This window comes from Peribacillus sp. NPDC097675 (genome assembly GCF_050277655.1).
In the GTDB taxonomy this organism is placed as follows: Bacteria; Bacillota; Bacilli; order Bacillales; family DSM-1321; genus Peribacillus.
In genome coordinates, this window is record NZ_JBNNSK010000006.1 from 57,672 (window position 1) to 173,014 (window position 115,343).

Sequence of the window (115,343 nt, forward strand, 5' to 3'; positions counted from 1 at the left end):
TGTCAGGATCAATAACGGTTACGATAGCTGTATCCGTGAAACCACCTTCGACAGTTGAAACAGTGATCGTGGCTTGACCTACGCCGACAGCATGAACCATACCATTATTCACTGTCGCAACACTCGGATCGGAGGTAGACCAGCTAACATTTTGATTAGTGGCATTGGACGGATTCATCGTTGCCGTTAAGGTTTGGTCCGCATCTCCAAGATTAAAATTCAGTGTTTTAGGGTCAAGTGTTACGCTTAACACCGGCGCTGTTACAGTAACTGTTGTTTCATCTTTGAATCCGCCATCTTCCGTCGTAACAGTTATGATAGCTTTACCAGGTCCAACAGGATGGACAACACCATTTTCTACAGTGGCTATACTTGAATCAGAAGTTGACCAAGTAACATTCTTGTTAGTAGCATTGGATGGAGCAACCGAAGCAGTCAATGTTGCATCTTTTCCACCAACAATTAGGTCAAGTGTGTCTGGATCGAGTGATATCCCAGTAACTGGAACATCAACAGTGATGGCTGCTGTATCGGTGAAGCCACCGTCTTCAGTCGTAACGGTAATTGTAGCCTTACCAGGACCAACAGGGTGCACGATTCCATTATTGACAGTTGCGACACTTGGTTCGGAGGTAGACCAAGTAACATTTTTATTTGACGCGTTGGATGGAGCAATAGTAGGTGCCAGCGTTGCATCTTTTCCACCAACAGTTAGATCTAGAGATTTAGGGTCAAGTGATACGCCGGATACAGGAACCATGACAACAACAGTTGCTGTATCGGTAAACCCGCCATCTTCAGTCGTAACGGTAATCGTTGCCTTACCTGGTCCAACAGGATGAACGATACCATTTTCTACAGTGGCTACACTTGGATCGGAAGTAGTCCAAGTAAAATTTTGATTAGAAGCGTTGGATGGAGCAATCGTAGCAGTCAACGTTGCGTCTTTTCCACCAACAGTAAGATTGAGAGAATTAGGATCAACAGTTACTCCTGTTACAGGGACTGTAACATTGACTTTGGCCGTATCTTGAAGTTTGCCATCTTCAGTTGAAACAGTAATCATAGCTGTGCCAGATCCGATAGCTTGGACGATACCATTTTTCACAGTGGCAATACTCGGGTCAGAAGTAGACCAGACAACGTTTTTGTTAGTAGCGTTAATTGGTGTAATTGTGGCTGTTAATGTTGCATCTTTTCCACCGAGAGTCATGTCTACATTTTTCGGATTAAGCGATAAACTTTTAACAGGTACTAGTTTACTAGCACAAACGGTTATCAAGGACCAATCGTAATGTCCATTTTTGGTAAATACTTTTACTATGGCGACTCCAGGACTTACAGCGTGCACCACACCATCAGATATGGTTGCCACTTTCGGATTAAAAGATAACCAAGTAAGTTCCTGATTTGTCGCATTCTCTGGTTTAATTGTTGCTTTTAATCTAGCATCTTCATCATCAACAGTAAGAGTTACTAACTTTGGATTTAAATAGACAGCTGAAACCGCGATATTCGGATCACAAACCGTCACAGTGGCTTTGTCTTTATAATTCCCATCCTGAGTTGAAACAGTAATAGTAGCCGTACCCGGTTTGACAGGATGCACAAGCCCGCTACTTGAAACTGTAGCTACACTCGGATTAGATGATGTCCAAGTGACATTTTTGTTAGTGGCGTTCGATGGTGTAATTGTGGCATTGAGTGGAGTATCTTTATCATTGATGTTTAGCTTTAATGAATTTGTATTCAGATAAATACCTTTAACTTCAATATTTGGATTACTTACTATTACTTTAGATCTAGCTTTAAAGTTCCCATCTTTAGTTGTGACTGTAATCGTAGTGGACCCCACGCTTACAGAATGGACAACACCGCTTCCAGATACCGTGGCTACCTTAGTATTCGAGGAAGACCAGGTCACCTGTTTATTTGTGGCATTAGAAGGTTTAATCGTTTCCATAAGTTCGACATCTTTATCATTAACATTCATTTTTAAAGTATCCGGGTGTAGGGAAACACCCGCTACGGGTACAGATTTATTGCCCTTTCCACCTCCATTAGTCGCAGATGCCTGCGAGTTACCGTTTAGATAAATAAAGAAAATTGTGAATATTAAAATCGTGGTCGTTTTAAAAATCCTTGTAAACAACATAGCATATCCCCCAATAAAGAATGTTTTATAAATAAATCGACTCCCTTTTGTCTCCTCCTATCAAAATATCTATATTTATAAAGAATAAGTGAGGGCAGGATGAAAGTAATGGTATGTAATCCTCGCTCATTCGTTATATCTAATGGAACATAGAACTAAATACCTCTTTTTTTAGAATACCATCGTTCTTGATAAAGAACAATATGGATTAAAAAATAATTAAATTACTACTATTCCCTTGAATTAATGAGGACATTATTTAATTAAAGAACGTTATATTATGATGCATGTTTGGAAATTTGTTCTTTAAAAAGAATAACTAATCAATTATAATTATCAGAATAGGATTATATAACTATTAATCAGAAGAAAGGAACTAGATATGAAAATAATCCAAACTAAAATAGGGGACCACTTAATTCAGATAGAGAATGCTCCTGATTTTATTGACGAAATGTTTCGTGATTTAGGAATTTCAAATGAAAATCCTGATCTTACCATAACCGTCCAGATGGAACTTGGAGAACCTTTTGTGAATTACGAAGTGAATGTTACCAAAACGGCTGATAGAATTTATTTTCGAAGGTCGGATTACCTAGTTGAAGTAGATGCAGAATACCAATTTGCTGAGATCTCGGCCTATAATGAGTTGGCTTTAAAGCATGCGTTAATAAATTTATATAGTTCATTCATTGTCTATCATGAATGGGGGCTATTACTTCACTCCTCTTGTGTAATTGATAATGGACAAGCTCATATTTTTGCAGGACATTCGGGTGCTGGAAAATCCACGGTTGCTAAACTATCGTACCCCAGGAATCTTCTGTCAGATGAAGCGACCATTTTAAAAATTTCCTCTAATAAAGTAGAAGCTTTTAATTCTCCTTTTCGAAGTGAACTACGATCAGACGGTGAAGAGAGGTATTTACCCTTAGGGAGTATACAGGTTTTACATCAGTCTCTTGATAATCGAAGAAGTAAATTATCGAAGTCGGACACTCTTTTAACTTTAATTGATAAAGTATTTTATTGGTCTGATGAACCAGAGAATACTAAAGTGATTCTTGGCATGCTAACTAAAGTTGCAAACCATGTTCCGGCATATAATCTCTTTTTTCAAAAGGATAATACATTTTGGGAGTTGATTTCTTAATGGTTCAATATATACAAAGTAATCATGTTGAAGTTACAAAGCTTGATGAGGAGTGGGTTATTTTACATACGGACTCATTCACTGTTACAAAATTAAACGGAATCGGAGGATATTGCTGGGATCTTCTAAGCCGAGCTCACACATTAGATTCCTTACTAGAGAAAATTACGGATCAATATGACACGACAAAAGCTGAATCTAAAAAGGACTTAGAAAATTACTTAACTGACTTATTACATTTTGGTTTAATTCAGCATGTTGTTTGATAGTGAGACAGTAGACTTATTTAAAACTTTTCTGAAAAAAGGAGAGTCATTTCATCTACCAGCTCAAGGTAGCAGTATGTATCCCTTAATTAAAAGCGGTGATATCTGCCATTTTAATGAATGTAAGTTATCTCAATTAAAAAAGGGCGATATTGTTTTGTTTTATAGTGCAACAAAGCGATTGATTGCTCACCGCTATTATAAGGAAATTCAGAGTAACCCACAGCGGCAATTCCTTTTTAAAGGAGACACCAACTTGGGCTTCGATCAGCCAGTGCTGGGGGATCAAATTGTCGGTAAACTTCTTTATGTCCAAAAAAGGAATACAAAAATTTATGTTTCTAGTTTTCTAGCTAAAGCGTGGGGGAAACTCATTATGTCTATCCCGATCTTAACGATTGTTTTACGGAAATACTTGGATTTTCAACAAAGAAAAAAGGAGGAAAGTGATTAATGAATCCTTCATTGCTGCAAGTCTTATATGATTCGCAAATAGAACTACCCATTGATTCAACTTACTATTGGAAGCTTCTTAACGAAATCGAAAAATCAAATAGTCACGCACAAACATATACCATTATGAAGCAAGGAGGGAGGTTGGAGGCAACTCCGGCGTTCTTTCAGCAAGAACTAAAAGAAAAATATCAAACTGTCATATTTCAAAATATTCTTTTTAAAAATCAGACAAATCGAATCCTACGCGAATTTGAAGAAAGAAGAATAGAAATCATTCCGTTAAAAGGAACTGGATTTGCCGAAAGACATTTCGGTCATCTGGGGGCACGTCCAACATCGGATATTGACTTGTTAATAAAGCCTACTGATATGAATCAAGCTATTGATATTGTTAAAAGCTTAGGTTATAAAGAGGAGCGTAAACAAATTCCTTTTCATTTTCATGGTTCTTACAACAAAGTCCTTCCTGGGTCCCCCATTCCCTTAACGGTAGAACTTCATTGGGATATTGTAAAGCAGAATACAGCAAATTTTAGTATTGAAGAACTTTGGAAAGAAACCTCCTCACTCAATGGTTCTTTGTATATTAAACAACTTTCTAATTTTCATCTTTTCTATATGATTTGCCTTCACGGATGGCGGCATAATATGGATTCATTAAAGTATTTTATTGACATTATCCAACTGATTTTGAACTTGGATATCGATTTTAAAAGATTGTTAGAGGATGCAAACCGCCACAAAACGAGAAAAAGAATAGTCCGGACGTTATCAATTGTGTATCATCAACTACCAATCCTTCATTTAGTAAAGGAATTTCCTAAGGTAGTTTCGACTTCTTATGATCAACGAAACACTTCAATAAAAAAGTATGTAGATTTCATTGATTATTCGTTCCTTAGTTACGATTCCCCTAAACATAGCTTGATTGAGTTTTATCATTGGCTACATCCCAAATATTGATAAGGGTAAAAAACAAAGGCTTGGCACTGCATCCACGAACATACATTACCTCGACCACCTCATAGACAAACTCAGCTGGCTATTTTCAAAAGACTGGATAAATTGATTGAACATACACTTATAGGTACCAGAACAAATTAATATTTCCCTGTTTTTCTCCGAAATTAAAGAAAAATAATCCAAAATAATGTATAGTTAAAAAGAAGGGATTCGAACAAACATTCGTTTCTAATCTGGAAGCTAACTTCTTAGAGGAACAGGGGAGAGAAAGTGAACGGAACAGCACATATGGCAATAGGAGCAACAGTAGGTTTTTTAACGGCGAACACACTTCAGACCGACCCCACTACCACCTTATTTCTAGTCGGGCTAGGAGGAGTGTCAGGCCTTATGCCTGATATGGATATCGATGGTAAGTTGAGTAATAAAATTACTTTTTCTCACAAGTTCATACGGTCGTTGGCGCAGACCATCGGAGTTCTTATGATTATTTATAGTCTTTTAGCAAGCACTGAAACGGAGAGATGGATTGGAGTAGGAGCAGGCATCGGTATTATTATCATTTCTACTTTTATAACGCAAAGACATATGCTAACTCTTACGGGTCTTGGTATTTTAGGAGCTGGGCTCTCCTTGGAGATTAACTGGTTATGGCTTTTAGGAATTTATATTGTTTTAGCGTCCTTCACACCGCACCGTAGTTATACTCATTCGATAGCGGGCATAATTTTCTATGGAGTGATTGCCTTTCAATTCCAAGAAGCATTGGGGACTGCAGGGGTATTCACTACTTGTATATTAGGTTACATAAGTCATTTGATTGCCGATATGAAGTTTTTACCCTTTAATAAGCGAGGCGTTAAGTTATTACTACCATTTTTCACCAAGGAATTCTAAACGGAGCCGCAATGTTTCTATTAAAGAGATGTTGCGGTTTTTTTCATTTCTATCAAGTGTAATATATTTGTAAAGTCCCTGTGATGCGCATGATATAGTTTTTCTAGTATAGTAGGTTTAACGAATTGCAACAGGGGGTAAGAGATTTTGTTAAAAAAAATTTTTGTCGGTTTGTCGTTATTTACACTAATTGGAACAGCTTCTTTTGCTGGAAGCCCAGCAGAAGCTGCTTCATACCATACAAAAGCAATTAAAACAGCGAAAGCTGAATTAGGTACGAAATATAAAATGGGTGGCATGTCTTCTTCAGGTTTTGACTGTTCAGGTTTGGTGAAATATTCATATAACAAAGCTGGAAAGACATTACCACGAACAGCTGCTGACATTTATAAAAAAGGAAAGAAAGTAAAGACCTTGAAAAAAGGGGACTTAATGTTTTTCTCACCTAATAAAGCGAAACAACCAACGCATGTAGCCATCTACATAGGTGACAATAAATTCATCCACTCTGCAACTTCCAAAGGAGTGTCATACGCCAAAACGAATAATACCTATTGGAAACCACAGTATATTGGTGCTAAGCGCATATAAAAGATAAAATGTATTTTAGTATATGTATAAAGGGATAAGAGGCTGAATGTAGCCTCTTTTTTTGTTTCATTTTTTTGAAACATATGAAACAACAGATGAAACAGATTGTTTAAACTTTTGAAACAAATTTTAAAATTAAAAGGTTTAATCACTAGACTTTTCATTGGCACAATATTTGCATAACAATATATACAAGACTACCTTACTAGAATTATGGGTAGGGCGGGGATATGTCGCCTTTGGTAGTAATATATATCTTTAATTGAATTATGAGGAGGAAATGAAAATGAGAGCTTTATTGTTAGAAGAAACTAATAAGCCAATGGAAGTCAAACAAGTTACCGATCCGTCTTTAACGAATGAAGGTGTTATTGTAAAAGTCATGGCAAATGGAATTTGCCGTAGTGATTGGCATGTATGGATGGGCGATACGAATGTAGTGAAAAAATATCCACATGTTTTAGGCCATGAATTTACAGGGGTTATCGAGGAAGTTGGCAAAGATGTTAAGAAGTTCAAAAAAGGAGATAGAGTTATTGTTCCTGTAGCTCAAGGAGATAATACATGTCCTTATTGTCTAGGGGGTCATCAAAATCTTTGTGTAAACAGAGTAATACCTGGAGTGAATTATTGGGGCGGATATAGTGAATATGCACATGTACCTAATGCAGATGGAAATCTAATTCCTTTACCGGATTCTTTAGACTTTGTTTCTGCTGCTTCTCTAGGGTGCCGTTTCGTCACGGCATATCATGGGATAGTTGATCAAGTAAAAGTTCAAGCTGGCGAATGGGTAGTCATACAAGGGTGTGGTGGTGTGGGATTATCAGCTATTCAAATTGCAAGTTCAATTGGTGCTAAGGTAATTGCTGTTGATATAGGTGCCGATAAGTTGGAGATGGCTAAACAACTTGGCGCGCATATAACTGTAAATGGTAGTTTGCATGACCCTGTTGAAGCTGTTCTTGAAATTACAAAAGGAGGAGCTAATGTTTCTGTAGACGCATTGGGTATATCAGATACTTGTCAAAAAGGTATTTTAAGTCTGGGAAAACGAGGACGTCATTTGCAAATCGGACTAACAACGAAAAAAGAGAATGGCTTCATTTCAGTTCCTATTGATATGATAGTCGGGAAAGAAATACAGATTATTGGAAGTTCTGGAATGCCCACTTCTCGTTACTCTTCTATGTTTCAATTAATTGAAAGCGTTAACATTAAACCCGGTGATTTAGTTACAGAACGGGTTTCATTGGATCAAGCATTTGATGTCATTGCTGGTATGAGTCATTATGCAAATACAGGAATTTCTGTGGTAGACCGTTTTTGATTTGATGCTTATTTAATAAAAATTATATGGAAGAGTGGTGTTGGTCAATGAGTGTCAAACAAATAGATTTATGGATTAATAATGATGATGTAAAAACAGATATTTATACTGAGGTTTTAGATCCAGGTCATTTAACAGATGTTGTTGGTTCTGTGGCACAGGGCACTCCTAAACATGTAGATCAGGCTGTCCGTGCTGCCCATCAAGCTTTTCTACATTGGCGTGATATGAAGTTGGAGAAGAGAAGTCAAATGTTGTTGGATGGAGCGGATTTATTGCAACAGCAAGTTGAAAAATATGCCCCTTTGCTGACAAGGGAAACTGGCATGCTTCATTCTGCATGTGTAGGGGAAGTTTTTGCATCAGCTATGGCAATACGTGGAACAGTAGAGTTGGCAGGAAGATTTTTAGAGCCGAAAAGAGTGGAAAATGAGCATACGTGGATTAGTGTCGAGAAATCCCCGCTAGGTGTAATAGTGGCTTTAACACCTTGGAATGTACCTATGGCTATCGTCATGAGTAAACTTGCTCCAATTTTAGTCACAGGGAATACAGTTGTAATTAAACCTTCACCCAATGCATCAATGGCCGTTACGCTAGCGCTCAAAGAAATCTCCAGTATATTTCCACCAGGTGTTATTAATGTCATACATGGAGATGCAAATGTTGGAGAGGCGCTGACTACACATTCGTTAGTAAGAAAAATCACTTTAACAGGCGGAGAAAGAACCGCTATGAGTATTATGAAATCTGCTGCGGAATCGTTAAAGCCAGTTCACTTTGAATTAGGGGGGAATGACCCTGCCATTCTTTTAGAAGATGTGAACCTCGAAAAAGTTATACCAGAAATTGCAGAGTTAGCTTTTAGACGTTCAGGGCAGGTTTGTGTAGCGACAAAAAGAATTTATATTCCTGAAACGCTATATGACGAAGCATGCATGATTTTTAAGGAACATGTAAATCAATATAAAATTGGCCATGGATTAAATGAAGAAACCACGTTTGGTCCCGTGAATAATAAACATCAATATACATTTGTTAAAGGGCTCATTGAAAGAGCTAGGGAAAACTCTACAGTAGTGGAACTTGGTAAAAAACTCGAACCGGATAATTGGGAAAATGGATATTATATACACCCGACCGTAATAATGAATGTAAAGAACGACCAAGAAATTGTAATGTGTGAACAGTTTGGTCCGGTTGTCCCTTTAGTTTCTTATAGAAAGGAAGCAGAAGTTATTAATATGGCCAATAGTACGGAGTATGGTTTAGGCTCAACTATTTGGACCTCCGACTTTGAAAGAGGTTTAACTTTGGCGAGACAAATGGATGCAGGGATGACCGGAATTAATGGCAGTATTGATTCATCATTAGGTATGAACATTGTTCCATTTGGTGGCGTAAAAAAAAGTGGGATAGGATGGGAAAGAGGAGAATCAGGGCTAAATGAATTTGTGAATTTTCATGGTATTACATATCACAAGACGATATAAATACCGGAGAGTGAGTTTGGCCAGAAGTGGAAGGCATTAGTCAAACCAAAGGGGTGTATGAATGGTAAAACCAAACTCAAAAATTTCCAAAAGAGCATGGATTATTATCTTGCTTCTATTTTTCCTTACGGGTATAAGTAATGTTGAAAAAGCAATGCTAGGTTATGCTTCAGTACCAATAATGGATGAATTAGGATTAAGTCCTTCTGAATGGGGTCTCATTGGTAGCTCTTTTTATTGGTTATTTGCCATTTCAGCCATACTGGGTGGGACTGTAGCAGACAAGATTGGGACAAAGCGTGTTATTACAATCATGGCATTGCTTTGGGCAGCTGTTCAGTTTTCTACCTTATTTGTCTATAGTCTACCTGTATTATTAGCTACACGAATTATTTTAGGTGCAGCTGAAGGTCCGGCATACCCTATTGCAATGACAGCCGCTTCTAAGTGGCTTCCAAAAGAGAAAACGGGAACAGGTCTCTCATTAGTCTCAATCGGTGCACCAGTAGGTTTAGCGATTTCAGCACCCATTTGTGTCTTTATCATTGTTCAATTTGGATGGCGATCGGCGTTCTTAGCAGCTGGAATCACGACGATGATTTGGTTAGTTTTTTGGGTTTTACTTGGAAAAGATAGACCGGAAAATAAAGTTGAGAATGAAGCATCCATTGTTTCTTCTACAGATTCAACAGATAGTTTTCTTCCTTACTTATTTTCCAAAAACTATCTCATTATCATGTTGGCTGGTTTTGCTGCCTATTGGTCAATGGCAGTAGGAATGGTTTGGTTGCCAAATTATTTTGTCAAAGTTTTAGGAGTAGGAGATGCAGGTTTATCTTTGGCAGTCACACTTCCTGGCATTATGATAACAATATCTCAACTCTCATTCTCTATCTTTTCTGATCGATTATATCGAAAAACTGGAAGCATGGTTCAATCTAGGGTCTATGTAATGGGCCCCATCGTTATAGGTGGGGGCTTATGTTACTCAATGGGAGCCATGAGTAATTCCACAGTTATGGCTGTCGCGTTATTAACACTAGGTTTAACATTAGGATCGGTTATTTTAGTCATAGGGCCTGCAATGCTTGTAGATATTATGCTACCTCAACATCAAGGAAAAGCTCAAGGGATTTTTATAGCATTTGCTTCTCTTGGTGGAATTTGTGCTCCATATATTACAGGCTCACTTGTAGAAAGTGGCTCTAGCATTTCATCGGGCTTTCATAACGCATTCTTTGTTATGGCACTAGTACTTATCGTATGCGGTACACTTGTTTGGGCAGGAATCCGCCCCCAAAAAATCCAAGCTGAATTACAGCCAATTTCCGATATAAAATGATAGATGATGTTTTTTCATAATAAGTAATTGAAGCCCCATTTCATTAAAAAGTGGGGCTATTTTCGCTTGATGATTTGGTTGAATCAATTAATGGGACTTGATATTAATATGCGTAAAATTACATAAAGAAGCTGCAAGCAAAATCCTTGAAAGTCAAAGAAGGTCAAGTTATAATACTATTTACAAGGTCAAAGTTAGTCAAAATCAAACTGTGAGTTGATATAATTTAAAGGAGGAGTACTTATATGTTATGTGAAAAGTGTCATGAAAACCAAGCGAATATTCAGGTTCATCTCCATATGAATGGGCAACAGCATAATATTAAACTGTGCTCCACTTGTTATAAGGAAGAGCGAAATAAACTTGGTGCAGCCATGGAAGGCATGGATACAGGGAAATTCCAATTCGATGGATTTTCAAATTCATTCAATCCATTTAATAATAGCAACATTCCCCAACAAAAACCGGCTCAAGAAAACAAGGACGGAGGACTGCTTGAAGAGTATGGGCACAATCTGACTGATGCTGCAAAAGCAGGGCTCATTGATCCGGTCATCGGAAGGAATGAAGAGATAAAAAGAGTCATTGAAGTGCTGAACAGACGTAATAAAAATAATCCTGTTTTAATTGGTGAGCCCGGTGTCGGTAAAACAGCCATTGCTGAGGGATTGGCTTTAGCGATTGTAGAAGGAAAAGTTCCTAAAAAGTTACGGAATAAATTGGTCTATTCCCTTGATATGGCATCGCTAGTTACAAATACAGGAATCCGTGGTCAATTTGAGGAAAGGGTAAAACAATTGATTAGTGAGCTACAAGATAGAAAAAATATCATTCTATTCATTGATGAAATCCATCAAATTGTTGGAGCTGGTTCAGCTGAAGGCTCAATGGACGCAGGGAACATTTTAAAACCAGCCTTATCTCGCGGTGAACTTCAGCTGGTCGGAGCAACTACCCTTTCTGAATATCGGAAAATTGAAAAAGATGGCGCTCTTGAACGTCGATTCCAACCTGTTCAGGTGGATGAGCCGACAACGGAAGAAGCTATAGTTATTTTACAAGGTTTGAAAGAGAGCTACGAATCATTTCACGGAGTAACATACAGTGAGGAAGCGCTGAAAGCAGCCGTAGAACTTTCGCATCGTTACATTCAAGATCGATTCCTTCCAGACAAAGCAATCGATTTAATGGACGAAGCGGGCTCCAGACAAAACTTGACGATTGAAGACGGTCTGGAACATGAAGTTAAACAGCGTCTTGAACAAATCTACAAAGAAAAAGAAAAAGCTCTAAAAGAAGAAGCTTACGAAACGGCTGCTGAGCTGCGAGATGAAGAAGAAAAGCTTGAAAAATCCTTGCATGATGGAGTCAATTCCAATAAACCACTTGTCACTAAAGAAGATATTCAAAGAATTATTGAACAAAAAACAGGAATTCCTGTTGGGAAATTGCAGGAAGATGAACAGAACAAGATGATCCATCTACAAAAGGATTTAATGAAAAAAGTTATCGGTCAAGAAGAAGCGGTTAAAAAGGTTGCAAAAGCTGTCAGAAGAAGTCGTGCAGGTTTGAAATCTAAAAACCGTCCTACAGGATCCTTCCTTTTTGTTGGACCAACTGGTGTGGGTAAAACAGAATTGGCTAAAACTCTAGCAGAAGAGCTATTTGGAGATAAGGAAGCGATGATTCGCTTAGATATGAGCGAATTCATGGAGAAACACAGTGTTTCTAAATTGATTGGTTCTCCTCCAGGTTATGTAGGTCATGAGGAAGCAGGCCAATTAACCGAGAAAGTGCGTCGTAAACCATACAGCATTATTTTATTGGATGAAATTGAAAAAGCCCATCCTGATGTAATGCATATGTTCTTGCAAATTCTAGAGGATGGTCGTTTGACTGATAGTCAAGGAAGAACTGTTACATTTAAAGATACTGTCATTATCATGACAAGCAATGCAGGAGTTGGGGAAAAACAAAAGGTTATGGGATTCGGTACGAGTACAGCGGTAGAAGAAGCTTCAATCCTGCAAGCGCTGGGTAGCTTCTTTAAACCAGAATTTTTAAATCGTTTTGACAGTATTATTGAATTCTCGGCATTGAAAAAAGAGGATTTATTGCAGATTGTCGATATCATGATTGATGAGCTTGAAGTGACTCTAACTGCCCAAGATTTATCATTAGTTGTTACTGATGAAGCGAAACAAAAACTGATTGAATTGGGTTATCACCCAAAATTCGGTGCTAGACCTCTCCGACGTGTAATCCAAGAACAGCTGGAAGATGGTATTACCGACTATATTTTTGAACAGCCGGAAGTGAAGAATTTTAAGGCTGTTATAGAAGATGATCAATTGAAAATAATCCATTCACTATGATTGGTACTGCAAATGCCTCCAATACAGTATGACTGTGATGGAGGCATTTTTCATACATTTCATTAATAAATGCAAGTTAGAAGTAATTATTATACGGTATAGACGCCTTCAAGTTTGTAAGTTTTTTCTTTAAATTTTGAAGAATAAGGAAGATTTCAGAAATCATTTATGTTAATAAGGACTTAATTCTTAAAATGAGACTAATTATAAATAACATAGGTAAATGCCTTATGTGTTTGAGAACATTAGACTTGTGGAATTAAAAGGAAAGGACTATAGGTTGGGAACATTCATTAGAAGTCAAAATAGTATATAAAAACGAATTCCTAATGCATAACGGGAATTTCATTGGAGGAGTGGCTTATTGAAGATTCACTTTCTTATTTTGAAGAGGAAAATACCAACCAAACACCAAAAGAAAAAGAAATAGAAAATATGCTTGACTCCTTACCTGTTGCAAAAATTGAGGCGATAAGCCCGCATGAATTGGATAAACTCTATTATTATGACGGATTAGATTTAGGGAATATCTTTCATCCAGATAAAACAGCATTTTGCCTTTGGGCCCCTACTTCAACTGAAGCCAAGCTAGTTACGTATAAAAGCTGGGACGATTCACAAGGAATAGAAATCGGGATGCAGAAATCGGAGAAGGGGACGTGGAGAGCTGAAATTTCCGGCAATCAGGATGGCTTGATTTATACATACAAAGTGAAAGTTGACGATGTATGGAATGAAGCCGTGGATCCATATGTCCGTGCTGTCACAGTCAATGGAGATAAAGGCGTCGTCATTAATTTAGAAGATACCCATCCGCAAAAATGGACTGCCGAAAAACCACCGTTAGCCAAACCTGAGGATACCATAATATATGAACTCCATATCCGCGATTTATCCATTCATCCCGATAGTGGAATTCAATATAAAGGAAAATATTTAGGGGTGACTGAAACAGCTGCAAAAAGCCCTTATGGTATGAAAACAGGAAGCAATCATATTAAGGATTTAGGTGTAACACATGTACAATTCATCCCCATTTTTGATTTTGCTACAGTAAATGAAACAAGATTAAGTGAGCCACAATATAATTGGGGCTACGACCCTAAGAATTATAATGCACCGGAAGGCTCCTATTCGACTGACCCTTATGATCCTAAGTTAAGAATACGAGAGTTAAAGCAGATGATTCAATCCTTGCATGACCAAGGTTTACGTGTCATCATGGATGTGGTTTTTAACCATGTTTATACTGTGGATGACTCGAATTTCAATAAGCTCGTACCAAATTACTATTTCCGTTATAACGAAGACGGAACACTCTCTAACGGAACGGGTGTCGGAAATGATACAGCTTCTGAACACAAAATGATGCGTAAATTCATTGTAGATTCCGTGGTATATTGGGCTAATGAGTATCATATCGATGGTTTTCGATTCGATCTCATGGGCGTTCATGATGTGGAGACGATGAATGATGTAGAAAAAGCTATACATGAAATAGACCCGACTATCATTCTATTAGGGGAAGGGTGGGATATGAATACCCCACTAGAGGCTTCTCGGAAGGCAAATCAAAAGAATGCGAGTAAGATGCCAAGGGTTGCTCATTTTAATGATGCCATTCGGGATGGCTTGAAGGGCTTTGTTATGGAAAAGCAGGATAAGGGTTTTATTAATGGCAAACACGGTATGGAAGATATTATCAAAAAGGGGATTGCCGGAGGATTGAAATATGCTGATCATATAGCTACGTATCAGACCCCTTCCCAGGTCATTAATTATGTGGAGGCCCATGATAATTATACATTATGGGATAAGCTTTTAATCACCAATCCTGAAGCTTCCGATGAAGACCGGAAAAAGATGCATATGTTGGCAACTGCCATAGTCTTACTGTCACAGGGTATTCCGATGTTACATGCCGGTCAAGAATTCATGCGAACAAAAGATGGAGACGAAAACAGCTATCAATCCTCTGATTGGGTTAATCGTCTGGATTGGAAACGTAGAGCAGATTTCGACCGTGAAGTAGAATATGTAAAAGGTTTAATTAACTTACGAAAAAAATATCCTGCATTCAGGCTTAGTTCAGCTGAGGAAATTGAGCAACACTTAACTTTTCTAGAAGCACCCGCAAATGTAATTGTCTATTCTTTAATGACAGAATCTTCGCTCATTGTAGTCATTCATAATGCGAACTGGAATCCTATCGATATTACTTTGCCTCAGCCTAAAATGTGGTCTCTTTTAGTTAATGGGCAGAAGGCGGGAGTTGAAACGATCCTTCAGATAGATGGTAGCCATGTGAACGTATCACCATTAAGTACATTTGTGTTAAAAAGTGAAATAAATTGAATTGGAATAGGAGCCGAAAAGGAAGAACCTTCAATAAGTTCTTCCTTTTTATTATGGAAAACAATATTTTCTTCATTCTTATGCTAGCTTGATATTCTAGAACGTGGCCCTTTAAAATAGCAACCTATGGAAAGACATTATTCCTTAATTTTAACAAGTTTAAACGATTTTTAAGCAGGGTAGAATAGATTTATGAATGTATTAGGAGGAGTTTATTTTGCAAGAAAAAGTACATATCAAAATTAATGGAGCCGAGACAGTTCTCGATGGCAACCAAACAGTATTACAGTTGCTTAATGAAAGTTCCATAGAGGTTCCAAGTGTTTGTTATCACCCTAGTTTAGGACCAATTGAAACTTGTGATACATGCCTGGTTAGTGTAAATGGAGAACTTGTAAGATCCTGCTCAACGCAAATCAAAGATGGAGATGTGATTGATACCCTGGCTCCTGATGTGAAAGAAGCGCAGGTAATGGCTATGGATAAGATACTGTATAACCATGAATTATACTGTACGGTTTGTGATTATAACAACGGTAATTGTGAAGTACACAATACCGTAAAAGAAATGAAAGTTAATCACCAAAGTGTACCATTTGATCAAAAACCATATGAAGTGGATTCATCGAACCCTTTTTACCGCTATGACCCTGATCAATGCATACTCTGTGGTCGTTGTGTAGAAGCGTGCCAAGATGTACAGGTTACGGAAACCTTGACAATTGATTGGGAAGCGAAAAGACCTCGTGTCATTTGGGATAATAATGTTCCTATTAATGAATCTTCATGTGTATCATGCGGTCATTGTGCAACCGTTTGCCCTTGCAACGCGATGATGGAAAAAGGAATGGAAGGGGAAGCGGGATTTTTAACAGGCATTGCTAAACAAACGCTGCGACCTATGATTGAAATCACGAAAAACGTTGAAACTGGATATGGCTCTATTCTTGCAATTTCTGATATGGAATCTGCCATGCGTGACGCAAGAATCAAAAAGACTAAGACCGTATGTACATATTGTGGCGTAGGATGTAGTTTCGATGTGTGGACAAAAGATCGAAAAATCCTAAAAGTGGAACCACATGCAGAAGCACCTGCAAATGGTATTTCCACTTGTGTAAAAGGTAAATTCGGTTGGGATTTCGTGAATAGTGAAGAAAGGCTAACTAAACCTCTTATCAGAGAAGGAGATGCTTTCCGTGAAGCCGAATGGGAAGAAGCCTTAAATCTTATTAGCAAAAAGTTTACTGAAATCAAAAAAGAAAATGGACCGGATTCTTTAGCTTTTATTTCTTCTTCTAAGTGTACAAATGAAGAATCCTACTTGATGCAAAAATTGGCAAGAAGCGTCATCGGTACCAATAACATCGATAACTGTTCAAGATACTGTCAAAATCCAGCAACTGTTGGTCTTTTCAGGACTGTTGGATATGGTGGAGACACTGGTGGAATTAAAGATATAGAAAAATCTGAACTGGTTTTGATTATTGGGTCGAATACTTCCGAATCTCATCCTGTTCTATCCACTAGGGTCAAACGTTCACATAAACTTGGAAAGCAAAAATTAATTGTTGCCGATATCAGAAAACATGAAATGGCGGAGCGCTCCGACTTATTCATTCAACCAGCACCAGGCTCAGATATCGTCTGGTTATCAGCTGTGTCTAAATATATCATTGATAAAGGCTGGGCAGACAAAAAATTCATCCGGGATCGTGTCAATGGCATGGATGAATATATTAGAAGTCTTGAGCCTTATACAATGGACTACGCAGAAAAGGCTACTGGAGTAAGTAAACAAGATCTTATTGCAATTGCAGAAGCGCTTCACGAAGCAAACACTGCGGTTTCTCTTTGGGCGATGGGCGTTACACAACATATAGGTGGAAGTGATACAAGTACTGCCATTTCCAATCTTATGCTAATTACAGGGAACTATGGAAAACCAGGAACAGGTACCTATCCTTTACGTGGTCATAATAATGTTCAAGGAGCTAGTGACTTTGGTAGTACCCCAGATAAACTTCCTGGTTATGAATACGTAACTGATAAAAAGGTAAGAGACAAATATGAAAAAATATGGGGCACATCTATACCTGCTTTACCTGGTCTTAACAATCATGAAATGGTCGAAGGCATTCATGAAGGCACATTGAAAGCCATGTATTTAAAAGGTGAAGATATGGGATTGGTTGACTCCAATATCAACTATGTTCATGATGCCTTTGAAAAGCTGGACTTTTTCGTAGTGCAAGATATCTTTTTATCAAGAACTGCAGAGTTTGCGGATGTGGTCCTTCCAGCAAGTCCAAGTTTTGAAAAAGAAGGAACGTTCACCAATACAGAGCGTCGTATTCAAAGGTTGTATCAAGTTTTTGAACCACTTGGTGAATCTAAACCTGATTGGCAAATCATTATGGAAGTAGCGAATAGATTAGGTGCTGGATGGAACTATGCTCACCCAGGTGAAATCATGGACGAGGCTGCTCGCTTATCACCAATTTATGCAGGGGTCAGCTATGATCGATTAGAAGGGTATAATAGCCTTCAATGGCCTGTTGCAGCCGATGGTCAAGATACACCACTTCTATTCACAGAAGACTTCCCATTCTCTGATGGTAAAGCTAGATTGTTCCCTGTTGAATGGTCGGAACCGGTTGATTTTGGAGAGGAATATGATATCCATGTAAATAATGGCCGATTATTAGAGCATTTCCATGAAGGAAACCTTACCTATAAATCGAAAGGCATCACATCTAAAACACCAAGGGTATTTCTTGAGGTGTCACCTGAATTGGCAGAAGAAAGAGGCCTTGAAGACGGTACGCTAGTTCGACTTTCATCACCGTATGGAAATGTAAAAGTTCAGTGTCTCATTACCGATCGGGTAAAAGGCAAAGAGGTGTACCTGCCAATGAACGATACAGGAGAAGGGGCAATCAACTATTTGACCAGCAGCTATGCTGATAAAGACACAGATACCCCAGCTTATAAAGAAGTGCAGGCAAAAATGGAAGTGTTGAAAGCCAAAGGAGAAAATCCATTACCTAGCATCAATCATCGTAATGGAAATCCTCAACCACAAATGGGAGTACAAGTTCAGAAAAAATGGGCTCGTGAAGACTATATTTTCCCTGGTGACCTCTTAAAAATAAAAAAGGAGGCGAGGAACCGTGGCTAAAGCGACAAAAGTGATCAATCGCATAGAACTCAGCGAGGAAGATGTACGAAAAATTGAGTTCGAAGATATCGAAAAAACGCTTCTTGAAAATAAAGAAGTTATCAAAGAAACGTTTGAAGTTATGAAGGGGATGCAGGACCGTGGGATACTTGCCATGGTTAACAGCCTGTTAAAGGAAGGAGATAAAGTCCTTAATATCCTGGTTAAAACAGCTGATACTCCTGAAACGGCCAATACATTAAAGAATTTACTTCTCATGCTTGGAACATTAGGGACTCTGAATGTTAAACAATTAGAACCACTCATCCTGAAAGTGAATTCAGGGATAGCTAGAGTCGCTGAAATTGAAAAGTCGGATGATAAACCTAGCTACCTTTCCATAGTACGTTCGTTAAACGTTAAAGAGATTAAACAAGCGATGACTTTTTTAATGACCTTCTTAAAAGGAATGGGAGAAGACACAAAAGAATTGGAACGAACTACTCAATTACCTGAGAATCAGCAATATCATAAAGAAAATGAACAGGCGAATATTCAAAGACCGACATCAAAGAAAGATTTCGGCTCAACTATGCCCAGTAAAAGCGGAAGAAAATCGAGAACAAGCAAAAACTGGTTCTGGATTGCAGCAGGAGCTTCCCTCATAACGATTCCGCTCATTTCAAAGAGAAAAAATCAAAAAAACACGGATCAATAGCACTAAAAAAGGGATCTTTTTCTGAAGATCCCTTTTTTATGATTTCACTTCCTAGGTTCCGCTTGTAGTTTATCATTTTTAAACATAAAATAAGAGTAACCAATATATTCAAGGAGTGTAGAAATGAATCTGAAATATACAGCTTTAACTCTAGGCATTTGTTCATCCTTACTACTTACAGCCTGTACTGAAGAGAAACATGTAGAAGAAAAAGAAACTAGTCATGAAAGTCATACAGAACATGCACATGAAGTTTCTGGAGATATTCAGGAAGAGACTAGTGACAAAGCTACAGCACCTGAATTTCTTGCTGAAAAACCTGAAGATATGAAAACCATCTATCTTGCAGTTGCCCAAAACCAAGAGCTATTAGAAAAAATACCGTGTTATTGTGGTTGTGGGGAAGAAGCTAATCATAAAAACAATTATGATTGTTTTATCCACGAAAATAAAGAAAATGGAGCAGTAGTGTGGGATGATCATGGAACGAAATGTGGAGTATGCTTAGAAATAGCCGCCCAATCCATTTTAGATTTAAATGATGGAATGACAATTAAGGAAATTCGGACCAAAGTAGACAAAGCATATAAAAAAGGATATGCGAAACCAACACCGACTCCTGAAGTATAATTAATTTAAAGCTAAAAAAGATGCTTGTTACTTAGCATCTTTTTTTGTGTTCATCCTATTATTAATCATTAAATAAAACAAACAAGTAATAATAAAAATTGGAATGGGAATACTTTCATTAAATGAAATACAAGGGAGTTTTTGTTTTGACTTTAATCCGTCTTGGTTATGTAGCAATGAGCACTCATGTGCCAAATTGTTCTCCTTCTCAAACAATGACTTATTCACAGTTTTCCAAGATAAAGGATAAGGAAGCGGCAATACGAAAGCTTGAAAGGATATCAGCTTCCAATCTCCAAAACTGCTGGCGTCTTCTCATTCATAATACCGCATATGATATCAAGTTCTTTCGCCTTTCTTCTAAATTAATACCTCTCGTCAATCATCCAGAAATCCCACAATGGGACTACCTTGAACCGATAGCGGATCAACTAAATAAGATAAAAGAATTCCTTATATCCCACCCAGAGATCCGGATCGATTTTCATCCCGATCATTTCATCATTCTAAATAGCAGCAATATCGATATACTAAAAACGTCATTAAAAACCCTGAAAATGCATTATTTGATATTGAAAAAAATCGGCCTGGATCCTGAGCATCGATGTGTTCTCCATGTAGGCGGTGGATATGGGGAAAATGAACAGGCTTTAGAACAATTCATTCATAATTGGGGTATAATACCAGAATCTCTTCAAAGGATGATCATCCTTGAAAATGATGATACAACTTTCACTCTATCGGAGACTCTCTACCTATGTGAAAAACTGGGGGTACCACTTGTATTTGATTATCACCACTATTTGGCACATCATTCTAAGGACGAAAACTGGATTGATAATTGGAGTCGGATTCTCAATACATGGCATCATTCTAAATTACCACCCAAAATGCATATATCAAGTCCGAGAAACGAAAATGAATTTCGGGCTCATGCTGATTATGTGGATGTAAATATGTTCATGGATTTTTTACGGCAAATCAAAGGTAGTCTACCACAACTTGATTGTATGATTGAAGCAAAGCAAAAGGACGGGGCGCTATTCCAGTTAATAGAACAACTAAAAGATTTTCCGGAAATTGAAATCATAGATGGAGGTAGTTTTTATATTCACTAATTTTCAAATCATTTTGCACTTGGGGATTTGTAGTAAAAATACCAAGTGCAGTTAATATCTATTAGTTTACATAATATAGTTATAGTAAATTATTAAAAGAGCTGCAGGTTGATTAAGTTATGGATGGAATTGGTAAAATTTACTTCATATTAATAATACAAGAAAAATAAATTAATTCACTAAAAAAACGAGCTCTTTATTTCTATTTTAAAGCCCTTATTTTAAAAGAGTAGAGTGATAGGTATCCAAAGCAATAAAATATCTCTATGGTGTCTTTAAAACTATTTAAAAGGGTCTTATATTATAGGAAGGATATTTTGAATTAATTTAGTTGAATTCAGGTTATTTATTTTTAAAATATTAAAATGGACTTATAAAATTCAATAGTATGTATGTTAGTTCATGCATGGAACATTCGATCAATAAAATCACTATAACATATCAAGATTATCAATCTTAATTGGTAGAGATACCCAGGACAAGATAGTATAAACTTCATCAATTCACATAAGAAAAGTTGATACACATAAAAAAACGACCTCCATAATTTGATTTTAAGGATATCGTTTTAAGATATTAGTATCATAGGTATCAATTCAGTTATAAACTCTATATTGCACGTTAAAAATCATTTAAGAAGATTTATAATAATTTGCTGTTTTTTTGACTATAATTACCGTAATATTCCGAATGTAACAAAGGACCTGTTTTGATACATTCGAAATCCCTTTAAATCAACGTTTATAGGGTATCTAAAAATCAAAAAACGTGGCTTTTTTTGATGCCTTCACGTACAATAAAAGGAGGGAAAGGGGGAGAAATGACAGATGCAAGGGACCTCACAAAAAATAAAAAATGTCCAGCCAATACGCCGACTGGATCACATAGAAAAGATGAAAAAGTCTCTATTAAAATATTGCAGCTACCGTGATTTCATGATGTTTACAATCGGGATAAACATCGGATTGCGAATTGGTGATCTCTTGAAGTTACGTGTAAAAGATATATTAGAAGGAACACATATTGTGATAGTTGAACAAAAAACGGAAAAAATTAAACGGTTCATAGTAAACCCACAACTTCGGAAAGATGTACGTAAGTATGTAAAAAAAATGAAATTGAAAAATGAAGATTATTTATTTCCAAGTAGAAAAGGAAATGGTCCCATAACTAGGGTGCAAGCGTACCGCGTTTTAAATAAAGCAGCAGAAATGGCAGATATACCAGATGTAGGCACCCACACACTCCGGAAAACTTTTGGTTATCTTCATTATCAGAAGTTCAAGGATATCGCTTTGCTCCAACAAATCCTTAATCACTCAAACCCGAAAGATACTATGATATACATAGGGCTCACACAAGATTTGATGGACGAAACATTGATGGATTTTTATTTTTAATCAAAGAGACCAGAAATGGTCTTTTTATAATTCATAATAATATTATGTAAACTAAATAAAATAAAATAAAATAAAAAAAACGTAACACTCTAAGTGGTTTGTAAAATATGGAACTTAATGACTATTTGTTTTTCTAGCCTGATGAAATCGCTTTATCAGTTGGTATCTTGTGTTTTAGCTCTAATATTGATACCATCTTTTATATATATAGAAAATTTCAACCAAAAAAGTCGATTCCATGCTTACAGGAATCGACTTTTTTGTCTGACTTGTTTAATTCTAGCCCGCTATAGTTAAAATAAAAGTAACAAGTAAAACATTAGAAGGTTAACACCCTCTGAAAATGTCAATAATACGACCGTCTAGTCAACCTTTTAGTTACTTTTCAATATAAATAGAACGAACAATGGTACGGTTAACAGCATGACCAGTTGTGTTTTTCCCCTTAACATCAATGGTTAGGTTATAAATACCGGATTCCGGAACGTCTGGAAGATCTCCAAAATAGGTGTCTGAATTAAATTTACTAATAGACCCTGTATTTTTAATATCAGCACCGTGCTCGTTTGTAAGGTGTATATCAAACGTTAATAGGTCAGTTACAAGGCTGCTTTTCGCAGTTGATTTGAGTACAAACTGTGCATCTTTCTGTTTTACTTTCCCTGGCATTTCAAGAATAAGTGGTTCTTTGTCATCAATTTTTGCGGTAAGTAAATAAGCATCTTTCTTAGCGTTTGTCTTCATTCGAATTACCCAGTTGCCAGCTTCCATATTCGATTGTTTTAATGTATGAACATATGCACCTCCTAAAAAAGATGTTTCCCCTTTAGAAGCTTGTGAAACGTGGGATTGAGAGTAAACAATTCCTGAAGGAGAAATCATTTCTGTTTCAACATCTGCGGTTGCTGTATAGATGGTTACTTCACCGTCTGCAGTTGCTTCATTCAAAGAGAAAGACTGTTCAATCCACTTATTTGTTTCTAAAGAACCACCGTGGATAATTTGATTGTGTGTAGTCGAAATATTTTCTTCTTCTTCAGCAGGCTGTTCACTTAAACTAGCAACGCCTGCAGTAGAGGAACTGCGTAAATAGGGTTCAATTCTCGAAAAAACGGCGGAGCCTGTACGGATATTGTCATGATCATATTTGGAATCAGTAAAGAGGTGGGTGCCATATGGTAATTTTGAACTCCAGTCATTGACAAGCCCATCATTACTACCATAAGAAGAGAGATACAGTCCTCCAATCGATAATGCGGATAACGCCGGTCCCTGATTGGTTCCGGTTAGTGTGTAATATTTATTCTTTCTTGAATTTGCATGATTGTCTATGACAGAACGAAATTCAGCCATTTCTCCAATTTGTAACGAGGCCGTTCCTTCATCATTCGCTCCGAGAAAAGAAGCAAGCCATCCAGCATACCAGCTGTTAGCCAAATCAGCCAAGTTGGAACCGTGATGAGGAGAGGCAAGCGTTATAACTCGACCCACATATGGATGTGCCCCATAAGTGACTAGAGCAGCTTGTGTATCTGGTCCCCCTTTACTATGAGCGATAATATTCACTTTTTTTCCACCAAAGTGTGCACTGATCTGAGCAAGCTTGGTAGCTAATAGTCTTCCATTTTTATATTGACTGGAAGACCCATTTCCTGCAGCATCATAAAGTTGAACAAAAACCGTTTGATAACCAGCTTCATATGCTTTGGTATACATATCATTAATTCCGTGATATTCCGTTTCACCATACCAGCTTGTTGAAGAACCATTTTTACCCTGAACAAAAACGATAGGGGGTCTAGTCGAATTATAATTAGGGGGGGTGCTACCTAAAAACCAATCACCAGGTGTAAAGCTTTCACTTGGAGGTTTTAGTTTTCCATAGGGCTGGATTTCTACAGCTGACGTTTTAGTTGGTGAATTCATGAATAAAAATGATGAAAATAGTAAAATGACAATAATCATTTGATACAACATTCTTTTCATAAGTATTCCTCCCAGTGATTTATCTTTTTCAAACCAACTCTTTACTCTTAAATGTTAATTCACGCAAGAACCATGTAAATCCTTTAATTAATAATAAAATGAGCGTAAAAGGCTAGCTGTAAAGTTTGAAATACGGAGAAAACAGGAGAAAGTTACTGGAGAAAAATTTAGGTGATGGGGCAAGATATATATATATAGTGAACAATAGTTTACATAACATAATTATGGATTACTAACGAATGTGAATGACAAATAGCCCTAGGAATATACCCCATGGCTTTCTGTCATTTTTTTATAGTTTTCAAAAAGAGCCATGAACTTTTAAAGTTCTATAGCTCCATTTACGTCATAGTTTTCTAAATCAATGTCTAATTCTTCATCAAGCGCCAGTTTTGCTAGTTGAGAGCCAATATACGGTCCCATCGTTAACCCTGAAGCACCAAGCCCGTTAGCGACAATGATGCCTTCCCATTCAGGAAGAGGGCCAATAACAGGAAGAAAACCAGGAGTAAAAGGTCTGAAGCCGACTCTTGCTTCAGTAAACGTACTGTTTACCAAACCAGGTGCGGTTTTTAAAGCTTTATCGAAAACCTCCTGCATACCTCCAGCCGTCATTCGGCAATCGAACACTTCCATATTTTCATGAGTGGCTCCTGCGACAATTTTATTTGAGTCGAAAGCCAATATGTATTGATCGGTTGGCGGCATGACAACAGGCCAGTTATTCGTGTTGTTATTTGGTAACTCCAGATGGATAATCTGGGCTTTTTGAAAGCTAACTTGAAAGTTGATTCCTAGTGGTTCAAGTAATTGAGACGCCCAGGCACCAGCACAGACAATTACTTTATCTGCCAGTATACGATTACCATCAACCGTTACACCAGTTACAGTGTTTCCGCTGTAATTAAGTGAAGCGTCTCCACTAATCAGTCTGGCGCCATTTTTTTGCGCCGCACGTAATAAGCTATCGCGAAGAGCGCGACCATCCACTCGTGCGGCACCGCTTATATGGACTGCTGCAGACTCACCTGAAAGTGGAGGAAAGAGAGCACTTGTTTCTTCCACACTGAGCAAAGTAATATCACCAATTTCCGGAGCCTCTTCTTTACGTTTTGTCGCTCTTTTTTGCATTCCAATCAGTTTTTCTTCATCTGTATGTAAGCTGATTGCCCCGACTTTAGCGTAACCCGTCTTTGTTTCCCCATCATTTTCAAGTTGTTTAATTAAACTTGGATAAAAGCGGGCCCCATTTTTAGCAAGGTGATACCATGCTTTGTTACGCCTTTGTGATATCCATGGACAGACGATGCCTGCCGCAGCAGCTGTGGCTTGTCCCTTATCCTGACGATCTATTATGACTACTTCAGCACCTTTTTTTATGAGCTGGTAGGCAGTAGATGCGCCTAAAATCCCTGCGCCTATTATAATAATTTTTTGCATATAAACATCCCATTTCTTTCATATGTATAAAGGTTCTTATATTACTATATCGAAGAGACTCACCGATTGCCACACTCGAATGGTATTTGATTATTCACACAGTTATTTTATCTCTGTAAGATATGCTATGATGAAGAGGAATAGGTTTGTAAAGATACTAGGAGGACGAATAACCATGTTAAAAAAGCAAATGGAAACATACATATCAAAGACTTTAAGCGGTAATACGATTGAATTACATACAGAAGAAAAGGAATATGCCAAAAAACATCAGTTGCTAACTGATGATATTATTATAGTAGACAAAGACAATACTATCCGCTTTACTGATGCTTATATCGAGCTTAGTAATAAAGAAACCGAAGAGTTAATTAAGGAAGAATCGGCTGCATTCCTATCGCAACCGATTGAATACCTGAAAACAAATAAAAATGAATTTCTGTACTTTGAATCGTCTTGGTTCGAAATAATCGGAGTTGAAGCACTTTCTTTAGAAGTAGATGATGTATTCGGGACATATAATGCTATGTTCGGGTTGAGATTCCAGAAAAAAATGGGAGATGCTCTTAAGGCATATTTTAATAACGAAGTACAAGGGGATATCGGCACGTTCAGCATGATGTTTAACCAAGGTGATGGGCTTTGGGACGTCAATTTTGCCTTAAATGGTGTAAAAGGATTTAAGGAAGAAATGTCGTTGAATCAAGCGTTTAACCTGATTTACCATTTTCTCTTTAATCTCAATGAAACCATCGAAGAAGGACAGTAAAATACGCGAAAGGACTTCATCAAATATTGATGGGGGCCTTTTTAAAATGAACCAATTATTAAATCGATTGATAGTACCATATACCATCTCTTTTATATTTTTGGCTTGGTTCCTTGAAGTAAAGGTACTGTAGATGGGCCAGTGTTTCTCCAATCAAACCGGATTCGTGAATAGACAGGTTTTAAACAGGATATTACAGGCAGCCTGTATTGTAGTTGGCTCTTATACTTTCGTAAGTTACATGTAACCATTCTTGATGGTGATTCTGTAATTCTTTTATTGGTATTCCTGAAAGGTTTTCGAATTTGAAGAACTAACATAATCTTCATTCAACCCATGAATTTTCTTTAAAGAAGTAAAAAATGACTCCAATAGATTGATGATTCCTTAAAACCAATAAAATATATTAGGGAAAATATGATCAGTAGAGAAAAGAACGCTATTTTTTTTATTGTACAACGTGATTAGACCATCTGAATGTCCTCGTGTAAAATCACTTTATATTCGTGTTTGCCGAATATAAGCGTCATCCCTTCAGCAGTCGATAAAGCTAATCCTCTTGCATACCACATGATTCATAATTATTTGCGAGGAAACCCTCCGGCATATCATGAGTGAGGAAGATATCGCTGATTTCGTATTTTTCAATGATGGGCTTCCATGTATCACGAGATGTTTGGTTATTTAATCCAGCATCGATAATTGTCCACACATCCGCGCTTTCAGCTAAAAAATAATGAACGTGATCCAACCTAAACAGTAAGGGAATGGTCACTTGAGTCACTCCCATTTCATTCAGCAAATATAACTTCTCCTTCCAATACCAAACTTTTTATACCTAATAAAAATATGAGTATGATGAATATTCTAACTATAAAGATTATAATTAACCTTAAATAAACTTTATCTAAAGGAGAGCTGAGGTATGAAAGTCGTTATTGCACCAGATTCCTTTAAAGGATGTTTGACCGCCTTTGAGGTTGCGCAGGCGATCGAGCGTGGTATCAAAAGGGTAATGCCTGCAGCAGAGACACTATTAGTTCCAATGGCAGACGGTGGTGAGGGGACAATGGAGAGTCTAATAACAGCAACGAATGGTCGAAAAGTTGAAGTTACAGTCAGGGGGCCTCTACTTGACAGGGTGCAAGCTGCATATGGGATTTTAGGGGATGAAGAAACATGTGTGATTGAAATGGCCTGTGCATCTGGTTTATGTCTAGTTGAGCCCGGTAATCTAAATCCATTAATTACGACGACATATGGGATGGGAGAGCTTATTCAAAAAGCACTGAATGATGGTTATCGAAAATTCATTTTAGCCCTTGGTGGGAGCGCGACTAATGATGCGGGTGTTGGCATGCTCCAGGCGTTAGGAATAAATATGTTAGATAATGAAGGGATAAATGTAGGATTTGGAGGAGCTGAACTATCAAGGATTGTAGAGATTGATATGCAAGATTTTGATTCTAGAATAGCGGAATGTGAATTTTTAATTGCGACTGATGTTCAAAATCCGTTGATTGGTGCAGATGGTGCATCTAAAGTATTCAGTCCACAAAAAGGGGCAACACCCGTTATGGTTGAAACTCTGGAGGAAGCTTTATCAATCTGGGCCGATTTGGTGGAGATCAAGACGGGTATGCGTTTACATAGTAAAGCTGGGGCTGGTGCAGCAGGAGGCATTGGAGGAGCCTTTCAAGCTTTTTTCCCTTCTCAAACGAAAAGAGGCGTCGATATCGTCAATAAATTTACGAATCTTACAGAAAAATTATCCGGGGCACAATGTGTTTTTACTGGAGAGGGACAAATCGATTACCAAACGGCATCCGGGAAAACACCGATGGGAGTGGCAGAGGAAGCCAAGAAGAAGAGAATTCCTGTATTTGCTCTAGCTGGTTCAATCGGAACAGGATTTGAAGTTTTGTATAAACATGGTATTACGAGTGTGCACAGTATTGTAAACACTCCCATGTCGATACAAGAAGCTTTAGAACGTGGAGCTGAGTTATTAGAGAATCTAGCTGAGCAAGTCATGCGCACCTATATGGCTTCTCTAGAACAGTAGTTGTTAGTATAAGTCATTTATCATTACTTAAAAGTTTGTATCAAGGCTTTTAAACATCGCGAATTTATTGAACACAGTATACTTGCTGTGTTTTTTTATGTTTAAATGAGGATATTCCTTACAATTTCTTGACTATATTAATGATTCTAGACGAAAGGGTTCAATACTTAGTTATTATACGTATGCATTCGACACAAAAGCACATTCTATACATAACTCGTATGGCTTCATTTTTGCATTCACATAGTCCTATATGAAAAAAAGAGGTGAGTTGATGGAAGAACCAATTGTGACAGTAAGGAATGTATCAAAAATTTTCGGGAAGTCTCCAAAAACTGCGCTCGAATTATTGGAAAAAGGCAAATCAAAGAGGGATATTTTAAAAGAAACAGGTCAGACAGTCGGAGTGAATAAAGTGAACTTTGAAATCTATCCCGGCGAAATATTCGTGATAATGGGCCTATCAGGAAGCGGAAAATCAACCTTAATTCGTATGTTCAACCGTTTAATTGCTCCTACAAGAGGGGAAATCCTAATCAATAACGAAGATATCCTTAAAATGAATGCTTCTCGATTAAGGGATGTTAGGAGAAAAAAGATAAGTATGGTGTTTCAAAATTTCGCTTTATTCCCTCATAAAACAATCTTGGAAAACACGGAGTTTGGTCTTGAAATCCAAAAGATTGCTGTGGAAGAACGGAAAAAAAGGGCGATGCAATCCCTTGAGATTGTTGGATTGAAGGGGTATGAAAATCAACTTCCCTCCCAACTAAGCGGGGGTATGCAGCAACGTGTTGGCTTAGCCCGGGCACTTGCTAGCCATACGGATATCATTTTAATGGATGAAGCTTTCAGTGCACTTGATCCTCTCATTCGAAAAGATATGCAGGATGAATTGCTCGAGATCCAAGACCAATTTAAGAAAACCATCATTTTCATTACACATGATTTGGATGAAGCTTTACGAATCGGGGATAGAATCGCCCTAATGAAGGATGGGAGTGTGATTCAACTCGGGACGCCTGAACAAATTATGATGAACCCTGCGAATGAATACGTGGAGAAGTTTGTCGAAGATGTGGACCTTTCCAAAGTATTAACAGCCTCTCACGTTATGAAAAGAGCAGAGAAAATCAGTATGGACCGTGGTCCAAGGGTTGCCTTGGAAATCATGCGTAAACAAGGGTATTCAAGTATCTTTGTTGTGGATCGAAGACTGAAATTGTTGGGTGTTTTAACAGCTGAGCAGGCCCGTAAGGCAATAGACAATCATCAATCCATATCAGAGGCCATGACAATAGATATCCCTTTGGCTAAGGAAGATCAGTTACTTATAGAGATCCTGGATGTTATGTCTACATCGTCAATCCCGATATCTGTTGTAGATGATGAGAAGAGATTGAAAGGAATCATAATCCGAGGAGCCGTAATTGGTGCTTTGGCCGGTAATAAAGATTCCTTGAACGAGATGGAAGTGAATACATGAATATCGCCAGAATTCCTTTAGGTACTTGGGTCGATAAATTAGTTGATTGGATAACAGTCACATTCGCTGGATTATTTTCCTTTCTAACACGTTTAATTGAGGGTATATTAAACATCCTCGTTGATGCTTTAAGTATTGGGCCCCCAGTGATTTTAATCATATTTTTGACGCTTTTGGTCGCATATACAAGTAAATGGAAATTAGGCTTATTTACAGTAATAGCCTTACTATTAATCGATAACCTTGGCTATTGGGAAGCTAGTGTTCAAACTTTGGCCCTCGTTCTTTCATCGGCACTCTTAACGATAGCGATTGGCATTCCGATAGGGATTTGGGCTGCACAAAGCTCTTCTGCGAGAAAAATCATCATTCCAACTTTGGATTTTATGCAGACAATGCCAGCTTTTGTGTATTTAATTCCAGCAATTTTGTTTTTTGGAATTGGTGTGGTCCCAGGGATTTTTGCTTCAATAATATTTGCTGTTGCACCAACAATTCGATTAACTAATCTTGGCATACAAGAAGTACCTAAGGATTTAATTGAAGCTTCTGATGCATTCGGTTCAACAAGCAATCAAAAACTATTCAAGGTTCAATTGCCTTTAGCGGCACCAACCATTTTTGCCGGAATTAATCAAAGTATCATGTTAGCTTTATCCATGGTGGTTATAGCTTCCTTGGTGGGAGCTCCAGGACTAGGTGCGGAAGTCTATCGTGCTGTAGCCCAAATCAAAGTAGGACAAGGATTTGAGGCCGGCCTTTCAATCGTTATCATCGCCATCATCTTGGATCGAATTACACAGAATTTGCGTAATCCGGCATATAAGCAAGTATTGAACAAAAAAATTGCCTTCTCCTTTTTCGGTATTTTATTTCTCGCCGCCTGTATTTTTGCCGCTTTTCAAGGACAGGATACATCCGAGCAAAATCCAAATAGTGTTGGTAGCCTGACCGATTATGAAATTATTGGGATAGACCCCGGTGCAGGAATCATGAAATCTACCAACAAGGCAATGGAAGATTACAAACTCGATGACTGGACTCTCGTCGAAGGTTCTTCAGCAGCCATGACTGCAGAATTGAAAAAAGCGTATAACAAAAAAGAACCAATCATTATTACAGGCTGGACACCTCACTGGATGTTCCAATCATTCGACTTGAAATACCTCAAAGATCCAAAAAACTCCTTTGGGAAGGATGAGGACATTCATACGATTACAAGGAAAGGCCTCGAAAAGGATGCCAAGGGAGCCTATACTATACTGGACCAATTCTTCTGGGAATCGAGTGACATGGAAGAAGTGATGGCGGATACGGCAACAGGTATGGATCCCAAAGAAGCCGCGGAAAAATGGATAGCAGCACATCCTGATAAAGTTACAAAGTGGACAGACGGGGCGAAAAAAGGGAATGGAGAAAGTATCAGTCTTGTCTATGTTGCATGGGAATCCGAAATCGCCAGTACCAATGTAATCGGAAAAGTCTTGGAACAGCAAGGATACGACGTTACCCTAAAACAAGTAGAAATTGGACCTATGTTTGCAGGAATTGCAAATGGAAGTGCTGATGCGATGGTTGCCGCTTGGCTACCAACCACTTCAGCTGAATACTATGAAGAATATAAAGACGATATTGTAGATCTTGGGCCAAACCTAAGAGGAACCAAACTTGGGTTAGTGGTACCAACATATATGGATATCGATTCCATTGAGGACTTAAATAAGTAATGGAAAGGGATTCTCAATTTGAGAGTCCCTTTCTCCCTTAGGTCAAGAATTAAGGGAGAAGAATGCTACAACGTGGCCCAGGGAAACATGTATCTCATAAAACAAGGCAGCAATATAATCACCAATGGGAGAAAACAGATACTAAATACAAAAGATAAGAATGTTAGGTCCCTTAACAAAATGGTTATATTTTATATAATATAAATATGTTTTAAACCTTCAATATAACAGAAGCAATTTTAAAAGGGTTTAAATATGCAGTCTTGTCATGCTATAAGTGGGTATGATGTTTGTATAATTGGGGTTATCTTTAAGAATACTACAAAGTTTTTCTATATTACCATAAGAAAAAGGGTATACTAGATAGATAAGAATATATTCTTAGGAACACATGTAATATCGGGGTGATTTATTCTTGACCCGAATCTTACATACAGACAGAAGGAGAATTGATACGTTTGAATAACAAAGAAGCAAAAGCAATCGAGTTACCGGCAAATTATGAGGAATTAAAGAAATCAGCCCATCGCACCTCGAACTGGAGAGAGCGTCTAGATGCTATCGAAGAGTTAGGGCAGTTGAAAAACCAACAGGTAATTGACATGCTTACACATATTATGAAAAATGATGCTGTATATAAAATACAAGAAGCGGCTTACCGTCAATTAAAAGGGTTAGGCGAAGATGTTCAGTTACCTCCTAAGAAAAAAGGTGAATTGTTTAAAGGCGTAACAAAAGTCTTGGTAAGAATTAAGAAAAGTTTGCCTGAAGGCCATACCTATAGCGAGTTCAAAGAGAAGTTTAAAAAGATGAGAATCGATATATATGATGCCTACGAAGGTGAAAAGGGAGCAGATTTTGATAAGTGGCTTCAATCTACTTGGGAAGGCTTATCGAAAAAGTAATAGGATTTAGTTTCATAGCATAAGAAAAAGGAGCAATTATTTTGCTCCTTTTTCTTATGCTTAACTGTTATGTTATGAACGAGTACTCACTTCCGTTTCCGTATAAAATAGTCAGAAATTATTGAAAAGAGCTATTATGTTCTTTGAATCGTAAAAGTTAGTTATAGTAATGTTGCCCCGAGACTCATTTTCTTTATAACTCAACATAATGATAGTAATACCATATTTGTACTCAAACATGACCGGGGGATAAAGAAAATGAATCAAATTTTTAAAATTCTGGAAGAAGCACATGATACTTCGATGGAATGTGTTCTAGCTACAATTATTCACGTAAACGGTTCGGCTTACTTACGCGAAGGTACCTCGATGCTCATAAAAAAGGATGGGACTTACACGGGTATAATTAGTGCAGGTTGTGTTGAAACAGATATAGTGCACCATTCTAAAAGAGTATTTGAAAGTCAAGAACCGGAAACCATCGTCTATAACTTGGAAAATAATGAAGGCTTAGATTGGGGAGTATCTACAGGCTGTAAGGGAATCTTATATATTTTACTTGAGTATGTTGACCAAAACCTTAAGGAAAACATCATCTTGATAAAGGATACGCTTAAACAGGGGATGGAAATCAATTATCAAAGAGTACTCACTAAGGATTGGTCAATATTATCATCTCATTTTGCTTCACCTTCTTCAGATACAGATCAATTACCTGATATCCTACTTTCTGAAAATCCACACGCTACTTATGTTTATAATCAAACATTCACTCCCAAACCACGATTGATTATTTTCGGGGCAGGCTTAGATGCAATTCCGTTGGTAACCTTGGCTGCCTCAGCAGGTTTTTTAGTGACGGTTTGTGATTGGAGAGAATCCCTTTGTAATGACCGTAACATACCTGCAGCGGATACCTATGTCATTGGTTTTCCAAATGAAATCATCAGCCAATTCACCTTCAAGAAAGAAGATTATGTCATTATCATGACTCATAACTTTCAGAGAGATAAGGAGATTCTTTCACTGATCAAGCACCAGCCATTATTTTATATAGGCATTTTAGGTTCAAGAACACGGACAGCTAGACTTTTTGAAATGGATATCCCTAAGAATATCCACGCTCCCATTGGGTTAACCATTGGAGCGGAAGGCCCATACGAAATCGCAGTCAGTATTGTAGCGGAATTAATTCAATTTAAAAGAAAAAAGAGAGCCTCATGAAAATTACCGGAATTTACTTGGCGGCAGGATATAGTGAACGTATGGGGGTGATGAATAAATTAACGTTGAAATTGGGAAATAAAGAAATGGGAAGATGGGGCTTGGAAAGGGCCATAGATTCTAACCTGGATGAGATTATCATCGTAGCTCAAGACCGAAGTGCATTGGATTTATCTGGATTATCCACCAAGAACGTAACCACAATTGAAATTACAGAATGTAGGGAAGGGCAATCACACTCACTCAAGACTGGATTAAAACAAGCATACTCTTTAAACTCTGATGCTGTAGTGGTTTTGCTTGCTGATCAGCCATTCATTACAACACAAATGATAAATGAACTACTTCAAATATATAAAAAGAATCCTACTACCTCCTTTGTTGCCTCTACTTTTCATGACATTGTACAGCCACCTGTTCTTATAGCTAACCATCTATTTCCCAAAATCCTACTCCTAAAAGGAGACCAAGGTGCGAAGCAGGTCTTAAAAGGAAAAATGGAGCAAGGAATACTTTTACCTTTTTACGACGAGCAACTGTTTACTGACATTGATTATATGGAAGAGTACGTGTTTTGGAAAAAACAAGTAGAATCAATAAGATAATGAGGGGATTTTCATGGAGATCATAGGAAAAGGTGTGATTCGTAAAGATGCTTGGGATAAGGTTACCGGTAAAGCTCGGTATACAGGAGATCATCAGGATAGAAATATCCTTTCCGTTAAAAAGGTGATCAGTCCTTATGCTCATGCACTCATTAGAAAGATTGACATATCAAAGGCTGAAAAATTTGTAGGAGTACGTGCAATCATTACGGGTGGGAATCTACCGCTAACGGGTGAAGAGATTAGAGATCGTTATCCCATAGCTCAAGACAAAGTTCGTTATCATGGCGAAGTTGTCGCACTTGTTGTTGCGGACACTCCCAAGCAAGCCAGGATGGCCGCTGATCAGATAAAAGTCGTTTATGAACCGTTACCTGTTGTCAATTCTCCAACTGAAAGTTTAAATCCTTCATCTCCTCTACTCCACGCACATTTAGGTACATATACAAAAATATCCGAAGTATATCCTGAACCAGGAACTAATATAGCAAATCGTACGAAAATCAGAAAAGGAGATAAAGAGAGGGGGTGGAGAGAGAGCGATATTATTATAGAAGAGAAGTTCTCTTTTGCCCCTTCTGATCATGCTGCTATGGAAACAAGATGTTCATTAGCAGAAATTCATGGAGATCAAAAGGTCTTCATCACTTCTTCTTCGCAAGCTCCTTTCATGATCAAGCGGCTGATAAGTGATTACTTTGGCGTTGAAATTGGAGACGTCGTCGTAAACACTCCTTTGGTTGGAGGAGGATTCGGCGGTAAAGCCTCAGTTCAACTTGAACTTTTAGCTTATATCGCTTCTAAAGCGGTCGGTGGAAAGTTGGTTAAGGTGGAAAACAGTCGTGAAGAGGACATTATGACCTCCCCATGCCATATAGGTTTAGATGCGACAGTGAAACTGGGATGCTCTCGGTCCGGTTTCCTTAAGGTAGCGGAATTGAATTATCTCTGGGACGGGGGAGCGTATGCCGATAAGGCTACAGACCTTAGTCGTGCTGGAGCAGTGGACTGCACAGGTCCGTACCATATTGAAAATGTTTGGTGTGATTCTCTCTGTATGTATACAAATCACCCATATGCTTCTCCCTATCGAGGGTTTGCACACGCAGAGGTCTTGTTTGCTTTTGAGAGGACCATGGATTCTCTTTCTAAAAAACTTGGCATGGATCCACTTGAACTTCGTGAAAGGAATGCGATACTCCCTGGACACTCTACTCCAACTCAAGTTACGTTGAATTCAAGTACAGTAGGAAATCTTCCAGAATGCATACATGTTCTTAAGAAAAAAATGAACTGGGGAGAAGGACAGTTCATTAGAAAAAATGACAGGATAATAACGGCCAAAGGAATTGCATGCGTATGGAAAAATTCTACCATTGATACAAACGCAGGATCGGGTGTGATTTTAACATTTAATCCTGATGGGAGTGTTAATCTTTTATCAGGAGTAGTCGAAATCGGTACTGGGACGAAAACGGTATTGGCACAGATTGTTTCTGAGAAATTGAAGATAGAAGTTGATCGGGTGAAAGTTCAGATGGAAGTCCATACACAAAGTACTCCTGAGCATTGGAAGACGGTCGCCAGTCGTGGAACGTTTATGGCAGGAAGAGCGGCGATCCAAGCTGCCGAAGATGCTATCTTTCAAATAAAAAAACTGGCTGCGATTGTATTAGGTGTTCCCATGGAAGACATTGAAATAGGTCAAGAAATGGTATATCTCAGGGGTGATCCAACAATTCGCAAGCCTTTCAAAGAGCTAGTTTATGGATATACCTATCCTAATGGAAATGCCATTGGAGGACAAATCATCGGCAGAGGACATTATATAACTCCTCATATATCCAAATTAGATCATGAAACGGGTGCAGGTAACCCAGGACCTGAATGGACAGTAGGCGTCCAAGGGGTTGAAGTAGAATACGATACCCAGGAATATACCTACAAAGTAGTAAAAGCGATATCTGTCATCGATGCTGGGAAAGTCCTGAACCAGAAAACGGCAGAAGGGCAAATAATGGGTGCTATGAGTATGGGTCTAGCGTTCGCTGGTCGTGAAACTTTTTATTTTGATGATGTAGGCAGGGTCCTTAACCCGCAATTCAGGACGTATCGACCTTTACGATATGGTGAGAATCCTGAATATATTTGTGAGTTTTTAGAAACCCCACATTTAGAGGCACCATACGGAGCAAGAGGTCTTGGTGAACATGGCCTGTTAGGGATGCCGGCTGCTTTAGGTAACTGTTTATCTCTTGCTGCGGGCATACCATTGAATCAATTGCCCTTACTTCCTGAACTAATTTGGAAAGGGAAAAAGGGAGGCAACACGGATGCTACCCTTTAATTTTACTTATTATAAACCAGAATCGATCCAAGAAGCGTTAGAACTATATCAAACACTGAAAGTACAAGGGAAAACCCCTTTGTATTATGGTGGAGGAACAGAGATCATAACATTGGGACGACTGAATCTTGTATATGCCGATGCCATCATTGATTTAAAAGGAATTGATGAATGTAAGATATTCGAAGTTCAAAACGATAAACTGATTATTGGATCAACGGTGAGCCTGAGTGTTTTTGAAGCTAAAGAACTTTTCCCTTTATTAACGGATACTTCCAAAGAGGTTGCAGACTATACATCAAGAAATAAAATCACAATTGGTGGAAACATCTGTGGAAGAATTTTTTATAGGGAGGCCGTACTTCCCTTTTTATTAGCCGATAGTGCTGTAATTACTGCGGGCCCTAAAGGAATAAGAAAATTATTATTGAGTGAAATCTTTCATAAAGAATTACAACTGGAAGAAGGGGAAATCCTAGTTCAAATTATTACAGAAAAAGAGTATCTCCATGCACCGCATCTTAGTATAAAGAAACGGAAACAATGGGATACGGGATATCCACTTTTAACTGTGGCCTCCTTAAAAAAAGACGGATATCTACGGTTTGCATTCAGTGGGGTATGTCCATATCCCTTCCGCTCAATTTCAATGGAAGAAATTCTTAATGACCAGAAATTATCTTATAAAGATCGAGTTTTAGCCTCTTTTGAGCACCTGCCTAATCCAATTTTAAACGACATTGAAGGATCTAATGAATATCGTCTATTTGTATTAGAACATACGCTATCTTCTATTTTGTCACGTTTAGGTGGTGAATAACATGAATCAAAAAATGACGATTACCTTAGAAATAAACGAAGAAAGGTATGAGAAGGATATACTGGCCTCAGACCTATTGCTAAATGTACTACGAAATATGGGACTTACTGGTGCCAAGCCAGGATGTTTAAACGGTGATTGCGGGGCGTGTACAGTAATTATAGATAAACAGCCAATGAAATCATGTCTACTATTGGCCATTGAAGCGATTGATACCGAAATCATTACAATTGAAGGTCTTACCAATACCCCGATTCAAAAGGCTTTTGTTGAGCATTTTGCTTTTCAATGTGGGTACTGTACACCTGGCTTTATAATGAATGCGACGGCTTTACTCCTTAATGACAACGACCCCAGTCCTGAGAAAATCAAAACATGCCTTTCTTCGAATATTTGTCGGTGCACTGGTTATAAGGAAATTGAAGAAGCGATACGTTCCGCCATAAACACTATTAAAATCAATAAATGAAGTGACATATTTCTGTTCACCTGAATAAAATGCCTACATGGGGAGTGATGATATTGAATAATTCCTGTGAGAGGGATACCAATTTAACAGTTATTCACTCCTTTCAGCGTAGTATCGAAATTACGACAGCCATCTTATTATTAACCGGACAAATCACCATTATCGGTATATTTGTTAGACCAGCCAGATTTAGCCTTTCGTTAGGTGGTCCCCTTTTTGGGGGACATCGTTTGGAAGGGAAAAATCAAGAGGAAGCGGGAAATCTTTTTATCGATATACTTGATATCATTTTAGCTATATTACTTATCAATAACGTCATCCATGTTACGGGCACATTTATTTCTTCTGGTGATTTTTCCATTAATGTTTCAGGCCCCATTTTCGGTTACCCTGAAGTTGTTCCCGCACTGCCCATCGAAGATTATGACTTTTTTAATAAAATCGTAAGTAAGTATTACATCGTCCAACCGGAAATGGTAACTACTTTAAGAGGGAATGAGTAAAATGTCGTTAACAGATATACCTACCGTAAAAAGTTCGAGGTACAATGCATTTCTAATAGCCCTGCCTATAATTTTTTTCATATTTTTCTTTACTCAACAAAAAACCACGGATCATTAAACCGCATGAAGGGTGTATCATCATATTATAGAAATTCAGAGGTAAAGCATATTCAACTGGCTTTACCTTTCGTATTTTATAAATTTCATGGACTAAAGTGTCAGGCAATTTCAAAAAATACAGCTTTTTCTTACTGGACGAAAATACGTAAAGTCTCTTAACGTACTTCTATCTTTCAGTAACGGGGAAATAGGTTTCAATACTCCTGACTGTTAAATTGTATTAGATTTATTTGAAGTACTCTTGTAAGTAAAGGGGAAATCTCTTGAAATCTTACATTCATTTTATTTTTGGCTGTGTTAAAGGTAAAGGTCGATTAATAAAATAGACAATTTGAGATTGGGCATTTATGTTAAAATGAATATGAGATTGTGAAAATTTCTACATAAACTAACGGAGCAGGTTAGTGAAATAAAGTGAAATGATAAAATAAGAAAAAAACAATGTATGAGAGGTGCTATTATGAACAAAGTTTTTATTATCGATGGAGATAAATTTTCTAACTTTAAGGGGTTTTGTAAGGAGTTTTCAGATATAGTCCTCTCTGGAAAATATAAGTGGCACGGAAATCTAGATGCTTTCAATGATATTTTGTTTGGAGGTTTCGGAGATATAGAAAACGAACAACAATTTACTATTATTTGGAGAAATTCTGCTAAATCTAAAGTGGATTTGGGGTACAGTGAAACGATAGTTAAACTAAATGAGAAGTTGAAAAATTGCCATCATGGCAATAAAGAGAAAGTAATTCAAGAAATACAGGATGCAAAAATGAACAAAGGTCCTACAATATTTGACTTGATTGAGGAAATTATCCTTGATAACGAAAATGTAACGTTGATCTTAGAGTAAACCTTATTCAAGTAACGGTTGCTTTAGAAAAAATGGACAATCAAATAAATGAGCTTGGAGATACATTTCCAAGTTCATTTTTTATGTAAACCATTGATGAATATTTGTGATTTCCTATTAGAAATACTTTGTAATTTTAGAAAGGAATGCTTCTAAGTCTTAATGTATCTGCGGTTTCCCAAGTTCCGAGAACACTTGATAAAATAAGCATCAGCTTTTTCTTGCTTAAATCACTTTCCATTTTCCTAATGTCCAGGAACTGAAACCACACTAAATAGAGCTGTAAATATTTCGTAGAAACGCCATTAAATCGACTTATCCATTTCTTTAGTCTGGAGTGGTAATTATTAATATTGTTAAGATGGTAGATTCCTTTCTTAACAAATTCTTTCTTACTGCCATTTATAATAATGTGTTCCAAATCGTTTTTAGCCGAATAAGATCTATATGAATTATGAGCATTAGAAATAAGCACCGTATCACTTTGGAAATGGGGGGTAAGGGTTACCTCGATTTGTTCGGTTAGAATTCTGCCTGAACCGACACGCTTTGAAAGAGTTGTTTTATTTCGGTCTCTTGCGACCAATACACAGACTTGTTCATTGGAGATACCTCTTTTTGACGCTGAACCACCACGTTTTCTTGATTTGCGAGTTTGGATAGCCTTTCGACCTTTATCTCTCTAAGAAATAGGTTTCATCTACCTCTACCATTCCTTCAAATTCACCTATAGTTTCTTTCGTAAGAGCAGACAACACTTTATGTCTCCAGTAAAAAGCAGTTACGTGAGTGATACCAACTATTTCGGCTGTATTACGAAGAGATAGTCCCCTCAACATACATTCAATAAACGCAATCCATTTGTCTGCCTTTTTTGAACGATACATAGGTGAATTTGTTAAATCACTGCTCATTTTAATACAATCTTTGCACTTATAACGTTGGCGACCATTTCGCTTTCCATAGCGAACAACTGACATACTTTCACAATGACGGCAATGAAAGCCGTGAGAAAATTTTCTCTCTCTTAATTCACCTATTAAAGCTCCTTGTTGAGAAGCAGAAGGAGTAAAGTGGCGGGTAAGAAACCCTAATATATATTCTTTATCCCTCTCGTTTAAAGAAGAAATATCAGCTAATATGGTCGCCACAGTCATTTGAATTACCCCTTTTTTCATAAATACAGTCAGGATACCACAAATGATTACGATTTATTCAAAATCAACCAAGGACTTTAACATAGCCTTATTTTTTATATAAGAGTGTAAAATATTATACATTTATCTAAATATTTTGAATTATAAGTGTAAGCGTTTTCTTATACAATTATATTTAAGAAAGGAGGATGTTTTCATGAATGTACCACAAGAACTGAATCTTAAGAGAGTAGCAAAAAGTAAAAAACGAACTAAAAAATTCAAACTAGATAAATGGTTACCGTATTTATTTTTACTTCCTGCAACATTGATGATTAGTATATTTCTCTTTTATCCCATTGCCACTGTGTTTTATTACAGCCTTCAAAACTATGATATTTCCGCTCCGTTTTATAATAGTTTTGCAGGATTCGACAACTTTAAAAAAATCTTTACCACAGATTCTCTCTTCATCCCGAGTTTATGGAATTCGTTGAAATGGGTTGGTAGTCAGGTAATCTTGCAATTAATATGTGGACTTGGAATAGCGTTGCTCTTAAATCAAAAGTTTCGCTTTAGAGGTGCCGTACGAGCAGCGGCATTTATCCCTTGGGCCATTTCAGGTGTGTTGGCCTCCGTTATGTGGTCTCTTATGTACAATGAGCATATGGGAGTATTCAATGATATTTTGATGCGAATAGGATTGATCAATGAAAACAGAGCATGGCTTTCGGATAAGGGAACAGCCTTCATATCAGTCATTCTTGCAGAACTGTGGAGAGGAATTCCTTTTTTTGCGATAACTCTATTAGCTGCTTTACAAAGTATACCAGAAGAGTTATATGAAGCCGTGAAGGTCGATGGTGCTGGGCGCTGGAAGTCCTTCTTGCATGTAACCCTACCGCATTTAAAAACAGCAATCATTTTAACCACTCTACTTCGAGTCATTTGGGAATTCAATAATGTTGATCTTATCTTTAACCTAACAGGTGGGGGACCAGCTCATTCGACGACAACACTAACTATGTACATAGCGGAACAAGCTGTACACGGAAGCAATTTCGGTTATGGCTCTGCTTTGACTGTTGTATCCTTCGTCATCTTACTTGTCTTTGCAGCAATTTATCTGCGAATCACGAGATTTGAAAGAGAGGATAGTTAAGATGAAGCAAAAAAAGATTGATCGGTTATTAACATTTTATTTACCAGTCATCACTCTACTTGTTTTCACGCTCTTTCCCCTCTATTGGACTGTCAATACGGCCTTTAAAAGTGAAGGAGATATAATAAAACGCCCGCTTCATTATATACCAGCTTCTCCAACGATAGAAAATTTTGTAGCAGCATGGACGAACGTAGGTTTTGCTACTTATTTTAAAAATAGCTTGATAGTTGGCATAAGTACCGTAGTCGTCGTTTTATTGATCTCAACGATTTCTGGATATGCCTTAAGTAGGTATCGTTTTAAGGGGAAGCGTGGTTTCCTTCTAATGTTACTATGTACACAATTCATTCCGAGGTCCATGTTGATTATTCCTTTATTTATCATCTTTAAGCATATGGGTCTAATAAGTAATCCGCTCTCATTAATCATTACCTATGCAGCGGTTGAAATTCCCTTTACAACGGTTCTTATGACAGGATTCATTTCTAATGTTCCGAAAGAATTGGAAGAAGCGGCCATGATTGATGGGTGTAACAGATTACAGACGATTAGACATGTCGTCTTTCCACTTTTAATCCCGGGTGTTGTAGCTACGAGTGTTTTTACCTTCATTTATACTTGGAATGAGTTCTTACTGGCCCTCATGTTAACGAACCAGCAGGATAGATTTACTCTTCCTGTAGGCTTAAGCTATATGATGGGTGAATTCAATATTAATTATGGTGCATTGGCGGCCGGCAGTGTTATTGCCTTGATTCCTGCCGTCATTCTATTCTCCATAGCACAAAAATACTTAGTGAATGGAATGGGTGGAGCCGTTAAAGGTTAAATTCACAAAAATAGATAGGGGGAAATTCCATGATAAGAATATTTGGGAAGTTAGCGATAGCTTCTTCAGTAGCGGCTACTTTATTTCTGGCAGGCTGTAGCGGTGATACGAGTGAGAAAACTACTAGTGTTTCAGGAAAGGATACAAATGAAAAAGTAACCATAAGTTTTTGGGACGAGAATGCTGGGCCTCAACGAACTCCTATTTGGGAAGAATTAATTAAGCGTTTTCAAAAGGAGAATCCTACTATTACCGTGGAATATGTCGGTCTTCCAAAAGATTCGGCGAAAACAAAATATGATGCAGCTATCGCAGCGAACGACACGCCAGACGTCGGTAGTGTCCAAACGAGTTGGCTTCCTGAATTTGCATTGCGGGATGCATTGTTACCATTAGATAAAGATTTCAGTACCTGGGATCAAAAAGATAAAATCAATAAAAGTGCCATTGATTTTAATAAGGAAATGGTGAACGATCATAAATTATATGGAATCCCTTATACGCAAAATTTAGATATTTTATGGGTTCGACCTGACTGGTTCGCAGAAAAGGAAACAAAAATTCCTGAAACTTGGGACGAATTCTTCTCGGCCATAAAAGACCAAACGGATAAAAGCAATAATCGTTATGGGTATACAATCCGTGGTGGTGCAGGAGGATCGTTACAATTACAGAGATTAATGTATGCATACTCAGGCGAGGAACAATATATTAAAGCTGGTAAGAGTACGATAAATAGTAAAGAGCATATTGAATTTTTAAAAAAATATTTTGCAGTCTATAAGGAATATACACCTAAGAGTGACATCACAAATAGCTACAAAGAAATGATTGCAGGGTTTGATACAGGAGCCGTCGCCATGGTTCAGCACAATATTGGCTCTTTTGGAGAGCACAGTGAAGCTTTAAAGCCTGAACAATTTCAAGCAATTCCTTTACCCAAAACTGCAGATGGGAAGTATGTTGCTGAAGGTGGCAATACAATAGCTGTAAGTATTTTTAAGGATTCAAAACATCCAGACGCTGCTTGGAAGTTTGCTAGCTTTCTAAATACAAAAGAAAGTCAAAGCTATTGGAATCAGAAAGTCGGCCAAATCCCAACGAATTCAGATGTACTAACGGAAGACTGGGTCAAGAATTCTCCACATATTCAAACAGCATTCAAAGTATATGATGATCCTGAAACCATTTTATATAAACCGCCGTTTTATCTACCGGAATATCGCTCTATTTTGGACTCAGTAGTCGATTCTGGCACCCAATCCGTTATGAGTAATAAGATATCCGTAGAAGAATTTTTGAATGAATGGGCAAAGACGATTGAAGATGCTCAAACTAAGTATGATGAGCATTTCAAGAAATAATTCCTTATTGAAGCCGTCAAGAGATAATTACGATTTGACGGCCTTATCTTACAATTCTAAGGAGGTAATACCCCGGTGATTGGAAGTGAATTCTCCTCTGAAATTAAACAATACAAGGATAAAAAGACTGGAAGGGAAATTTTTCAGTTAACTGGAGATGGATCTAATAATTTCCATTTCTATTTTACGGATAATTCTTTTTCCTTACATGATGAAGATATATATTTTTTATCCGATCGTTCTTCCCAAAAAAAGGAGATCTATAATCTCTTTAAAATGAATCTGGAATCCGGGAAAATCATTCAATTAACAGATGAAGAAAACGGTATCGAGCCAAGCTACCACACCAAAACTCCTGAAAGCGATATCATAGTTTATATTACCGGAAGCAAAGTGAAAAAAATAGATAATCGAACCTATAAGACTACCGTACTTTATGAAGAAAAAGACAATGTTTTATTGGGACACCCCCATATTTCTCCTAATAAGAAACACATAGGGCTGATAAGGACAGAGAATGCTTCCATAGCTCGGGGCGCGAATTATATAGGATTCAAAGAAACCATGTTTGCTACCAAAAAGAGTTGGATTACAATCATCCATCTAGATGGAACGGGTGTAGAGAACATTTACGAAGATACACATTGGCTTGGCCATTTCCAATTTTCTCCGACGGATAGCAATTTGGCGATGTTTTGCCATGAAGGGCCTTGGAATCTGGTGCATCAACGTATTTGGGTGCTTGATATTGAAAAGCAAAGCGTAACTCCGATTTATAGGCAAAATGAACATGATTGCATTGGTCATGAATTTTGGACATTCAATGGCCTAATATTCTTTGATAATAGACGGAAAGGTCATGATGGAACGATAACGGTTCATAAAACTCAAGCTACCATTTTAGAGAAGTCTATTAAGGATATTCCTTTCGTGGGGTTATCAAATTCAAAAGGGGTAATCTTAAAACAGTATGATTTGCCTTCCTACTGCAATCATTATCATAGTAATCCAAACAACACTCTGTTAGTTGGAGATGAAGTGGAAGATCTTTTACTCATTCATTTGCAGGAAGACAAAGTTTCCATTGAAACACTTTGTACCCATAAAACTAGCTGGAATACTCAACAGACACACTGTCACCCGACCTTTAGCTGGGATGGTACACAAATATTGTTTACATCCGATCGTGATGGCCCTTGTAATTTATATTTGGTGAAATTGGACAAAGAGGATGGGAGGAAGCCATAAATGTTTGTGAAGAACCAATTAATTAAACCGGTTCAAGCTGGAGAAGGAGTAATTAGAAAATTACTAGCAGCTGAAGGTTCATTAATGATGACAGAAGTTTGTTTTCAAAAAGGGGCTGTAGGTGTAATTCATTCTCATCCGCATGAACAGGTAAGCTATATTGTCGCGGGAAGCTTTGAATTTAATCTGAATGGTACGAAACAAGTGATGCATATAGGGGATAGCGTATATATCCCTACCAAGATCCCTCATGGAGTTGTTGCGCTTGAGGAAAATTCAATCATTCTGGATATTTTCACGCCTCAACGTGAAGATTTTCTATTAAATGAAGATAGGAGAACATTATGAATCAAGTAGAACCTTTATCTTCAAAAACAATTCTGGATATAGCTGAAAAAGCTAGTAAAACCCTAATGAAAACTTATAACCCAAATCAATTACCGCCAGCAAACTATTGGCATTATCATCAAGGGGTTTTTCTATATGGTGTTCAGCGTGTCTGGGAGAGGACAGGGAAACAAGTATATTATGATTATATGAAAGCATATGTCGATCTTTTAATAGATGAACAAGGGAATTTTTTGTTTGCTAGAGATGAACTAGACTCCATACAGGCAGGAATCTTACTATTTCCGTTATATAAAAAAACGGGGGATGAGCGGTATAAGACCGCAGCTATGAAACTAAAGAACTTATACTCCACATTTAACAAAACCAAGCAAGGAGGATTTTGGCATAAGGACAAGTATCCTTATCAAATGTGGTTAGATGGTTTATTTATGGGTGGACCTTTCGCCTTAATGTATGACCAAGCATTCAATCAGCCAGAATTGGTGGACATGGTCTTATACCAAGAAAAGCTGATGAGGGAACATATGAGGGATGAAGAAACTGGATTTCTTTATCATGCTTGGGATGAAACAAGATCTATGTTATGGGCTAATAAAGACACTGGTTGTTCGCCAGAAATATGGGGCAGGTCGATTGGATGGTATGGGACTGCACTGATTGATTTGCTGGACATCCTTCCGGAGAATCATTCATCCAAAGAGGAATTGATTGCTTCCCTACAAAGTATTATAAAGGCTTATGCTGACTTCCAGGATCAAAAAACTGGCCTCTGGCATCAAATTGTAGATAAAGGGGACCGGGAAGACAACTGGTTGGAATCTTCTTGTTCAAGTCTCTTCATTTATACAATCGCTAGAGCAGTGGAAAAAAACTATGTGGATCCTACATACCAAGTCATTGCAAAAAAGGGATATCAAGGTTTACTCAATCATATGATTGAAATCCAAGATGATTCTCTCGTTATGAAGGGTATTTGTATCGGGACATCCGCAGGAGTTTATGACTATTATGTATCTCGACCCGTTTCAGAAAATGACCTTCATGGTGTAGGAGCGTTTATTCTAGCTAGTGTAGCTTTATCAGACATGATAAGAAAATAGAATCCATAATCTATGCCGAAAATAATTATTTCAAGTTTGATACCATGATCGACCCATGAAAATGGTACGATTTTTCAAAGAAAACCTTTAATCCAATAAGTTGATGTAATAAAAGCCTTTATTAGGGTCCATTCTATTCGATTAGATGAAGAAGTCAGTTGGAACCCCCGCTATCATAAAAAACTGAAGCTGGCAGGTAAGATCGATATTATGTATAGTTAGCTCATTTTTTTCAGTTCATAGAAATGAGCATATAGCACTATGTATTGTAAGGAATGAAACCGATATCTTTAAAATGATTAAATTTTTCATTTTATGGAAGGGTAGGATAAAAGAACTCAAAAATCCTGGTGCTTATATGTGGGAGAAAATTAAAAGTAAATTATATATTTTTATTAAAACCTATTTTCTATTTTCTTTAAGAGCGACAATCCTCTCTTTATTTTTACCTGTCATGATCAGTATGATTGCTCTGACCGGTTTTTTATCCTATCGATTGGCTATTAGTCAGTTGGAGGAGAATGCTCATAATAATATTAACGATACTCTCTTTCAAACAAAAGGATATATTGAAAATACCCTCTCCAATTCCTTCGAACAATTGGTTGTCTTATCAAATGATCCTCGGCTCCTTTCGGTTGTTAGAATGGAAGAGGACGAAGCAGATGCTGAGGATTATATTAATATTAGACAGTTATTGAAAGCGATATACATGAATTATAATTCCAACATAGAATCAATATATGTCAATATCAACGATGGGAACTTTATGATGTATCAAAGCGAATATTCTTTGAAGCCAGGTGATTTCCCTTATCAAGATTACATGAAACAAACAATGAGAAGTAATGAAGACTTCTACTGGCTTAATTCCCATGAGGACTCTATTTTCAATAGTAACTCACAGGTTATCAGTGTGTTGAAGATTATTGGTCAAACTGATTCTAAAACAAACGGTGTACTAGTCTTTAACCTCCGCCATAATTTTTTTGAAGAGGTAATTGACACATCGTTGTTAGGAGGGCATGGCTATATTACACTTGTAAGTCCTGACGGGGAACTAAATTCAAAAGATGCTCCAGATGAATACAAACTGAATGAAGATCAATTGGCCCATCTGCAACACTTAAAGAAAGCAAAGGGAATGTATGAGTTTGAAAATCCGAATGGCAAGAGAATGAGGGTGATTTACAACACAATTGGAACTAACAAATGGAAAGTGGCTGCTGTCGTCGCAACAGATGAAATTGTCAAAAAAGCTACTTACATTAAATATGTCACCATTGCCGTCATTTTAATCTTGGCTATCCTTTCCATTATCATTGCAAACTTCTTAGCAAGATATATATCAAACCCGGTCTCGGATTTAGTGAAACAAACCAAACTTATCAATGAAAATAACTTATCTCTCACTTATAATCAACGTGGACCAAAAGAAATCACCTTACTTAATATAGCAATGGAAGAGATGATGGTACGTATTCATTCCCTCCTTGAACAAATTAGACTAGAACAAGAGGATAGGAGACAACTTGAATTTGCTGTCCTTCATTCACAAATTAACCCTCATTTCTTATATAACACGCTCTTCTCGATTAAAGGATTAAGCGACATGGGTTTAAATAAGGATGCTAGTGATATGATTACAGCTCTTTCGAATTTCTTCCGCATTAGTATTAGTAAAGGCAGAGAAATCATCAGTATAGAAGAGGAATTCACCCACATACGAAATTATCTTTTCATCCAAGAAATGCGTTATGGAGACAATTTTGAATATGTGATTGAAATGGATAAATCCATTTCATCCTATCAAATTATCAAATTAACTCTACAACCTTTAATCGAAAATGCTATTTATCATGGAGTGAAACAAACAAGGCACAAAGGCCGAGTCATTGTGAAGTCCAATGAAAAAGAAGATTTAATTTATCTTGAAGTCATAGATAATGGAATCGGCATGAGTGAAGAAAAGCTTCAAGAAATACGGAGAGACCTGAAAAATAGAACTCACGATTCGACCATTGGTATTGGCTTACGTAGTGTTCATGAAAGAATCCGTTTACACTTTGGGGACCCCTATGGAATTCTCATTGAAAGTACGGAGCATGTCGGAACTCGGATAACAGTTATTTTTCCAAAAATGAAGGAGGGATAACTTTGTGCAAGGTAGCTATTGTTGATGATGATCGCATAATCCGACGTGGTCTAAAAAGTGTCATTCCTTGGGAAGAATATGGTTTTTCATTCGTTGGTGAAGCAGGCGATGGAGAAGAAGGACTAGCATTAATTGAAAGAGAGCAGCCCCATATTGTTGTATCAGACATTAAAATGCCTTTTATGGATGGTTTAGAAATGGCGAAAATGGTAAAAAAGAAAGCATGGAATACTAAGATTATCTTACTGACTGGTTATGAAGATTTTAAATATGCTCATGAAGCTATTAAGGTAAAGGCATTTGATTATCTTTTGAAGCCAGTTGAAACAGTTCATCTAGTTGAAAAGTTGAATGCTGCCCGCAAGGAATGGGAAGAAGAAAATCAAAAAGAAACGCTACTAGAAAAGACAATTCCCTATCAACATCGATTGTTTCTTGACAATTGGTGCTTGAATAAAATATCCGACGAAGAAATTAATAGAAAATTCAATCATTTAATCCATCCTTCACTCACTGGATATTATTACGCTCTCTATATTCAATTGGATAGTCAATATGATACGGACATTATGAGATTGCATGCAAAAAATGAAGTTATGAAGATTATAAGGAAACTGTTAGATACGTATTCAATTAATCATGAAGCTTTATATGGTGATAAGGAAGATCTTTATCTTTTAACAGGTTTAGATACCAATTCTCCCTTAGAAGCGGAATTACTAATTAAAAACTTCTCGGAGGAATTGGTCGCAATTGTTCAAACCAGTGGACAGACTACCGTAACGATTACGATGGGTGAGGGCATTCAACGCATTCAAGACCTTCATCTCTCATTATTAGGAGCAAAATCAGCCATGAATCAGCGCTTTAGGATGGGAAAAAATACAGCCTATTCTATTAATGATATTAAGTTATCTTCCATTGAAGTACTAATCGATTATCGACATTTTGAAGATGAGCTTGTTCGATCTATCAATTTGGGGCTATCTGGAAAAGCAGAAGATCAATTTGATAGAACGAAAAGTTTAGTTCTGCACAACAACAAGCTTTCTCTAGAGGAAATATCATTACTGATGTTACGGATTAATAGTTTGTTATTCCGTGATTTCAATAAGTGGGATAAACAAAGGTTCATCCATATGCAAAAAAAGATGATTACAATGCAAACAATTGAAGAGTTATTTGATTGTATGAAGGTTTTTGCTGTAGATCTTGCCGATTATGTACGCCTTCAAAATATGAATCTTAAAGAAACAATTGTTGACAAAGCCGTTGCTTGTATTAGAGAAAAATATCATATGGAGGATTTATCACTTCAGAAGGTTGCAGATGAGGTGCATGTAAGCCCCGCTTATTTAAGCAGTCTTTTTAAAGCAGAGAAAGGATTTAATTTTAGTGAATGTGTAATGGAGACAAGAATGAAAGCAGCCATGCAATTTTTTAGAGAAACGGATTTAAAAACGTATGAGATTTCAGATAAGATAGGTTATTCAAACCCACGTTATTTCAGCAGTTGTTTTAAGAAATATACTGGTCATACTCCAGCTGAATATAGGAAGCTAACATAAATATATAGGTTCATAGGGTTACAAGACTTAGGGCAGAAATGATTCTGCCGGGTTTTGTTATCCATTAATTAAAATACTTATTACAAGGAGAGATTGATATGGAAACTCGTTATGCGCATCATCCCGAAGATATGAAGACTTACACTACCCATCAATTAAGAAAAGAATTTCTTGTCGAAAGTTTATTTGAAGCAGGGAAAGTGAATCTGACCTATACCCATGTCGATCGGATGATTTTTGGTGGGGTGACGCCTACAGAGCAAGAACTAACGATTCAACTTGATAAACAACTAGGAGTCTCTTTCTTTCTAGAACGCCGTGAACTAGGCATCATTAATATCGGCGGGGCTGGTACAGTCACGCTTGATGGAGAAGAGTTCCTAATGGACAAAAGAGACGGACTTTATGTAGGGAAAGGAACAAAAGAAGTGTGGTTCCACTCCAAGGACCCGTCTAACCCCGCTAAATATTATATTAATTCAACACCAGCACATCATACGTATCCCACAGTGAAGATTGATATCCAAAACATTGATCCTATTGCTACCGGGGATCCCTCCACATTAAACGAACGAAAAATTTATCAATACGTCCATCCAAATATTTGTGAGAGCTGCCAGCTTCAGATGGGCCTAACTATGCTTGCTCCGGGAAGCGTATGGAATACGATGCCGTGCCATACTCATGAAAGACGGATGGAAGTTTATCTATATTTCGATATGAATGAAGACACTCGAGCCTTTCACTTTATGGGTAAGCCTGATGAAACAAGACATCTTATATTGAAGAATGAGGAAGCAGTCATTTCACCAAGTTGGTCCATTCATACAGGGACAGCTACAAGTAACTATACATTTATCTGGGGAATGTGTGGAGAAAATATTACTTATGATGATATGGATCATGTGAAAATGGAAGAACTGCGTTGAAAACAATCAAATATAGGAGGATTTGTCATGCTAACTGACTTGCAAAATTTTTCGACTGATTATTTTAGATTAGATGGTAAGGTAGCGATAGTTACAGGTGGGAATACCGGTTTAGGACAGGCGTACGCTGTTGCCTTAGCAAAAGCGGGAGCTGATTTATTTCTCGTTACACACAATAATCGCTTTGATGAAACAAAAAATCTCATTGAAGAGACTGGACAGCGGGTTGAATTTTTCCAAACTGATTTGACCAATCGTGATTCTATTAAGGAAGTCATCAGTAAATGTGTCTCTATTTATGGAAAGATAGATATTCTTGTAAACAATGCAGGAGCCATTCGGCGGACTCCCTTGCTCGAATACACGGAAGAGGATTGGGACGCCGTAATGGACATTAATTTGAATGCTGTTTATTTATTAAGCCAGGAAGCAGCAAAAGTCATGGTAGGACAGAAAAGTGGAAAAATTGTTAACGTTGCCTCCATGCTCTCCTTTCAAGGTGGGAAATTCGTTCCTCCTTATACAGCTAGTAAGCATGCTGTTGCTGGTCTAACAAAAGCATTTGCCAATGAACTGGCTCATCATAATATACAAATCAATGCGATAGCGCCAGGTTATATCGCTACGGCCAATACTGCACCGATTCGTGAGGATGAAAAAAGAAATGCTGAAATTTTATCACGTATTCCAGCTGGTAGATGGGCAAATCCTTCTGACCTCATGGGAGCAATGGTCTTTCTTTCAAGCAAAGCTTCAGACTATATGAATGGTCACGTATTAGCTATTGATGGAGGTTGGTTGGCAAGATAGAGTGCATATTCCGTTCATTCATTTGTACCGTACATTTTATATGTACGGTCATTTTTTAAAAGGAGGAAAAGTATACATGAACTTAAATCTAGGTGTCCGTGCGCATGATATGGAAAAACGACCATTGGCAGAACTCTCTAGAGCTATTGCTGCAAAGGGATTTACTGAAATACAATTAGCCTTGCGTAAATCATTCGATGGCATGAACATTAAACCTGGCAGTCTTTCATCAGATTTGGCTCGTTCTATAAGTCACTCATTTCAGCAACAGCGAATAGGAATCGCTGTATTAGGGTGCTACATTAATGTTATTCATCCTAATTTAGATGAACGTAATAAAGGATTGGATTTCTTTAAGGAGCATATACATTTTGCGAAAGAATTTGGATGTAAGATTGTCGGTACAGAAACAGGAAATGTATATGCTAATATCAAGTATACAGAGGAGAATTTTCGCGAAGGACCATTTCAGGCTGTAGTCAACAGTGTCAGGGATTTAGTCAAGGAAGCAGAAAAATCCGATGTTATAGTCGGGATAGAACCAGGAGTCAATCACCCTATACACTCCCCAAAAACCATGAGAAGATTGATAGATGCTATTCGATCCCCTAATTTACAAGTCATCCTTGACCCTGTCAATCTCCTAACATCAGAAACGTACAAAAATCAAAATATTATAATTCAAGAAGCATTTGATTTATTAGGCGATCACATCGTAATCATTCATGCCAAAGACTTTACCATCAATGATGGAGAATTAAAAATAGTTCCTGTTGGTGAGGGGTTACTAAACTATCAAAAGATTTTCTCTTTAGTAAAGGAGAGTAAACCTGCTATCCCAGTTTTGATGGAGTCTACAAAAGAAAAAGATATGGAAAATAGTATTCTCTATCTAAGGAAACAATACAAATCAAGCGAGCAAACGGATAAATAAGATAGATGGATAATAAAAATGTTGGTCTCTTTGAACCATACTTTAAAGGGAACATCTCCAATTTCTCATTTATTTATAGATGAATAAAAAATGGGGAAAGTACATACATTTAAAACGAATAATGACTTTTTGGGACGGGAGGTCTATACACGATAAAGTATAATAAGGAATTACTATTAAAGGAAGCTGCTAAATTAGGTTCTTTACCAGCGGGCACACCCTTACCCAAGATGCCTGGATGGTCTTCATACCATATAAGGTCTGGACGTGACTGGATGGGGAGGAGTCCCTTACTAGAGAAGTATCTTAATTCTTATCTTCAAAGAAAAAAACCTAGATAATCCACTAGGTTTTTTATTATTTTATGCCATATAGTATTTTTTTTACCGAAGGACTTTTTGTCGTTAGCTTGACTGAATGGTAGGTCGGTCTTTCAACTTTATCGGCAGGTGTTGTACCAATCTTTCTTGCTTGTTCTTTCAATTTAGCGAAATTATACACCGTTTTTTTAGTGTTTGCTTCCATCGCTATCACCTCTTACTTTTATTTTACTGAATTTCCCGCTTGAATTCAATTCATATCATTAATTGCAGCTAGTGTATGATACTTTTGATACAATTCATAGGTTAAAGAAGTGATTCCTGCTAGCAATTGGCCATCATACTCATCAAAGGTCGTCCGATAACTATGTAGGATGATTACATACGTAACGAATTTTTCTTCATCGGTATATACGTTTTCTTTGACCTCAATTGTATGAATCATATAATTTTTAAAATAGATATGCCTGTCGTTTTCCTTGTTTATAGGAATGGCGGATCCAAGTGATGCGGCAACGTCTAGGGAATATCTTACAACTCTTGGGTAAGTGGTATGATTCTTTCTGAATTCATCTTCTGTCTTTATTTCATATTCAAAGAAAATATCGTCTTTTCTATAATATTCCATCATTTCATTCAGCATTTCTTTTAGAAAATCTTGATAGCTAGTATGTAATCTTGTAATCCTCAAAAACTTATCGATATTTTCTTCCCGTAACCAATCAATGAGAAAAGCGAATTTATTCTGTTGGATAGTAATTCTTTCAGCAACATCTTGTTCAGCTGTTTCTTTCTCAAACTCAAAGTTCATTAATTTAAACCGTTTCATATGTTCCAAAGGGATTGGAGCTAATAAAAAGAAAATTAACAAGAGAAGGAGATAACCAAGGTGTTCAAATACAACTTTGGCTTTTTTGGACTCAGCTAGAGGTTGTACAATTAGAGAAGTCAAGGAAGGTTCCTTTGATTCCTTCTGTACTTGCGTTTCATCTCCTTCTATTTTTGCATCTTGAACTTTTTCAATGGACTCTTTGAAGGATAGATCAATAAAATGATAGACCCCCGACCCTATTATCCAAAAGAGCCCAACTATATATAACCCCATATAACACAGTTTTAACCAATCTTTCCTAGTTGGATGATCATTATTTCTAGATGACAAGCGTGCCCACCTCTTTCATTCATACCTAATTATAACAGCTAGAGAGGAAGGCGATGACAAAAAAAGAAGAAAATTAATAGCATGCAACTTCGATTTTTTTACATAAAGAGAGGAACCGCTTACCTAAATCTATTATTCAACCTCGTAATCCCATAAAAAAGGGACGCATCTCTGCCCATTTTATTACGTGTATTCATGTATGGACGCAGACAATTATGAAAGATTCGATCACAATGCTCTGAAGGTCCATACTTTTCATAACAGATATCATGTGATTTGCAGCACGAATCGACGCCATTAGTTGGTGTACCAGGTCCCGAACAGCCCGGTCCGCACCATCTATACCCCGGTACACAAAAACCGCGTTTTAACCGATTATTTCTATTCAACATACTACCTTCTTTCCTGAGAGAGATTATCTATATTAAAGTATGCAGAATTAGCTGAAAGCGGTAGGGCATTGATAATGACTGTCATATATACATATAAGAAAGGGCAATAACTTTAGAAATGAAAGAAGATAATTATTGTTAGACGTTTGATTACTGCTACTAGAAAGAATACTGGATTCCTAGTTATGAAGATAAATTGGTAATAAGTTTTAAATACTTTCTCTTGTATTAGGCTCAGGTAAAGAGGTACAGTATTTTGAGACTCTGAAAAATTCATTAAAGGAGAACTACTTTGAATAGAAGTGATAGATTAAAAAAGCGTCGATGGTCTTTATATATAGCGTTAACAATATTTGCTCTTATACTTTTTCTCGGAACATGGAATCAAATAGCAAAAAACAAGAATACTTTCGTGCCAGCTGGAGGAACTTCAAATGATGATCAAATGATAACGATTGAACTACCTGATGGCAACGTTATGACTACTAATGAAAAGAACATTTACTATAAAGACGACAAAATGTATTACAAAAGTAAATATAATGAGATTGATATAACTGGTGCAAAAATCAAAGACGAAACAAAATAGACTTTCCTTTTTCAAACGATACAAGTCCGACTTTACTTATCACCAGCATCTCCCATGCTTTCAAATGTATCAGTAGCCATTTGTTTTCTAATACGAATAATATGGGCATCCATTAGTTGTTTGGCTTTGTCCGCTTCTTTTAATGCGATGGAAAAGTAAATCTCTTTATGTTCTTGAAGTGTTTCTTGAAAATGACCGGTGTTTGCGAAACGATGTTGTCTGGTGGCCCGGATTGTATCTTTCATTTGATCACTAAGGGTATGAACCAATCCAGCAAATATAGAATTGTTTGCTGCTTGTGCGATACTATTGTGAAACAAAAGATCTGCTTGCAAGCCCAGCTCTTCATCTTGTTCCGATTTTGCCATATCTTCTAAAGCTTTCAGGATATTTTGTAAGTCTAAAGAGCTTGCTCTCTGGGCAGCTAGAAAAGCACACTCGGTTTCTATTACACGCCGAACTTCCAACATTTCATAAATTAAGTGGTTCTCAGCATTGATGATTGTGATAGATAATCGATCGGTTAATGACTGAACTTCTGATTGTCTAATAAAGGTCCCATCTCCTGGTCTAACCTCGATAACGCCGTTACTCTCCAATACACGAAGAGCTTCTCTAATAGAAGTTCTACTCACCTTAAAACGAGTGGACAACTCCCGCTCAGCGGGTAATTTATCTCCAGGTTTCAATTCACCGTTCATGAAAGATTCCTTAATTTGATTAAAAATGATTTCGTATACTTTTGGGGATTTAATTGGCATAGAATCCACTACTTGCATCACATCCTTCAATATCATTTCTAAAGATACTATCTATTCAACTAAGCTAAGGGTGACTCATCTTGATAAGTCTTAGGGGAAAACGGACTATTGTATCCAAAATATACTTTTTATTGGGAAAAGTCACGAATTAATGGTGGTTAGACCAGTCTAGCTTAAGTTCTTTCTCTAACTAAATAAAAAAACATCAATTTGCGAATAAAACATGATAATTCATGAGGAAAATGAACAAAAAGAATAATTGTTGAAAAAGTCAAAATATTTAGTATAATGTAATTGGTTAGACCAATTACCAAATTATATCGAAGGTGTCGAGCAAAAAACGCTGTTATGAAATCGATTACAAGTTATTTACAAACTGAAGTTAATTAAAAAACAGATCATTATAGAAGAAAGTAGGAGATTTGGATGGTAGCAACTAGTGTGAATGTATTAAACGCATTAAAAGAAGTTCTCTCGGAAAGCCAAGTTACGGAAAACCAGACCGTAAGAGAATTGCATGGCAGGGATGAGTCGTATCATGCTGTAAGCCTGCCCGATATTGTCGTATTCCCTGAAACAACACAGCAGGTGAGTGAAATTGTGAAAGTCGCAAATTTGTACAGTATCCCGCTGGTTCCTTTTGGATTGGGATCCAGCCTTGAGGGTAATGTCATCCCTTACCAACATGGCATAACGGTTGATTTTTCTCTAATGAATAAAATCTTGGAAGTGCGTGAAAATGATTTTCTCGTGAAGGTTCAACCCGGTGTGACGCGTTCGCAGTTGAACAAAGAACTGAAAAAGTTCGGTTTATTCTTTTCCGTTGATCCGGGAGCAGACGCCACTCTGGGTGGAATGGCTGCCACCAATGCTAGTGGAACGACATCGGTCAAATATGGTGTAATGCGTGACCAAGTCCGTGATCTGGAAGTGGTTCTTGCAGATGGTTCAATAATACATACTGGCAATTTAGCCGCTAAATCATCATCAGGTTACCATCTTAACGGTCTTTTCGTTGGCTCAGAAGGAACGCTTGGATGTTTTACTGAATTAACCTTAAGAGTGTATGGAATTCCAGAGCATGTTATGGCGGCAAGGGCTTCCTTTCCGACATTGAACAATGCAGTTGAAGCTGTTGTATCCATATTGCAATCCGGTGTGCCTATCGCAAGGGTCGAACTTGTAGATGAACCATCAATGAAACAGGTTAATCTCCATAGTGACACATGCTATACAGAGGGACCTACGTTATTTTTGGAGTTTCATGGTAATGAGGCAGGTTTGAAGCAGGATGTAGAGTTTACACAAGAAATTGTTGCTGAACATCAATGCCTCGATATTGAATTCGAGAATGATAATGCTGCTAGGAACCGCCTATGGGAAGCCCGCCATAATCTTGCCTATGCTTATATCCATGGCCATCCCGGAAAACAACTGATGGTCACAGATGTCTGCCTACCGATTTCAGAGCTTTCTGGTGCCATTCGTCATGCAAGGGAGGCTGTAGATGCCTTGGGACTGACCGGAGGGATTGTTGGCCATGTAGGGGATGGAAACTATCATGTACTATTAATGATCGATAACGATAATCAAGAAGAGGTTGAAAGAGCTAAACAGTTAAACGAACAAATTGTTCTTTATGCCCTAGAACGCAACGGGACCTGTACCGGGGAACATGGAGTAGGGGTCGGTAAACAAAAATATCAGAAACAGGAGCATGGAGAGTCGCTGTTGGTGATGAAAAAAATAAAAAAAGCCCTCGATCCTGACAATCTATTAAATCCACGTAAAATATTCATGCAAGAAGGAGAGTGATGATATGAAAGTTCTTGATGCAATCAGTGCTTTAGCCGGAAAATATTTTGCTATATGGGTGATCTTAATCTCTATCATTGCTTTTATGTTTCCAGAACCATTTTTGGGACTTGGGGGATATATTACAATTTTGCTTGGCGTAGTCATGTTTGGGATGGGGCTCACTTTGAAAGCAGTGGATTTTAAAATTATCGTTACGAAACCTCTGCCAGTAATAATTGGCGTTTGTGCACAATTTATCATCATGCCACTTGTTGCTTTCTCTATTGCAAAAATCATGAATTTGCCGGCTGAATTAGCTGCAGGACTAGTTTTACTCGGTTGTGTACCAGGAGGAACAGCTTCTAATGTTATGGTATATCTGGCAAAGGGGAATGTACCCTTGTCTATAGCTATGACTTCAGTATCAACCTTACTGGCTCCAATCATGACACCTTTGCTTTTGCTTTGGCTGGCAGGTCAATGGATGCCGGTTAATTTCACAGCCATGTTTATGTCTATCATTCAAGTCATCATTCTTCCGATTATTTTGGGTCTAATCATTAAGCGGTTTTTCCCGGTTACTGTTGAGCGAAGTTTAACCGTATTACCCCTTATATCGGTTGCAGCCATTATTACTATTGTCAGCGCAGTAGTCTCTGGAAATGCAACCACGATTGCTACATCAGGAGTCCTAATTTTTACCGCAGTGATGCTTCACAATGGATTCGGACTTCTGTTAGGTTACTTTGCAGCAAAAATGTCAGGACTTGATGAAGTGAATAGAAGAGCGATATCGATTGAAGTGGGTATGCAGAACTCCGGGCTAGGGGTTACCCTTGCCACTGCCCATTTCGGACCAATGGCAGCACTACCAAGCGTCCTTGCCGCTGCTTGGCACAATATTTCCGGACCGATCCTTGCGACTTACTGGTCAAAAAAGTCGACCGACAACAATAGTATCGAGGAAGTGCCGGTCCATCCAGTGAAGACTAAAATTTGATTATCATCTTTTTAAAGAATCCCTTGTTTTTAACTGGGGGTTCTTTTACTGTCTCAAGTGAGAAGTAAGGAAGTACTTAACGATAGTTGAATATAAATCAAAATACCTCACTTATTTTCTTTTCATACCCTTCGATGTATAATAAAGCATATTTGTTTTTGGAAGAAATTAATTGAAGAGACTAAGAAGAGAAAAATGAGGTGTGGAAAATTGATTGCAAAAACAGAAGAAGACTTTAATGGTCTAAAGGAAATTGGTAAAATTATCGCCGCCATTAGAGATGAATTGGTACAAAAATCAATTCCTGGCATTACGACCAAAGAACTTGATGATATCGCTGGGGATCGTTTAAAAAAGGCAGGAGCAGTTTCCGCTCCAAAAGGGGAATACGATTTTCCTGGCTATACTTGCATCAGTATTAATGATGAAGTGGCACATGGTATTCCAGGTGATCGGATTATTCAAGAAGGGGATTTAGTCAATATAGATGTATCTGCTTCAAAGAACGGTTATTTCGCAGATACTGGTATTTCATTTGTAGTAGGGGAAGGAAATGAAGTTTTAACAAAACTTTGTGACGTTGCTAAAATGGCATTTGAAGCAGGTCTTAAGAAAGCAAAGCCCGGTTCTAAAAAAAGCAAACTCGGAAAAGCGGTATTTGAAACAGCGAAACAACATGGATTCACGGTTATTGAAAATCTTACGGGGCATGGTGTCGGACGAAAAATACACGAAGCACCTGCCCATATTTGTAATTATTATGATCCTTGGGACAATGATATATTAAAGGAAGGAATGGTTATCGCATTTGAACCATTCATCTCAACCTTAGAAGAAGAGGTATTCCAAAAAGATGACGGTTGGACCTATGCAACCGAAAAAAGCTATGTAGCTCAATTGGAACATACGATAATCCTTACTAAAGATGGTCCGATTATTGTTACCCTTTAATATAGCATACGGTAAATAGAAAAAAACAGCTGTCGACAAAGCCGACAGCCTGAATATCAGGTAAGGGGCTGTCTAATAAGTCCTTATTCCAGTGAATTTCGCAAAAACAAAGAGGCAGAAATGTTGTTTAAATCAACGTTTCTGCCTTTTATTATTTATACAATTTCGGTGTAATTACACCTTTTGGGACAGCCCCTTACCTTTATCTTGGACCTATTTATAATTATGGTTGCATTCTAACAATGATCTTCCCCCGAACATGACGACCTTTTAATTTCTTCAATCCACTAGGCAATTCTTCTCTAGGTAGAACTTCACTCACCATTGGATTGAGTGTTCCTTTTTTCACTCTTTGCATTAATTCGTTCGCCATAAAAGCTAAGTTCTCCCGCGCACGGAGGGAACCGCTACTGTGTGCTGCACCTAAAGCTATCTCATGTACGGATGGAGAGATAGAAAAGGGTTTGATGGTTGATAAGTCGGGGCTACCCGCAATAAAAGCCAATTGTCCAGAAAACGCTAATCGTTTTAGGTCTTCTGTAGCTTCAGCAGAATTGATTGTATTAAATATCAAATCAACTCCATCCTCATTCGTTTCTTCCAAGATTCGTTTTGTCACATCTTCTGTTCGGTAATCGATTGCAATATCTGCACCAAGAGATCTCACCCAAGATGATTAGGAGAAGATGCTGTTGTAAATATCTTCAATCCAAGCTCCTTCGCTAATTGAATTGCAACGCCGCCTACTCCTCCTGCTCCACCGTGAATTAAGATGGTCTGTTTCTGGGCATGATTAAACTTCTGAAATATTGCTTGGTAAGCTGTCATTCCTGAACAAAGAATGGCCGCTGCCTCATCAAACGTTACATCTGTTGGAATGAGCGATGTAGCAACCGCATCAACAGCTGTGTATTCTGCAAATGCCCCTTTCTTGTTCAAATCGGTATGACAAGCCACACGATTTCCAACACTGAACCCAACTACATTCTGGCCGACTTCTACAACTTCTCCAGCTAAATCCACTCCGGTATAATGGGGATAATCCCAATTCGAATTTCCTGATTGAATCTTTTGATAATCAACTGGATTTAGAGCCGTGCTAATTACCTTTACAACCAATTCTCCCTCTCCAGCATGAGGATTTTCTGTTTCTCCCCATACGAGCTCATCTATACTAACGGGCTGTTTGATTAACCATGCCTTCAACTTGCTCAACTCCTTAAAACATTTATTTTAGTTTTTATAATAAAAACAGTATAATGTTATGATGCCATTTTTAATAGTAGTTACTTTTTGTACCCTAGTTTTTATGAAGCAATTTAAATTTTATGTAAGAAAGAAGATGAAATTCACGAAGGATAATCACTATAATATACCAGTTGAGGCTACTTTAGAGGTTATCGGTAGAAAATGAAAACTCCTTATTCTATGTCACCTTAAAAGTGGAAAAACGAGGTACAGTGAACTGCAAAAGCCATTCCACAGATAACCAAGAAAATGCTTACTCAGCAATTAAGGGAATTAGAAAGTGACGGAATCATTAATCGTTATGTCTACCATCAAGTGCCGCCAAAAGTAGAATACTCTCTGTCAGATACTGGAGAGACATTAAGAGAAGTTTTAGACATAATGTGCGCATGGGGAGCAAAAAGGATAAATAATTAAGCAAAAATTCATTATTGTGTAATGTATTTCACTTGCTTCTACGATCTGATAAGCTCATTTTATCCAAAGTAAATGAGCTATTAATCAAATATATGTTTTAGTACCTATCCAATTAATTTGGAAATCAATAAATAAGACAGGGATTTTTCATATTTATATTGCGCTAGATATACAAAAAAGATAACTTTCCAAGTCGGATAGTTATCTTTTTTGTATCAAATAATTTTCTTTCTTTGTTCTATTCTTTATTTTCTTGCTTATGATTAGCAAATCTTATAAGGAAAACAGAGAGGGGGAAAGCCTGCTCTTCGTAAAGTGATTTTTAAAGATTGAAAGGTGCCATTTATATCTTAAAACGAAAACTAAATCCCTTATTATCAATGATTGATATACGATATTATAATATTTTGCTCTGCTAAAGGTAAGGGTTGATTTTTAATAAGGTGGTATTGCTTGTGAAATGTTACACTTAAACTTACGAGGTAATTTAGTGGAAGAATAGAAACTTGGAAATAATTTAAAGCGTAAAAGTTGAATTTTATTACTACAATAATCTTGAAAGCATTTATTGGATAAATAATGGAGGAGAAAATATGTCGAATAACATAAGACCAAGAAGAATAATTTTAGATTTAGCTGTTACTTTAGATGGCTTTATTGAAGGGAAAAACGGGGAAGTTGATTGGTGCATAATGGACTCTGAGATGGGTTTTATTAATTTTCTAAATCAAATTGACACTATTCTATATGGAAGAAAAAGCTATGATTTATGGGGACAATATACTTCAAAAATTGAAGACACTGATAATGAAAAAGAAATCTGGGAATTAGTTCATAGTAAAGAGAAATATGTGTTTTCCAGAAAGCAAAAAAGTACTGATACTAAAACAATATTCGTAAATGAAAATATTCCTGAAGAAGTAAATAAATTAAAGAATAAGCCTGGTAGAGACATCTGGTTATACGGTGGAGCAAGTCTTATTACAAATTTTATTAATTTAGGGCTTGTTGATGAATTTAGATTATCTGTTCACCCTGTTATTTTGGGTGAAGGAAAGCCGTTGTTTATTGATATAAAACAGAGGTTAAATATGAAATTAATCAATACAAGAACTTTCTCCTCTGGCGTTGTTCAATTAATCTACCATTTGAACAAATAGATGCAGAAAGAAAAAATATTACTAAATATTAGGATAGATGCATTTTTAATAATTTGCAAAACATAAAAAATTCGCCTCAATAGTTGGTGAGTTTTTTTATGTTTTACTATTTTTATAGTGATGTTATAGGTAGGATTTAAAATATACATAAAAACCTTTTACAAAGCCTAATGATATAATCGTACAGAAGAAAAGCATTTCCCATCCCAAAAATAATTAAGCCTCGTCCAACTATTAAATGGCAATTTACCTATTCACTCAGGTGGGAATGTATCAAAACTCCTTGTCCTAAAAGCATGGACACACCCATATATAAAGCTCCTAAAGACAACAATAAATTGTAAACATTCGTTTGGTTAATATTAACAATGAGAAAACGCCAAATCATTATGAGTTTTTCAAAACCAACCAAGAAATTTAACATAGCCAAATATTTACACATTCAAAATCCAGAAAAAACTCTTATTTATCGAATGGAGCAGGTAATTGAATAACAATATTACAAATAAAGGATTTTGAATTGTCATAAAGAACAAGTAATTAAGTAAATAAATAGTAAGGGGTTGAAGAGAATTTGGAAACAAATAATCCTATCATTCAGATAAAGCCTTGGGAAGAGGATGACCTTGATTTACTTTTTCGTATAAACGCGCCAGAAATGATGCAGCTCCTTGGAGGTCCAGAGAGTAATGAGAAGGTTTTGAAACGACATAAACGATATCTTGAGCTTGGAAATAAAGGACGAATGTTCAGCATTATATTGTTACCAGATTTGGAACCAGTGGGCTCTGTGGGGTATTGGCAAACTACCTGGAATAATAAAAGTGTATATGAAACAGGTTGGAGCGTTCTAACCTCTTATCAAGGGAAAGGAATAGCTACAAAAGCATTAAAGTTAGCAATAGAGGAAGCGGCAAAAGAGAAAAATTATGAATATATTCATGCTTTCCCATCAATTGTTAACCTTGCTTCTAATTCAATCTGTCGGAAGAATGATTTTCAGTTTATATCTGAATGCGAATTTGAATATCCTCTAGGAAACTTTATGAGGTGTATAATTGGTGTTATAAGTTAATTAGATAATAGCTGATGATTCAGTCTATACAGCAAATTACCAATCGAAACACATTTTCCTCAATTAAAGAAAGATACGGTCCAATGGATGTAACAGGTAACTATCCTCCGTACTAAGCATAGAGCTAGAATTATTGTTTCCCTGCTTTCATTTTGATGTAATTGCTGAAGTAGTTAGCCATAACATAACTGCAATAAGTGGATGTACTACAAAAGATTTTAATAAAAATCCCGTATCAAAATTGAGTAGTAAAATTGATACGGGATTTTTATTATTATTTATACAGTAGTTTCTTCTAGGTCTGCTTTTAATTCTTTAAACCAGTTTAAGTTCACTAAATGGTGAGAACGTGAATTTTCGTTCATTCGACGAAAATAATCAACTTTACCAGGTAACTCTTTAGTGTTAGCTAGATATTCGTCGAGAAGAGCAATTCTAGATTTAGTTTGATCGATTTGTGATTGGATTAATTCTATTAGTTTATTTTTATCGAACTCGTCTGCAAATAGTAATGCTCCATAGAATTGTAAGTTTACATACTCGGATTTAGTCCCATATTTGGCCATTAATTTATCGAATTCTATCGTTCCTAGAGTGGTGATTTTAAAAGTGTGAATTTCACGACCATTGTTTGGACGGTTTTGATGCGTTTGTTCAATCAAGCCTTTTTCTTCAAGTTGTTGTAAATTGTAATAAAATGATCCTTTAGTGAAATTCACGATATATTTATAATGTCGTTTTTCCATTAGACTTAATAGCTCGTATCCATGAGAGCCAGGGTTTTGAATAAGTAAACCAAGGATAAGTAAAGGAATCAAAGCTGCATTACCTTTGCCATCTGTGCTTCAAATTCAGCGTATGTGATCTTGCCAAAAGCCAAATTCATACTGTGAATATAAATTAGTTCGTTTTTTGAATAGTTATTGTTTGTTTTTAGTGATTGATCTTCATTCACAAGAGGCTCTAAGATATGACGCTTTTTCGAAAATGCTTCGAAATAGCGATAACCGAATTTTCGTAGGGAAATGGCGTTAAAGTGAATCCCATCTGGATTGGCAGTTAAACCTTCTGCTGAAACAAAATAACAATTTTGCTGCTCATGAGAGAATCTACGTAAGTGTTCATTGATTTCATGGGACTCTGTTGAGTACTTTCCAAAACCAGTTTTCCCAAGAAAATCCCCTAGCTCACCAATGATAAATGGGATATTTTGAAGGTTTAATTCTTTTCGTAAAGTCTCTATGATAAGAGATAATTTTTCATAATACGTTTCATGAAGAGAATTATTGCTATCACTTTCACCTTGATGCCAAAGTATGCCACAAATTTCACTAGTTTCGAGAGCAAACCTTGCTTCAGACAAAGCATGTTGAAAAAGAGTACCCTGCGGATGCCAATCATTCAAGGAACTGCCACCTTCCGCACAAGGAATCAAACCAATTTCTTCAGCCGGATGAGCTTTCGACCATGCCTCTGCAAAAGATGCTGCTAGACTCACACCAGAAACTGGGCGATCATAATTAATCGGCTCTGTCATCATTTGCCACTGACCGTTGCGCAGCATTTTTATTTTTTCATTATAGATAGGTTCTACCTCATGCAAGAATCCACGCCCTGCCATATTTGATTGCCCTAACATTAAAAAAGATTTTATCATTTAATTTTCATTCCTTTACACGATAGTCTAATTAGACTTCAATAGTATAGAATCTAATTAGACTATCGTCAACTCCATGTATTTAGTGTAGATAACGAACTAATATGGAAATGTCAAAACAACTGTTAAAAAATTAGAATAATATGTAATTTAAGTTATATTTTATGATATTATTATTTACGATTAAGATGAATAAGAGAAAAAAGGAGCATTTTGATGAAATTCAGTAAACTTATCTTTATTTTTATACCGTTGTTTTGCGTGATTGGTTTATATCTTTTCATAGATTTTGAAAAGGATTATAGCAAACTTTCAATGGTAGAGTTACACAAGTTGGCACAAAAAGAAGATGCAGAAGCACAAGGGATGTTAGCATACTATTTTCAAGAAGGGATAAATGTAGAGGTTGATTATAAGGAAAGCTTAAAATGGTATCTTAAGAGTGCTAATAACGATAATACCTCAGCTATGATCAACTTAGCTTATCTTTATGGAAATGGAATAGGTGTAGAAAAAGATTCTATAAAAGCATTCGAATGGAATTTAAAGGCGGCTAATAGTGGAGACCCGAGTGGTATGTTTAACGTTGGAAAGAAATATGAGAAAGGCATTGGTGTTTCCAAAGATATCGTGAAGGCTAATTATTGGTTAGAAAAAGCTGAAAAAGCGAAGGGATACATCTAATAGTGTTGCGTGCGTTAGCGCCATAAGGAGGCCGCCAATTGGCGGTCTTTTAAATGTAATATTAGATATTGACATGTTGGCTTATAGTTATTGGCGTATTTTGATTGTTAGTTCAATAAATTATTTTAACTAAAACATCCAGTATACGGTTTCCAAAGGAGTATATAAATTGAAAAATAGACCTGAGCCAATAGAAGCGGCCTTTCAGTTTAATATGGTAGAAGGACTAGGGAGGAGGAGTTAAAACTGAATTATGCCAATATAAATTTCACTAGTAGAATGTTAAGAATCATGAGGAATGCAGAAAATGAAGCAGCTACATTTACTAATCTTAAAGTGTTACAGCCTAAACACCTATTTATAGCTTGTTTAAATGAAAAAACAGGAGTACTTGGGGAAATATCTTTAAAATGTACTATAGACATAACTTCTCTGAGAGCTATGAATAAGAATTCAGATAATTTTTCAACTCAAAATAAAACAAACAGTATTTTTTTCAATATCGGGGTAACCGAAGATGTGATAAAGGTTTTCGAAGTTGCAATTAGTTATATGAAAAAATATAACCAAACCTTAGTAAACGAAGGTCATTTGCTTAAAGCTTTAATAACAACTAATGTTACTGACAATTTCTTATCAGATGAAGACAGGGAAAAAATTTTAACCCTCGGAACTACTTCACGAGATATGATTACTCATCTTGGTAATTACATATTTCCGAAAACAAACTCTCCCATAATACGTAAAGTGAATCATAACGATGCTACCGACCTTGTTCTCTTTGTTCAAAAAAATTTTTCAAAAGAATGGTCAGAAACTATAAGAAAAGCATTTTTATTAAGCGAACCTTCGATATATATAGCTTTAGATAATAGAGGAGACATAATCGGTTTTGCAGGTTTTGATATATATAAGAATAAGAAATGTTATTTTGGTCCTATGGGCGTATCGGTATCTAATAGAATTAGTGGGGTTGGCTATTCGTTACTCCATAAATGTTTAAAGGATATGAGTAATATTGGTTATGAGTATGCAATTATTGGAGATGCAGGACCAATAGAATTTTATGAAAAAGCATGTAACGCTGTTGTAATTCCTTATGTATAGCCTAAAGTTCTAAATGTAGGATTTTACTATAATCATACATTATTTACTTGCAGCATAAGTGTTGCAAATATATGGCCCAAACGATGCAAGGAAAAGCGGGAGGGAGGAATACCTAATACCTGATAGTAGTAAGAATGTTCCTTGCTCAGCATCTGAAATAACTGTTGAAAATCCCTAATTGTCATTTTAGTTAAATCCTTACAATGATTTTGAGAGGATGTGTTCGGATTGGAACGTAAGCATACAGCCAAAAAATATAATAATGTGTTTAAGAAAACTATTGTAGATCTTTATCACTCGGGTAACTCAGTAAGAGAATTATATTATGACAAATAATAAACCGAAAATCCGGGAGATTCAACCATGAAAACATTATTAATTACAGGAGGTACTAGTGGCATTGGCGAAGGACTGGCGAAGTATTTTTTAGCAGCCGGGAATAGGGTAATTATCGTAAGTAGAAATAAAGGTGATTTGCATAATGCTATTTATCTACAAGCAGATCTGAGTCTTGCTTCAGAAAACTACCGTATCATCGAGGATATACAAAGGACCTATGGTGCAATTGATGGAATGATTCTTTGTGCTGTCCTACAAACAGCTCGTAAAGACGCTTTAATCACACAAGATGGTTTAGAATTCACTTTTGCATTGCAGTATTTAAGTCGGTATATCCTTTCGAATAGGATAGCATTCAATGATGACTCTTTTATTTTAAATGTTGCTACCCCAGGGATTCACAGTACTGTAAACTTTGATGATTTAGAATATAGACGTAAGTTTAACAGCGTCAAGGCTAACGCCAATGCCAACCGGCTAAATGACTTGCTGGGTGCGGGATTCAAACGCAAGGGCGTTCGTTATATTCTATATAATTCAATGGCTGTAAGAACTACGGGAGCTAGATCTGTCTTTGCGAACCCATTAATGAGAACATTCTTGAGAGTCGTTCACCGTCTAGTAGGACATGAGGTTGATGAAATCGTAAATAGAATTGTTGACGTTTTACAGGATTCAAGGTCTAAGAGTTTCTCAGCTTATAAACTTTCAAAACCTGTTGATTTATCCATGAAAACATTTGATCCACAAAAGGCTAAACAGTTAGAAGAGATTACCAGAAAGGTACTTTTAACTATCTAGGAGTAACGAAAGTTCTAATTAAAAATGAGATAAACCAGAATTTATTTTGTAGAATGTTGGCAGATTAGGAGAATCCCATGAAAGGAATTCTCTTATTTTATTGAAAAAATCTATCTATACCGATAAGTTGATTTATGTTAACTGGATGCTATTTCCTAATAATCAATCTTTTTCTAGCAGATAGCTATAAAAAAGGAATTTTCCATTCCTACTTGAATAGTTAGTATATGAAAGTAATAAGGATGAGCATATTTCTAATATACAAGAAAAGCTAGCGAGATTTTCACCACTTAGGAGGTACATATGAGGAGTAGCATTAAAACATTTTTAGCATTAAGTACAATAATATGCTTAGTTTTAATGGGGTGGTATGTCTATCAATATTCATTGAAAATAGAAAAGGCCGAATGGTGGGTAAACAATACCCATAACATAGATACAACTAATAATGATGATGATTTAAAATTTTTGGATTCGATTCTAAAAGGAAAAAAGTATGTTTTTCTTGGTGAAAATTCTCACGGAGTGGCTGAATATAATACAGCTAAAGGAAGGTTAATTAAGTATTTACATGAAAATCAGGATTATGATGTTGTGGCATTTGAAAGTAATCTTGCAGATCCTGCGGTAACATTTGCTGAACTTCATACCAGCCATATTAGTTCGAGGACCTATATGCAGAGGACAATACCAGGCGTTTGGAATGCAACTCAAAATTTACCCTTATTTGATTATATTCTCGAAAACCGTAGAGAAGAAAAAGCATTGGTCAATACTGGGTTTGATATTCAACCCTTTGGTCGCACTTTTACAAACTTTACGACAGATTGGATAACTAAAAGAAGCCCTTCAAAAGGAGATTTATTTTCAAAATTAGAAAAAGACTGGTTAATATTGTATCTTTCATTTTATGAGGGAGGGAGACTCTCAAATCAAGACGTTTTACAGTTTCAAGAAGGATATAGCGAAATAATCTCATTCATAACGCATCATGGAATAGCCTTGAAGCATGAATATCCAAATCAGCCCAAGCTAAATCTCCTTATTTTACAAACGCTTCAGAATAGAATCGAACTCATGACACGAATGAGTAAAACCAATTATTCAATAGATGAAATGAGTACAGTGAGAGATTCACTTATGGCAGAAAATATTAAATGGTTAAGCGAGAAGATTTATCCTGATAAAAAAATAATTTTTTGGGCTCATAATGCACATATACGGAATCATAATACAAAAATCACCTATAAAGATGAGGGAGAGACTGAGTTTCGTCCATTCCTTCATAAAACGATGTTCGAGTACCTACCTGATGATTTTAAGAAACAAAGCTATATACTCGGTTTTTATATGTATGATGGGGAATTTTCCGATAATCAAAATAATATAAAAAAAGTAAATGACGGCAAAGACTATCAAGCTGATTCTCTAGAACAGATTCTAAATCAATCAAACTTTGAACAGACTTTTATAAATTTAAATGGACAAACCAAAAACAAATTCAATAAATGGATGTTCGAGCCTGTATATGCGTTAACACAGGGACTATATCCTGAAAAAATGGTTGTTTCAAACCACTATGATGGCCTATTTTTTATAAAGCATGTAAAACCCACAACTTATATTAGGTAGAATAATATTTATCCAATCCCACCACTGTTCCATTTAGTCCAAGAAATTTCGCGTCATTAAAGGTTTGACCGAGAATGTAACAGAGTTTTATCGAAAGACACTAAATGTTTTCAAAACATTATTTGTTTCTTCTTCCGTAATACCGCTATAACGCAGGGTGACAGAAGGGTGGGAATGATGGAGAATTCGCTGCAACTTGGCAATATCCTTTGTGGACTTGTAAAACCAGTAGCCAAACGTCTTACGTAAGGTATGATTGCCAACATGTTCCACACCAGGCGTACTCTGCAGCCTTATTTAACTGCTTGTACGCCTGGGTTGGGGTAATAGGGCTATCTCCTTTGCGAGATGGTAATAAACAGGTGCTCTGGACGTTCTTAGCGTACGCATAGACCTCTTGGAAGCAATTCACGATATAGATGTCGCGATTTTTTTGCGTTTTGCCTTCTTTAACACGCAAAATCTTGTTTTGTTTGCCTTTTAGGGCGAGGATCTGGTGGGTAGGTAGCCGAGGATAAAGAGGATGTAATCCCGTTCTGAACAGTGGCGCTTCAACGCCCATTTCATATCGTCTAGTTGCTGCTGATTCCGGATCGGCTGCACATCTTTTTCTGCTTTCATGGTTTCTCGCCCTTTCTGATGACATTCAAAAATCGGGTCTTGAAACCCTTGGCGTTCAACGATTTGAATGTATGATAATTACACTAATCATACATTCAAATTCAAATAAAAAAATACACTTGTTCAACTATAGGCTGTTTAGTTGAAGAAATAAATTTTAAATAACATAAGTTTTAGTTGTGGTAAAATATGTTAATAGGACAGCTAAATTATTGGGAGGTTTTTAGATGAAAGGAAAATTAATTTTAACCCTTGGTTTTGCGGGAGTTTTAGCAGTATCAATCGGTTTTACGAAAGACCTGCAAAAGACAGAAGCATCGGAAGTTTCCTCAAAACAAACAGATACAAACAAACATGTTACTAGAGAGGAACAAGAACGTAGAGAAGGTATGTTAGCTGAAGGAAAAGATGCTTACACGGTTATAACAGTAGAAGAGCAAAATATGGTAGAAAAAAGTTCAATTCAACAAGGGTTTGCTCCACAAAAAAATGGGACAGGTTTCTATTTCGAAAAAGAGAAAAAATAAGTGTAATTCTTTAACTAACAGGAACGTTAGCGCTATAAGAAGGCCGCCAATTGGCAGTCTTTTGAACGTATGATTTTTGTAAGAATCATACGTTCAAAGAAAAATGAAAAAAATACCCTTGTTTAACTATCAGGGCAGAATAATTGAACAATAAAATAATGATTTACAGCATAGTTGATTCGGAGGTTTTTACATGATTAAGAAAATTTATGAAACACATTTACAGGTTAAAAACTTGAATGATTCAATTGATTTTTACCAAAATAAACTAGGGCTAAAATTGGGGACAATCACAAGAAATGCTGCTTTCTTGTGGGTTGGGGATCTCGGACATCAATTCCTTGGATTATGGGAAGTACCAAAAAACTCAGATATTCAACCAAGACATTTTGCTTTTGAAGTAGAGTTAGATTTTCTAAAACATTCAAAAATTTGGTTAGAGAAAAAAGGTATTACAGTTATCGGAAGTCAAGGGAAAAGTAATATAGAACCCATTGTGCAAACTTGGATGCCAGCTGCAAGTGTTTATTTTCTAGATACAGACGGAAATAAGTTGGAATTTATTTCTATGCTAGATGATACACCCAAAGAATTAGACTATGTACCGTATTTAAGTGAGTGGGAGCTAATAAATAATTTAGAATAACCAATTGAAAATAGTTTTTATTAAGTTGAAAGAAAATCTGTTGGCTTTTTTGTTTCGTATCCGGAAGATTTAGTTCACACAAACACCTAAGAAAGAACTTCAACAAAAAATCAAAAAACTAGAAGATGAGGTTCAAATATTAAAATACACTAATAAAAATTAGCTTATTGGAACTAACAGTTGTGTTACATCGTAAACAAATAATTAGCTAACCTCAGCGACAATTTTAGGAAAAAATTCAATGGTGTAGATACAAAGTAACGCTTCTGTTTATTTTAACGACATAGATGGCAATAGTTTAGAATTAATGTGTTTTATTGATATACCTGAAAGGTTAAAGAACATATCAACAAAACTATCGCTTGAATAATGGGAAAATTTATCAAAAGAAGATAGTAACTCATTCATGGTTTAAGTAGTGCTTAACACTATTCAAAAGACATTGTTAAGGGGGAGCTATTAATTGATTAAAGGGATATATGAAGCAAATAGCCTGGAAGTAATGGATTGACCCTATAAGCTTGAAGCAGAGGCAGGACAACCGGGTGGAGAGGCAATAACCGTTCCTTTTTCCCTTTCCCATGAATCCTGATGGTTTGACTTGAGAAATCTACTTGTTCCCATGTTAACGTCACAAGTTCGCTCCTTCTCATTCCCGAAGTGGCAAGAAGTTTAAACATGGCTTCATTTCGAAGCGATAAGGACGAATGTTCCTCGCCCAGCATCTGAAATAACTGTTGAAGATCGGTAAGCGTCATATAAACTGGAAGTTTTTTATCCGTTTTAGGTGATTCCATGGAAGCCATAAAGTCACTCATCAAGTATTTTTCCTGTAGGCAATATTTGGTGAACGATTTTAAACAGGATATCTTACGATGCATGGAACGTGGCTTTTGTTTACACATTCCCATTTGATGCTGGATAAAGCGGCGGACATGGGTCTTGGTGATGCATGCCACATCAGTAGAACCATTGGATTTACGTAAAAAGGATAGAAACTGCACCAAATCGTATTCATAGCTGGTGATCGTATGATCCGAATAGTTTTTTTCGATTTGAATGCACAAAATGAATTCATCAATTACAGCTTTTAATTCCATGTATAGTGTTTAAACGATACAACATTATCCGTACAAAATAGACCATTAATCGGCCAAAAGGAGAGATTATCGGACGATGAAAAAGAGAAGTCATTATAAGGAACTGGAAAAAGAAAACTTCACTAGTACAGATATTTATTATAGGAACTAAAGGGGATAACATCAATCATGGCGTGAAATAATTCTAGTTTACATAATATATATACCTTGTTCATACTTCTCTAATTATTGAACGTTCTCATAAATAATCGTAGAAATGCTGAATATCTGTTTAAATAATGATAGATATCGTTTGATTTCTATTGTTACCAATTTTAGATGAAGTATACTTATATTCCCAAAAAATCAGGAATATGTAATTGAATTTATTTACGGAGAGTTGTGCTTAATATAAAGTAACAGTTAGTTCTAAACACAAAAGAAAACCGTCACTTATAAAGCGTTGCAGAGTGTAGATAAAACCCTTTGTCTAAAAAAGTTATTGGTGTAAAATGGGTTTTTATCTAATTAGCATATTTAGTTGTATTCCAGAAACAAGAACGCTATATATTGTCGCTAAATTTTATTCAACAACAGCTGTAGACTTTATCGACTGCCTGAACCCCTCATATAAGGCGGTGATTCGCTTATCGTTCTCATGTAGCTTAATGAACAGACAAACAATGGCTAAAAAATATTAAGGGCGCAATCTAGTGAAACTAACTGCGAGTGCCAACCCCGTTAGTTTCAAAGTCATTTCTTCCATTCCTTCCTGCTGATTAAACCATTGAAGAATTAGTCCTACAACCCCACTTGAAATAAAACAAATAAGTAATTGAAGGCGGAATAGATTTATCCAATATATGCATCTCAATTTCCTGTGTAATATGAATTCGAACCAGATGATCATGTAATAATTTTGAGTATAATTTGTGATACGTTTTTATATGTAAATAACTACACAATTGCTTGAAAGGTTGCTCCCGTTTATTATAAGCATATAAGTTGGACTTTGAAACAGAGTCTATTGGTGTAAATATAGTCTTACTTTAAATCAGTAATAACCTCTTATAGAATTGAACTGTGCAAAATTAATGAATATTTAAAAGGACAAATACTATAAAACAATCAAGGAGATATATGGATGGGAAAATTGTTAAAAGAGTATCATCCTGAACTATTAAATGAATATGATTACAAAAAAAACCAAAAAATTTCTCTTGAAACTCTTACAATAGGTTCTGGCAAGAAAGTTTGGTGGATTTGTAAAGAAGGTCATCCATCATACGAAGCTACATGTCCTAATCGAATTAAGACTAATAGTGGTTGCCCTTATTGCTCCAATTTGAAAGCATATGAGGGAAATTCGTTAGCTACTCTTTCACCACATATTTCAGCTGAGTGGAATTACGAAAAAAATGGAGATTTAGCACCTAAAGATGTTACTAATGGTTCTGGAAAAAAAGTTTGGTGGTTATGTAAATATGGACACGAATGGGAAGCTCGTATATACCCTCGTACTAAACGTGGCGTTGGATGTCCTGAATGCTTTAAGAGAACGAATACTTCTTTTTCCGAACAATGCATTCTTTATTATATTCAAAAAATACTTCCTAATATCAAAAATCGAAAAAAATTACAAATCAATGGAGAAATATTTGAGGCAGATATTTATATAGAGGATTTAAATATTGCTATAGAATACGATGGATCGAGAACTCACAAAGATAAATTTAATAAAGATTTAAAAAAACGAATGTCATTTCAAAATGCAGGTGTCAGAATTATTAACGTACGTGAAGGAGAATTACCTTCTCTAACTGAAAATCATAAAGATGAACTGATTATTGAAGAAGGTCGAAGAATAAATGATAAAAATAGAACTCAAATGATAAAAAAATTAATGGCTATTTTAAATATAAGTTATTCATTTGAAATCGATGTAGCTAAAGACCGAGTGCAGATTTTAGAGATGTACCACCGTGTTAGAGCGAAAAATAATATTTTACAAAAAGCACCTGAAATTGCAGCGGAATGGCACCCTAAAAAGAACGGAAACTTAAAACCCGAATACTTTCCTTTTGGATCAACGGAAAAAGCTTGGTGGTTGGGAAAATGCGGACATGAATGGGAATCTATTATAAATACTCGAACAAAAAAGGGTTATGGGTGTCCTTATTGCCGAAATCTCTATGTAAATGAAACTAATTCATTAGAAAGTTTAAATCCAGAAGCTCTAAAATTTTGGGATTTCGATAAAAATAATGCTCATCAAATATATCCCTCTCAAGTTGTTCCAAGTTCTCCTAAAGAATCCTGGTGGAAATGTTCTAAGGGACATTCTTTTAAAAGCGGAATAAGGGTTAGATTATCAAGTAAAAATGAAGGTTGCCCTTACTGTATTGGTCGAAAAGTTAGTATAGAAAATTCATTATGTACTAAACGTCCATGGGTATTTCAATACTGGGATCTTGAAAAAAATAAAAAAACCCCTTATGAATTCACTTCGAAATCCGAATCGAACGCATTTTGGAAATGTAAAAAATGTAATCACACCTGGCAAGAACGAATCGACTATATTGAAAAAAGAAAATCTTATAAATGTCCTAATTGCGAAATTAAAGATATTGAATCCAGAATACTTTGTGACGGAGAACCAGATAAACTATTAAAAGACTATCCAATATTTTTTAATGAGTGGCATTCTGAAAAAAATAGTCACTTAAATATTGATACGTTATTATGCGGAAGTAAAGAAAGTGTTTGGTGGAAATGTAACGAAGGACATGAATGGTATAAACAAATTAATCGAAGAACAAAACGATTTAAAGATTGTCCAAGATGTTATTCGAAAACAATTATAAAGAATCCTATTTCGAGGGATCAAAAGTTAATGCGATATTGGGATATTGAATCAAATGTATATGACCCTAGTGTTATAGGAATTTATTCTTCCCTTAAACTACATTGGAAATGTGAAAAAAACCATCGCTGGATACAGTCACCTGAAACTATAGTTAAATGTATAGAGTGTAGTGAAATTAATTTAAGGCATAAAAACAAAAGACTATTACATCAGCATGCTGAAGTATTCCAAGAATGGGACTTTGCAAAAAATAAAAATATTGATTTAGAACTATTAAAAATGGGAAGCCCTAAAAAATATTTTTGGAAATGCAAAACAAATCCTCCACATATATGGGAAAGTAATATTCCCAATAGAATTGGTCTAAATAAAAACGGTTGCCCCTATTGTTCGGGCAAAAAGCAAGGAACTGAAAAGCTACTTCAAAATGCAAGACCTGACCTTTCAAATTATTGGGATTTTGAAAAAAACAAAGATACGCCATTAGATGTTGTTGTTGGTTCTGGAAAAAGAAGATTTTGGAGGTGTCCAGATTGCCAACATCCATGGGAAAACCGAATTGATAGTGTCACAAAGAGGAAATATATATGTCCATCTTGTAAAAACACATAAATTAAAGTTTATTCCATGGAATATAGGGCAATTGATGGACATTTTCATCAGATTAAGAAAATAAAGAAAAAGGAATATCGAGATCACAAATAGCAGGCATAGACAGTCATTCAAAGTATATTCATTGTTTATATTCGTACCCAAGGTAGAAGATTAGAATTTAAATTACTACAATTATATGTACGACTTTAAACTATTCAATATTCGAATCATCTATACAATAGAAAATGCTGTAGCCATTTTAGGCTGCAGCATTTTCTTTATATATTTTTTCAATATAAGGGAGTATGGCATTTTTAAAGTGATCACTTGACTTTTTCCCAGAAATCAAATTGTTAAATTCACTTTCAAGAATAGTATTTCTCAATTCAGGAAAGTTTTTCACGTAATAATTATTTATTCTTCTTTCTAAATCAGTTTCACTCTTATGTAGGATAGGGTCCGCATAATAAAACAATAAGGAACTAATTAAGTGATAATTAGCCTTATGCCTTTTTTGTCCTTCTAATTTGGTTAAATGCGCAAAGCAGTAAGCCAAATGGACAACATTCAAGTAATGATCTAATTTAGTACTAGCAATAAGTAATTTGTTAATTATATGGCAAAGCGATTCTTTATCAAAATCTTTATCATTAAAATCACTTTTTTGAAACAATAAAATACCTTCTGTACTAATTGCATAATCATTTGAGATGTTATCTTTTTGTAAGGAAAGGTATAGATAATTTAGATTATCATAAACCTTCTCATATTCCCCCATTTTCCAAGATTCTTCACTAGCATCAAAAATATCTTTAACTGTTGTTTCTTCACTAAATAGGTAGATTCCTTTTTTGTAAATACTTCGAATAAGCAACAACCCTAAAAGAACACATAGGCCAGTAATTGTGATGATTTTCATGTTGTTGAAGAATAACTGTAAAAAAGAGTTCAGATCAGTTAGATACAGTATGATATGAGGGAAAAAGATATTTGATAATAAATTCAAGCAAAAAAATGATATCAAAATCACAATGGAAGTTTTTGTGAAAAAAAGTATGTCTAGTTTTATTTTATGGTTTATCATCTATTATTTCCTCCTAACTTGCTTTATTATATACTTAAACTAGGAAAAAGGAAGTATTGAAATGTCAAAAAATATGATAGTTGTTAAGAAGATAATGAATCAAAAGTCCCTGATTCCTTTTATTATAGGAATATCCTTATTAATGATTTTAATTCACAATAAAATAACCTTATTGTGGGTGGTTTTTACTTTTTGGGCAATAAGCATTGCAGCTTTTATTTTATACCTAAATAATAAAAAAAGGATAATTGCCAGATTTAAGATAAGGACTGTGGTTGAAGCAATCATACTATTAATATTTTATTATTTGATAGCATTTGTGCCAAACTCTTTAGTTGTTTTTATTGGTGTAACGCTATCCTTATTTTATTTGGTTAGTTTATTAACTGAAGACAAGTCAAAGTCTTCTCTATTAGTTAAAAGCACAAATTCTTATAAGAAAATCTCAGATGAAGAGCGCTTAGGATTCAATAGTAGGCAAAAACTCAATTATACACTCCCAAATAGTGAAATTGAGCTAGCTATTATCGACGGGGAAGCCAAATTGGCGGAATTAATAAACAAACAAAAGAGTCTGTCTGAAATTATTACAATTAAAGAGTCTGACATAGCTGAGATGGAATCAAACTTAAAAAATAGTAAAAGTTTTCAATATGTAAATAAACTCAAACAGGCATTAAGACAAGTATTAACTGAGCGGGATGAGTTAGTAATAGAAAGAGATCGAATACAAAAAGAAAAAGAAGCTATTCTAGATAAATTACATATAAAAGGTAAAGAGTTAGAAAGTCAGACTGAAGCAAACAACGCATTGTTTTCTGATAAACAGTTTTTATTAGAAAAAGTGGAAGAAAACGAACGTGACCTTTTTCAAAAACAACAAGAAATGAACCATGCGTTAAAAGAGAGAGAACAATTAAATATACAACTACAATTTAATAAAAAAGAAATTAATGAACTACGAACTAAAAAAGAAAAATTAGAAGAACTAGAAATTAAAAATAAACAACTTTTAGTTGAACAAGAAAATAACAAGAATAATATTCTTATAATTACGAAAAAATTAGAAGAGAGTATCTCTTTACGAAAACAATCTGAAGAAGAGTTAGAAAAAATAGAAACACAACATAATAAGTTGATTAATGAATTTGAAAATATTAAATTACAATCCGGACGAGAATTAAAAGAATATCGAAAACAGTATAATGGACTTGAAAAGGATTTTGTTTCCTTAAAAGAGAAGCTAGCTGATGCTGAAATTGAGAGAATGAATTATCAAAAACAACTTGAAAATAACATTCAAAAAGCTGCCCAGTTAAATAATGAACTTAAACAAACCAAAAAGTTTTCTAAAGAACAGGAAAAGAAATTAGTAAATGAACTAAATAATCTCTTACTAGAACAAGAAAATTTCGAAAAAATCCTAGAAGAGAAATTCTCTGTCGAGTCCCAATTAAAAAGTGAGATTGAACAAAAGAATTTTAATTATAATCAGATAAAAGACAAGTACAATGATTTAAAAAATAACTCAGAAGAACAATTAACGTTTCTAACAAAAGAAAAGGAACAATTAGTAGTTTTTGAGCAACAACTTAAACAAGAGATTCAAGAATTCGAAGAGATTCAACATAATAATGAAAAGCTAAAAAACAGTTTAATAACTCAAAACAAGGAATACAAGGAACAAATCAACAAAAAGGATCAGGAAATTTCGCATTACCTAAACGAAATAAATAAAAAAGAAAAAGCCCAAGAAAATTTGAGAGAGTTATTAAAACAAAATAAAGACAAAATTGAGCACCAAGAAAGTCATATAACTCAACTTAAAGTGATATATGAAAATGATAAAGCTGAAATACAAAAGAAAGAAATGGAGTTAGTGAAACAACAAGCTATGCTGCAGAAGAATAAAGAAGAGTTAAATTTACTACAATTTGATTTGAAAACTAAAGAGGAAAGTATTAATAGACTGAAGGATGAGCTTAACAAAAAACAAGAAAATCTTCGTAAGGTGGAAAAAGCTTCTGAAGAAAAAGAGTTAGAAGTGTTAGAAAGGAAAGAAGAACTAGAAAAATTAAAAATAGAGAGAAATCACTTAAAAAAGGAGAATGAAAATCACATAGATAATATAAAGCGTTTCTACACTGATGATGACAGAAATCTATATGAACAAGAATTCATTCAAGATGAAAAAATACTCGATGATGAGACAATTAGAAAGTCGCCGTTCGAAAAACGTAGATTTAAGATTCTATATCCACAATTAGAATTTGAAGATAAATTCTTTGGAGATTATAAAAAGTTGGAGGAAAACGATAAAATCCATTTAGAAAAGCAATTGTTAATCCTGTGTTATAAAGGTGAACAAGTTCACTTTAGACCTGATGCCCCAACAAAAACAAGGGAAATTAGATTTAAGCGGGATCAAAAAGGGATTGGGAAAGGTAGAATTTATATTACTAGTGATGGAAAAAAAGTATTAGGATTTTCCATTGATGAAAAGGATCAAAGACGTAAAATACCGCAACTATCATAAGACTCCATAACATTAAGAGTAAAGGAGAAAATTACATGGAGCATGAAAAGAGATTAAATAATATTCGAGCAGGTTTATCTGGGGATGGAAGGATACCTATTGCACTAGATTCAGGCTTATACACAGGTAGCCATTCCTTAGCTGAATGGGCAGCTAAAACGTTCAACCACAATTTTGATGAATACGATCAGGCCATAGATGCAGTTTATAACAATATTCATATTGGGGGTTCGTCCTACCATCATCTACTCGACGGACAACATTCGATTTTAGGAGCGTTCCAAGCTGTGAAAGATGTTAAAACGGACGATTCATTTGTAACTGAATTTTTACAAGCTGGTGAACATTTGTTAAGAGATGGAGCATCGGTATCTGGGGTTAATCCTTTCTTTTCATTATCCCCAAATCAGTTTGAGGAACTTGCAACTATTGTACAACCTCTAGGAATATCGAAACCATTTTTAGTGGATGCCTTAACAATCAATGCCCCTGAGTTACTAGGGGGTATTATGGCCTTACTCTCCACTATTATCTTAGGAAAGAAAGCGGACCCTTCACTCATATCTAAATTATCAGGGGCCTATGTGGTTTCTTCAATGGCAAGTGCAAATCCTATGCTTTTTCCAATTGCTGCAGGCGGCTTAGTTTTTTCTATAGCTAAATCTGAAAGTAAAAAAGAAGCGTTGATTAAAGCGGGAAAAGGTTCTCTAGTATCTGGAGGCTCATTATTGATTGGTGGATTAGTAGGAGGACCTGTTTGGATGGGATGCATAGCTTCAATAGGTGCTGCAATAGCCCTGAATTATGCTATTGAAAACCCTGAAAAGACCATCTATAGAATGCAGGGATTAATAAAGCCAACTACTACTATTTTAAGAAAAGCTTCACTATCGCTTAGTTAGGGGATACAGATGAATTTTATTTATAAAGATGAAATATTACATTTAAAAGCATTTCAATCTATTTTTGATGAAATAAAAACAGTTGATCATAGAATGGGAGACAATATACAAAAAGCTCTAGAATCAGCTGTTACAGAAAGTCATGAACTTTTAAATAAAGCTAGTACAAAAGAAGAATTGCATCTAGCTCTAATAAAAGAACAAATTTTTATACAAGCGCAAAGTAGTCAGTATTTGAATATATCCGATGAAATCACTCAAAAGAAAAATAGGTTACTTGAATTTAAACCAAAAGTTTACCATGAGTTTATGCAAGAAGTAGAATATAAAGTAAGCAAATTAATGCGAGATAAAAAGCAGATCATGTGTAATACTATCGAAGAAGACGGTTCTTGGTATAGCGGGCTAAGGGATTCGGCTAAAAAAAGTGGTGGCTTATTTGTAAATGCTACTATAAAAGGGATTAATACAATCTCGAAGGAATTCAAAGGGAAACAGGTTTTTGAAAAAGAAAACCTAATGGATTCACAGACAATAGTTGAAGCATTACTTGAAAAGTACTTAAGTAGTGAAAGCATGGCAAAACAAATCAGGGAAATACTTTCTGTAGCTTCAAAAGGTTACGAAAAAAAGTGGATTGAGCAAATAGCTTTAAATGTACCAAGCATTAATAGATTATCAGCTTTTTCTCTTGCTAATTCGGCAAAAAGTAATTTGAAAGTAGATTTTCAATTTGGTTCAACAGAACAAGTTTTAACAATGGGGCTAGGGTCAGCTGTTGTAGGAACAGTTGGGTTAGCAATGGGATGGCATACTATGACCTATGCAATGTTGAATGTCTTTCCACCAGTAGCTCTATTCGCAGCCATTGCAACAGTAGTAGTTGGTGTGATTACTAAAGAAAAGGCCGTACAAAAGCGAAAGAAAGACATAGATGATGCTGTTAATCAATATCATCAGTATTTTCTTGTACAATTGTATTCCTTAAAACTTGCTTCCTTAGATAATAAAAGTACTTCTTTGTACATGGAGGAAATGGGCAAAAAAATGATTGATGAGGCAGTGTATCAATGGGAAAAGAACTATTTTGGCAACTTAAAAATGGATCATTTTCAAAAATTAAATCAGTCATTTGTAAAACATCTTATGTATGTTAATGAAGTTCTTGATGAAGTAAATTAGAATATTCATTAACCATTTTAATTAACTCTTTTATAACGCCATACTTAACCGATGGTGGTAGATATTGAAATTGAGAAGGATTTTATTGCGTACATTATACCTAAACTTTCTATTTCAATGATTTCTTTTTTAAATTTTTGTCCTAAGTTATGTAGTATTCATATATCTTCTTCAGACTTATTAGCTAAGTCTTGTATCAATATTACCCTTTAACAGAGCCAAATATTAAAAGCACTTTCTATTTTAAAAAACCTTTATACATACACTATTCGGTAAATGTATAGATAAAAAAAACTATGAAAGTACATTTCAAATATCCTTATTTTAAATTCCTTGTGTAAAAGTCTTTCTCTTTTTCCTTATAATAAAACCTTCTCTATATTAAAAAGAAAATTATATAGGATCTTACTTTTAAAATTAGAGGTTTAATAGAAAATGATTATCCTTCGCATTAAGGGTCTATAACCCATCAACAGTTGGATACAACGTTGTCCTATAGGTGACTAATGACATAAAAGTAATGTCAGTATAAAACATTTATTTAATAGCGTGAAAATGTGCTATGATTAACATGGATAATAATGTTAAAGATTTTGTGCATGGAGGTCATTAAACTGAAAAGAGCTGTTGATTTTTTTGTTGAATGGGCAGAAAGTGAACCGTGGAAAAAGAAAATTTGTAGTACTATACTTTCAGAAGAGTCAGTAAATATAAAAGATCTATCAAAAGAAATAATCAATCTTTATTATTCAAAAGAAGAGGTTTCAATTGAGTTGCCAAACGATGAATTGCCACAAGAAAAAAGTGCTTTATTTATAGAGGAAATAGCCAATCCGTATAATATTAATGCATTATCTTTAGATAGTAGCTTTAAATTAGCAAAAAATTTAAATGTATTTTACGGTGAAAATGGCTCAGGAAAGTCTTCCTATGTTAGAACTTTTCGAAAGCTGGCTAATAATTATTATACACAATTAAAACAATTAGACCTTTTACCTAATGTTTATACCTCAGATATACCAGGAGATACACCAGGGTCACAGCAGCAAACAATTGACATTTCCTTTAATGATGATAACGAAAGTAAAAGGGAAAAAGTCGATATAAATGTACCACACCCTGCTCTATCAAAAATTAATGTTTGGGATAGCGAGTCTGTTATTCCATTAATCAACAACGATTTATCATTTAGCGTTCTTCCTAAGGGATTTGATTATTTTAAAGAGGCTTCTGAGTTAATAGATCAGCTCAAAGAAAATATTACTGCTATTATAGGAAAATATGAAGAGAAAAAAAAGCAATCGTTTGCTGATTCCTCTTTCGAATTAATCAAAAAAGAAATTGAATCATTGTTAGAATCCGGTATTAAAAGCCATAATTTAGATACCTTTTTACAAACTGAATATCCTATAAGTGAAGATATTCAGGATTTAATAAATGAGATAAATGTACAGGAAAAGGAATTACAAAGTAAAGGTCCCCTTGAAAAGATAAAGTTATTGAGGGTATATAAAAAAAAATTAAATGATTTGTATCAAGAGATTGAATTGGTTTCCAAAACGTTAAACGAAGACACTTTCGAAAAAATCAACCAATTAATTAATGAATATAAATCCAAAATTAAATTGGAACATAAATTAAATGAAGAGTTTAAAAAGAGTATTTCTGTAATAAAGAAAATAAATGAGAATTGGCTTCATTTTATTAAAAGTGGTGGAGACTATTATAAGTCAATAAATGAGAGGCCCTCTAAGCACGATCGCTGCATCTTTTGCGCACAAACATTATCTGAAGTTAGTGCTGATTTTATTAATACCAATATAGACCATATTGAAAAATCATTAGTTGCTGAAACAGAGTCCTTAAAAAAACAAATTGACGGTTTTGAACCGACGTATTTAATGAAAAATTTAATAGCAGAAGAAAAAGCTATTATGGAAAATGAAACACTGATAAATCAGATTGAATCTTCAATTCAAATAATACAGAGTAACCAAGAAATACTTAAGAAAGGTATAAAAGAAAAAGAGTTCTTAGGTCAGGTTACTTCAATAGATTTATCAGATTTGCTATCGAAAATCAGTGCAGAAATGGAAACTATTTTAATAAGAATAGATTCTCTTAAAGGAAATGATTCAGAAATAAAGAAGAGTTTAAAAACTCTTGCAGATACGAAAACGACTCTAATGAAAAATCAAAAAATGCACCATTCACGGGATATAACCCATACATATCTAAACATCAATGAAAATTGTGAAAAAGTTAAAACAGTAAAGAAAAAGTTAACAACTGGAACGTTGACAAGAAAATCTCAAGAAGCCTTTGAACACATTGTAAAAGATGACTATCTTGTTCTATTTAAACAATATTGTAATGAACTAAATGTCAATAATGTTTCAATCCAAATGAAGCCTTCGAAGGGCAGAAACCTAAGAGGAAAATCTGTAGGCTCTACAGTACTTAAAATTACTGATGTAATGAGTGAAGGAGAACAAAAAGCAGTCGCATTAGCCGAATTTGCGACTGATTTAAATATTAGAAAAAATTATAATACTGTTATATTTGATGACCCTGTAACTTCATTAGATTATAAAAGATCTGAAAAATTCGCAAACCTAATTTTTAAATTATCGCAAGACAGGCAAGTAATCGTATTCACTCATAACATTATGTTTTATTATTTCTTATATAATCTATCCCCGAAGAAAAAAAATGATGATAACTATAAATTTTTTAAAGTGGATGAATTTGACACTAATAATAAAGGGATTATTACACCAACTTTTAGTGGCCATTAGAAAATTTAAAAGAAGTTACCGGTAAGATAAACAAGCATAAAAATATAATCGATAGTAAATCATGTGTTGGAGATATTTTAGAAGAACAGCTTAAACAGTCTTATTCAGATATTAGAACTTGGTGTGAATTAATTATTGAAGAAGGTTTTTTTAAACATATCATAAGACGCTATGAGCCAAATATTCAATTTGGACATGTACGGAAAATCAATCCCAAGTTTGTAGATGAATTAGAAAAGGTTGCTGACTTATTTGAGAAATCATGTAGATGGATGATGGGTCATAGTCAACCAGTGGAAACTCAAATGGTAAAGGCCAGTAGAGAGTCATTTTTAAAGGATCACCAATATATAGATCTAATTTATAAAGAATATAGTAAATAGTAATAAAAGGCATCTGATAAGATGCTTTTTTTTCTGTATCTTAAGTTGCTCCCTTTGTAAGTTATTTGTTTGGTAAATATATAATATCGTAATAGTTGTTAAAAAAGGAACGGTAGAACCGCCTATACGTATCGTTGATTTACTTTCAATATTTCACAAAGATGATTTATATGTTTTTGATATTAGCAATGCTATTAGCACTTTTACCGAGCATGGAGATCCACGTCATGCTGGACGTTTTGCTACTTTAAAAGACTTAATAAAGATAAGTGTTTCTGAGTTATTTGGTCTAAGTAATTTAACTAGACGTTAAAATAGTCAATTTAATAGCTTATGTTTTTTCAAAAACAATAACCCAACAATAAATATGGCACAAGTGTTTTAGGGCTAAATAGGTGGAAAAACGATTGCCTAGAATTTGGATATTTGAAATAATTAATATAAGTTTAAAGGTCAGGCGAAAGTAGGATTAAATAAATGAAAGATCAAATTAAAGAGAATTTAGCAGAGTTAGAAGCATTTTTATTGGATATAGAGATTTTAGATCAACTAGAGTCTAGGCTTAATGTCTTTAATCTATTTGAAACACTGGATATCCATCGAACAGAAATTAGGCATAGTAATGTTATAGCTTGGCTGATGAAGCCACTTGAAAATCATGGATTAGGCGATATATTTCTAAGGAAATTTCTTCAGCATACCTATTTAGGAAATAAAATGCAGCTAGACAAATTTAATTTTTCCATGTTAGAGCTTGCAACCATAGAGTATTCGGACTTTCAAGTCTATCGAGAGTGGCACAACATTGATATATTAGCTATTTCTGATGATAATAAAATTGTAATTGTTCTTGAAAATAAAGTGGGAAGTAAGGAGTCAGAGCATCAACTAAAAAAATACCTAACCAAAGTTGAACAAGAGTTCCCCGACTATAAGAAGCTTTTTATGTTCTTAACCCCTGATGGGGATATTCCCTCTGATACCGAAAATTGGATAGTTGTAACATATAATCAAATATTAGATGTATTGTTAAAAGCAATGGATTTGAAAAAGTCTGCTCTTGATACAAGGGTTATCGATTTTTTAAATCAATATATTGAAACTGTAAGGAGATATGTAATGAGGGAGCATGATCTAGAAAAGTTGTGTAGAGAAATCTATTATAAACACCAAAAGGCATTGGATTTAATATTTGAATATAAACCTGATGTCTTCCTAGAGGTGTCTGAATATGCAGCTGAATTGGTTGCTTCAAATAATGATATTATTATGGATATATGTACAAAAACTTATGTGCGATTTATTCCAAAACCAGTAGACGAAATTCTCCCCTTAGAGGGTAATTGGACAAAAACAAAGCGAATATTACTTTGGGAAATCCAAAACAGAGATAATAGAGTAATAATAAAATTAATCATCGGTCCGGGACCTTCGCAAATCAGAAATAACCTTTTTAACATCGCTCAAAATCATGAAGACATATTTAAAGGAAGACTAAGAAATATAACTGATTCATATACCCAAATATATAAAACTGAACTGTTGTCAAAGAATTTTCATGAAAAAATGGATATAGAACAGATTAAAGAAACCCTTAGTAAAAGGATAGAAAAATTTTTCTTAGAGGATTATATAAAAATTACAGATATCATCGTAGATGAGTTTTCTTATACTTATTAGTTAATGATAGGAACATTCCCTGATTATAGAGTTAGAAATCCAAAGGAACTAAAAGAGGAACTTAATAATATGTTTGTAGCATTAACAAGAGCAAGAAGAATCTGCTATATAACATATCCTGAATTTAAGCTTATGCCATGGGGGGATATGAAAAATACCCATCTGTGTTTATTCATCAAATGGAATTAAGATAAACATAGAGTAATATGAGTATCATATATTTACATAGATAAATCATTTTTTAATGATAAACAATGATTTATTCATGTTTTAGCAACGATATGATATATTACTTGGTAATTATGTGGTACAGGGTACACAAAGTAAGTCAAAAGCCTTTTAAATCAAGGCTTTCAGTTTGTCGACAAAAGGGGTCCGGAATGGTTTCATTCCGGACCCCTTTTTGATATTTTATTGAAATTTTGCTCGAAATTTAAAGTATAGGTCTTTACGAGCCCACTTTGTTAGGCCATTTTTGGACCTTGCCATGTCCAATTCGCCATCTTTTTTAAATTCATGGCAGCGAAAGTAAGCATCGCCTGCATTGACAATTTTTTAAGTCCCCTTAAAGTAGTCCAACGCATACCATGCTTTTCTTTTGCATCTGCGAAAACACGCTCAATCGTTTCCTTGCGTTTCGCATAGATAGGTTTTACATCTTGATGAGGACGCAGATGATCTGCTTCTTCCATATTTCCTTGCCAGATATGTCGCGTTACCACTTTTTGATGGTCTTTGCTTTCTGTACACTGTGATAAAAATGAGCATGTCTTACACTTGTGTTTAGGCGATTTATACTCGCGATATCCCTCTTTATTTGTTGTTGAGTACTTTAAAACCTCGCCCGATGGGCAAAGGTAACAGTCAAAGTGTTCATCGTAAAAATACTCATGTTTGCGGAAGAATCCTTCTTTTGTCCGTGGTGGTGTATACGGTAAAGCTGGTGTGATTTCTTTGCCAAAAAGATAGCTTGTAATAGATTGTATAAAGAATTTTTCCTAACATTTTAACGTTTTATAGTTCTTAAGTTCTATTTTATTTATATAATTACACATTATTATGGTATAATTTACTTATATAATGATAGTAAAACTTAAATAATCTATGGGAGTGTATACATGACAAAAGAATTGCCAGAAAAATATATTAACGATGCAAATAACTTTATTGACAATGGTGATGTTGCCAATGCTATTTTAGCTATAAGAAAGGCTTTAGTTGAGGATCCAAGGAATCCACGTGCCCATTTTCAATCAATGCTTATCCATCAAGTAATCAACAGGAATGATCATGCTGTACTTCATGGAATATTTGCTAAAAATTGGACGGAATATCCCGAAAAATGGTTCTATTATGCTATACATGCTTGTGCTTTATTTAATTTATCTAGGGAGTACCATATTTTAGGGTGCTTAGATGCGGATCAATTATTAGTCCGAGCTGTTGATAGCTTTGAAGAAGCTTATAAAGACAATCCAGAGATGGTTAGACAAAAATTTTCAAAATATATGTTTTTAATTGAGAGCCTAACAACACTACAGAAGATAGAAGTAAACTTTGAAGGGCCTATTCCTTTTAAAATGTATTCAGCAATACAAGATTTTCGCTCGTGTATTAATATGGAGACCTTAGTGGGGCACCTGCAAAATAAAATTGAAAAGTACGGGTCATTAATACCATATATTATTCAAGATTTACAAGGGGGAGTCGTTGGTCATTTTAATTCATGTAATCAGGTTTCAATATGGAAACCAGATAGTAATCGTGGAACCCTTGCTACTAGAATGATAAACCGAACAAGTAAGGGTGGAATTCTACTAATGGGAAATGATAGCCCACTGTTAATAGAAAATATAGTACGAGTATATGAATCATTCTTACCTATTGACTTTAAAAGCTTGCATCCTCATAGTAGCATCACGTTTATCGAAGCAAAAGACAAATATAATCAAATTCTTCGGTATGCTTTACTAGATCCTGTAACATTTAATGAGAAGAAATATAATGATGTTTTAGGTCATTATTTATATATACAAAGAGAAGAGTCGAAATCAAAAACTAATTAAGTATAAATGAAGTTACAAGTAGATAAACACGTGATACATTGTGCTTCTGTAACATAACGGGAACTGTTTTTTAGAAGATGTAAAGAAGTTTGCTTGCATGAACATTTTTGATGCAATTAATGCATGTCTAAGGAAAATAAGGGAGTGGAATTGTGGTAGATAAGTACAAAGCAACTATAAATAATTGGGATAAAATTTATCATGATAGATTTGAAAATATTCAGGAGTTCTTGAATCTAGAGTGGGAGTATCACACCACCGAATTTCCTAGTCTTGGGTTACTTTCTCATGATTGGTATGCTAAACCTCTTTTATTTGATACATATTTGAAAAAATTTGAGATTAATAAAATAAGTAAAAGTATTAACATGAAGTTTTTTGTAAATGAAATGTTTAAAGACTCTAACTTAAAAAACATCGAAGATAATCTTTATTATCAATCAATTAAAAATTCTCTTAGTTTAGAGGGAATTGAAGTTAGTGCAGAATGGGTTAGTTTTAATCCTTTTAATAGTGGAAATGGCTCGATAATGATAATATTTGAACAAAAGGTAATAGACGAATTAGAAAACGTCAATGACAATATCTCTGTCAAGTATTTATTCGATATAGCGGAAAGGCACTTTGAAGAAATGTATCAAACAACCAAACAAAATATCAAATAAACTACTAAAGCTCTCAGTAACGTTTAAAGACGTATTGAGAGCTTTCTTATTTTATTATAAAAGCATCAAAACGCTTAAAGTGATTTTTTGTCAATGAACGGATGTATTCCCCTTACATTAGTGCTTTCTATGTATTAGATTTGCTGTTTTGGTGTATATGAAGATCAATCGGATGTTTAAATGTTGTGCTTTGTGTCTAGAATGTTTATAAATAATTATCAAAGGTGGTAGAAATGGAAAATTTTGAAGAAGCTTCTTCTCCAGTACACAGTATTTTTAATGTTTCGGATGATTCTGTACTTCATGTAGAAGACATAGCAGAATTAGTTAATATGCATGTGGAAAGTGTTCGCCGGTGGTGTAGGAATGGTAAATTACCAAGTTACAATTTTGGAAATAAATATATTGTTGTGGGTTCTGACTTTAAGGACTTTATGCGAAAATCAAAAATCAAACCAAGGTGGGAGCAATTGTTAAATGAGTAGGGAATATGTATATCTTTCCTTCTTTAAAACTAATAAGATAGATTATATTTACCATTCTAAGTTGCAAACGATTGAGTTTTCGTGCATTCATTGCCAAAATAGTGCCATGATGTGTAGTGAATCCTCAGAGTGGAATTGCACTTTTTGTAATCACAGTGGTAATATTATTTCGCTCATTAAGTATGCAACATCTAATGACTTCGGAAGGATTTATGTCCCGAAAAAAGAGCAGCAATCGATTCTCCAACTGTTAGATCGAATAGCTAAGAAGTATCCAGAAGAGAAACGGTTGTTGAAGGTTAAAGGGAAGATTAATGTCCTTGTAAAATATTATGAAAAAAACACCGTATAGTCAAAAGACTTTACGGTGTTTCTCTTTCTTTGCTACATACCACTGAAGAGCAAAGGATTTAAAATCCGCTCCACGTATTTTATATCGTCCGAAGGGACTCAGGCATTTTAGATAACCATTGCGGCACCATCTCCGAACTGTTTCTTCATGAACACCAATTAGATTAGAAATGTTTTGGGGTGTAAGAATAGCATCATCATCGATTAGATATATTACTGGGAACTTGGATAAAGCATAGCTATCTGAATCATCTTGTTGATTATTTATCATTGGAATCTCTATTTCTTTTTAAAGCATGATTAATCAGGTTTTTCGTTTTTATCAGTGCTTGACGATCGGACAACCATTGTTGCTCTGTGCTATGCTTTGGTTTTATTTGTATTCTTTGTAATTGTTCTTCGAGATCTATTAGTTGCAGTTGCAATTTCTTACTTTCCTCATCGGTTTCTTCAGAATTTTTTTGTTCTAATTCATTAGAGAATTTCGATATTCTATACCCCTTTTCCTCCTCCCACATGTGTAGTTTTTCTAAATCCCACGGGAAGTTTATAGTCGCATCAAGAACTTGGTAGTATTGTTCTTTGGTTATTTCATCCAGGTAAAATTCTTCGCCAACCGATTTAGTGGGTTTATGTCGTAATTGATGATCAGCTGCTGTTTTTTTCACTAAATCATTAAGAGCAGGATCTCCTTGAATAAATGACCGCATAATTGTGTTATTTAAAGAATGACGTGAGGATTTAAAAATAAAATCTTGTTTTCTTAAATCATCAAGAAAATCAATTCGAGATCTTAAACGATTAATAAAGCTGAAAGTAATAGGCTTTTTATATTGAAATTCTGGAAGCGCGTAATTTAATCTAAAGAGAAATCCCTTTCCTATAGAATTGGTATTACCTTGTTTTTTATATACTACTCCCAAATACCGGTTTAGTTGTCTTACAGTATCAGCAGGGATGGGTGTGTGATAATTGGAATGAGAAGGACTATTTTCCTGCTTAGAAATATGGGCTGGTAGCCGTAAAATTCCCCATCCATCTTCGTCTGTTTCTATATAACCGTCAGCATTCAAAAGGAAATGATCAATTCTTAGTTTGTGCAACTCCTCTGGACGAACCCCTGTCGAACAGGATAATTGCCACATTGTTGCATTTCTAAAAGGATCTGTCGCCCGAACATCTTCTAAAATTAACTGCTTAGTCATAACCATTTGTTCTCTGGTTAAAAAGGTTTTTGTTTTACTGTTAATTTCCGATTTGTTCAAGTCGCTATTTCTGGTAGGAAAATGCTTTAAAAATTTCATCACATTTTTGCGGATACGTCTGTATTTTTGGAACTCTTCTTCATCGTCTTCCGCTTCATCATCTAAAATCTCTAGTAAATAATAATAAAATGGTCTTAACTGCTGATAAAAATTGATTAAAGTTTTCCCTTTACGTTTGGAGGCAAGATAAAAGTAATCATCCTTATTCACAGAATAAATATCAAATACATCCGGAGAAAAAGCATCAGGTGCTAAATTTCTATAAAAGGGGTTTTTGTGAAAATCCTCTTCAATTTCACAGCGTCCCGAAATAATGAGTACAAAAACAGAACTGAGAATTCGCTTTATATGTGCTAGGGTTACTTCTTTATTTGCAATCTGATGTTTAGACCGGTAGCCATTATAATCTATTTTTCCGCCTTTAGCTCGGTAATCCAGGTAGTTCGTAATGATTTGTTGTTGTTTAGAGTTTAACAAGTCAAAAGCATTCTGGATACCGCTCCCAATTTGTTCAATCCCCTGTTCTTTTTGTGCCATGGCGATAGAGGGCAGAAGCTGAATGACTTCTCGTTCATCATACAGATTGGTTCCCTCAAGATCGGCAGGCTGCGGGAGTAATCCTTTTCTTCGATATTGATGCAAACTGGTTAGGGAAACCATTGTCGTTTTTTTCGCAATTTGCTCCAGGGTGTTATACCGGTTGTCAAAAAATTTGGATCTTATAAAAAAGTAATTATGGTTAATGTCCAATAAATCAGCAGGGGGAGGGGCGCATTTTGGTACTTCGACATAGATACCATCCCACTTTCCTGCTCGCATGTCTTCTATTAATTGTCGATAAGATAGATTTAACATTCCTGCTACATGATAAGCCGGAATATAATCAGCATGTGAGTTGTAATAATGGTAGGCACCATTATGGGTCGAGTAATATTCTTTAATCGAAGGGATAACCTCTGGATTGACCCATAAGTTATTGGTTTCATCTTTAATTAGGTAGGGATTAAAGGCCTCTTTTTGAATCAAATAATTGAAGCATTTCCCGGATATGCCACTTACTCTGGCTGCTTGGTTCCGGGTGAGTAAAGTTGTTTGTTGAATCATTTTCTTTTTCCTCTCTGTAAATAGTGGTAGTACACATTCATTTCCTTTTTAAATAAAAAGCATACATGAACAAATCACACACTTTACGTGACAGAATAACAAGTAAGATTCATGGTTCTTACCTGTTAAAGTGTTAAGGAAAGTGTGTGATGTGAGTAAATGTATCTGAAATATAATAACAGCGGAATTTCTCCATTCGAACCCTTTCTTTTTAAAAAATAGACTTTTAAATAAAGAAATCATTAAGGAAAAAATGAACCCATAAGGTTTAATCAATAGTCATTATGTTCGTATATCTCTTCAATGATGGTCTACATTTCATTAGTCTAAAAAAATGGTTTATTTATCTGAAAAAATACTATCAAATAAAATGTAATAGAGCGTCCATATAGTTGGTTGCATTTAATTTCGCAGTAGAGGAATATACTGTTATATTTATCATTAAATGGTAAAAATATTAGGGTCTTCATTAAGGATTGTGGCATAATATAACTAAAACAGGTAGGAGACATTTATGGAAAATAAAGTATTAGCAGTCACAATTCCTACACTTGGAATAGTAAATATCAGCTTTTATGATATATCTTTAGAAGTTATTAATTTATTTGAAAAAACTAATGAATTTGAACGTCAGATAGAAATTAAACATCTAGGTTTAATCTCTAAGGTATTTCAAGGGTCGTCTCATTCTCGATATGATTATGTAATGTTACAGTGCGCACTAGTAGATTTAGTTGATAATCTACATAAGGGTTCCTCTAATTTAAGTTTAGGCACCCTGAAAGTTAATGGGGAAGATATATCAGGCAATTCAATAATGAAGTCTTGGTTTCTCCTATCAAACTTTGGACATACAAAATACACGTATGGTGATGAAAAAGCGATAATGCTATATGCTTTAAAAACAAAAGGTTTTAAAACTAAGTTACTTAGACCAATTCAAGACATTGACCTAAAATCTTGGTGTGACAAAGTAATTATGGATTACGATTACTCAATGATGCACTATGTTTTAGCAATTAGAAGGATATACAAAGAGACAGGAAGGAATCTTAAGACAAGGGAAAACTTGATTAAATTATTAAAATTACTATTGTTAAATAAAGCCCAACTAGATTTCAGGTTTAATGAAGAAAAACTTGAACAATTAAAAAGGCTTTTTAATGTAATTAGAAAATTATCCATTATTTCTATAGACGGTCATTACTCACATATTCCTGTTACTATAGATTTAATAGCAGCTATCATCTCATTAGGATCAATAGAAACCACATATAATAATAAAAGTTTAATAGAACAATTACAGCCTATAATTTCACTGCTTCATGATGAAATTTACTTAAATACGAGGGTGTTAGAAGTACAAAGAAACTATGAAATTGAATCTCAGAATTTGCTTAGTTCATATAAAACAGAAGGTGTTGATAAGCTAATTGAATTGGCACTTTCCCAAGGATTGCATAGTGATCTCAAAAATAATTTAAAACATTTTGCTAGATTAATACTGAAAGACACAGTGCAAAATGGAAAGGATTTTAAATCGGATTTAAATGAGTTATCGAAGGTACGGACAGGGTGTAGGGATACGGAGTTTAGTATTGATTATAATCCAGTAAGCAACTTTAGATTTATCGATTTCTTTTTGTGTAAAGATAAATTCTCACAGGTACAATTGCCACCATTCATTTTTAATATATGTAATTTTATTCATGGACTTACACGTATTCTAGAACAAAATGCAAATTCTGATATTGACCGAGTTTTAAATAATGTTATGGAATTAGGGGAAGAGTACCATTTTGATATAGAAAAATTAAATGAAATACTTGCTAGGTCAAAAAACTTAACTTTCCCGGAATTAAATCGCAGGTTTATGAATGATATTATTCCGTTATATAAAGAATTATTATGGAGTATTTTAAGGTATTTTATAAAAGATCAATATAATTGGGACGTAAATATACAAACAAGGAGTTACCCACAGTTTATATTCAATGTAAATGGAAAAAGTAGAAGATTAAAACGTATTTTTGACTATTCAATAGAAAATGAACCAGATAAAGATCGAGCATTCGAAATAGAACAACTAAAAAAATCGGCGACTCGTTCCTTTGAAGGATTTATACTTGCTAGTATGGCAAGAATTACAATTTATGATATTACAAAATCACCGAATGAAAGAATAGTTACTGATATCGATTCAGTTCTAGTGAAAATAAATAAAAATAAGTTAATATTAGAATTTCATGAAACAAAAAACACTAAAAAAACTCCAGAAAATAGAGCGAAAAAAGATTTAAAAACCAAATTTATTAATGTACTTAATGATAATGCTAGAGGATATAGAATTAGAGAAGTAAAAGGAATGGGTGCAAAACTTGTAGTTTCATTTTAAGCTTTCTAACATATAATCACTGACCGCATGTGTTTTATATTAAATCATAGCGATTTAAGTTTATATACAGAACAATCCTAAGATGTTCACAATTACTTAGAGGAATATAAATGTAAAATAGGATAGGTTATAAAATAGAACAGCTAAGATCCAAATCGATAATTTTTATCGGTATAGAAGTAGAGGGAGACTATAGTGAAGCGAATATTATTTTAGTGATTTGGAAAAAGTGGGTTGTTGATGGTTGTTGATTTTTATGTCAATTGAACAAGTTATGGTAAAGTTCTATTCATTATAAAAATCAATATTAACAAGGGAAAACCCCAAAATGGAACCGGCTTTATGAAGGCGTGTTCTGTTTTGGGGTTTTAAATTTTTCACACAAGAAAGGAGAACGAATTTTAATGTTAAACAGAGATATTACTACAAAAGAACAGATTAAATCTTCTTGACACTATTTCATTACGTATTATGCCATTGTTAGCAGGGGCAACAGATTTAGACGGATTAGTGCAAAATTCTGGAGATTAAATTAAAGAAAAAGGTTATATTGTCTTTATAATAATTTATATACAATATAGAGGGTTATTACATCGAATTTGTGAAAACAGCAAATTAATCAAATATTAAAAAGGCCATTTAAATAATTGTTATCGATAGCCATTAATACTATTTAATCTTTAATCATTAGTAGTACCTTTTTCTTCAATTCTGTTTTTATGATCTTCTCGTAATATTTCAGAAAATTTATTATTGGATACTGCACGATATTATCTTGTTGATTAAAGGAAACTCCGGATTTTTTCATATAATCTAAAAGCTGATGTAAAGAAACATTAATCAAATTAGCTGCTTGATTTTCATTAATCCATTTTAATACTATTAATCTCCAATACTTTTTATCCCCATCAATATATAATTCTCCTTTAATCGGTTGAGAAAGAAGCCTTTCTTTTACTAATTGTTTTTTCTGTTTCTCATTCTGATCATTCATACTTTCAAAGGAGGACCCTGAATTTTTGTGATTATAATACGAACTACTGTAAAAATCATGTTTTCGATAGAATCGATTAGGGTTTACTTCGATAGGTCGTAAAGTGGCAATTCTTGCTCTTTCGTTCATTTCTTTTTCAATATGTACATCTTCAAGTTCTATAGCTCTTTGTTTTTGTTTTAACAATTCTTCCTTCTGTTGTATTTCTAGCTCCATTTGTTTTTTCTTTTCAATAAGATTATGTAAAAAGGACTTTCGTGTAAGCTCTTCACTAATATTTAAAAAGACAAATTGCTCATGAAAAGTATCTAGTGTTAAGGCTTGTTCAAGTGATATCTTGGATGAACTGAATCTGTAAAAGGTCATATTACGGCTGTTATATGATGTTTCAATGAAGCGGAAAATTGTACAAAGTCGATTGGATATATTGACATAAATAATGTGTTGGGTATTAAATTCCAGCGAGGATGCTCCAGTTTCTTTAATAAAATAAAAGAATAATTCGGCATGTAGTTTTTCTTTTAGGTATCTATCCCACAAAGCATCTTCTTCATTTTTATTCGTAACATGCGTTTCAGCTGATAATAGCGTTCCCTTATTCGTATCTTCGTCAAAAGAGAGCCAGCTACTATCTACAAATGAAAAGGTTTTAAATCCTTCTTTTTCATAGCTTTTCTTTCTATTCTGTAAATGACGAGCATAACTCCCAGAGACTAATCCCTGACCTATAGCCGTATAGTAGTCAATAGCCCAAAAATTCTCCGAGGATGGAAAACTTATAATAAAATCGGGAATAAATGAAAGCTCTTTTTTATAGTGAAATCCTCGTTCTATTTTGGCTCCATGAGGCTTCAGCTGCCCTTCTAATATCTCGCGGAAAACCGTAAGCCCTATGTCTTTCTTTGACTTAACCTCATGTTTAGAGATATGTTTCTCGTATGTTCTAGTATTTTTTGAATAGGAACATTCACTGTCATCATTATGTCGAAAATAAAAAGGTCTTCCTTCATCTTTTGTTAGATTCATATTCACTGTTTTATTACAGCGTATGCAGGTAAAAGCACCCTTTTTGGAAAAATTACGATAATTTTCTTCAAACCAACATTTAATCTCGTTTCTGTTTAATTTTTGTTTCTCTAGTTTTATTCTCTTTTTCTCTATATTAAAAACAGTATCATGAAGAAAAGCTGAATCCAAACTAGTCACATCCTTTTCTTTGTTAATTGGCCTTTACTTTAAAAAGTTACATTTCCTATTTGAATATCTCATTTAATCCAGATATTGAAGGGGTCTTTTTACTTAAGAAATTTTAAGTTTTTAAGTAAAATTGTAACATGAAATTGTAAAATCTAACAATAGTTGGATATTAGATAATTGTTCTCCCGTTTTCGCTTTATTTCATTTCCGAAAATACGAACCAATGATAAATAGGTGCTTTGTGCGTTTCCATTGTTAATAGTTTTTTCAATGAATTTATCATATACCTCTAATAATTTATCATATACCTCTAATTCATCGGATTTGCTTATTTCCTTATACTCATTTAGGTATCTTTTAAGTACTTTGTGAATAAAATCCATTCGGTCTTCTGTCTTCTTCTTTAGATAGATCAACAAGTCCTTTAATATTTAAAGGTTGCTGAATGTCTTGTATAAGCAACTAGAGAATAAATTTAAACATAATAAAAGAGAAGAAGAGGTCCTTTTATACTTTGGGGGTAATTCTCTGTAGACTATAGGGTGCCGTAGCAAGACTACTTCACCTATTTATGACATGCCAGATTGTTGAAGAAAAGGAATAATTCAGTATATAAAATAAAGGATAGACGGTGACAATGCTAATGACTGGTCAAAAAATAAATCTTTATGTTGATGATTTAAGGGACTGTCCAAAGGGATTTGTAATTGCAAGGAACATTGAACAAGCAATTCATTATATGGAGAACTCTAAAATAAACATCCTTTCCCTGGATCATGATTTAGGAGAAGATAAAGATGGTAATATATTACCGACAGGGTATGACCTAGTAAAATACTTCTGTGAAAAAGGATTACGAGCGGATAAAATTTTTCTACACACGGATAATGGTGTTGGACGTGAAAATATGTTTCATACGCTAAAAGCTGCTCAACGAAGAGGATTTATAGATAGTGACATAGAAATACATCATTACTCTATTACTCCAAATAAATACTCTGGATACTAATAATTGAGTTATGGATTGAATAGTTGGTCATGCCTAAAGGACGGATTGAAGCCAAAAGAGGGTTAACTCGATTATTTCTAGCTGATTTGAACGCAGAGGTCTTACCAAATAGTGCAAATTAGATATTGATACGGCATTAAGTTTCGATATACTACTAAAAACTAAAATACTCTTGACATATAATGTATTCATGCTAATATATTAATAAATTAATATTAAACAAGGGAAAACCCCAAGCCATACAATCATTGCGTATTTGGATACGATGATGATTTGTATTAAGCTTGGGGTTTTTTTGTTGTAATAAAAGAGGGAGTAAATACTTATGCAAAAAAATACGATTACACCACAAAGTACTTTAGAGGAAGCCTATTCAAACCAAGAACAAATAAGTAATTGGTCTTTGAACTCAAAGAAGGCCTATAAAAAAAACATTAAAGATGTTACGAATCATTTGATCAGCGTAGGTTTGCAGCCTACTCTTGACAACGTTACATATGAATATTGCCAGGTATGGAAAAACGCCCAAGTCGAAAAGGTAAAACCCAGTACATTAAGACAACAAAAAAGTACGCTATCTTCCTTGTTTAGACATTTGAATCATGCAAAGATCATAGAAGGAAATCCTTTTCTTACGGTAAAGATTACGGATTATACCGAGCAACAATATTTATCAAAAGAGTTGGACCTTATTGAACTTTACCAAGTATATAAGGCAGCACATGAATTACAAGCTCAAGGAATTAATGTCTTAGCTCCAACTCTCTTAGACATTTTCACCGGTTTTCGTTCAACCAATTTGATTAGCTTACAAGCTCAGTCTATAGATAAAGAAGCGGGTGGCATAAGGATAATATTATCTAATTTAAATCATGGTGAGGTTGAAAGAAAGAAGGGAGAAAAGACCACTAACTCGAAAAATAGAGAAAGTTTTATTCCTTTACCTCCTAGAGTATTGGCTTATTTTGTGGAATATACAAAAGATATGAATCCAGAAGATCCTCTCTTATATGGATTACGGGGAAAGGCATTTGCGAACAAGCAAATGAACTATATCGTCCATAAAATATGTAAACATCTTGGTTGGATAACAGACGTAACACCTTCAGAAGTGGAGGATGGGAATAAGGGTACTGTTTCCGGTAAACATACGATGAAACACAAAACAAGTAAATATTTCACGCCACACGGTTTACGGTATAGTGTTGCTACCATGTTTCATGAAATGGGTGTATCAGATAACGCCATCCGGCTTTTATTACTGCATTCTAAGAAAGCTTCCCAAGGGGCCCTCGAACGATATCTGCGTCGAGATACAAAAGAAGTAAAAGAGTTACGAATGGCTCAAACCATCCTAGAGACCGTGTTGCAGACAGCTTTAGACTTAGAGGACCAACTGGGAATTCAAATGAATCTACAGGCGATGTATGAAAATTTGCCGGCAGCTTTCCAGGCCCAAATGAACAATATTTATTCTGTTCATACTTTTAAACAACAAATGATCCGTTTTACCATGGCAGAAGTGGAACAAAAGCTTTCTCAACCTATGATGATTCCAGATCAACAAGTCTTGTTTCAGGAGTTTAATCCACATACTACCCAATCTAACCAATTTGTACCGAACACTTATATCCAACCATCTAATCAACTTGTTCCAACTCAAAATCAAATGAACTTTCAGTCAAACGCACCAGTACCTATGCAGATGAATTTTTATGGAAACCAACAGGATATGACGGGAATACCTCCTGCTCAAATCGCCCCAGAGTTGCTTGTTCAAGCAAAAAGATAACTACCCAGTCTGGGTAGTTATCTTTTTAGAATATATCAAACGAATCAATGGCTTTCTTCTTTTGTTCAAATTCTACGTGGGTGTACACCTCTGTCGACGTGATGCTTTCATGTCCCAATAGTTCCTGAAGGGTGCGTAAATCCACATTTTCTTTATTTCCCTGCAGCATAAGGGTTGCAAAGGTATGGCGCAGATGATGCAACGAAAAGCGGGAGGGGGGAAGACCTGATTTTCGCAAAGCATTTTTAAAGATTGCATGTAATCCACGTGGGTCCAATGGTTTCCCCAATTTATTTAAAAACACGGGTTGTGACGGGTGGCATTGATGTTTCTTACGGGTTGCCTTATAAGCTTGAAGCAGAGGCAGGACAACCGGGTGGAGGGGCACTAACCGTTCCTTTTTCCCTTTACCATAAATCCTGATGTACTGACTTGAGAAATCGACTTCTTCCCATGTTAACGTCACAAGTTCGTTCCTTCTCATTCCCGAAGTGGCAAGAAGTTTAAACATGGCTTCATTTCGAAGCGATAAGGACGAATGTTCCTCGCTCAGCATCTGAAATAACTGTTGAAGATCGGTAAGCGTCATATAAACTGGAAGTTTTTTATCCGTTTTAGGTGATTCTATGGAAGCCATAAAGTCACTCATCAAGTATTTTTCCTGTAGGCAATATTTGGTGAACGATTTTAAACAGGAGATCTTACGATGCATGGAACGTGGCTTTTGTTTACACATTCCCATTTGATGCTGGATAAAGCGGCGGACATGGGTCTTGGTAATGCATGCCACATCCGTAGAACCATTGGATTTACGTAAAAAGGATAGAAACTGCACCAAATCGTATTCATAGCTGGTGATCGTATGATCCGAATAGTTTTTTTCGATTTGAATGTACAAAATGAATTCATCAATGACAGCTTTTAATTCCATGTAAAAACCTCCACGTATAGTGTTTAAACGATACAACATTATCCGTACAAAAAAGACCATTAACCGCCCAAAAGGAGAGATTATCGGACAATGAAAAAGAGAAGCCATTATAAGGAACTGGAAAAAGAAAACTTCACTAGTACAGATATTATAGGAACTACAGGGGATAACACCAATCATGGCGTGAAATAATTCTAGTTTACATAATATATATTATAGGAAGTTATAAAACATTATCGGTTTTCGTCTCATATCTAAAGAATACTCAACTAAGTGAGACGGAATCGAGATTTTCTGTTTTCATTAAATGCTTTACTATAACCATCCCATATATAATTAATTTATAAATAGCTTTAGATTATATAATAATGATCAATATAACTTAATAACTTACCAGAGGTTTTTACTTAATGCATGCACATTATTATTGAAAATTTACTGTTATTTAATTTCCAACACCTAAATTCATTAACCATACCGTTTAAACCACCTATATTATTAAACAGCTCAACTTCAATATTCGATTCCATAAAATTGAAGATCATTAATATCTTACTTTAGCAATCTGACCCTTAACAGTATTTTCCTAACTATAGTAGCAATCGTAAAATTCTATTAAGAAAGATCTCTAATCTCAATTATTACTTTTATACGAGTATATTTCTCTTTACATTATGTTTTTATCCTATATCCCTCTTTCCCAAATTTAATATTGGTTCTAAATATAATTAAATAACTATACGATTCCCTTCTTCCCTCCTATCCTTCTTATCATTTTCAGGATTAACTAGCTCCATATCAATCAGATATCTAGAGATGAACCAGTTATGAAGAATTACCACTAATTATTATATTGATATGTCTTATTTTAGAGAAAATGATAAAAATCACGGGGTAACACTTCAATTTCTTTATTCTAGAATAGTAATTACATCCAATTTAATACTAATATCTTTTTTTAAAACAAATATATCTATGTCTTTAGCATCTTTTTCCTAACTATGATTCATTATAGGCCGCTTTCCATAAATAAATAATAGTATTCTTACTAAGGATGATTTCCTTTTAAACCAGTGAGTGCTTTACTCTCAATTGGATGTATAGAACACCAATTTTATTAATGAAAAAAATCCGCTAAAATATTATGCTTAGCTATATTTTTTAATGTTGCTCCATTATACCCACTATGAGAAAAAGTACTTTACTCGCATTGACTATCGAAAAAATGAAATGTAACCTAAAATATATTACTTGAATTAAAGTAATGTATTTTGAGTAATTGAAATTTTTAATAAATTGCATTTTATCTACAACTTACACAAGTATTAACGATTAAAAAATATTTGTAAGGAAGGATGATAAAACATGAACAACTCAGATCAAATGGTGCAAGAACAAGTTCTAAATCTATTAAGTGGACAAAATAAAGAGAATCCCTTTTCTATATTCGCCAAAATACGTAAAACAGGACCTGTCATTTCTATTCCGAACCCTTTTGGTCAAAATGATAGTCAAGCTTGGTTAGTTGTACATATGGATGAAGCAACTCAAGTTTTGAAGAATCACGCGATATTTACAGTGGACCCTAAAACGATTGAGAATGACAAAGGTTATAGGGATAAAATGACCACCGAAGTCGATTCATCGTCACCTGATACCTTTTTTACCGGAAAATCCATGCTTTTTGCTGATGGTGTTGATCATAGGAGATTACGTATGTTAGTTTCTAAAGCCTTTACACCTCGATATATGGAAGGGTTACGTTCTCGGGTTCAAGAAATTGCTGATGAATTACTGGATCAAGTTCAGTCTCAAGGTGAGATGGACATTGTTAAAGACTATGCCTACCCCTTACCGATTAATGTGATTTCAGAGATGTTAGGTGTGCCGCATGAAGATCGCAATAAGCTTAAAGTTTGGTCCACAGCAATCGCTAATGGCCTAGGTTTGGGTAAACAAGACCCGACAGTTGGGAAGCATTTACAAGAATTTGGGGAATATACTGAAATGTTAGTTGAAGAAAAAAGGAAAAATCCTTCTGATGACTTAATTAGTCAGTTGATTGCCATTGAAGAACAAGGCGAACGTCTTGATAAGTCAGAATTAATTTCGATGATTACGTTACTTATTTTTGCAGGTCATGAGACAACGTCGAACTTAATTGCAACTGGCACGATGATGTTATTTGAGAATCCAGAACAGTTAGAAATGCTTAAGGCTGATTTAACTTTAGTTCCTTCAGCTGTCGAGGAACTGTTGCGATTCAATGGTCCATCAACGATTGTAGGACCGCGTTTTGCAAAAGAAGATACACAATTGGGTGGGCAGCAAATCAAAAAAGGAGATTTGCTACTTGTGATGGTGAAAGCCGCCAATCGTGATGAGAAAGTCTTTACTAACTCAGAAGATTTAGATGTTAAACGTAAAATAGATCGTCACCTCGCTTTTGGACATGGCCTCCACGTATGTCTAGGGTCTCCGCTTGCACGTATAGAAGGAGATATAGCCTTTACTACTCTATTAAAACGAATGCCCAACTTAAGGCTAAGTATTCCTAAGGAAAAAGTTGAATGGCAGTTTTCCCTTTCATCTCAAAGTCTTGATTCACTTCCTGTTTCTTTTTAGAAATGCATTTTCTCCTCACGATTACAAAGGTAAACCCCAAACCGCAAATAACTACTTAAGGTTTGGGGTCTTTATGACCTATTATTTGACTAACATATATATATATCCCTTCCGCTTTCTATTTCACTTCTAGTACAAAAGCGTACAACGCATCACCTTTTGAAATACTAGCATCCTCTTCATCCATCCACCACACACTATAAGCATAATAGTAAATGCCTTTTTCTTTAGGAACAGTAAACTGATTATCTCTTAAAAGAATATCTGTTTCTTCATTTTTTTCATTCGCGTTAAACTGTGTTACATGCGTTTCATTTGGTTTAGGTTCATAATCCATCTTTATGGTAACCTTCTCACCCGGTAGTGCCTCAATAGGCTTTTTATCCGCTAATAGTTCCACTGTTCCAGCCATATCCACACAAGTATTTCCTTTGTTATTGCTCCAACAATACGTACCAAGCTTCGTTTCATAGGATTCATTATTCATTTCAATCAGTACCTTCGGAGGCTTTCCTCCAACCATTTCATTACCATCTGTGCACCCCACTAGATTAAGCAAAATAAATGATAGTACTAGCCACTTCTTCATATAAATTCCCCACCTTAATAAGATAGACGTAGTATGTATATAAAAAGTTGCTGCATATAAATAAAAAAAATGAAATGTACTACAAAAATCGATTCCCCATGCCTTTCAGTCTATTACCTGATCCTGATTCGGTACCTCTCTCACGGCCATAAAGCGATTATCCATGACTATTACGTGGGTAATGAGGCTCAACACACTAATCAAAACTCTTTCCTCTTAAAAACATCCCTCAGCAATTACAGAGGTCTTAACAGCATCAACTCCAAATTTCATATTCTTTCCGCTTATTGGTTAATATTTATTGATAAAACCTTTCATTCTGCTAACTATACACGGTACTAAAAGAAGACGAAGTCCTTAGACCCCGCCCGTATTTTAAAATATCTTTTCCTCATTCAACTTGGCTGCCAACTCTTTAAAGAATTGTAGCGATTCTGGATTGCTCATGGAATCGGCATTCACCACTTTATCAAACTCAAAACCAAGTAATAGTTTCCGGATTGGTACTTCCATCTTCTTTCCGTTCAAAGTTTTTGGAATGTGTTCGACAAGATAAATTTGATCCGGTATGAAACGTGGGGAAACATGTTCCCTGATTTGCTCTTTGATTTTTGCAATCAGTTCCGGATTAAGTGCCTTCCCCTGCTTAAGCACAACAAATAGCAGTAGGGACGAGCCACGACCAAGTACTTCTCTATCAATCACCAGACTTTCCATCACGTCATCAATTGCTTCAACGACCCGATAAATATCACTGGTTCCCATACGGACACCTGAACGGTTAATGGTCGAATCGGAACGTCCGTAAATGATACAACTGCCTTTATCATCGATTTTAATCCAATCCCCATGCTTCCAGACACCAGGATAAGTATCAAAGTAACTATCGAAGTATCGTGTGCCGTCCTGATCGTTCCAGAAATATAGTGGCATGGAAGGCATAGGTTTTGTGATGACCAGTTCCCCTACATCATTAATTAGTGAATTCCCTTGTTCATCAAATGATTCAACATGAACACCTAACGAGCGTCCCTGTATCTCTCCGATTCTAACAGGAAGGATAGACACGCCCCCTACAAAGCCAGAACATACATCTGTCCCACCACTCGATGAACTTAGCCAAATATCCTCTTTAACGCTATTGTACACCCACTTAAAAGCATCACTAGATAAAGGGGCTCCTGTAGAAAATAGAGAATTTAACTTTGTTAGATTGTATTTTCCGATTGGTTTCATACCTAGTTTCATCGAACTTGTAAGAAAAGGGGCACTTGTTCCAAAGGAAGTCATGCCTGTATCTTCTGCCAATTGCCAGAGGGTCTCCATATCAGGATAAGAAGGACTGCCATCATAAAGGACAATGGTTGCTCCATTCACTAAACCCCCCATCAGCAGGTTCCACATCATCCACCCTGTCGTGGTAAACCAGAATACCGTATCCTCCGAAGTCATGTCTTGATGAAGCCGTGTAGCTTTTAAATGCTCGAGTAGAATACCTCCATGTCCTTGAACAATCGGTTTTGGCATGCCCGTCGTACCTGAAGAATAGAGAATCCAAAGTGGATGGTCAAATGGAACGCTTTCATAAGATAATTCCGCTGATTCTTTTAAAAGCATTTTCCATAAAATTGTGTTTTCTAGTTTTTGTTGTAGATTCTTTTGGTCTATGTAAGGAACCAGCACTGTATGTTTGACTGTAACCAATTCTTTTTGCAACTGTGAAACGACAGACGTTTTATCAAAGGACTTGCCATTATAGTGATACCCGTCAACAGCAAATAAAACAACAGGTTCTATCTGTTTAAAGCGATCAATGACACTTCTTGCCCCAAAGTCAGGTGAACAGCTAGACCAGATGGCGCCGATACTGGCTGTAGCTAAGAAAGCAATGACAGTTTCGGGGATATTCGGCATGTAAGCCACAACTCGATCACCCGATTTCACTCCTAGTTTCCTTAATGAGTGAGCGACAGAGGCAACCTTTTCTTTTAGCTCTTTCCAACTGATTTCTTGTTTTATGATAGTCTCAGAACGGAAGAAAATGGCTGGTTTATCTGCATGTTCTTTCGCTAAGGCATTCTCCGCATAATTTAGCCTCGCGCCTTCAAACCACTTTGCACCAGGCATCGTCTTATTCGCTAAAACCGAATCATACTTTCGTGTCGCTATTACATCACAATAATCCCATATGGACGCCCAAAATTCCTCAAGTTCATTGACTGACCATTTCCATAACTCTTGATAGTCATCAAATTCCAACCCTTTCTTATCCTTTAACCAGTCTGTATACTGAGTCAATCCTGTTTGCTTAATGCGCTGTTGCGTCGGTTTCCAAATGATTTCTCCCTCTTTGAGCGATTTCATATCATTTCCCCTTTCGCTATAAAACAAAACAGTGTAACCACTTTTCCTGAGTGAAATTTTCAATAAAATGGTAGTTTATTTAGATGATAAGGGATTGTTGAACTACCGTCAATCTACAAGGGGTTAAAAGGTTGAATACTCTAATTTTACCTTCATGGTATTTTGGCTTGAATTATCTTAGGATTTCCCTTAACTTAATCAAAAAAAAAGACACTGAAATGAACCTTCTATTTCAGTGTCTGAATATGTTTCTTTTTAATAAAGTACTGATTTTGCAAGCGTTGTAATCGTAGCATCATCCATTGGTGGATTATGAAGTCCAGCTCGGACATCCCGGTAATACCGTTGTAAGGGATTAGTCCGCTGCAGGCTCTTTGCCCCAACAACTCTCATTGCTTTATCAACAATAGTAATGGATTTGTTGACGACTGATAATTTAACCGCACCTAATTCTTTTGATAATTCCCCATGATTTTCAGGTTGTGTTTCCCATTTTCCCGCGACGGAATAAAGAAAATGGCGAGCCTCTGCTAATTCCAATTCTATTTCTCCAATTGTTCTTTGTACATTAGGGAGGTCACGGATAGGTCCAGGCAGACTATTCGGTGAGTATGTCTTCGCAAATTCAATTGCATAATTTCTCGCTGCGGTTGCAATTCCCAAATAACAAGCAGGAATGTGTAGCAGCCAAGCTTCCGGTATCCTCTTACCAGGCTCCTTCTGCATCACATAGTACTTCTCTGGTAGGCTAACCTCATTTAAGATAAGATCATGACTTCCTGTGCCTTGCATGGAGATCATATCCCATGTTTCTTCTATTGTAACTCCCTGAATACCTCGGTGGACTAAGAAGGTGCCCATCTGCTCTTCGTCGGTCACCCAGGCGGTTACAAGAAAGATGTCAAGGACTGGCGAAAGCGTAGTAAAGGTTTTTCTACCATTCAGTATCCATTGATCACCTTTCTTGATGGCAGTCGTTTCTGGACGTCCCCCACGTGTCGGGCTACCAGTACCAGCTTCTGATGCAGCCGTATTGACGAGGGATCCTTTAGACACTTCCTTAAAAAACTCCTCCATGACTTCTTTTTTCCATGGACGTTTCTCTGTTAAAGATAAAACTGTCCCAACATGCCAGCCAATACCTAATGCGGTCGGCCCACAATATTCTGCAATTTTTTCCTGGGCTAGGAGGAAATCATATAAAGAACCGCCTTGACCCCCAAATTCTTTCGCAAGTGTTAATATTGGATAACCGAAATCCTTCAACTCCTGAATGTTTTCAAAAGGAAAACCCTTTGATTCGTCAAGTGCTTCGGATCGTTCCGGAAAGGACTGGATAGCCTGCTCTAATTTTTCTATATATTTTTTTTGCTCCGCTGATTGAAAAAACGACATGATGATCATCCCTTCTTAATATGTAAATCTATATATTTTATGTGAGTGGAATTAATAGAACTCACCTATTTCTTATCAATTTAGTCATCTATTTAAGTTGAAAGTGCCCTTAATCGAATGGATTAAGGGATGATTTCTTCTTTTGCTTCGTCTTCATATACTTTATTTGCATGTTTATATGCTTCTTTTGCTTGCTCCATGTTTTTATCTTCAATGAAATAGGCGATGGCAGCCTGACCAATCCCATAAGTGACGCCTCCCGCTACCGCTCCAGAAACAGCAAGGCCGGCGCCGGGGATCAGACGTACTGCGGCACGTACGCCTTCTCTAACAAGGAGGCCTAATCCAACATTAATGCCTAGAGCGGCAATGAACTCACTTGCTGTTTTCGTATTAATTTCTTTATCCGCGATAAATCCAATCACAACAATCATAAGTCCTTGAATACCTGTTAATATGGGAAAATCAGCAAATGGGATGGGTTCAGCACCAATTAAACTGGCAATCGCGGTAAACGTACTAACAATTGTCCGAGCGAATTTTTTTTTGACGAAATGGCTTTGCATGGCCTTAGCCGTCATTAATTTCGCTTCACTGGGTAAGGCCTCAATCAAGTAGGTGGATAATTCATCGATGTTCCATCGCATATCGTAATCGATATCACCGTTTTCATCAAAATCAATATAAGAACAAATAGGAATGATATTCAAAAGCGGAATGTCACTTTCTTTAAACCGCTTTTCCATTAGTGAAACCGCTTCATCTATATGTTGCTTTTTCTTCGGGTGAGCATCAAAAGGCACTTGTTTATAATGAGGTGGATCCAGTTCATCCACTTGGGTAACCACACAGATTACCGGGACATCATAGTGATGTTTATTTTTAACGATTTTCCGTAACTTGTTTAGTTCTTTTAAATCTTCTTCAATCCGAGAGTCGGTTTCTTTCGCTTTAATGAGGAAAAGAAATACATCTGGCTGTTCCCCTGTAACCGCGTTAATCAACTCATCCAATGGCGTATCTTCTTCAAATTCTTCTGTAGGTGCTTCACTTTCCCCTAAACCACGAGAGTCCAGTAAACGGATTTTAGGTTCGGCATCGCTAGGATACCACAACCATTTACCTTTACCCGTACCCGACTTGACCGAACTAACATATTGCCGTTTTTCACCAAACATTGAATTAATCAGAGAAGACTTGCCTGAACCACGCCTCCCGACAAGAGCAATCCTTGGTTCTCTCGCATCTACGGTCATCGTTTTTACTTTCATGAGTTGGTCGAGCATCTTATTCTTTTTCGATTGTGAAATTGGGAGTTTATCGACCTGTCCTTTGATCAATGTATATATACTACTCATTTCATCACGTTTTTCTTCCATGGAAATTCCCCCTTATTAAGAACAGTTTTCTAAAACTTTACCCCTGAACGTTTCAATTTAAGCACATACATGGAATGATAAATTTTTCAGTCATTAGGTATTTAGTTCTTATGGAAGTAAGGAGATAATTTAATACTAGGATTTTTCTGCGAGAAACGTCACTACGCTTGCTAAGTACTTTTGGATTTCCTGCACTTGATAGGCTGCCGAATCGGCAATTTGCTTATAATGATGTTGCCCTTCATCCGTAATTCGTAAATAACGCTTCGTACGTTTCTCACTTTCCCATCTGCCTACAAGTAATCCTGTCTCCTCCATTTCATGGGATAAATCGTACAAGTACCCATTAGAGGCAATCCAACCAAATTGATTTTTTAGCAGGTCAGCAATTTCCCCCATATAAATGGGACGTTTTGTGAAGGCTGCCTTCAACGTAACATAACGGACTAAATCCTTAACAGAAATGATTTTTGAAAAATAAGAGCGGTATTCCTCAGGAAGCTCATTAACCACCGCGGGATTTGTACCAGATCCCTTTAAATCAAACATGAAGCGGTCGATGACCTTTTTTACTTCGGAAAAACGTTCCAGGAAATTCTTTTGGTACCAAGTATAAAGTTCTTTCCCTTTTTCCGTCATCTGATAATAATTTCTTCCTTTATTCGTATATAATGATAAATGGCCAGATTCGACAAGATTATTAGAAATTTTACATAAGTAGTCGTAACTATGCACTTTACCCGTAAACATATTTTTCAGATCTTGATGAATGGCACGTGGATAGTTTGCTTTATCAGTCAGAGAATGCAGTAAAAAAATCGTTAAGAATTCTCTCTGACTTAGTCCAACAGATTCAACCGTTGTAGATAGTTTTTCCCCTTTTTTCACTGTCAACCCCCCTTATATGTTATCTACCACATCAACTCGTTAAAATAAATTCAGGTTCCTTATTCTTATTATCCTGTGCTCCTACAAAATAGTAAAGGGTTTCATGCCTAATTACTTAGTACATAAACTATGTGTTCCATCTATTTTAGTGTCAGAATAAAACAGAATATTCTGTCGAGATAATTAATGGAATAAATTAGGGTAATGAAATAAAAAAGCGATGACCTTATATATCGGCCATCGCTTTTTTATTGCTTATTGTTCAGTGAGAATCATTGGACCTTCTTTTGTAATAACGATTGTATGTTCATATTGAGCGGAAAGCTTGCCATCCGTTGTTCTTGCTGTCCAACCGTCTTTATCCACTTTCATATGCCATGTTCCTGCATTCAACATTGGTTCAATCGTAATGACCATGCCTTCTTTCAAGCGAGCGCCTTTACCAGGTTTACCGTAATGTAATACGGTTGGATCTTCATGCATCGTTTTTCCGATTCCATGTCCTGTGAAATCACGTACGACCGAGAATTTTTCCCCTTCAGCATACGATTGGATGGCATACCCGATATCTCCAAGACGATTGCCCACTTGTGCAGCCTCGATACCTTTGTATAGAGCATTTTTCGTTACGTCCATCAAGCGTTGTGCTTCCTCGGAAACTTCACCAACACTATAGGTCCAAGCTGAATCAGCCAATCCTCCATTAAGCCTAACTACCATGTCAATTGTTACGATGTCTCCTTCGTTCAACGGCTTCTTCTGAGGAAAACCGTGACAGATTACATCATTGACTGAAGCACACGTCGCGTATTTATACCCTTGATAGCCTTTTTGCTCTGGTGTTGCGCCATGTTCCTCCAGGAATTTTTCCACAAACTCTTCAATTTCCCAAGTCGTAACGCCTGGCTTGATCATTTTTGCAATTTCTCTATGCGTCTCAGCAAGAAGCTTACCCGCTTCATGCATCAAATGTATTTCTCGTTCACTTTTTAATGTAATCATTTAAAATCCTCTTTCATCTTATAATATCTTTTCTGGTTGAGTCTCCTTATTAATCATATGCCTTTTTTTATATAAAAAGCAACCAAAAAACCGGTTAATAACAACGGTACAATAAATTGATAAGGTTTTCACAATGGTTTTTCTTAAATCAGGAAATTAAACCGGAGTCTTAACCCAAGGAACATTTTTATTTTGTTCAAATTGCATGGCTAAGAAAGATTAATAGAATAGTAAAATAGTTATTGCTCATTCTTTTTGTTAGAATAGAAGAAGATCAACTTGATAATAGGAGAGAATATGAGGAGATTACGGAAAAAATCAAAGGCTATACTTGTAATAGGGACGATACTTTTTGCTTTTTTCTTTATAAAGCAAGTATTGCAAATGCCCTTTTCAGTAAACCTATCTACACCCCTGAATAAGATGAACTCGCTTGCAATCGTTGAAAAATATAGTACGCAAATACATGATGAACTGAAAAAATATGGACTTGAGGATCAAACATTAACAGTAATTGCCGTGATGCAACAGGAAAGTCGAGGTAAGGGAGGAGACCCCATGCAGGCTTCTGAATCAGCGGGCCTCGCCCCGAATACAATTACCGATCCTAATGAAAGCATTAAATATGGAGTGAAACATTTCCAGCAGGTTATCGAATATGGAAATGAAAAGGATGTGGACTTTTCTACAATCATCCAATCTTATAACATGGGGACTGGCTATATTGATTTTATTGCCAATTCCGGTGGTAAACATACGGAAGAGTTAGCAAAGGAGTTTTCTGCACTTCAAGTCGAAAAGAATCCCGAACTCTATGATTGTGGGGGGAATAAGGATAATTTCCGCTATCCTTATTGCTACGGGGATTTTACATATAGTGATAAGGTAGAAAAGATTCTGGATACCCTTGAGAACAGCACACCTGCCATTGCTATTGAAGAGAAATCAGATGAAGCATTTTAGCTGCTACATCTGATTTCTCTTTTTTTGCCCTTTAATTAGGACTCCCACCTATAGAACATGCATATTCCTCTCAGCCTCTTCCCAAGTTAACGTATAGCCTTGTCCTTTAGAACAGAAAATGGAAGATGAGGTGTAATCGGGATCTGCATGTTTATTATAACCTGTTCGTTTAATGACTTCATTTTGGTCATGGCAGCGATCATACCCAGCAAAGCTCAAGTTTATAGATCCCTTCCCTTGTGTAAAAGAAGCCAATTCGCCGCTATAGTCCATAAATGTGGCGACTGGTACAACCCCCGTTAAAAATGCTTTGTCACCTTCTGTTTTCGGTGAATCGAAAGTTCCGTATGCCTGTTGAATATCAGATAGTACACGCCCCATCTGATTCAGGTCCACTTTAATTTTAAATTGATAAAAAGGCTCCAGCAAGATATTTTCTACTTTTTCCAACCCTTGCCTTAAGGCCCTGTATGTAGCCTCTCTAAAATCCCCACCTGATGTATGCTTATTGTGAGCTCTTCCTGTGAGTAGTGTCACCTGTATATCTGTAATTGGAGCGCCTGTTAGTAAACCATGATGTTCTCGTTCAAAAAGATGATGGCGAATGACATTTTGATTTCCTACCGTGAGATCATCAGCATGACATTTATTCTCGAATGTAATGCCGCTATTTCTTTCTCCCGGCTTCAATTGAAGATGAACTTCTGCATAATGTCCCAAAGGCTCAAAATGTCCATATCCTATAGATTCTGAAGCGATTGTTTCTTTATAAAGGATTTCAGGCTTTTCAAAAGAGATATTTAATAGGAAACGGTCCTTGATTATTTGTACCAATACTTCTAGCTGTATGGTTCCCATAACAGAAATATGAATTTCTTGTGAGCGTTCTTCCCATGATACATCCAAGGAAGGGTCTTCGACATTCAGGGTTTGAAACTGTCGTAAAGCTTCTTTGATATTTACAGTAGGTTCGAATGTAACTTTTGACTTTAATGTCGGTACCATTTCATATACAACTTTCTCTTTTAACGCACCTATCCCGTCACCGACTGAAGTCTCGGATAAACCTGTCACCGCAAAGAGTTCCCCTGCCTCAACCTGATTGACATTTTTGAACGTCCTACCATTATAGACGCGTATTTGGGTGACCTTTTCGACGATTGAATCTTCTGCTTTTCCATACTCGATTTCATCTCGAACCTTTAAAGCACCGCTCATTGCTTTGATAAAAGTGATTTTCGTCCCATTTTCATCATGACGAATTTTATAGACGCGCCCAGCAAATGGTTCTTGATTTCGATAGTCAGTGGTAGTTAACTGATCTATTTTTTTCAAAAAGCTTTCTACTCCAACCCCTTGGAGTGCTGAGCCACATGCAAGAGGAAACAATTTATTATCATGAATCATATCCTTCATCGTAGTAAGCCACAGATCTTGATCATAACCGTGCTCCAAATAGCTCTCCAGAAGGGCTTCATTACGTTCAGCGACAAATTCAACAAGCTCTTCCTTCATTTCACCCTGTACGAAAGAATCAGTGATGTTACAGACATCCTTGGTCAGATACATTTGTATATCTTTGATCACTGTATCCACATCCGCACCTACACGGTCAATTTTATTGATAAAAAAGAAGGTGGGTATGTGATGTTTTCTCAGAAGCTCCCAAACCGTTTCCGTATGCCCCTCTATCCCTTCCACGGCACTAACAATGATGATTGCATAATCCATCACCTGAATGCTCCGTTCCATCTCCGGCGAAAAATCGACATGGCCCGGAGTATCAATTAAATAATAATTGGAATCATGGTAAGTAAACCTGGCTTGATCCGCAAACACAGTGATTCCCCGCTGCCTCTCGATCTCATGGCTATCAAGGAAAGAATTCTGATGGTCGACGCGCCCTCTTTGTTTAATGCTATTCGTACAGAAAAGAAGCTGTTCGGAAAATGTTGTTTTCCCAGCATCTACATGCGCTAAAATTCCAATCGTCTTATTCATTTTTTGCCTTCTTCCATGGAGTTTACTCTTAAACCCCTTATCTGTTTTTCTATTCTTCATTCAATAACGAGTATACGCTAGAAACACCTTACCTTCCTATACGTGCTGCTCATAGGATTACTTCGATGTAACATGTAACGTACATAAATATAATGAAGTTGAAGAAGTCACTCTTATATTTTAAAGCATAAAATAAATGTGTGACTACACCAAAGGAGATAAAATATTATGCATCAATCATATCTAGATGCCTTAGCCTTCTATGGAATTGAAGGTGCACATCCAGGTGGTTTCGATTTGACTACAAGTATCCTGATGAAGGAAAGAATTGACCCGCTTACCACAATTCTCGATGCAGGATGTGGGATAGGTCAAACATCTCAATTCTTGGCAGAAACCTTTAATTGTAACGTCTATGCATTGGATAATCATCCGCAAATGGTTAAACGTGCTGCCAAGCGGTTTCACCAAGCCCAGCTACCCATTCAGGTTTTTATGGGTTCCTTAGAAGAATTGCCGTTTCCCGCAAACCACTTTGACTATATCATAGCGGAATCCACTACCGGTTTTACAGATATCCAAAAGT

The 115,343-nt window shown here is 35.8% G+C and carries 90 protein-coding genes and 6 pseudogenes (2 of these 96 cut by a window edge); 68 read left to right on the forward strand and 28 right to left on the reverse strand.

Annotated features, from left to right (window positions below; all coding sequences use genetic code 11):
- Positions 1-2,155, reverse strand: partial view of an Ig-like domain-containing protein gene (locus ACQKL5_RS10435; protein ID WP_427608556.1) — the 5' portion only. It extends 284 nt beyond the left edge of the window; only the first 2,155 of its 2,439 coding nucleotides appear in the window; its start codon is at positions 2,153-2,155; the stop codon falls past the left edge of the window.
- Between the two features lie 382 nt (positions 2,156-2,537).
- Between ACQKL5_RS10435 and ACQKL5_RS10440 the strand changes: the two genes are divergently transcribed.
- The 16 genes and pseudogenes from ACQKL5_RS10440 to ACQKL5_RS10515 all read left to right on the forward strand — a co-directional run bounded on the left by ACQKL5_RS10440 (position 2,538) and on the right by ACQKL5_RS10515 (position 22,402).
- Complete coding sequence (locus ACQKL5_RS10440) at positions 2,538-3,308, forward strand: hypothetical protein (protein ID WP_427608557.1); 771 nt, start codon at positions 2,538-2,540, stop codon at positions 3,306-3,308.
- Entirely contained in the window at positions 3,308-3,574 is a 267-nt protein-coding gene (locus tag ACQKL5_RS10445; RefSeq protein ID WP_427608558.1) for a PqqD family protein, read from the forward strand. Before ACQKL5_RS10440 ends, ACQKL5_RS10445 begins: the two co-directional genes overlap by 1 nt.
- Positions 3,564-4,028 (forward strand): signal peptidase I, encoded by a 465-nt coding sequence (locus tag ACQKL5_RS10450; protein WP_427608559.1) that lies wholly within the window; start codon positions 3,564-3,566, stop codon positions 4,026-4,028. Before ACQKL5_RS10445 ends, ACQKL5_RS10450 begins: the two co-directional genes overlap by 11 nt.
- Complete coding sequence (locus ACQKL5_RS10455) at positions 4,028-4,993, forward strand: nucleotidyltransferase family protein (RefSeq protein ID WP_427608560.1); 966 nt, start codon at positions 4,028-4,030, stop codon at positions 4,991-4,993. Before ACQKL5_RS10450 ends, ACQKL5_RS10455 begins: the two co-directional genes overlap by 1 nt.
- Before the next feature lie 270 nt (positions 4,994-5,263).
- Entirely contained in the window at positions 5,264-5,890 is a 627-nt protein-coding gene (locus ACQKL5_RS10460) for a metal-dependent hydrolase (protein ID WP_427608561.1), read from the forward strand.
- 147 nt (positions 5,891-6,037) lie between these two features.
- Positions 6,038-6,481, forward strand: coding sequence for a C40 family peptidase (locus ACQKL5_RS10465; protein WP_427608563.1), 444 nt, complete (start codon positions 6,038-6,040; stop codon positions 6,479-6,481).
- A 286-nt stretch (positions 6,482-6,767) separates the two neighbouring features.
- Positions 6,768-7,811 (forward strand): zinc-dependent alcohol dehydrogenase family protein, encoded by a 1,044-nt coding sequence (locus ACQKL5_RS10470; RefSeq protein WP_427608565.1) that lies wholly within the window; start codon positions 6,768-6,770, stop codon positions 7,809-7,811.
- 47 nt (positions 7,812-7,858) lie between these two features.
- A complete protein-coding gene (locus ACQKL5_RS10475) occupies positions 7,859-9,304 on the forward strand; it encodes an aldehyde dehydrogenase family protein (RefSeq protein ID WP_427608566.1) in 1,446 nt (481 codons plus the stop codon).
- 61 nt (positions 9,305-9,365) lie between these two features.
- Entirely contained in the window at positions 9,366-10,646 is a 1,281-nt protein-coding gene (locus tag ACQKL5_RS10480) for an MFS transporter (protein WP_427608567.1), read from the forward strand.
- Between the two features lie 245 nt (positions 10,647-10,891).
- Entirely contained in the window at positions 10,892-13,021 is a 2,130-nt protein-coding gene (locus tag ACQKL5_RS10485; protein ID WP_427608568.1) for an AAA family ATPase, read from the forward strand.
- 405 nt (positions 13,022-13,426) lie between these two features.
- Positions 13,427-15,376: pseudogene (pulA, locus tag ACQKL5_RS10490) on the forward strand (type I pullulanase); the annotation flags it as partial.
- Positions 15,377-15,593: 217 nt separating this feature from the next.
- Complete coding sequence (fdhF, locus tag ACQKL5_RS10495) at positions 15,594-18,557, forward strand: formate dehydrogenase subunit alpha (RefSeq protein ID WP_427608569.1); 2,964 nt, start codon at positions 15,594-15,596, stop codon at positions 18,555-18,557.
- Positions 18,550-19,116 (forward strand): annotated as a pseudogene (locus tag ACQKL5_RS10500) (DUF1641 domain-containing protein); the annotation flags it as partial. The gene fdhF and the pseudogene ACQKL5_RS10500, both read left to right, overlap by 8 nt.
- Before the next feature lie 261 nt (positions 19,117-19,377).
- On the forward strand, positions 19,378-19,884 hold the full coding sequence (locus ACQKL5_RS10505; protein WP_427608571.1) for a PCYCGC motif-containing (lipo)protein: 507 nt from the start codon (positions 19,378-19,380) through the stop codon (positions 19,882-19,884).
- A gap of 146 nt (positions 19,885-20,030) precedes the next feature.
- A complete protein-coding gene (uvsE, locus tag ACQKL5_RS10510; protein ID WP_427608573.1) occupies positions 20,031-21,002 on the forward strand; it encodes a UV DNA damage repair endonuclease UvsE in 972 nt (323 codons plus the stop codon).
- An 827-nt stretch (positions 21,003-21,829) separates the two neighbouring features.
- Complete coding sequence (locus ACQKL5_RS10515) at positions 21,830-22,402, forward strand: tyrosine-type recombinase/integrase (RefSeq protein ID WP_427608575.1); 573 nt, start codon at positions 21,830-21,832, stop codon at positions 22,400-22,402.
- Positions 22,403-22,780: 378 nt separating this feature from the next.
- On the opposite strand, the gene ACQKL5_RS10520 is transcribed toward ACQKL5_RS10515, so the two are convergent.
- Together ACQKL5_RS10520 and ACQKL5_RS10525 are read right to left on the reverse strand one after the other, a co-directional pair.
- Complete coding sequence (locus tag ACQKL5_RS10520) at positions 22,781-24,388, reverse strand: esterase/lipase family protein (RefSeq protein WP_427608576.1); 1,608 nt, start codon at positions 24,386-24,388, stop codon at positions 22,781-22,783.
- Positions 24,389-24,709: 321 nt separating this feature from the next.
- On the reverse strand, positions 24,710-25,828 hold the full coding sequence (locus ACQKL5_RS10525) for an NAD(P)/FAD-dependent oxidoreductase (RefSeq protein WP_427608578.1): 1,119 nt from the start codon (positions 25,826-25,828) through the stop codon (positions 24,710-24,712).
- A gap of 175 nt (positions 25,829-26,003) precedes the next feature.
- Between ACQKL5_RS10525 and ACQKL5_RS10530 the strand changes: the two genes are divergently transcribed.
- Entirely contained in the window at positions 26,004-26,597 is a 594-nt protein-coding gene (locus ACQKL5_RS10530) for a branched-chain amino acid aminotransferase (protein ID WP_427608579.1), read from the forward strand.
- 550 nt (positions 26,598-27,147) lie between these two features.
- On the opposite strand, the gene ACQKL5_RS10535 is transcribed toward ACQKL5_RS10530, so the two are convergent.
- A complete protein-coding gene (locus tag ACQKL5_RS10535) occupies positions 27,148-27,399 on the reverse strand; it encodes a hypothetical protein (protein ID WP_427608580.1) in 252 nt (83 codons plus the stop codon).
- A gap of 123 nt (positions 27,400-27,522) precedes the next feature.
- Between ACQKL5_RS10535 and ACQKL5_RS10540 the strand changes: the two genes are divergently transcribed.
- The 11 genes from ACQKL5_RS10540 (at position 27,523) to ACQKL5_RS10590 (ending at position 39,718) form a co-directional block, all read left to right on the forward strand.
- Complete coding sequence (locus ACQKL5_RS10540; RefSeq protein ID WP_427608581.1) at positions 27,523-28,662, forward strand: glycerate kinase; 1,140 nt, start codon at positions 27,523-27,525, stop codon at positions 28,660-28,662.
- A 274-nt stretch (positions 28,663-28,936) separates the two neighbouring features.
- The gene (locus ACQKL5_RS10545) at positions 28,937-30,148 is read left to right on the forward strand and encodes a quaternary amine ABC transporter ATP-binding protein (RefSeq protein ID WP_427608583.1); all 1,212 of its coding nucleotides are present in this window, start codon (positions 28,937-28,939) and stop codon (positions 30,146-30,148) included.
- Entirely contained in the window at positions 30,145-31,875 is a 1,731-nt protein-coding gene (locus tag ACQKL5_RS10550; protein WP_427608585.1) for a glycine betaine ABC transporter substrate-binding protein, read from the forward strand. Before ACQKL5_RS10545 ends, ACQKL5_RS10550 begins: the two co-directional genes overlap by 4 nt.
- 458 nt (positions 31,876-32,333) lie before the next feature.
- A complete protein-coding gene (locus ACQKL5_RS10555) occupies positions 32,334-32,780 on the forward strand; it encodes a HEAT repeat domain-containing protein (RefSeq protein WP_427608587.1) in 447 nt (148 codons plus the stop codon).
- A 258-nt stretch (positions 32,781-33,038) separates the two neighbouring features.
- Positions 33,039-34,004 (forward strand): XdhC family protein, encoded by a 966-nt coding sequence (locus ACQKL5_RS10560; protein ID WP_427608589.1) that lies wholly within the window; start codon positions 33,039-33,041, stop codon positions 34,002-34,004.
- Positions 34,001-34,609 (forward strand): nucleotidyltransferase family protein, encoded by a 609-nt coding sequence (locus ACQKL5_RS10565; RefSeq protein WP_427608591.1) that lies wholly within the window; start codon positions 34,001-34,003, stop codon positions 34,607-34,609. Before ACQKL5_RS10560 ends, ACQKL5_RS10565 begins: the two co-directional genes overlap by 4 nt.
- Before the next feature lie 13 nt (positions 34,610-34,622).
- A complete protein-coding gene (locus ACQKL5_RS10570) occupies positions 34,623-36,956 on the forward strand; it encodes a xanthine dehydrogenase family protein molybdopterin-binding subunit (RefSeq protein WP_427608593.1) in 2,334 nt (777 codons plus the stop codon).
- Positions 36,943-37,776, forward strand: coding sequence for an FAD binding domain-containing protein (locus ACQKL5_RS10575; RefSeq protein WP_427608595.1), 834 nt, complete (start codon positions 36,943-36,945; stop codon positions 37,774-37,776). Before ACQKL5_RS10570 ends, ACQKL5_RS10575 begins: the two co-directional genes overlap by 14 nt.
- Position 37,777: 1 nt before the next feature.
- Positions 37,778-38,245 (forward strand): (2Fe-2S)-binding protein, encoded by a 468-nt coding sequence (locus ACQKL5_RS10580; protein ID WP_427608596.1) that lies wholly within the window; start codon positions 37,778-37,780, stop codon positions 38,243-38,245.
- Positions 38,246-38,292: 47 nt separating this feature from the next.
- Complete coding sequence (locus ACQKL5_RS10585; RefSeq protein ID WP_427608796.1) at positions 38,293-38,748, forward strand: hypothetical protein; 456 nt, start codon at positions 38,293-38,295, stop codon at positions 38,746-38,748.
- A gap of 580 nt (positions 38,749-39,328) precedes the next feature.
- A complete protein-coding gene (locus tag ACQKL5_RS10590) occupies positions 39,329-39,718 on the forward strand; it encodes a barstar family protein (protein ID WP_427608598.1) in 390 nt (129 codons plus the stop codon).
- Between the two features lie 136 nt (positions 39,719-39,854).
- Here ACQKL5_RS10590 and ACQKL5_RS10595 read toward each other — a convergent pair.
- Positions 39,855-40,875: pseudogene (locus ACQKL5_RS10595) on the reverse strand (IS1595 family transposase).
- A gap of 196 nt (positions 40,876-41,071) precedes the next feature.
- Between ACQKL5_RS10595 and ACQKL5_RS10600 the strand changes: the two are divergent.
- From ACQKL5_RS10600 to ACQKL5_RS10650, 11 genes are all read left to right on the forward strand, one after another.
- Positions 41,072-42,016 carry a carbohydrate ABC transporter permease gene (locus tag ACQKL5_RS10600; RefSeq protein ID WP_427608599.1) on the forward strand — a complete coding sequence of 315 codons (945 nt, stop codon included), beginning with the start codon at positions 41,072-41,074 and terminating at the stop codon, positions 42,014-42,016.
- A gap of 1 nt (position 42,017) precedes the next feature.
- A complete protein-coding gene (locus ACQKL5_RS10605) occupies positions 42,018-42,848 on the forward strand; it encodes a carbohydrate ABC transporter permease (protein ID WP_427608600.1) in 831 nt (276 codons plus the stop codon).
- Between the two features lie 29 nt (positions 42,849-42,877).
- On the forward strand, positions 42,878-44,212 hold the full coding sequence (locus tag ACQKL5_RS10610; protein WP_427608602.1) for an ABC transporter substrate-binding protein: 1,335 nt from the start codon (positions 42,878-42,880) through the stop codon (positions 44,210-44,212).
- Between the two features lie 75 nt (positions 44,213-44,287).
- Positions 44,288-45,460, forward strand: coding sequence for an oligogalacturonate lyase family protein (locus tag ACQKL5_RS10615; RefSeq protein ID WP_427608603.1), 1,173 nt, complete (start codon positions 44,288-44,290; stop codon positions 45,458-45,460).
- Positions 45,461-45,808 (forward strand): cupin domain-containing protein, encoded by a 348-nt coding sequence (locus ACQKL5_RS10620; protein WP_427608605.1) that lies wholly within the window; start codon positions 45,461-45,463, stop codon positions 45,806-45,808.
- On the forward strand, positions 45,805-46,911 hold the full coding sequence (locus ACQKL5_RS10625) for a glycoside hydrolase family 88/105 protein (protein WP_427608606.1): 1,107 nt from the start codon (positions 45,805-45,807) through the stop codon (positions 46,909-46,911). Before ACQKL5_RS10620 ends, ACQKL5_RS10625 begins: the two co-directional genes overlap by 4 nt.
- A 358-nt stretch (positions 46,912-47,269) precedes the next feature.
- Positions 47,270-49,066 (forward strand): cache domain-containing sensor histidine kinase, encoded by a 1,797-nt coding sequence (locus tag ACQKL5_RS10630; protein ID WP_427608608.1) that lies wholly within the window; start codon positions 47,270-47,272, stop codon positions 49,064-49,066.
- Positions 49,067-49,068: 2 nt separating this feature from the next.
- Entirely contained in the window at positions 49,069-50,634 is a 1,566-nt protein-coding gene (locus ACQKL5_RS10635; RefSeq protein ID WP_427608610.1) for a response regulator transcription factor, read from the forward strand.
- Between the two features lie 98 nt (positions 50,635-50,732).
- Positions 50,733-51,563: a 5-dehydro-4-deoxy-D-glucuronate isomerase gene (gene kduI / locus ACQKL5_RS10640; RefSeq protein ID WP_427608611.1), complete on the forward strand. Its 831-nt coding sequence runs from the start codon at positions 50,733-50,735 to the stop codon at positions 51,561-51,563.
- A 27-nt stretch (positions 51,564-51,590) separates the two neighbouring features.
- Positions 51,591-52,373, forward strand: coding sequence for a 2-dehydro-3-deoxy-D-gluconate 5-dehydrogenase KduD (kduD, locus tag ACQKL5_RS10645; RefSeq protein WP_427608613.1), 783 nt, complete (start codon positions 51,591-51,593; stop codon positions 52,371-52,373).
- Positions 52,374-52,449: 76 nt separating this feature from the next.
- Positions 52,450-53,307 carry a sugar phosphate isomerase/epimerase family protein gene (locus ACQKL5_RS10650; RefSeq protein ID WP_427608615.1) on the forward strand — a complete coding sequence of 286 codons (858 nt, stop codon included), beginning with the start codon at positions 52,450-52,452 and terminating at the stop codon, positions 53,305-53,307.
- A gap of 357 nt (positions 53,308-53,664) precedes the next feature.
- On the opposite strand, the gene ACQKL5_RS10655 is transcribed toward ACQKL5_RS10650, so the two are convergent.
- The 3 genes from ACQKL5_RS10655 to ACQKL5_RS10665 form a co-directional block, all read right to left on the reverse strand.
- A complete protein-coding gene (locus ACQKL5_RS10655) occupies positions 53,665-53,832 on the reverse strand; it encodes a hypothetical protein (protein WP_427608616.1) in 168 nt (55 codons plus the stop codon).
- A gap of 45 nt (positions 53,833-53,877) precedes the next feature.
- Positions 53,878-54,789, reverse strand: a complete 912-nt coding sequence (locus tag ACQKL5_RS10660) for a hypothetical protein (RefSeq protein WP_427608618.1) — start codon at positions 54,787-54,789, stop codon at positions 53,878-53,880.
- Between the two features lie 119 nt (positions 54,790-54,908).
- A complete protein-coding gene (locus ACQKL5_RS10665) occupies positions 54,909-55,178 on the reverse strand; it encodes a Parvovirus coat protein VP1-like protein (protein ID WP_427608620.1) in 270 nt (89 codons plus the stop codon).
- Between the two features lie 295 nt (positions 55,179-55,473).
- Between ACQKL5_RS10665 and ACQKL5_RS10670 the strand changes: the two genes are divergently transcribed.
- Positions 55,474-55,770: a hypothetical protein gene (locus ACQKL5_RS10670; protein ID WP_427608622.1), complete on the forward strand. Its 297-nt coding sequence runs from the start codon at positions 55,474-55,476 to the stop codon at positions 55,768-55,770.
- 32 nt (positions 55,771-55,802) lie between these two features.
- Here the strand turns inward: ACQKL5_RS10670 and ACQKL5_RS10675 are convergent, their stop codons facing one another.
- Complete coding sequence (locus ACQKL5_RS10675) at positions 55,803-56,552, reverse strand: FadR/GntR family transcriptional regulator (protein ID WP_427608798.1); 750 nt, start codon at positions 56,550-56,552, stop codon at positions 55,803-55,805.
- A 405-nt stretch (positions 56,553-56,957) separates the two neighbouring features.
- On the opposite strand from ACQKL5_RS10675, the gene ACQKL5_RS10680 reads away from it, so the two are divergent.
- From ACQKL5_RS10680 to map (ACQKL5_RS10690), 3 genes are all read left to right on the forward strand, one after another.
- Positions 56,958-58,346 (forward strand): FAD-binding oxidoreductase, encoded by a 1,389-nt coding sequence (locus tag ACQKL5_RS10680; protein WP_427608624.1) that lies wholly within the window; start codon positions 56,958-56,960, stop codon positions 58,344-58,346.
- 4 nt (positions 58,347-58,350) lie between these two features.
- The gene (locus tag ACQKL5_RS10685; protein WP_427608626.1) at positions 58,351-59,328 is read left to right on the forward strand and encodes a bile acid:sodium symporter family protein; all 978 of its coding nucleotides are present in this window, start codon (positions 58,351-58,353) and stop codon (positions 59,326-59,328) included.
- Between the two features lie 210 nt (positions 59,329-59,538).
- Positions 59,539-60,279: a type I methionyl aminopeptidase gene (gene map, locus ACQKL5_RS10690; RefSeq protein WP_427608627.1), complete on the forward strand. Its 741-nt coding sequence runs from the start codon at positions 59,539-59,541 to the stop codon at positions 60,277-60,279.
- A 223-nt stretch (positions 60,280-60,502) separates the two neighbouring features.
- On the opposite strand, the gene ACQKL5_RS10695 is transcribed toward map (ACQKL5_RS10690), so the two are convergent.
- Both ACQKL5_RS10695 and ACQKL5_RS10700 read right to left on the reverse strand, forming a co-directional pair.
- Positions 60,503-60,946: a zinc-binding dehydrogenase gene (locus ACQKL5_RS10695; protein ID WP_427608629.1), complete on the reverse strand. Its 444-nt coding sequence runs from the start codon at positions 60,944-60,946 to the stop codon at positions 60,503-60,505.
- On the reverse strand, positions 60,943-61,485 hold the full coding sequence (locus ACQKL5_RS10700) for an alcohol dehydrogenase catalytic domain-containing protein (protein WP_427608630.1): 543 nt from the start codon (positions 61,483-61,485) through the stop codon (positions 60,943-60,945). The genes ACQKL5_RS10695 and ACQKL5_RS10700 overlap by 4 nt, the downstream gene beginning before the upstream one ends.
- Positions 61,486-61,621: 136 nt before the next feature.
- Here ACQKL5_RS10700 and ACQKL5_RS10705 point away from each other — a divergent pair.
- The 3 genes and pseudogenes from ACQKL5_RS10705 to ACQKL5_RS10715 all read left to right on the forward strand — a co-directional run bounded on the left by ACQKL5_RS10705 (position 61,622) and on the right by ACQKL5_RS10715 (position 64,179).
- A pseudogene (locus ACQKL5_RS10705) lies at positions 61,622-61,944 on the forward strand (winged helix-turn-helix transcriptional regulator).
- 593 nt (positions 61,945-62,537) lie between these two features.
- The gene (locus ACQKL5_RS10710; protein WP_427608632.1) at positions 62,538-63,104 is read left to right on the forward strand and encodes a dihydrofolate reductase family protein; all 567 of its coding nucleotides are present in this window, start codon (positions 62,538-62,540) and stop codon (positions 63,102-63,104) included.
- A gap of 574 nt (positions 63,105-63,678) precedes the next feature.
- A complete protein-coding gene (locus ACQKL5_RS10715) occupies positions 63,679-64,179 on the forward strand; it encodes a GNAT family N-acetyltransferase (protein ID WP_427608634.1) in 501 nt (166 codons plus the stop codon).
- Positions 64,180-64,457: 278 nt separating this feature from the next.
- On the opposite strand, the gene ACQKL5_RS10720 is transcribed toward ACQKL5_RS10715, so the two are convergent.
- Positions 64,458-64,997, reverse strand: coding sequence for a PadR family transcriptional regulator (locus ACQKL5_RS10720; protein ID WP_427608636.1), 540 nt, complete (start codon positions 64,995-64,997; stop codon positions 64,458-64,460).
- On the reverse strand, positions 64,994-65,836 hold the full coding sequence (locus tag ACQKL5_RS10725) for a sialate O-acetylesterase (RefSeq protein ID WP_427608637.1): 843 nt from the start codon (positions 65,834-65,836) through the stop codon (positions 64,994-64,996). Before ACQKL5_RS10725 ends, ACQKL5_RS10720 begins: the two co-directional genes overlap by 4 nt.
- Before the next feature lie 216 nt (positions 65,837-66,052).
- Between ACQKL5_RS10725 and ACQKL5_RS10730 the strand changes: the two genes are divergently transcribed.
- The 4 genes from ACQKL5_RS10730 to ACQKL5_RS10745 all read left to right on the forward strand — a co-directional run bounded on the left by ACQKL5_RS10730 (position 66,053) and on the right by ACQKL5_RS10745 (position 70,399).
- Positions 66,053-66,520, forward strand: a complete 468-nt coding sequence (locus ACQKL5_RS10730) for a tetratricopeptide repeat protein (RefSeq protein ID WP_427608638.1) — start codon at positions 66,053-66,055, stop codon at positions 66,518-66,520.
- 291 nt (positions 66,521-66,811) lie between these two features.
- The gene (locus tag ACQKL5_RS10735) at positions 66,812-67,627 is read left to right on the forward strand and encodes a GNAT family N-acetyltransferase (protein ID WP_427608639.1); all 816 of its coding nucleotides are present in this window, start codon (positions 66,812-66,814) and stop codon (positions 67,625-67,627) included.
- Positions 67,628-67,990: 363 nt separating this feature from the next.
- A complete protein-coding gene (locus tag ACQKL5_RS10740; protein WP_427608640.1) occupies positions 67,991-68,767 on the forward strand; it encodes an SDR family NAD(P)-dependent oxidoreductase in 777 nt (258 codons plus the stop codon).
- A 303-nt stretch (positions 68,768-69,070) separates the two neighbouring features.
- The gene (locus tag ACQKL5_RS10745; RefSeq protein WP_427608641.1) at positions 69,071-70,399 is read left to right on the forward strand and encodes an erythromycin esterase family protein; all 1,329 of its coding nucleotides are present in this window, start codon (positions 69,071-69,073) and stop codon (positions 70,397-70,399) included.
- 87 nt (positions 70,400-70,486) lie between these two features.
- Here the strand turns inward: ACQKL5_RS10745 and ACQKL5_RS10750 are convergent.
- Positions 70,487-71,020: pseudogene (locus tag ACQKL5_RS10750) on the reverse strand (tyrosine-type recombinase/integrase).
- A 227-nt stretch (positions 71,021-71,247) separates the two neighbouring features.
- On the opposite strand from ACQKL5_RS10750, the gene ACQKL5_RS10755 reads away from it, so the two are divergent.
- A complete protein-coding gene (locus ACQKL5_RS10755; protein WP_427608642.1) occupies positions 71,248-71,547 on the forward strand; it encodes a hypothetical protein in 300 nt (99 codons plus the stop codon).
- Positions 71,548-71,740: 193 nt separating this feature from the next.
- A complete protein-coding gene (locus ACQKL5_RS10760; protein WP_427608644.1) occupies positions 71,741-72,193 on the forward strand; it encodes a VOC family protein in 453 nt (150 codons plus the stop codon).
- Positions 72,194-72,660: 467 nt separating this feature from the next.
- On the opposite strand, the gene ACQKL5_RS10765 is transcribed toward ACQKL5_RS10760, so the two are convergent.
- Positions 72,661-73,293: a tyrosine-type recombinase/integrase gene (locus ACQKL5_RS10765; RefSeq protein ID WP_427608645.1), complete on the reverse strand. Its 633-nt coding sequence runs from the start codon at positions 73,291-73,293 to the stop codon at positions 72,661-72,663.
- Positions 73,294-74,416: 1,123 nt separating this feature from the next.
- On the opposite strand from ACQKL5_RS10765, the gene ACQKL5_RS10770 reads away from it, so the two are divergent.
- A complete protein-coding gene (locus tag ACQKL5_RS10770) occupies positions 74,417-76,750 on the forward strand; it encodes a zinc-ribbon domain-containing protein (RefSeq protein ID WP_427608646.1) in 2,334 nt (777 codons plus the stop codon).
- Positions 76,751-76,991: 241 nt separating this feature from the next.
- Here ACQKL5_RS10770 and ACQKL5_RS10775 read toward each other — a convergent pair whose 3' ends face one another.
- Entirely contained in the window at positions 76,992-77,651 is a 660-nt protein-coding gene (locus ACQKL5_RS10775) for a hypothetical protein (RefSeq protein ID WP_427608647.1), read from the reverse strand.
- 226 nt (positions 77,652-77,877) lie between these two features.
- Here ACQKL5_RS10775 and ACQKL5_RS10780 point away from each other — a divergent pair, with 226 nt between their 5' ends.
- The 5 genes from ACQKL5_RS10780 (at position 77,878) to ACQKL5_RS10800 (ending at position 87,297) form a co-directional block, all read left to right on the forward strand.
- Entirely contained in the window at positions 77,878-80,352 is a 2,475-nt protein-coding gene (locus ACQKL5_RS10780) for a hypothetical protein (RefSeq protein WP_427608648.1), read from the forward strand.
- A gap of 35 nt (positions 80,353-80,387) precedes the next feature.
- Complete coding sequence (locus ACQKL5_RS10785; RefSeq protein WP_427608649.1) at positions 80,388-81,254, forward strand: hypothetical protein; 867 nt, start codon at positions 80,388-80,390, stop codon at positions 81,252-81,254.
- 9 nt (positions 81,255-81,263) lie between these two features.
- Complete coding sequence (locus ACQKL5_RS10790; RefSeq protein WP_427608650.1) at positions 81,264-82,436, forward strand: hypothetical protein; 1,173 nt, start codon at positions 81,264-81,266, stop codon at positions 82,434-82,436.
- 599 nt (positions 82,437-83,035) lie between these two features.
- Entirely contained in the window at positions 83,036-85,234 is a 2,199-nt protein-coding gene (locus tag ACQKL5_RS10795; protein WP_427608652.1) for an AAA family ATPase, read from the forward strand.
- An 860-nt stretch (positions 85,235-86,094) separates the two neighbouring features.
- A complete protein-coding gene (locus ACQKL5_RS10800; protein ID WP_427608653.1) occupies positions 86,095-87,297 on the forward strand; it encodes a PD-(D/E)XK nuclease family protein in 1,203 nt (400 codons plus the stop codon).
- Positions 87,298-87,761: 464 nt separating this feature from the next.
- Here ACQKL5_RS10800 and ACQKL5_RS10805 read toward each other — a convergent pair.
- Positions 87,762-88,274, reverse strand: a pseudogene (locus ACQKL5_RS10805) (transposase); the annotation flags it as partial.
- A gap of 141 nt (positions 88,275-88,415) precedes the next feature.
- Here ACQKL5_RS10805 and ACQKL5_RS10810 point away from each other — a divergent pair.
- The 4 genes from ACQKL5_RS10810 to ACQKL5_RS10825 all read left to right on the forward strand — a co-directional run bounded on the left by ACQKL5_RS10810 (position 88,416) and on the right by ACQKL5_RS10825 (position 90,865).
- Entirely contained in the window at positions 88,416-89,363 is a 948-nt protein-coding gene (locus ACQKL5_RS10810) for a hypothetical protein (RefSeq protein ID WP_427608654.1), read from the forward strand.
- A gap of 152 nt (positions 89,364-89,515) precedes the next feature.
- On the forward strand, positions 89,516-90,028 hold the full coding sequence (locus tag ACQKL5_RS10815) for a hypothetical protein (protein WP_427608655.1): 513 nt from the start codon (positions 89,516-89,518) through the stop codon (positions 90,026-90,028).
- A gap of 233 nt (positions 90,029-90,261) precedes the next feature.
- Positions 90,262-90,513: a helix-turn-helix domain-containing protein gene (locus tag ACQKL5_RS10820; protein ID WP_427608656.1), complete on the forward strand. Its 252-nt coding sequence runs from the start codon at positions 90,262-90,264 to the stop codon at positions 90,511-90,513.
- Positions 90,506-90,865: a hypothetical protein gene (locus tag ACQKL5_RS10825; protein ID WP_427608657.1), complete on the forward strand. Its 360-nt coding sequence runs from the start codon at positions 90,506-90,508 to the stop codon at positions 90,863-90,865. The genes ACQKL5_RS10820 and ACQKL5_RS10825 overlap by 8 nt, the downstream gene beginning before the upstream one ends.
- Here ACQKL5_RS10825 and ACQKL5_RS10830 read toward each other — a convergent pair whose 3' ends face one another.
- A complete protein-coding gene (locus ACQKL5_RS10830; RefSeq protein ID WP_427608659.1) occupies positions 90,866-91,135 on the reverse strand; it encodes a helix-turn-helix domain-containing protein in 270 nt (89 codons plus the stop codon).
- On the reverse strand, positions 91,125-93,233 hold the full coding sequence (locus tag ACQKL5_RS10835; RefSeq protein WP_427608660.1) for a hypothetical protein: 2,109 nt from the start codon (positions 93,231-93,233) through the stop codon (positions 91,125-91,127). The genes ACQKL5_RS10830 and ACQKL5_RS10835 overlap by 11 nt, the downstream gene beginning before the upstream one ends.
- 514 nt (positions 93,234-93,747) lie before the next feature.
- Here ACQKL5_RS10835 and ACQKL5_RS10840 point away from each other — a divergent pair.
- Complete coding sequence (locus ACQKL5_RS10840; protein ID WP_427608662.1) at positions 93,748-95,628, forward strand: hypothetical protein; 1,881 nt, start codon at positions 93,748-93,750, stop codon at positions 95,626-95,628.
- 673 nt (positions 95,629-96,301) lie between these two features.
- On the opposite strand, the gene ACQKL5_RS10845 is transcribed toward ACQKL5_RS10840, so the two are convergent.
- Positions 96,302-97,819, reverse strand: a complete 1,518-nt coding sequence (locus tag ACQKL5_RS10845; RefSeq protein ID WP_427608664.1) for a hypothetical protein — start codon at positions 97,817-97,819, stop codon at positions 96,302-96,304.
- 643 nt (positions 97,820-98,462) lie between these two features.
- Here ACQKL5_RS10845 and ACQKL5_RS10850 point away from each other — a divergent pair.
- Both ACQKL5_RS10850 and ACQKL5_RS10855 read left to right on the forward strand, forming a co-directional pair.
- Complete coding sequence (locus tag ACQKL5_RS10850; RefSeq protein ID WP_427608666.1) at positions 98,463-98,828, forward strand: cyclic-phosphate processing receiver domain-containing protein; 366 nt, start codon at positions 98,463-98,465, stop codon at positions 98,826-98,828.
- Positions 98,829-99,153: 325 nt separating this feature from the next.
- Positions 99,154-100,620 carry a tyrosine-type recombinase/integrase gene (locus ACQKL5_RS10855; RefSeq protein WP_427608668.1) on the forward strand — a complete coding sequence of 489 codons (1,467 nt, stop codon included), beginning with the start codon at positions 99,154-99,156 and terminating at the stop codon, positions 100,618-100,620.
- Between the two features lie 25 nt (positions 100,621-100,645).
- On the opposite strand, the gene ACQKL5_RS10860 is transcribed toward ACQKL5_RS10855, so the two are convergent.
- Complete coding sequence (locus ACQKL5_RS10860) at positions 100,646-101,551, reverse strand: tyrosine-type recombinase/integrase (protein WP_427608669.1); 906 nt, start codon at positions 101,549-101,551, stop codon at positions 100,646-100,648.
- A gap of 1,365 nt (positions 101,552-102,916) precedes the next feature.
- On the opposite strand from ACQKL5_RS10860, the gene ACQKL5_RS10865 reads away from it, so the two are divergent.
- On the forward strand, positions 102,917-104,176 hold the full coding sequence (locus ACQKL5_RS10865) for a cytochrome P450 family protein (protein WP_427608670.1): 1,260 nt from the start codon (positions 102,917-102,919) through the stop codon (positions 104,174-104,176).
- 118 nt (positions 104,177-104,294) lie between these two features.
- On the opposite strand, the gene ACQKL5_RS10870 is transcribed toward ACQKL5_RS10865, so the two are convergent.
- From ACQKL5_RS10870 to map (ACQKL5_RS10895), 6 genes are all read right to left on the reverse strand, one after another.
- Positions 104,295-104,765, reverse strand: a complete 471-nt coding sequence (locus tag ACQKL5_RS10870; protein WP_427608672.1) for a hypothetical protein — start codon at positions 104,763-104,765, stop codon at positions 104,295-104,297.
- A 375-nt stretch (positions 104,766-105,140) separates the two neighbouring features.
- On the reverse strand, positions 105,141-107,129 hold the full coding sequence (locus ACQKL5_RS10875; RefSeq protein ID WP_427608673.1) for an acetoacetate--CoA ligase: 1,989 nt from the start codon (positions 107,127-107,129) through the stop codon (positions 105,141-105,143).
- A gap of 255 nt (positions 107,130-107,384) precedes the next feature.
- On the reverse strand, positions 107,385-108,530 hold the full coding sequence (locus ACQKL5_RS10880) for an acyl-CoA dehydrogenase family protein (protein WP_427608800.1): 1,146 nt from the start codon (positions 108,528-108,530) through the stop codon (positions 107,385-107,387).
- A gap of 116 nt (positions 108,531-108,646) precedes the next feature.
- Positions 108,647-109,903 (reverse strand): GTPase family protein, encoded by a 1,257-nt coding sequence (locus tag ACQKL5_RS10885; RefSeq protein ID WP_427608675.1) that lies wholly within the window; start codon positions 109,901-109,903, stop codon positions 108,647-108,649.
- Positions 109,904-110,038: 135 nt separating this feature from the next.
- Positions 110,039-110,791 carry a helix-turn-helix transcriptional regulator gene (locus ACQKL5_RS10890; protein WP_427608677.1) on the reverse strand — a complete coding sequence of 251 codons (753 nt, stop codon included), beginning with the start codon at positions 110,789-110,791 and terminating at the stop codon, positions 110,039-110,041.
- Positions 110,792-111,046: 255 nt separating this feature from the next.
- The gene (map, locus tag ACQKL5_RS10895) at positions 111,047-111,793 is read right to left on the reverse strand and encodes a type I methionyl aminopeptidase (protein WP_427608679.1); all 747 of its coding nucleotides are present in this window, start codon (positions 111,791-111,793) and stop codon (positions 111,047-111,049) included.
- 297 nt (positions 111,794-112,090) lie between these two features.
- On the opposite strand from map (ACQKL5_RS10895), the gene ACQKL5_RS10900 reads away from it, so the two are divergent.
- Positions 112,091-112,756 carry a lysozyme family protein gene (locus ACQKL5_RS10900; protein WP_427608680.1) on the forward strand — a complete coding sequence of 222 codons (666 nt, stop codon included), beginning with the start codon at positions 112,091-112,093 and terminating at the stop codon, positions 112,754-112,756.
- A 48-nt stretch (positions 112,757-112,804) separates the two neighbouring features.
- Here the strand turns inward: ACQKL5_RS10900 and ACQKL5_RS10905 are convergent, their stop codons facing one another.
- Positions 112,805-114,757 (reverse strand): GTP-binding protein, encoded by a 1,953-nt coding sequence (locus ACQKL5_RS10905; protein ID WP_427608681.1) that lies wholly within the window; start codon positions 114,755-114,757, stop codon positions 112,805-112,807.
- Between the two features lie 228 nt (positions 114,758-114,985).
- Here ACQKL5_RS10905 and ACQKL5_RS10910 point away from each other — a divergent pair, with 228 nt between their 5' ends.
- Positions 114,986-115,343, forward strand: partial view of a class I SAM-dependent methyltransferase gene (locus tag ACQKL5_RS10910; RefSeq protein WP_427608683.1) — the beginning only. It continues 362 nt past the right edge of the window; 358 of the gene's 720 nt are visible here — the first part of the coding sequence; the start codon lies at positions 114,986-114,988; its stop codon lies off the right edge, out of view.

What these genes read in the sequence shown, in the direction of transcription:
- ACQKL5_RS10440 (WP_427608557.1), top strand. Translation starts at nt 2,538, where the DNA reads ATGAAAATAATCCAAACTAAAATAGGGGACCACTTAATTCAGATAGAG.
- ACQKL5_RS10445 (WP_427608558.1), top strand. Translation starts at nt 3,308, where the DNA reads ATGGTTCAATATATACAAAGTAATCATGTTGAAGTTACAAAGCTTGAT.
- ACQKL5_RS10450 (WP_427608559.1), top strand. Translation starts at nt 3,564, where the DNA reads ATGTTGTTTGATAGTGAGACAGTAGACTTATTTAAAACTTTTCTGAAA.
- ACQKL5_RS10455 (WP_427608560.1), top strand. Translation starts at nt 4,028, where the DNA reads ATGAATCCTTCATTGCTGCAAGTCTTATATGATTCGCAAATAGAACTA.
- ACQKL5_RS10470 (WP_427608565.1), top strand. Translation starts at nt 6,768, where the DNA reads ATGAGAGCTTTATTGTTAGAAGAAACTAATAAGCCAATGGAAGTCAAA.
- ACQKL5_RS10475 (WP_427608566.1), top strand. Translation starts at nt 7,859, where the DNA reads ATGAGTGTCAAACAAATAGATTTATGGATTAATAATGATGATGTAAAA.
- ACQKL5_RS10480 (WP_427608567.1), top strand. Translation starts at nt 9,366, where the DNA reads ATGGTAAAACCAAACTCAAAAATTTCCAAAAGAGCATGGATTATTATC.
- ACQKL5_RS10485 (WP_427608568.1), top strand. Translation starts at nt 10,892, where the DNA reads ATGTTATGTGAAAAGTGTCATGAAAACCAAGCGAATATTCAGGTTCAT.
- ACQKL5_RS10505 (WP_427608571.1), top strand. Translation starts at nt 19,378, where the DNA reads ATGAATCTGAAATATACAGCTTTAACTCTAGGCATTTGTTCATCCTTA.
- ACQKL5_RS10515 (WP_427608575.1), top strand. Translation starts at nt 21,830, where the DNA reads ATGCAAGGGACCTCACAAAAAATAAAAAATGTCCAGCCAATACGCCGA.
- ACQKL5_RS10520 (WP_427608576.1), bottom strand. Translation starts at nt 24,388, where the DNA reads ATGAAAAGAATGTTGTATCAAATGATTATTGTCATTTTACTATTTTCA.
- ACQKL5_RS10525 (WP_427608578.1), bottom strand. Translation starts at nt 25,828, where the DNA reads ATGCAAAAAATTATTATAATAGGCGCAGGGATTTTAGGCGCATCTACT.
- ACQKL5_RS10530 (WP_427608579.1), top strand. Translation starts at nt 26,004, where the DNA reads ATGTTAAAAAAGCAAATGGAAACATACATATCAAAGACTTTAAGCGGT.
- ACQKL5_RS10540 (WP_427608581.1), top strand. Translation starts at nt 27,523, where the DNA reads ATGAAAGTCGTTATTGCACCAGATTCCTTTAAAGGATGTTTGACCGCC.
- ACQKL5_RS10545 (WP_427608583.1), top strand. Translation starts at nt 28,937, where the DNA reads ATGGAAGAACCAATTGTGACAGTAAGGAATGTATCAAAAATTTTCGGG.
- ACQKL5_RS10550 (WP_427608585.1), top strand. Translation starts at nt 30,145, where the DNA reads ATGAATATCGCCAGAATTCCTTTAGGTACTTGGGTCGATAAATTAGTT.
- ACQKL5_RS10560 (WP_427608589.1), top strand. Translation starts at nt 33,039, where the DNA reads ATGAATCAAATTTTTAAAATTCTGGAAGAAGCACATGATACTTCGATG.
- ACQKL5_RS10565 (WP_427608591.1), top strand. Translation starts at nt 34,001, where the DNA reads ATGAAAATTACCGGAATTTACTTGGCGGCAGGATATAGTGAACGTATG.
- ACQKL5_RS10570 (WP_427608593.1), top strand. Translation starts at nt 34,623, where the DNA reads ATGGAGATCATAGGAAAAGGTGTGATTCGTAAAGATGCTTGGGATAAG.
- ACQKL5_RS10575 (WP_427608595.1), top strand. Translation starts at nt 36,943, where the DNA reads ATGCTACCCTTTAATTTTACTTATTATAAACCAGAATCGATCCAAGAA.
- ACQKL5_RS10580 (WP_427608596.1), top strand. Translation starts at nt 37,778, where the DNA reads ATGAATCAAAAAATGACGATTACCTTAGAAATAAACGAAGAAAGGTAT.
- ACQKL5_RS10585 (WP_427608796.1), top strand. Translation starts at nt 38,293, where the DNA reads ATGATATTGAATAATTCCTGTGAGAGGGATACCAATTTAACAGTTATT.
- ACQKL5_RS10590 (WP_427608598.1), top strand. Translation starts at nt 39,329, where the DNA reads ATGAACAAAGTTTTTATTATCGATGGAGATAAATTTTCTAACTTTAAG.
- ACQKL5_RS10600 (WP_427608599.1), top strand. Translation starts at nt 41,072, where the DNA reads ATGAATGTACCACAAGAACTGAATCTTAAGAGAGTAGCAAAAAGTAAA.
- ACQKL5_RS10605 (WP_427608600.1), top strand. Translation starts at nt 42,018, where the DNA reads ATGAAGCAAAAAAAGATTGATCGGTTATTAACATTTTATTTACCAGTC.
- ACQKL5_RS10610 (WP_427608602.1), top strand. Translation starts at nt 42,878, where the DNA reads ATGATAAGAATATTTGGGAAGTTAGCGATAGCTTCTTCAGTAGCGGCT.
- ACQKL5_RS10620 (WP_427608605.1), top strand. Translation starts at nt 45,461, where the DNA reads ATGTTTGTGAAGAACCAATTAATTAAACCGGTTCAAGCTGGAGAAGGA.
- ACQKL5_RS10625 (WP_427608606.1), top strand. Translation starts at nt 45,805, where the DNA reads ATGAATCAAGTAGAACCTTTATCTTCAAAAACAATTCTGGATATAGCT.
- ACQKL5_RS10630 (WP_427608608.1), top strand. Translation starts at nt 47,270, where the DNA reads ATGTGGGAGAAAATTAAAAGTAAATTATATATTTTTATTAAAACCTAT.
- kduI (WP_427608611.1), top strand. Translation starts at nt 50,733, where the DNA reads ATGGAAACTCGTTATGCGCATCATCCCGAAGATATGAAGACTTACACT.
- kduD (WP_427608613.1), top strand. Translation starts at nt 51,591, where the DNA reads ATGCTAACTGACTTGCAAAATTTTTCGACTGATTATTTTAGATTAGAT.
- ACQKL5_RS10650 (WP_427608615.1), top strand. Translation starts at nt 52,450, where the DNA reads ATGAACTTAAATCTAGGTGTCCGTGCGCATGATATGGAAAAACGACCA.
- ACQKL5_RS10655 (WP_427608616.1), bottom strand. Translation starts at nt 53,832, where the DNA reads ATGGAAGCAAACACTAAAAAAACGGTGTATAATTTCGCTAAATTGAAA.
- ACQKL5_RS10680 (WP_427608624.1), top strand. Translation starts at nt 56,958, where the DNA reads ATGGTAGCAACTAGTGTGAATGTATTAAACGCATTAAAAGAAGTTCTC.
- ACQKL5_RS10685 (WP_427608626.1), top strand. Translation starts at nt 58,351, where the DNA reads ATGAAAGTTCTTGATGCAATCAGTGCTTTAGCCGGAAAATATTTTGCT.
- ACQKL5_RS10710 (WP_427608632.1), top strand. Translation starts at nt 62,538, where the DNA reads ATGTCGAATAACATAAGACCAAGAAGAATAATTTTAGATTTAGCTGTT.
- ACQKL5_RS10725 (WP_427608637.1), bottom strand. Translation starts at nt 65,836, where the DNA reads ATGATAAAATCTTTTTTAATGTTAGGGCAATCAAATATGGCAGGGCGT.
- ACQKL5_RS10730 (WP_427608638.1), top strand. Translation starts at nt 66,053, where the DNA reads ATGAAATTCAGTAAACTTATCTTTATTTTTATACCGTTGTTTTGCGTG.
- ACQKL5_RS10735 (WP_427608639.1), top strand. Translation starts at nt 66,812, where the DNA reads ATGAGGAATGCAGAAAATGAAGCAGCTACATTTACTAATCTTAAAGTG.
- ACQKL5_RS10740 (WP_427608640.1), top strand. Translation starts at nt 67,991, where the DNA reads ATGAAAACATTATTAATTACAGGAGGTACTAGTGGCATTGGCGAAGGA.
- ACQKL5_RS10745 (WP_427608641.1), top strand. Translation starts at nt 69,071, where the DNA reads ATGAGGAGTAGCATTAAAACATTTTTAGCATTAAGTACAATAATATGC.
- ACQKL5_RS10755 (WP_427608642.1), top strand. Translation starts at nt 71,248, where the DNA reads ATGAAAGGAAAATTAATTTTAACCCTTGGTTTTGCGGGAGTTTTAGCA.
- ACQKL5_RS10760 (WP_427608644.1), top strand. Translation starts at nt 71,741, where the DNA reads ATGATTAAGAAAATTTATGAAACACATTTACAGGTTAAAAACTTGAAT.
- ACQKL5_RS10765 (WP_427608645.1), bottom strand. Translation starts at nt 73,293, where the DNA reads ATGGAATTAAAAGCTGTAATTGATGAATTCATTTTGTGCATTCAAATC.
- ACQKL5_RS10770 (WP_427608646.1), top strand. Translation starts at nt 74,417, where the DNA reads ATGGGAAAATTGTTAAAAGAGTATCATCCTGAACTATTAAATGAATAT.
- ACQKL5_RS10775 (WP_427608647.1), bottom strand. Translation starts at nt 77,651, where the DNA reads ATGAAAATCATCACAATTACTGGCCTATGTGTTCTTTTAGGGTTGTTG.
- ACQKL5_RS10780 (WP_427608648.1), top strand. Translation starts at nt 77,878, where the DNA reads ATGTCAAAAAATATGATAGTTGTTAAGAAGATAATGAATCAAAAGTCC.
- ACQKL5_RS10785 (WP_427608649.1), top strand. Translation starts at nt 80,388, where the DNA reads ATGGAGCATGAAAAGAGATTAAATAATATTCGAGCAGGTTTATCTGGG.
- ACQKL5_RS10790 (WP_427608650.1), top strand. Translation starts at nt 81,264, where the DNA reads ATGAATTTTATTTATAAAGATGAAATATTACATTTAAAAGCATTTCAA.
- ACQKL5_RS10795 (WP_427608652.1), top strand. Translation starts at nt 83,036, where the DNA reads ATGGAGGTCATTAAACTGAAAAGAGCTGTTGATTTTTTTGTTGAATGG.
- ACQKL5_RS10800 (WP_427608653.1), top strand. Translation starts at nt 86,095, where the DNA reads ATGAAAGATCAAATTAAAGAGAATTTAGCAGAGTTAGAAGCATTTTTA.
- ACQKL5_RS10810 (WP_427608654.1), top strand. Translation starts at nt 88,416, where the DNA reads ATGACAAAAGAATTGCCAGAAAAATATATTAACGATGCAAATAACTTT.
- ACQKL5_RS10820 (WP_427608656.1), top strand. Translation starts at nt 90,262, where the DNA reads ATGGAAAATTTTGAAGAAGCTTCTTCTCCAGTACACAGTATTTTTAAT.
- ACQKL5_RS10825 (WP_427608657.1), top strand. Translation starts at nt 90,506, where the DNA reads ATGAGTAGGGAATATGTATATCTTTCCTTCTTTAAAACTAATAAGATA.
- ACQKL5_RS10830 (WP_427608659.1), bottom strand. Translation starts at nt 91,135, where the DNA reads ATGATAAATAATCAACAAGATGATTCAGATAGCTATGCTTTATCCAAG.
- ACQKL5_RS10835 (WP_427608660.1), bottom strand. Translation starts at nt 93,233, where the DNA reads ATGATTCAACAAACAACTTTACTCACCCGGAACCAAGCAGCCAGAGTA.
- ACQKL5_RS10840 (WP_427608662.1), top strand. Translation starts at nt 93,748, where the DNA reads ATGGAAAATAAAGTATTAGCAGTCACAATTCCTACACTTGGAATAGTA.
- ACQKL5_RS10850 (WP_427608666.1), top strand. Translation starts at nt 98,463, where the DNA reads ATGACTGGTCAAAAAATAAATCTTTATGTTGATGATTTAAGGGACTGT.
- ACQKL5_RS10855 (WP_427608668.1), top strand. Translation starts at nt 99,154, where the DNA reads ATGCAAAAAAATACGATTACACCACAAAGTACTTTAGAGGAAGCCTAT.
- ACQKL5_RS10860 (WP_427608669.1), bottom strand. Translation starts at nt 101,551, where the DNA reads ATGGAATTAAAAGCTGTCATTGATGAATTCATTTTGTACATTCAAATC.
- ACQKL5_RS10865 (WP_427608670.1), top strand. Translation starts at nt 102,917, where the DNA reads ATGAACAACTCAGATCAAATGGTGCAAGAACAAGTTCTAAATCTATTA.
- ACQKL5_RS10870 (WP_427608672.1), bottom strand. Translation starts at nt 104,765, where the DNA reads ATGAAGAAGTGGCTAGTACTATCATTTATTTTGCTTAATCTAGTGGGG.
- ACQKL5_RS10875 (WP_427608673.1), bottom strand. Translation starts at nt 107,129, where the DNA reads ATGAAATCGCTCAAAGAGGGAGAAATCATTTGGAAACCGACGCAACAG.
- ACQKL5_RS10885 (WP_427608675.1), bottom strand. Translation starts at nt 109,903, where the DNA reads ATGGAAGAAAAACGTGATGAAATGAGTAGTATATATACATTGATCAAA.
- map (WP_427608679.1), bottom strand. Translation starts at nt 111,793, where the DNA reads ATGATTACATTAAAAAGTGAACGAGAAATACATTTGATGCATGAAGCG.
- ACQKL5_RS10900 (WP_427608680.1), top strand. Translation starts at nt 112,091, where the DNA reads ATGAGGAGATTACGGAAAAAATCAAAGGCTATACTTGTAATAGGGACG.
- ACQKL5_RS10905 (WP_427608681.1), bottom strand. Translation starts at nt 114,757, where the DNA reads ATGAATAAGACGATTGGAATTTTAGCGCATGTAGATGCTGGGAAAACA.